The organism is Acinetobacter sp. YH12132 (assembly GCF_013418645.1).
GTDB lineage: Bacteria > Pseudomonadota > Gammaproteobacteria > Pseudomonadales > Moraxellaceae > Acinetobacter > Acinetobacter indicus.
Genome location: NZ_VPBR01000002.1, coordinates 115344 through 230686 on the forward strand (window position 1 = coordinate 115344; position 115343 = coordinate 230686).

103 protein-coding genes, 7 tRNA genes and 2 pseudogenes (2 of these 112 cut by a window edge) are annotated in these 115343 nt (G+C 46.8%); 56 read left to right on the forward strand and 56 right to left on the reverse strand.

Going from position 1 to position 115343, the window contains the following annotated elements; genetic code table 11:
- The 3 genes from FTU67_RS02690 to FTU67_RS02700 form a co-directional block, all read left to right on the forward strand.
- Positions 1 to 21: the end of a YraN family protein gene (locus FTU67_RS02690; RefSeq protein WP_016659236.1), read on the forward strand. 402 nt of this gene lie to the left of the window's left edge; the window shows 21 of its 423 coding nt (coding positions 403-423); the start codon falls outside the window, past its left edge; the stop codon is at positions 19 to 21.
- A 61-nt stretch (positions 22 to 82) separates the two neighbouring features.
- A complete protein-coding gene (locus FTU67_RS02695; protein WP_016659235.1) occupies positions 83 to 766 on the forward strand; it encodes a BON domain-containing protein in 684 nt (227 codons plus the stop codon).
- Positions 756 to 1640 carry an alpha/beta hydrolase gene (locus FTU67_RS02700; RefSeq protein WP_180061375.1) on the forward strand — a complete coding sequence of 295 codons (885 nt, stop codon included), beginning with the start codon at positions 756 to 758 and terminating at the stop codon, positions 1638 to 1640. The genes FTU67_RS02695 and FTU67_RS02700 overlap by 11 nt, the downstream gene beginning before the upstream one ends.
- Positions 1641 to 1651: 11 nt before the next feature.
- Here FTU67_RS02700 and nudC read toward each other — a convergent pair whose 3' ends face one another.
- The 3 genes from nudC to dnaQ all read right to left on the reverse strand — a co-directional run bounded on the left by nudC (position 1652) and on the right by dnaQ (position 5676).
- Entirely contained in the window at positions 1652 to 2419 is a 768-nt protein-coding gene (gene nudC / locus FTU67_RS02705; protein WP_168414398.1) for an NAD(+) diphosphatase, read from the reverse strand.
- Positions 2419 to 4062, reverse strand: a complete 1644-nt coding sequence (locus FTU67_RS02710) for a chemotaxis protein (RefSeq protein WP_180006726.1) — start codon at positions 4060 to 4062, stop codon at positions 2419 to 2421. The genes nudC and FTU67_RS02710 overlap by 1 nt, the downstream gene beginning before the upstream one ends.
- Before the next feature lie 126 nt (positions 4063 to 4188).
- Positions 4189 to 5676: a DNA polymerase III subunit epsilon gene (gene dnaQ / locus FTU67_RS02715; RefSeq protein WP_180006725.1), complete on the reverse strand. Its 1488-nt coding sequence runs from the start codon at positions 5674 to 5676 to the stop codon at positions 4189 to 4191.
- 206 nt (positions 5677 to 5882) lie between these two features.
- Between dnaQ and FTU67_RS02720 the strand changes: the two genes are divergently transcribed.
- The 6 genes from FTU67_RS02720 to FTU67_RS02745 all read left to right on the forward strand — a co-directional run bounded on the left by FTU67_RS02720 (position 5883) and on the right by FTU67_RS02745 (position 15965).
- Positions 5883 to 9080: a LysM peptidoglycan-binding domain-containing protein gene (locus tag FTU67_RS02720; protein WP_180006724.1), complete on the forward strand. Its 3198-nt coding sequence runs from the start codon at positions 5883 to 5885 to the stop codon at positions 9078 to 9080.
- 27 nt (positions 9081 to 9107) lie between these two features.
- Positions 9108 to 10946 (forward strand): extracellular solute-binding protein, encoded by a 1839-nt coding sequence (locus FTU67_RS02725; protein WP_180006723.1) that lies wholly within the window; start codon positions 9108 to 9110, stop codon positions 10944 to 10946.
- 29 nt (positions 10947 to 10975) lie between these two features.
- Positions 10976 to 12046: a microcin C ABC transporter permease YejB gene (locus tag FTU67_RS02730; protein ID WP_005179212.1), complete on the forward strand. Its 1071-nt coding sequence runs from the start codon at positions 10976 to 10978 to the stop codon at positions 12044 to 12046.
- Positions 12046 to 13059, forward strand: coding sequence for an ABC transporter permease (locus FTU67_RS02735; RefSeq protein ID WP_075167714.1), 1014 nt, complete (start codon positions 12046 to 12048; stop codon positions 13057 to 13059). The genes FTU67_RS02730 and FTU67_RS02735 overlap by 1 nt, the downstream gene beginning before the upstream one ends.
- Positions 13034 to 14620 (forward strand): ABC transporter ATP-binding protein, encoded by a 1587-nt coding sequence (locus FTU67_RS02740; protein ID WP_180061430.1) that lies wholly within the window; start codon positions 13034 to 13036, stop codon positions 14618 to 14620. The genes FTU67_RS02735 and FTU67_RS02740 overlap by 26 nt, the downstream gene beginning before the upstream one ends.
- A 100-nt stretch (positions 14621 to 14720) precedes the next feature.
- Positions 14721 to 15965 (forward strand): NADH:flavin oxidoreductase/NADH oxidase family protein, encoded by a 1245-nt coding sequence (locus tag FTU67_RS02745; RefSeq protein ID WP_180061376.1) that lies wholly within the window; start codon positions 14721 to 14723, stop codon positions 15963 to 15965.
- Between the two features lie 256 nt (positions 15966 to 16221).
- Here FTU67_RS02745 and FTU67_RS02750 read toward each other — a convergent pair.
- The 11 genes and pseudogenes from FTU67_RS02750 to pyrC form a co-directional block, all read right to left on the reverse strand.
- A tRNA-Glu gene (locus FTU67_RS02750) sits at positions 16222 to 16297 on the reverse strand.
- 44 nt (positions 16298 to 16341) lie between these two features.
- Positions 16342 to 16417, reverse strand: a tRNA-Glu gene (locus FTU67_RS02755).
- A 24-nt stretch (positions 16418 to 16441) separates the two neighbouring features.
- Positions 16442 to 16517 (reverse strand) — tRNA-Glu (locus FTU67_RS02760).
- Between the two features lie 133 nt (positions 16518 to 16650).
- A pseudogene (locus FTU67_RS02765) lies at positions 16651 to 17555 on the reverse strand (alpha/beta fold hydrolase).
- 90 nt (positions 17556 to 17645) lie between these two features.
- Positions 17646 to 19064 (reverse strand): amino acid permease, encoded by a 1419-nt coding sequence (locus FTU67_RS02770; RefSeq protein ID WP_005179201.1) that lies wholly within the window; start codon positions 19062 to 19064, stop codon positions 17646 to 17648.
- A 113-nt stretch (positions 19065 to 19177) separates the two neighbouring features.
- Positions 19178 to 19253: transfer RNA gene (locus FTU67_RS02775), tRNA-Glu, on the reverse strand.
- A gap of 229 nt (positions 19254 to 19482) precedes the next feature.
- Positions 19483 to 19641, reverse strand: coding sequence for a hypothetical protein (locus FTU67_RS02780; protein ID WP_168382599.1), 159 nt, complete (start codon positions 19639 to 19641; stop codon positions 19483 to 19485).
- 83 nt (positions 19642 to 19724) lie between these two features.
- Positions 19725 to 22220, reverse strand: a complete 2496-nt coding sequence (locus FTU67_RS02785; RefSeq protein ID WP_180061378.1) for a TonB-dependent siderophore receptor — start codon at positions 22218 to 22220, stop codon at positions 19725 to 19727.
- Between the two features lie 155 nt (positions 22221 to 22375).
- A tRNA-Glu gene (locus FTU67_RS02790) sits at positions 22376 to 22451 on the reverse strand.
- A gap of 20 nt (positions 22452 to 22471) precedes the next feature.
- Positions 22472 to 23131, reverse strand: a complete 660-nt coding sequence (rnt, locus tag FTU67_RS02795; RefSeq protein ID WP_075167718.1) for a ribonuclease T — start codon at positions 23129 to 23131, stop codon at positions 22472 to 22474.
- Entirely contained in the window at positions 23116 to 24150 is a 1035-nt protein-coding gene (gene pyrC, locus FTU67_RS02800; protein WP_034597856.1) for a dihydroorotase, read from the reverse strand. The genes rnt and pyrC overlap by 16 nt, the downstream gene beginning before the upstream one ends.
- 148 nt (positions 24151 to 24298) lie before the next feature.
- Between pyrC and FTU67_RS02805 the strand changes: the two genes are divergently transcribed.
- Positions 24299 to 25570: a GGDEF domain-containing protein gene (locus FTU67_RS02805; protein ID WP_005179187.1), complete on the forward strand. Its 1272-nt coding sequence runs from the start codon at positions 24299 to 24301 to the stop codon at positions 25568 to 25570.
- 57 nt (positions 25571 to 25627) lie between these two features.
- Here FTU67_RS02805 and argG read toward each other — a convergent pair whose 3' ends face one another.
- On the reverse strand, positions 25628 to 26968 hold the full coding sequence (argG, locus tag FTU67_RS02810; RefSeq protein ID WP_005179184.1) for an argininosuccinate synthase: 1341 nt from the start codon (positions 26966 to 26968) through the stop codon (positions 25628 to 25630).
- 221 nt (positions 26969 to 27189) lie between these two features.
- Here argG and FTU67_RS02815 point away from each other — a divergent pair, with 221 nt between their 5' ends.
- From FTU67_RS02815 to FTU67_RS02830, 4 genes are all read left to right on the forward strand, one after another.
- On the forward strand, positions 27190 to 27543 hold the full coding sequence (locus tag FTU67_RS02815) for a hypothetical protein (RefSeq protein ID WP_005179182.1): 354 nt from the start codon (positions 27190 to 27192) through the stop codon (positions 27541 to 27543).
- Between the two features lie 104 nt (positions 27544 to 27647).
- Entirely contained in the window at positions 27648 to 29684 is a 2037-nt protein-coding gene (locus tag FTU67_RS02820; RefSeq protein WP_171525334.1) for an NADPH-dependent 2,4-dienoyl-CoA reductase, read from the forward strand.
- A gap of 87 nt (positions 29685 to 29771) precedes the next feature.
- Positions 29772 to 29861: transfer RNA gene (locus FTU67_RS02825), tRNA-Ser, on the forward strand.
- A 170-nt stretch (positions 29862 to 30031) separates the two neighbouring features.
- The gene (locus FTU67_RS02830) at positions 30032 to 30964 is read left to right on the forward strand and encodes an IS5-like element ISAba12 family transposase (protein ID WP_180061379.1); all 933 of its coding nucleotides are present in this window, start codon (positions 30032 to 30034) and stop codon (positions 30962 to 30964) included.
- A 175-nt stretch (positions 30965 to 31139) separates the two neighbouring features.
- Here the strand turns inward: FTU67_RS02830 and FTU67_RS02835 are convergent, their stop codons facing one another.
- Positions 31140 to 31334 carry a heavy-metal-associated domain-containing protein gene (locus tag FTU67_RS02835; RefSeq protein WP_005179178.1) on the reverse strand — a complete coding sequence of 65 codons (195 nt, stop codon included), beginning with the start codon at positions 31332 to 31334 and terminating at the stop codon, positions 31140 to 31142.
- Positions 31335 to 31486: 152 nt separating this feature from the next.
- Between FTU67_RS02835 and FTU67_RS02840 the strand changes: the two genes are divergently transcribed.
- Together FTU67_RS02840 and cueR are read left to right on the forward strand one after the other, a co-directional pair.
- On the forward strand, positions 31487 to 33955 hold the full coding sequence (locus tag FTU67_RS02840) for a heavy metal translocating P-type ATPase (protein WP_180061380.1): 2469 nt from the start codon (positions 31487 to 31489) through the stop codon (positions 33953 to 33955).
- 72 nt (positions 33956 to 34027) lie between these two features.
- Positions 34028 to 34420, forward strand: coding sequence for a Cu(I)-responsive transcriptional regulator (cueR, locus tag FTU67_RS02845; protein WP_005179173.1), 393 nt, complete (start codon positions 34028 to 34030; stop codon positions 34418 to 34420).
- Positions 34421 to 34489: 69 nt separating this feature from the next.
- Here cueR and FTU67_RS02850 read toward each other — a convergent pair whose 3' ends face one another.
- Positions 34490 to 35122, reverse strand: a complete 633-nt coding sequence (locus FTU67_RS02850) for a class I SAM-dependent methyltransferase (RefSeq protein WP_005179171.1) — start codon at positions 35120 to 35122, stop codon at positions 34490 to 34492.
- A gap of 233 nt (positions 35123 to 35355) precedes the next feature.
- Here FTU67_RS02850 and FTU67_RS02855 point away from each other — a divergent pair, with 233 nt between their 5' ends.
- Positions 35356 to 36423 (forward strand): 4-phosphoerythronate dehydrogenase, encoded by a 1068-nt coding sequence (locus tag FTU67_RS02855; RefSeq protein WP_005179168.1) that lies wholly within the window; start codon positions 35356 to 35358, stop codon positions 36421 to 36423.
- Positions 36420 to 37394, forward strand: a complete 975-nt coding sequence (gene epmA, locus FTU67_RS02860) for an EF-P lysine aminoacylase EpmA (RefSeq protein WP_180036456.1) — start codon at positions 36420 to 36422, stop codon at positions 37392 to 37394. The genes FTU67_RS02855 and epmA overlap by 4 nt, the downstream gene beginning before the upstream one ends.
- Before the next feature lie 97 nt (positions 37395 to 37491).
- Here epmA and FTU67_RS02865 read toward each other — a convergent pair whose 3' ends face one another.
- The 7 genes from FTU67_RS02865 to FTU67_RS02895 all read right to left on the reverse strand — a co-directional run bounded on the left by FTU67_RS02865 (position 37492) and on the right by FTU67_RS02895 (position 48262).
- Positions 37492 to 38724, reverse strand: a complete 1233-nt coding sequence (locus tag FTU67_RS02865) for a multifunctional CCA addition/repair protein (protein ID WP_104488290.1) — start codon at positions 38722 to 38724, stop codon at positions 37492 to 37494.
- An 89-nt stretch (positions 38725 to 38813) separates the two neighbouring features.
- A complete protein-coding gene (locus FTU67_RS02870; protein ID WP_005179160.1) occupies positions 38814 to 41093 on the reverse strand; it encodes an NADP-dependent malic enzyme in 2280 nt (759 codons plus the stop codon).
- A gap of 135 nt (positions 41094 to 41228) precedes the next feature.
- Entirely contained in the window at positions 41229 to 44105 is a 2877-nt protein-coding gene (locus FTU67_RS02875) for an EAL domain-containing protein (protein ID WP_035363240.1), read from the reverse strand.
- Between the two features lie 160 nt (positions 44106 to 44265).
- Positions 44266 to 44982, reverse strand: coding sequence for a 16S rRNA (uracil(1498)-N(3))-methyltransferase (locus FTU67_RS02880; protein ID WP_127799600.1), 717 nt, complete (start codon positions 44980 to 44982; stop codon positions 44266 to 44268).
- A 24-nt stretch (positions 44983 to 45006) separates the two neighbouring features.
- Positions 45007 to 45843 (reverse strand): methylenetetrahydrofolate reductase [NAD(P)H], encoded by an 837-nt coding sequence (gene metF / locus FTU67_RS02885; protein WP_168395924.1) that lies wholly within the window; start codon positions 45841 to 45843, stop codon positions 45007 to 45009.
- Positions 45844 to 46033: 190 nt separating this feature from the next.
- The gene (gene ahcY / locus FTU67_RS02890; protein WP_005179150.1) at positions 46034 to 47416 is read right to left on the reverse strand and encodes an adenosylhomocysteinase; all 1383 of its coding nucleotides are present in this window, start codon (positions 47414 to 47416) and stop codon (positions 46034 to 46036) included.
- A gap of 333 nt (positions 47417 to 47749) precedes the next feature.
- The gene (locus FTU67_RS02895) at positions 47750 to 48262 is read right to left on the reverse strand and encodes a tetratricopeptide repeat protein (RefSeq protein ID WP_180054973.1); all 513 of its coding nucleotides are present in this window, start codon (positions 48260 to 48262) and stop codon (positions 47750 to 47752) included.
- A gap of 236 nt (positions 48263 to 48498) precedes the next feature.
- On the opposite strand from FTU67_RS02895, the pseudogene FTU67_RS02900 reads away from it, so the two are divergent.
- Positions 48499 to 49841, forward strand: a pseudogene (locus FTU67_RS02900) (amidohydrolase).
- A 431-nt stretch (positions 49842 to 50272) separates the two neighbouring features.
- Positions 50273 to 50533 carry a hypothetical protein gene (locus tag FTU67_RS02905; protein WP_005179143.1) on the forward strand — a complete coding sequence of 87 codons (261 nt, stop codon included), beginning with the start codon at positions 50273 to 50275 and terminating at the stop codon, positions 50531 to 50533.
- A gap of 13 nt (positions 50534 to 50546) precedes the next feature.
- On the opposite strand, the gene FTU67_RS02910 is transcribed toward FTU67_RS02905, so the two are convergent.
- From FTU67_RS02910 to lipA, 3 genes are all read right to left on the reverse strand, one after another.
- On the reverse strand, positions 50547 to 50933 hold the full coding sequence (locus FTU67_RS02910) for a carboxymuconolactone decarboxylase family protein (protein ID WP_104484600.1): 387 nt from the start codon (positions 50931 to 50933) through the stop codon (positions 50547 to 50549).
- Positions 50934 to 51084: 151 nt separating this feature from the next.
- Positions 51085 to 53658: an acyl-CoA dehydrogenase gene (locus FTU67_RS02915; RefSeq protein ID WP_180061381.1), complete on the reverse strand. Its 2574-nt coding sequence runs from the start codon at positions 53656 to 53658 to the stop codon at positions 51085 to 51087.
- Between the two features lie 454 nt (positions 53659 to 54112).
- Positions 54113 to 55126: a lipoyl synthase gene (lipA, locus tag FTU67_RS02920; RefSeq protein ID WP_180061382.1), complete on the reverse strand. Its 1014-nt coding sequence runs from the start codon at positions 55124 to 55126 to the stop codon at positions 54113 to 54115.
- Positions 55127 to 55339: 213 nt separating this feature from the next.
- Here lipA and sthA point away from each other — a divergent pair, with 213 nt between their 5' ends.
- Positions 55340 to 56755: a Si-specific NAD(P)(+) transhydrogenase gene (sthA, locus tag FTU67_RS02925; RefSeq protein ID WP_005179136.1), complete on the forward strand. Its 1416-nt coding sequence runs from the start codon at positions 55340 to 55342 to the stop codon at positions 56753 to 56755.
- A gap of 132 nt (positions 56756 to 56887) precedes the next feature.
- On the opposite strand, the gene FTU67_RS02930 is transcribed toward sthA, so the two are convergent.
- The 5 genes from FTU67_RS02930 to map all read right to left on the reverse strand — a co-directional run bounded on the left by FTU67_RS02930 (position 56888) and on the right by map (position 61746).
- Positions 56888 to 57853, reverse strand: coding sequence for a TauD/TfdA family dioxygenase (locus FTU67_RS02930; RefSeq protein WP_180061384.1), 966 nt, complete (start codon positions 57851 to 57853; stop codon positions 56888 to 56890).
- A gap of 190 nt (positions 57854 to 58043) precedes the next feature.
- Positions 58044 to 58178 (reverse strand): hypothetical protein, encoded by a 135-nt coding sequence (locus FTU67_RS14165; protein ID WP_005179131.1) that lies wholly within the window; start codon positions 58176 to 58178, stop codon positions 58044 to 58046.
- Positions 58171 to 59385 carry an MFS transporter gene (locus FTU67_RS02935; RefSeq protein ID WP_168395926.1) on the reverse strand — a complete coding sequence of 405 codons (1215 nt, stop codon included), beginning with the start codon at positions 59383 to 59385 and terminating at the stop codon, positions 58171 to 58173. The genes FTU67_RS14165 and FTU67_RS02935 overlap by 8 nt, the downstream gene beginning before the upstream one ends.
- Positions 59386 to 59540: 155 nt before the next feature.
- Positions 59541 to 60605, reverse strand: a complete 1065-nt coding sequence (locus FTU67_RS02940) for an OmpW family protein (protein ID WP_180061386.1) — start codon at positions 60603 to 60605, stop codon at positions 59541 to 59543.
- Positions 60606 to 60924: 319 nt separating this feature from the next.
- Positions 60925 to 61746: a type I methionyl aminopeptidase gene (map, locus tag FTU67_RS02945; RefSeq protein WP_075175260.1), complete on the reverse strand. Its 822-nt coding sequence runs from the start codon at positions 61744 to 61746 to the stop codon at positions 60925 to 60927.
- Positions 61747 to 61953: 207 nt separating this feature from the next.
- Between map and rpsB the strand changes: the two genes are divergently transcribed.
- The 3 genes from rpsB (at position 61954) to FTU67_RS02960 (ending at position 64266) form a co-directional block, all read left to right on the forward strand.
- Positions 61954 to 62700, forward strand: a complete 747-nt coding sequence (gene rpsB, locus FTU67_RS02950; RefSeq protein WP_005179120.1) for a 30S ribosomal protein S2 — start codon at positions 61954 to 61956, stop codon at positions 62698 to 62700.
- A gap of 142 nt (positions 62701 to 62842) precedes the next feature.
- Positions 62843 to 63718: a translation elongation factor Ts gene (tsf, locus tag FTU67_RS02955; protein ID WP_005179118.1), complete on the forward strand. Its 876-nt coding sequence runs from the start codon at positions 62843 to 62845 to the stop codon at positions 63716 to 63718.
- 65 nt (positions 63719 to 63783) lie between these two features.
- Positions 63784 to 64266: a DUF3465 domain-containing protein gene (locus FTU67_RS02960; protein WP_075175261.1), complete on the forward strand. Its 483-nt coding sequence runs from the start codon at positions 63784 to 63786 to the stop codon at positions 64264 to 64266.
- Between the two features lie 45 nt (positions 64267 to 64311).
- On the opposite strand, the gene FTU67_RS02965 is transcribed toward FTU67_RS02960, so the two are convergent.
- From FTU67_RS02965 to FTU67_RS02995, 7 genes are all read right to left on the reverse strand, one after another.
- Complete coding sequence (locus FTU67_RS02965; RefSeq protein ID WP_180061387.1) at positions 64312 to 64773, reverse strand: DUF962 domain-containing protein; 462 nt, start codon at positions 64771 to 64773, stop codon at positions 64312 to 64314.
- Between the two features lie 410 nt (positions 64774 to 65183).
- On the reverse strand, positions 65184 to 65795 hold the full coding sequence (locus FTU67_RS02970; RefSeq protein ID WP_005179113.1) for a septal ring lytic transglycosylase RlpA family protein: 612 nt from the start codon (positions 65793 to 65795) through the stop codon (positions 65184 to 65186).
- 292 nt (positions 65796 to 66087) lie between these two features.
- Complete coding sequence (gene mltB / locus FTU67_RS02975; protein ID WP_180006455.1) at positions 66088 to 67089, reverse strand: lytic murein transglycosylase B; 1002 nt, start codon at positions 67087 to 67089, stop codon at positions 66088 to 66090.
- 306 nt (positions 67090 to 67395) lie between these two features.
- Positions 67396 to 68046 (reverse strand): hypothetical protein, encoded by a 651-nt coding sequence (locus FTU67_RS02980; RefSeq protein ID WP_180061389.1) that lies wholly within the window; start codon positions 68044 to 68046, stop codon positions 67396 to 67398.
- Positions 68047 to 68066: 20 nt separating this feature from the next.
- On the reverse strand, positions 68067 to 68882 hold the full coding sequence (queF, locus tag FTU67_RS02985; protein ID WP_180061390.1) for an NADPH-dependent 7-cyano-7-deazaguanine reductase QueF: 816 nt from the start codon (positions 68880 to 68882) through the stop codon (positions 68067 to 68069).
- Positions 68882 to 69655, reverse strand: a complete 774-nt coding sequence (locus FTU67_RS02990; protein WP_005179108.1) for an ABC transporter permease — start codon at positions 69653 to 69655, stop codon at positions 68882 to 68884. The genes queF and FTU67_RS02990 overlap by 1 nt, the downstream gene beginning before the upstream one ends.
- The gene (locus tag FTU67_RS02995) at positions 69652 to 70587 is read right to left on the reverse strand and encodes an ABC transporter ATP-binding protein (protein WP_005179107.1); all 936 of its coding nucleotides are present in this window, start codon (positions 70585 to 70587) and stop codon (positions 69652 to 69654) included. Before FTU67_RS02995 ends, FTU67_RS02990 begins: the two co-directional genes overlap by 4 nt.
- Positions 70588 to 70767: 180 nt before the next feature.
- Between FTU67_RS02995 and FTU67_RS03000 the strand changes: the two genes are divergently transcribed.
- Both FTU67_RS03000 and FTU67_RS03005 read left to right on the forward strand, forming a co-directional pair.
- Positions 70768 to 70844 (forward strand) — tRNA-Arg (locus FTU67_RS03000).
- A gap of 551 nt (positions 70845 to 71395) precedes the next feature.
- Complete coding sequence (locus FTU67_RS03005) at positions 71396 to 71614, forward strand: hypothetical protein (protein ID WP_075166960.1); 219 nt, start codon at positions 71396 to 71398, stop codon at positions 71612 to 71614.
- A gap of 100 nt (positions 71615 to 71714) precedes the next feature.
- Here the strand turns inward: FTU67_RS03005 and FTU67_RS03010 are convergent, their stop codons facing one another.
- Positions 71715 to 71897: a hypothetical protein gene (locus FTU67_RS03010; protein ID WP_005179103.1), complete on the reverse strand. Its 183-nt coding sequence runs from the start codon at positions 71895 to 71897 to the stop codon at positions 71715 to 71717.
- A 660-nt stretch (positions 71898 to 72557) separates the two neighbouring features.
- Here FTU67_RS03010 and FTU67_RS03015 point away from each other — a divergent pair.
- Positions 72558 to 72776, forward strand: coding sequence for a hypothetical protein (locus FTU67_RS03015; RefSeq protein ID WP_180061391.1), 219 nt, complete (start codon positions 72558 to 72560; stop codon positions 72774 to 72776).
- Positions 72777 to 72818: 42 nt separating this feature from the next.
- Here the strand turns inward: FTU67_RS03015 and FTU67_RS03020 are convergent, their stop codons facing one another.
- From FTU67_RS03020 to FTU67_RS03035, 4 genes are all read right to left on the reverse strand, one after another.
- On the reverse strand, positions 72819 to 73109 hold the full coding sequence (locus FTU67_RS03020; RefSeq protein WP_005179099.1) for a hypothetical protein: 291 nt from the start codon (positions 73107 to 73109) through the stop codon (positions 72819 to 72821).
- A 132-nt stretch (positions 73110 to 73241) separates the two neighbouring features.
- A complete protein-coding gene (locus FTU67_RS03025; RefSeq protein WP_016659196.1) occupies positions 73242 to 73592 on the reverse strand; it encodes a hypothetical protein in 351 nt (116 codons plus the stop codon).
- Positions 73593 to 73808: 216 nt separating this feature from the next.
- Complete coding sequence (locus FTU67_RS03030; protein ID WP_180006401.1) at positions 73809 to 74504, reverse strand: hypothetical protein; 696 nt, start codon at positions 74502 to 74504, stop codon at positions 73809 to 73811.
- 86 nt (positions 74505 to 74590) lie between these two features.
- Complete coding sequence (locus FTU67_RS03035; RefSeq protein WP_005179094.1) at positions 74591 to 75289, reverse strand: putative quorum-sensing-regulated virulence factor; 699 nt, start codon at positions 75287 to 75289, stop codon at positions 74591 to 74593.
- A gap of 251 nt (positions 75290 to 75540) precedes the next feature.
- Between FTU67_RS03035 and FTU67_RS03040 the strand changes: the two genes are divergently transcribed.
- The 7 genes from FTU67_RS03040 (at position 75541) to ahpF (ending at position 83697) form a co-directional block, all read left to right on the forward strand.
- Positions 75541 to 76800 carry an alpha/beta fold hydrolase gene (locus FTU67_RS03040; protein ID WP_180061392.1) on the forward strand — a complete coding sequence of 420 codons (1260 nt, stop codon included), beginning with the start codon at positions 75541 to 75543 and terminating at the stop codon, positions 76798 to 76800.
- Between the two features lie 175 nt (positions 76801 to 76975).
- The gene (glyA, locus tag FTU67_RS03045) at positions 76976 to 78229 is read left to right on the forward strand and encodes a serine hydroxymethyltransferase (RefSeq protein WP_005179092.1); all 1254 of its coding nucleotides are present in this window, start codon (positions 76976 to 76978) and stop codon (positions 78227 to 78229) included.
- Positions 78230 to 78394: 165 nt separating this feature from the next.
- On the forward strand, positions 78395 to 78799 hold the full coding sequence (gene rnk, locus FTU67_RS03050) for a nucleoside diphosphate kinase regulator (RefSeq protein WP_005179090.1): 405 nt from the start codon (positions 78395 to 78397) through the stop codon (positions 78797 to 78799).
- Positions 78800 to 79030: 231 nt separating this feature from the next.
- On the forward strand, positions 79031 to 79819 hold the full coding sequence (locus FTU67_RS03055; protein ID WP_104470294.1) for a tellurium resistance protein: 789 nt from the start codon (positions 79031 to 79033) through the stop codon (positions 79817 to 79819).
- 20 nt (positions 79820 to 79839) lie between these two features.
- Complete coding sequence (locus FTU67_RS03060; RefSeq protein ID WP_168414376.1) at positions 79840 to 80973, forward strand: toxic anion resistance protein; 1134 nt, start codon at positions 79840 to 79842, stop codon at positions 80971 to 80973.
- 43 nt (positions 80974 to 81016) lie between these two features.
- The gene (locus tag FTU67_RS03065; RefSeq protein ID WP_180061393.1) at positions 81017 to 81931 is read left to right on the forward strand and encodes a hypothetical protein; all 915 of its coding nucleotides are present in this window, start codon (positions 81017 to 81019) and stop codon (positions 81929 to 81931) included.
- A gap of 200 nt (positions 81932 to 82131) precedes the next feature.
- Complete coding sequence (ahpF, locus tag FTU67_RS03070; protein WP_005179083.1) at positions 82132 to 83697, forward strand: alkyl hydroperoxide reductase subunit F; 1566 nt, start codon at positions 82132 to 82134, stop codon at positions 83695 to 83697.
- 135 nt (positions 83698 to 83832) lie between these two features.
- Here ahpF and FTU67_RS03075 read toward each other — a convergent pair whose 3' ends face one another.
- From FTU67_RS03075 to arsC, 3 genes are all read right to left on the reverse strand, one after another.
- The gene (locus FTU67_RS03075) at positions 83833 to 84087 is read right to left on the reverse strand and encodes a YfhL family 4Fe-4S dicluster ferredoxin (protein ID WP_180061394.1); all 255 of its coding nucleotides are present in this window, start codon (positions 84085 to 84087) and stop codon (positions 83833 to 83835) included.
- 3 nt (positions 84088 to 84090) lie between these two features.
- Positions 84091 to 85482 carry a tRNA 5-hydroxyuridine modification protein YegQ gene (gene yegQ / locus FTU67_RS03080; protein ID WP_163141632.1) on the reverse strand — a complete coding sequence of 464 codons (1392 nt, stop codon included), beginning with the start codon at positions 85480 to 85482 and terminating at the stop codon, positions 84091 to 84093.
- Between the two features lie 144 nt (positions 85483 to 85626).
- On the reverse strand, positions 85627 to 86055 hold the full coding sequence (arsC, locus tag FTU67_RS03085; protein WP_180061395.1) for an arsenate reductase (glutaredoxin): 429 nt from the start codon (positions 86053 to 86055) through the stop codon (positions 85627 to 85629).
- A gap of 84 nt (positions 86056 to 86139) precedes the next feature.
- Here arsC and FTU67_RS03090 point away from each other — a divergent pair, with 84 nt between their 5' ends.
- Genes FTU67_RS03090 through arsH form a run of 4 tightly spaced genes read left to right on the forward strand, consistent with a single transcriptional unit; the run spans position 86140 to position 88692 of the window.
- Positions 86140 to 86457: a metalloregulator ArsR/SmtB family transcription factor gene (locus tag FTU67_RS03090; RefSeq protein WP_005179068.1), complete on the forward strand. Its 318-nt coding sequence runs from the start codon at positions 86140 to 86142 to the stop codon at positions 86455 to 86457.
- 4 nt (positions 86458 to 86461) lie between these two features.
- A complete protein-coding gene (locus FTU67_RS03095; RefSeq protein ID WP_180061396.1) occupies positions 86462 to 86935 on the forward strand; it encodes an arsenate reductase ArsC in 474 nt (157 codons plus the stop codon).
- 3 nt (positions 86936 to 86938) lie between these two features.
- Positions 86939 to 87988 (forward strand): ACR3 family arsenite efflux transporter, encoded by a 1050-nt coding sequence (gene arsB, locus FTU67_RS03100; protein WP_168400317.1) that lies wholly within the window; start codon positions 86939 to 86941, stop codon positions 87986 to 87988.
- The gene (gene arsH / locus FTU67_RS03105; RefSeq protein ID WP_034598177.1) at positions 87988 to 88692 is read left to right on the forward strand and encodes an arsenical resistance protein ArsH; all 705 of its coding nucleotides are present in this window, start codon (positions 87988 to 87990) and stop codon (positions 88690 to 88692) included. Before arsB ends, arsH begins: the two co-directional genes overlap by 1 nt.
- On the opposite strand, the gene FTU67_RS03110 is transcribed toward arsH, so the two are convergent.
- Positions 88673 to 89098 (reverse strand): MerR family DNA-binding protein, encoded by a 426-nt coding sequence (locus tag FTU67_RS03110; protein WP_005179057.1) that lies wholly within the window; start codon positions 89096 to 89098, stop codon positions 88673 to 88675. The genes arsH and FTU67_RS03110 overlap by 20 nt on opposite strands.
- 74 nt (positions 89099 to 89172) lie before the next feature.
- Between FTU67_RS03110 and FTU67_RS03115 the strand changes: the two genes are divergently transcribed.
- The 3 genes from FTU67_RS03115 (at position 89173) to FTU67_RS03125 (ending at position 90474) form a co-directional block, all read left to right on the forward strand.
- Positions 89173 to 89793: a cation transporter gene (locus tag FTU67_RS03115; protein WP_180061397.1), complete on the forward strand. Its 621-nt coding sequence runs from the start codon at positions 89173 to 89175 to the stop codon at positions 89791 to 89793.
- A 219-nt stretch (positions 89794 to 90012) separates the two neighbouring features.
- Positions 90013 to 90267 carry a hypothetical protein gene (locus tag FTU67_RS03120; RefSeq protein ID WP_016659182.1) on the forward strand — a complete coding sequence of 85 codons (255 nt, stop codon included), beginning with the start codon at positions 90013 to 90015 and terminating at the stop codon, positions 90265 to 90267.
- A 21-nt stretch (positions 90268 to 90288) separates the two neighbouring features.
- Positions 90289 to 90474: a hypothetical protein gene (locus tag FTU67_RS03125; RefSeq protein ID WP_016659181.1), complete on the forward strand. Its 186-nt coding sequence runs from the start codon at positions 90289 to 90291 to the stop codon at positions 90472 to 90474.
- A gap of 54 nt (positions 90475 to 90528) precedes the next feature.
- On the opposite strand, the gene FTU67_RS03130 is transcribed toward FTU67_RS03125, so the two are convergent.
- Positions 90529 to 91308, reverse strand: coding sequence for a ferredoxin--NADP reductase (locus tag FTU67_RS03130; protein ID WP_005179053.1), 780 nt, complete (start codon positions 91306 to 91308; stop codon positions 90529 to 90531).
- Between the two features lie 105 nt (positions 91309 to 91413).
- Here FTU67_RS03130 and tsaA point away from each other — a divergent pair, with 105 nt between their 5' ends.
- A complete protein-coding gene (tsaA, locus tag FTU67_RS03135; protein ID WP_180061432.1) occupies positions 91414 to 92133 on the forward strand; it encodes a tRNA (N6-threonylcarbamoyladenosine(37)-N6)-methyltransferase TrmO in 720 nt (239 codons plus the stop codon).
- On the opposite strand, the gene FTU67_RS03140 is transcribed toward tsaA, so the two are convergent.
- Positions 92120 to 93385 carry an MgtC/SapB family protein gene (locus tag FTU67_RS03140; protein WP_035363234.1) on the reverse strand — a complete coding sequence of 422 codons (1266 nt, stop codon included), beginning with the start codon at positions 93383 to 93385 and terminating at the stop codon, positions 92120 to 92122. The two genes, tsaA and FTU67_RS03140, sit on opposite strands and share 14 nt — an antisense overlap.
- Positions 93386 to 93576: 191 nt before the next feature.
- Between FTU67_RS03140 and FTU67_RS03145 the strand changes: the two genes are divergently transcribed.
- From FTU67_RS03145 to FTU67_RS03160, 4 genes are all read left to right on the forward strand, one after another.
- Positions 93577 to 95334 (forward strand): GspE/PulE family protein, encoded by a 1758-nt coding sequence (locus FTU67_RS03145; protein WP_180061398.1) that lies wholly within the window; start codon positions 93577 to 93579, stop codon positions 95332 to 95334.
- 112 nt (positions 95335 to 95446) lie between these two features.
- Positions 95447 to 95803, forward strand: coding sequence for a NirD/YgiW/YdeI family stress tolerance protein (locus FTU67_RS03150; protein ID WP_005179042.1), 357 nt, complete (start codon positions 95447 to 95449; stop codon positions 95801 to 95803).
- Between the two features lie 118 nt (positions 95804 to 95921).
- Entirely contained in the window at positions 95922 to 96587 is a 666-nt protein-coding gene (locus FTU67_RS03155; protein WP_016659177.1) for a response regulator transcription factor, read from the forward strand.
- The gene (locus FTU67_RS03160) at positions 96588 to 97928 is read left to right on the forward strand and encodes a HAMP domain-containing sensor histidine kinase (protein WP_160241173.1); all 1341 of its coding nucleotides are present in this window, start codon (positions 96588 to 96590) and stop codon (positions 97926 to 97928) included. It abuts the gene before it with no gap.
- A 117-nt stretch (positions 97929 to 98045) separates the two neighbouring features.
- On the opposite strand, the gene hemP is transcribed toward FTU67_RS03160, so the two are convergent.
- A complete protein-coding gene (hemP, locus tag FTU67_RS03165; protein WP_005179034.1) occupies positions 98046 to 98216 on the reverse strand; it encodes a hemin uptake protein HemP in 171 nt (56 codons plus the stop codon).
- Positions 98217 to 98354: 138 nt separating this feature from the next.
- Here hemP and FTU67_RS03170 point away from each other — a divergent pair, with 138 nt between their 5' ends.
- Positions 98355 to 99278, forward strand: coding sequence for a thiamine phosphate synthase (locus tag FTU67_RS03170; RefSeq protein WP_005179031.1), 924 nt, complete (start codon positions 98355 to 98357; stop codon positions 99276 to 99278).
- Here FTU67_RS03170 and FTU67_RS03175 read toward each other — a convergent pair.
- A complete protein-coding gene (locus FTU67_RS03175; RefSeq protein WP_104470304.1) occupies positions 99275 to 99829 on the reverse strand; it encodes a hypothetical protein in 555 nt (184 codons plus the stop codon). The genes FTU67_RS03170 and FTU67_RS03175 overlap by 4 nt on opposite strands.
- Before the next feature lie 16 nt (positions 99830 to 99845).
- Positions 99846 to 102248: a penicillin-binding protein 1B gene (mrcB, locus tag FTU67_RS03180; RefSeq protein ID WP_104472396.1), complete on the reverse strand. Its 2403-nt coding sequence runs from the start codon at positions 102246 to 102248 to the stop codon at positions 99846 to 99848.
- 189 nt (positions 102249 to 102437) lie between these two features.
- Here mrcB and FTU67_RS03185 point away from each other — a divergent pair, with 189 nt between their 5' ends.
- Positions 102438 to 103346: an NAD(+) kinase gene (locus FTU67_RS03185; protein ID WP_005179018.1), complete on the forward strand. Its 909-nt coding sequence runs from the start codon at positions 102438 to 102440 to the stop codon at positions 103344 to 103346.
- Positions 103346 to 103615 carry a YeaC family protein gene (locus FTU67_RS03190; RefSeq protein WP_005179016.1) on the forward strand — a complete coding sequence of 90 codons (270 nt, stop codon included), beginning with the start codon at positions 103346 to 103348 and terminating at the stop codon, positions 103613 to 103615. Before FTU67_RS03185 ends, FTU67_RS03190 begins: the two co-directional genes overlap by 1 nt.
- Before the next feature lie 71 nt (positions 103616 to 103686).
- Here FTU67_RS03190 and FTU67_RS03195 read toward each other — a convergent pair whose 3' ends face one another.
- Positions 103687 to 104688 carry a glycosyl transferase family protein gene (locus tag FTU67_RS03195; RefSeq protein WP_075166941.1) on the reverse strand — a complete coding sequence of 334 codons (1002 nt, stop codon included), beginning with the start codon at positions 104686 to 104688 and terminating at the stop codon, positions 103687 to 103689.
- Between the two features lie 428 nt (positions 104689 to 105116).
- Here FTU67_RS03195 and FTU67_RS03200 point away from each other — a divergent pair, with 428 nt between their 5' ends.
- Complete coding sequence (locus FTU67_RS03200; RefSeq protein WP_180056543.1) at positions 105117 to 106466, forward strand: dicarboxylate/amino acid:cation symporter; 1350 nt, start codon at positions 105117 to 105119, stop codon at positions 106464 to 106466.
- Between the two features lie 150 nt (positions 106467 to 106616).
- Positions 106617 to 107759, forward strand: a complete 1143-nt coding sequence (locus FTU67_RS03205) for an acyl-CoA dehydrogenase family protein (RefSeq protein WP_075166939.1) — start codon at positions 106617 to 106619, stop codon at positions 107757 to 107759.
- An 83-nt stretch (positions 107760 to 107842) separates the two neighbouring features.
- Here FTU67_RS03205 and FTU67_RS03210 read toward each other — a convergent pair whose 3' ends face one another.
- Entirely contained in the window at positions 107843 to 108364 is a 522-nt protein-coding gene (locus tag FTU67_RS03210; protein WP_005179007.1) for a type 1 glutamine amidotransferase domain-containing protein, read from the reverse strand.
- Positions 108365 to 108850: 486 nt separating this feature from the next.
- Between FTU67_RS03210 and pheA the strand changes: the two genes are divergently transcribed.
- The 4 genes from pheA (at position 108851) to FTU67_RS03230 (ending at position 113826) form a co-directional block, all read left to right on the forward strand.
- Positions 108851 to 109960 carry a prephenate dehydratase gene (gene pheA / locus FTU67_RS03215; protein ID WP_005179005.1) on the forward strand — a complete coding sequence of 370 codons (1110 nt, stop codon included), beginning with the start codon at positions 108851 to 108853 and terminating at the stop codon, positions 109958 to 109960.
- A gap of 64 nt (positions 109961 to 110024) precedes the next feature.
- A complete protein-coding gene (gene hisC, locus FTU67_RS03220; RefSeq protein ID WP_005179004.1) occupies positions 110025 to 111116 on the forward strand; it encodes a histidinol-phosphate transaminase in 1092 nt (363 codons plus the stop codon).
- Between the two features lie 3 nt (positions 111117 to 111119).
- On the forward strand, positions 111120 to 113366 hold the full coding sequence (locus FTU67_RS03225) for a bifunctional prephenate dehydrogenase/3-phosphoshikimate 1-carboxyvinyltransferase (protein WP_005179002.1): 2247 nt from the start codon (positions 111120 to 111122) through the stop codon (positions 113364 to 113366).
- Positions 113367 to 113460: 94 nt separating this feature from the next.
- Positions 113461 to 113826 (forward strand): hypothetical protein, encoded by a 366-nt coding sequence (locus tag FTU67_RS03230; RefSeq protein ID WP_016659168.1) that lies wholly within the window; start codon positions 113461 to 113463, stop codon positions 113824 to 113826.
- Between the two features lie 114 nt (positions 113827 to 113940).
- Here FTU67_RS03230 and FTU67_RS03235 read toward each other — a convergent pair whose 3' ends face one another.
- On the reverse strand, positions 113941 to 114573 hold the full coding sequence (locus FTU67_RS03235) for an alpha/beta hydrolase (protein WP_005178998.1): 633 nt from the start codon (positions 114571 to 114573) through the stop codon (positions 113941 to 113943).
- 135 nt (positions 114574 to 114708) lie between these two features.
- Between FTU67_RS03235 and yaaA the strand changes: the two genes are divergently transcribed.
- A protein-coding gene (gene yaaA, locus FTU67_RS03240) for a peroxide stress protein YaaA (protein ID WP_180061399.1) crosses the window boundary here: on the forward strand, positions 114709 to 115343 show its 5' portion. The gene runs 145 nt beyond the window's last position; 635 of the gene's 780 nt are visible here — the first part of the coding sequence; the start codon lies at positions 114709 to 114711; its stop codon lies beyond the right edge, outside the window.

Sequence of the window (115343 nt, forward strand, 5' to 3'; positions counted from 1 at the left end):
TCAGAGTTCATTAATCTTTGAAGAGAATTGAAGCAAAGATGCTTGAAAACAGAAATGAATAAGTAATGAGGAGTCTTGCTGAGTGTTAAATCGTATCGCAATCACAGTGCTGTGTGTGGCAAGTTTATCCGGCTGTGCAAGCTTTATTTCCAGTGGTACGGGTTCTGCACCTGTAGGAACGGAAAGTGGCGCACGCTCACTTGGCCAGGTCTTTATTGATAACTCCATTGAACGTACAGCAAAAATTAATTTATATAAGCTGGATGCCCGTTTTAAACAGTCACGCGTTAATATTGAAAGTTTCCACGGCAATGTATTGCTGACCGGTCAGGTGCCAGATGCACATCTGAAGCAGTTGGCGGAAGACAATGTACGCGCCATGAGCGATGTTAAAACCGTACACAACTATATTACCGTGGGCAACCAGATTGGTTATAGCACCATCATGCAGGACACCACCGTGACCGCCAATACCCGTGGCCTGATTATGAAAGCGCCGGTGGTTTCTGACAGTAAAGTGCGAATTCACACCGAAGATGGCGTGCTGTATGTGATGGGCCGTTTGAATAATGCGGAAATCGCCGATTTAAATCAGGTGTTACAGCAGGTTGGTAATGTCACCAAAATTGTGACCTTAATTGACAATATTGAAGCCTCACAGGCCACATCTTCTGGTTTTGCCAGCCCGATGATGAATGTACAGCCGGATGTACAAACCCCGGTCGCCATTGATCCGGACCAGATCGAGCCAACGAATGCGCTCTAAGTTGTTCCAGTTTAAAACGCAGCTGCAATATCGTCTGGTTCAGGCCAAAAGTGTATATCAGGAATTCCGCCTGTATGATTTTGGCAGTTATGCCCTGAACCGTTTGACTCCACGACAGGGCTATACGGTAGAGAACGATCTGGCTTATGGAGCGAATGAACGCCATCAGCTGGATTTGTACCGGACTGCCCAGCCACGTCCCCAGCAGCCGTTAATTGTTTTTGTCCATGGTGGTGCCTGGTCACGGGGCGATAAAAAAGACTACCGCTTTGTTGGCGAAGCTTTTGCCCAGCAGGGTTTTGATGTTGCCGTCATTAATTATCAACTGGCGCCGCAGAATATTTTTCCGGTCTATATTGATGACCTGACTTTGGCACTAAACTATATGCATGATCAGCAGGCAGAGTTAAGGATTAACACTGATCAGATTATCCTGATGGGGCACTCGGCCGGTGCATTTAATATCATGTCGGTGCTGTATCATCCGCAGCCTTATGCGCTGAACTGCCGAGACAATATTCGGGCTGCGATTGGCTTGGCTGGTCCCTATCATTTTGACTATAAAGATGATCCGCTTTGTGCCGATGCATTTGATCAGACCATTCCTTATCATGATGTGATGCCGTATTACTTTGTGGAAAGTAATCACATTCGTCACTATTTGCTGGTGGCTGAGAATGACCAGATTGTGCATTTGAGTAATGCGGTTGATTTTGATCATGTGCTAAACAAGCATGGCAATCATAGTCAGCTGATCACCATTCCACGCACCGGGCATGTCAGTATTATGGGCTCGGTATCGAGTCTGTTTAGCCGTTATTTTAAGACCAAGCACACGATTATGCAGGCGCTGGAAGAAACGCTAAATTCCTGAGTAGTGTCTCTTTAGAGCCAGGCTTTGCTGTCGTCGGCGACGGCAGAGCCTTCGGTCACGTGTTTGATCATGGCATGGGCGATACTGCCTTTGAATGGAATATTCGGCAGCTGATCAAATTTAAAGAATTGTGCGTCGCTGATTTCTTCTTCCTGTAACTGCAGTTCACCACCGGCATATTCGGCTTTAAAGGCAATCATCAGGTTGCTTGGAAAAGGCCAGGGCTGACTGGCCAGATACTGAATATTCTTTAGCTGGATACCGACTTCTTCCGCGGTTTCACGGCGTACCGCTTCTTCCAAGGTTTCTCCCACCTCAACAAAACCGGCAATCAGGCCATACATATTGGTGGTGTTTCGCGCATTTTTGGCCAGCAGAATTTCATCTTCACCGCGGGTAATGACGGTAATGATGCAGGGTTGTACACGTGGATATTGGCGATACTGGCAGACCGGGCAAACCATGGCATATTCGGTGGCATGTGCTTCGGTGGGATGGCCGCAGTGGCTGCAAAAACGGTGATTACGACGCCATTCTAGCAACTGGATTGCACGGCTGGCCTGTTCAAATTCGGCACTGTTCCAGAACTGTAACAGCTGGCGAATTGGCAATAATTGATAGCCTTCAGGAATGGGCTCATCGGGGAGTAAGTCGCGGGCAATCACCTGATTGCCCGTAGACAGGTCACTTGCTAATTTTTCAACTCGGGGCAGTTGAAACTGTTCATCGACCAGCAGTTGCTGTTGGTGAAAAATATAGGCAAGTGAGAGTTCAGACATTAGGCTACAGCTTTCAGTTTTTCGCTACTTGCCAATGCTACATCAAACATCGACTGTAAAACAGGCTGTTTGTTTTTTAAATTGTCAATCAGCATGTCGGCACCGGCCAAGGTGTCTAACACGGCATTCAGCTCGTCACTACTGAGCGTTTCACCGGCTTCGCATTTACGATAGATAAAGTCAGCGGCAGTCAGCAGCGCCTGCTGGCCTTTTTCTTCATTCAGGAACAGCAGGGCACCGGCCACTTCACGCAGCTGGGTATAGGTGTTTTCCAATAAACGCACATCCTGATCCTGAACGTGCTGCACCAGAATCTGCTGAGCCAGATCAATTAAGGTTTTGGTTTCGCTCAGCAATACTTCATGCGCTTCATCTAAACGGTCCAGCGAAATGTGCATGTTGTTAACGCGCAGCTGTAAACGGCTAGAGGTATGATGACGCTCCAGCACCCCAATCGAGTTCATCGCTGATAAAATGGTGTTCATCAGCTGCTGGGCAAAGCTTTCTTCTTTGAGCACTTCGGCCTGACTCAAGGCGTCGGCCTGAACCAGCAGATCACGGTGGGCTTCATTCAGGTTCAGTACTTTAAAGATGTTGGCCAGATCTTTGAGCTTGGCTTGCAACTCCTGGGTTTTTTCAGGGGTCATGTTCTGGTAGTTGTATTCGATGTCATTGCGAATCTGCGCCATTTCGCTGGTCGCCAGAGCACTGATGGTCTGCATGGTTTCAAAATCCGGACCATACAGATGACGGCTGAAGACCTGTAACTGGGTGTCAGTCAGCAGGTCTTCACCAATATTCAGCTGTTCGCGGATGTGCTGGGCCACCTGATCTTCCTGGCTAATGCACAGGCTCAGGATGTTGGCCAGATCACTTAACTGGGCCTGGAAGCTGTCTGGTGCGGCAAAGTATTGACGCATATTCAGTTCAATACTGATTAAGGTGCGTAAACGTGGTTCATTCAGCAGCAGGTTATCAATCTGGTTTAACGCCACATAGACCAGATTCCAGTATTGTTGGCTTGGATGCTGGGCGGATAGACCGGCTAAATAGGTGCCGACCAGTTTCATGGCTTGCAGATCCAGCTCGGATTCTTCCTGCTTCAGCAGTTTGTATAGTGACAGTTTATACAGCTGATGCACATAGCCTGATTTTTCCAGACCGGGTGCTTGTGGCAATTTGAATTCCGGGTGAATACAGTCCAGCAGAGATTCAATATGCTGGCCTTCCTGGGTGAGTGGTTTACCCAAGGCACGTTCCAGACGGTTTAAGGTATCGAGCAGGAACTGTGGAATTTTAACTTCGCGCAGACAAATAAATTCGATGTAGCGCTTGAGCATGGTGGTGCCTTCACTTAAGGCAATCACGTCTTCAGTTTTAATTTGCGCCGGATTCCCCATAATCTTGCGCATTAATTCTGCTGAATATTGGGCAATTTTTGCCAGGCTCGACATATCAATCAGGGCTAGTACCTGGGCACATTGCTCAAACTGGTTAAGGGCATCATCAATCCCGAAAGGTAAAGTCTGATCTTCTGCCAAGGTGCTGACTGCGGATTCCACCAATTTGATTGAATTATCAACCTCATTTTTTATTATCAGTAACGCAGTCGGATCAAAATGAATAGAGGTTTGGTAAGACATGTATCTGCACCTTTCCTAGTGTTTTATCTGTTTATGGGCCTGCTGCAAAAACAGCAGACCTGTTTATCTTAACTATAACTGAACTAGGAACAGATTAAATACAAAAAATTACAATCGTCGGTTTTTTTATTTGGCAAAAAAGCAGGGCTGTCCATGCTTTTCTTCAAATTGTTTGACCCAATTCTCATGTGCTTCCAGCTCTGCGGCGGAAGGCAGAATCACCGGCAATTCCACTTCAATGCTGCGACGACCCGATTCACCGCTTTGTTCTTCATGATGAGCTGACAGGGCATCCATATCAAAGGATACCTGGCCACCGGTCATGGCCAGATAGACATCGGCCAAAATTTCAGCATCGAGCAAGGCGCCGTGGAAGGTACGGTCACGCGCCGGAATTTCATAACGCTTCACTAAGGCATCGAGCGAGTTCTTTTGTCCCGGATGCTTGTTTTTGGCCATTACCAGGGTATCGGTGACTTCACACACCGCCGATAAATCGCCTAGACCACAGCGGTTAAACTCCATATCCAGGAAGTTCATATCGAAGGTGGCGTTATGCGCAATAATTTCCGCACCTTTTAAATAGTCATACAGCACTGCAGCAATTTCAGCATATTTCGGCTTGTCTTTTAAAAACTCATCCGAAATACCGTGCACCACTTCCGATTCACCGACCGGTTTTTCCGGGTTGATATAAATATGAATCGAGCTGCCGGTCAGTTTGCGGTTGACCATTTCAATCGCGCCGACTTCAATAATCCGGTCACCATCCTGATAATAAAAACCGGTGGTTTCCGTATCCAGAATCAGCTGGCGTGGACCATAAGCCTGAACCGTGGCCGGGGTAATCACAATATGGGGATGCGATGACGTGTTTGCTGGCGCTGTTGTACTCTGGTTCTGGGTTTCATCTTGGATCAGGACTTCGTTCTGATTCGGGCTGTCATTTTGACTGAGGGTTTGCGTCACGGTAATGCTGTGCTGGGTCAGACTGAGATGATCCTCCTGCACCATTAGCAGTTCTTCTTCGACTTCAACGTCTAGTTGGCTGTCGTCTAGATCGAAGCCAAAAGGGTCGTCGAGCAACCAGTCAGATTCTGCTTTTTTTTTAGCCGTGCCCGGCGGGATGACTTCAGACTCAGCGCTTTTATCTTCAGTAATGATTTGTACCGGCGTCACTTTGACCTGCTGTGCAAATACCAGATCGGCCCCTTTGTTGGCCAGCTGATCGGCCATTTCATTGCCAGCATGGCCAGCGTGACCTTTAATCCAGTGCCATTCAATTTCACGACCCTGACAGATGGCATCCAGTTTTTGCCATAGGTCCGGATTTTTCACATCTTTCCAGTTTTTCTTTTTCCAGCCGGCAATCCATTCGGTCATGCCGCGTTTGACATAGTTGGAATCGGTCCAGAGAATCAGTTTGGCCTCTGCCGGGCAGAACTGAATGCCTTCAATGGCTGCCGTCAGCTCCATACGGTTGTTGGTGGTTTCCAGTTCCCCGCCATAGAGTTTGTGCTGCTGGGTTTCTGTAATGACATATGCACCCCAACCGCCCAAGCCAGGGTTTCCACGACAAGCACCATCCACATATAGTGTGATTGTTTGAGACATAAGCCAGATCCAAAGAGAGCCAAATAAAAACCGAGTCGCTATTGTATAACGCAATTGCAGATCAGAAACGCCGAAGACGTCAATTTTTTAATTTCTTGTAACATTTATATTAGAATCGCGCTAGAGTAAAACCTTGTGTCGTAGTGATGCTTCACTACAATGTCAAATCTAAAAAATAATTTATAGACGAGTTGTTTGGATTTCCTATGTATAAACCAACCACACGCATGTGGCAGCCTATGGTCCCGGCACTATTTAAAATTACAGTTTTGGGTTCAGCGCTGGCCGCGCTCGGCATCAGCACCGGCTGTACCTCTACACAAAGTGCCAGCAAAGCGTCAACGTCGAGTCAGGTTGGTTCAGGTTATCTGGACGCCAGCAGTTTAGATTCACTGGAAGATTTATTGTCGGCCACCGACATGCGCGCGGTAGAAGGCGACCGTTTACTGATTTTAAAACACGGTGATGTCTGGAAGCGTATGACCGTAGGTTTCAAAATGGATCTGGAACACTGGAATCCGCGTATTGAAGCGCAGCGCGGCTGGTTTATTTCACGTCAGCCGTATATTGACCGTTTAAGTGCGCGTGCTTCACGTTATCTGTATCACACAGTTAAAGAAGCCGAGCGCCGTGGCATGCCGACCGAACTGGCATTATTACCAGTCATTGAAAGTTCGTACGACCCGGCAGCAACCAGTAGCGCTGCTGCAGCCGGTTTATGGCAGTTTATTCCAAGTACCGGACGTATTTATGGTCTGAAACAGACCCCGCTGTATGATGGCCGCCGTGATGTGGTCGAATCGACCCGTGCTGCCTATGAATTTCTCGGTAGCCTGTATAACCAGTTTGGTTCCTGGGAGCTGGCTCTGGCCGCTTATAATGCCGGACCGGGCCGTATTCAGCAGGCGATTAACCGTAACAAGGCTGCCGGTTTACCGACCGATTACTGGTCACTGAAATTGCCACAGGAAACCATGAACTATGTGCCGCGTTTCCTGGCAGTGGCGCAAATTATTAAAAATCCAGGTGCCTACGGGGTGCGTTTGCCGCCAATTGCCAACCGTCCCCATTTCCGTGAAGTGACGGTCGGAGCGGTGAATTTAAATGATGTGGCCAATATTACTGGTCTTAGCCGTGCCGAGTTATATGCACTGAACCCGGGCCATCGTACTGACCGAATTGACAGTGCCAGCCCGATGCGGATTCTGATTCCAGCCGATTTAAGCCCAACAGTCGATGAACGTCTGAAAAACCTGCAAGGTGGTGGTTTGCTGGCCAGCAACACTCGTCCTAGTGTGACGACGCAGACCACGACCAGTGCCCCAGCTACAAAAACCACCACATCCGCTTTGACGGCCAGTGTGACTCAGCGTACTGCTACGACTACACCAGCGAGCACAGCCAAAACTGCTAGCAGCACGACTACAACCAGCACCAAACGGATCAGTACGCCACGCGGTTCATCGGCTTTGGCCTCTTTTGCGGCCAATTCAGATATTCCAAGTGCTCCACGTATTCCGGTGGCCATTACCCCGGCACAGAATATTCAGCCGGTGAAGGTCGAACCGCCAATTTCAGCAGCAGAACGTGAACAGATTCTGGCGGCAGTGAAAACTGAAGACCAGAACAAAACGGTAGAAGAGGTGTTGCAGCCGGTGGCCTCTCAGGCTGAACAGGCGCAGGTGGTGGCCGAGTTAAAAGAAATTGCACCACAAGGCACTGAAATTGTCGATCCTTATGATGGCAAAATTAAGCTGACCGCGATTCAGACCAGTCTGTCGGTGGCCGAGCAGCAAGGCAAAGAGCTGACCAAAGGTTTTGCTTACCCGAAAAGTGTCGCGGATAGCACCCGTCCAGATTCAGATGAAGCCCAGCGGAACCAGGGCAAGAACGTAATCAAGACCGACACTGAAGTGGTGGTGGTGCCGCCAAAAGGCAAGCGCAGTACCTATACGGTACAGGCCGGCGATACCCTGGTGCTGATTGCCATGAAAAATGGGGTGAACTGGCGTGATGTGGCAAAATGGAACCAGATTGATCCAAACTCGACTTTATATGCCGGTACCACCATCTATTTATATAATGCCAAACCACAAGCTGCCGCGCCAGCCAAAGCCAAAGAGCAGCCGGAATCCTATGTGGTTAAAGCTAACGATACCTTAACCGGCGTGGCCAATCAGTTTGGTTTATCGGTCAAGCAACTGGCGGATTACAATAATCTGAACACAAGCAGTGGCCTGTTTGTCGGCCAGAAGCTGAATCTGCAAGAAACAGCAGAGATGCGTGCCAAGGCAGCTGAGCAGAAAGCGGCTGAAATCAAAGTGGCCACGCAAAGCTATACGGTGAAGCGCGGTGAATATCTGAAACTGATTGCGGACCGTCATGGCTTGTCCAATGCAGAACTGGCAGCCTTAACTCCGGGTCTGACTGCGGGCAGCAGTTTGCTGGTTGGACAGCGGATTAATGTGCCTGTAAGTGACTCGAAAGCCGAAGCAAAAACTGAAACGGCCGCAGAGAGTCGTCGTGCAGTGCCAAGTACATCAACAGCTGAGATTAAAACGGAAAACTATACTGTCCAGCGCGGAGACAGCTTATCGAGCGTGGCCGCACAAAGCAAAATGAGTCTGGCTGATCTGGCCGCCTTAAACCAGATTTCGACCAATACCGGCCTGCGAATTGGGCAAACTTTAAAAATTCCCGCCGGTTCGACCATCCCGGATAGTTATACAGTACAGTCGGGAGACACCTTAACTGCCATTGCCAACCGCTATAACCTGAGTCTGGAGCAGATTGCCAGTTTAAATGGCATCAGCCGGACTGCCGGTTTACGTACCGGCCAGCGCCTGAAACTCAGCGGTGAGCCAGCGCTAGTGGAAGAAAGTAAGGTCAGCACAACTGCGGCAAACTCTGATATTCATATTGTAAAATCGGGTGAGACCTTAAATAGTATTGCGCGTAAATATCATTTGCAGCTGAACTATCTGGCCGCACTAAATGATCTGCCACGTACTGCTGCACTGCGGATTGGCCAGCGTTTAAAAATTGAAGGTGATCTGGACAGCAGTAGCAACCGTGCCGCGGTGAGCACCGCCAGCACGGGTAAAGCAACCGAAGCCTATACCGTTAAAGCCGGTGAGTCCTTAAATGCCATTGCCAGCCGTACCGGTATTTCGGTCGCTGAACTGGCGGCCTTGAATGGCCTGAGTCCGCGTGCCAGTTTAAGAGTGGGACAAACCCTGCAATTGCCAAAAACCATGACAGAATATAAGGTCAAGCGCGGTGATACCCTGATTGGGCTGGCCAGCCGTTATGGTCTGGAAACCAGTGAACTGGCCGATATGAACGAGATTAAACCGAATACGCAGCTGCGTATTGGAGAGATCATCAAGGTTCCGAACCTGTAATTGCCGGGCACAAGGAGTCGTGACCGCATGAACAGATCTTTATATGGCTTGAGTGCTGTGGCAACAGCACTGGCCTTGACCTCAAGCTGGAGTTGGGCTGCGCTGCAGACCACGCCGTATATCGCGCTGCACAGCAGCCCGAAATACAGCCAGCTTGCGGCCATGCCCTATGCCAATCCGCAAGCACCGAAAGGTGGCATACTGAGTCAGTCCAGCAATGGCACTTTTGACAACCTGAACAGCATGAACGGTAAGGGCAGTGCGACCGATGGGGTGAATTATCTGTTTGATTCGCTCATGACCAGCTCGCTAGATGAGCCGGGGGTGATGTACCCACTGCTGGCAGAAAAAGTGACTTATGATCCGAAGCAGACCAAGTTTGTCATTTTTCATCTGAATCCAAAAGCACGTTTTAGTGATGGCACACCGGTCACCGCGGCTGATGTCAAATTCAGTTTTGATACCTTCCAGAGCAAATCTAATCCGGGTTTGCAGATGTATATTGCCGATTTGGATAAAACTGAGGTCTTATCCAGACATCAGGTCAAAATGACCTTTAAATCCGATAACAACAGTGAAATGCCGCTGATTTTATCGGCCTTACCGATTTATTCCCAGAAAGACTGGCAGGGCAAGGACTTTAGCCGGATTACCTTGCAGCCGATGCTGGGGTCAGGCCCGTATCTGATTGAACGCATTGATGCCGGACGCAGTATTACTTATAAGCGCAATCCGAACTATTGGGGCAAAGATCTGCCGGTCAATAAGGGCCGTTATAACTTTGACCGGCTTAAATTTGTCTATTATCGCAATATGGATGTGGCCTTTGAAGGCTTTAAGTCGGGCCAATACACGCTGCATGAAGAATATACCGCGCGCAAATGGGTGACGGAATATCAGTTCCCGGCAGTGAAAGCGGGGATGGTGGTGAAATATAAGTTCCGGCATGAAAACCCGGTGCCAACACAAAGTTTTGTGTTTAATACCCGGCATGCACCGATGCAGGATATTCATTTCCGTCAGGCGCTCAGCCATGCCTATGATTTTGAATGGCAGAATAAAGCCCTGTTTTACGGACAGTATCAGCGTTTGCAAAGTTATTTTAGCAATAGCGAACTGGAAGCCAAAGGTCGTCCAAGCGCGGCGGAGCTGGCACTGTTAAAGCCGTATTTAAAACAGTTGCATCCGGTGCAGCGTCAGGGGGTGCTGGCCAACTGGAAATTCCCGGTCAGTGATGCCAGCGGTTTTAACCGCAGCGGTCTGCTCAAAGCCCGGCAGATCCTGCTGAATGCCGGCTATCGCTTCAAGGATGGCCGTTTGCTTGATCCGAAAGGCAACACCATCCAGCTGGAATTTTTAATTCATCAGGATGGCTTGCAGCGTACCTTAATGCCTTTTGTGCGCAATTTAAAACGTCTGGGCATTGTGGTGAATATCCGCCAGGTCGATGTGCCGCAATATATTGAACGGATGCGCCGGGCAGAATTTGACTTAAGCACCATGGTCTTGCCACAGTCCTTAAGTCCGGGCAATGAACAGGCGCAATTCTGGAGCAGTGCCGCGGCAGATCAGCCGGGCAATTATAATTATGCCGGCATCAAGAATCCGGTCATTGATGACATCATTCAGAAAATTATTTACGCGCCTGACCGCCAGCAGCTGATTGTCCGGACCAAAGTGCTGGACCGCTTATTACGCGCTGGTTATTACCAGATTCCGACCTATGGCAAAGGCGAGCACTGGCTGGCCTACTGGAATATGTACCAACAACCGAAAATAAAACCAAAACTTTCCATTGGACTTGATTACTGGTGGAGTGATGCAGCCGGGGCGCAAAAAGTAGCCCAGTATCTGCGTAAACAATAAGCTGGCTTTGCCACAAGGATGCTGAGCGCATGGGAACCTATATCCTGAAACGTGTGTTGCTGATTATTCCCACACTGTTTCTGATTTTGCTGATTAACTTTATTGTGATCCAGATTGCCCCGGGCGGTCCGGTCGAGCAGGCAATTCAGCAGGCAGAAGCCTTTCAGGGCATGGGCGGGAGTGGCAGTGCCGAAACTGCTGCGGCCGGTTCAACGCCCTATCAGGGCGCCAAAGGTCTAAGTGATGAAATGGTGGCTAAAATTGAAGCGCAATATGGGTTTGATAAACCAATTCATGAGCGTTTCTGGCTAATGCTGAGCAGCTATCTGCAATTTGATTTTGGCACCAGCTTTTTTAAAGACAAGCCGGTGACCCAGCTGCTGTGGGAAAAACTGCCGGTATCGCTGTCTTTAGGATTGTGGAGCACCTTGCTGATTTATCTGGTGTCTATTCCACTGGGGATAAAAAAAGCCCGTCAGCATGGTCTGATCTTTGATAAAGCCACGTCTATTTTGCTGGCCATTGGCTATGCCATTCCGGCCTTTGCTTTTGCGATTTTATTGATTGTATTTTTTGCCGGTGGTTCCTATTTTCAGTGGTTCCCGCTACAGGGATTGGTCTCGGAAAACTTCGATCAGCTGAGTCTGCTGGGTAAAATCAAAGACTATTTCTGGCATATGACCTTGCCGCTGCTGGCGATGGTGATTGGTGGATTTGCCGGGTTGACCTACTTAACCAAATACTCGTTTATGGAAGAACTGAATAAACAGTATGTGCTGGCGGCACGCTCCAAAGGCCTGACCGAATCGCGGGTGCTGTATGGCCATGTTTTTCGTAACGCCATGCTAATTGTGATTGCTGGCCTGCCGGAAGCATTAATTGGGATTTTCTTTGTCGGTAACCTGTTTATTGAAATTATTTTTAACCTCGATGGTCTGGGATTGCTGGGCTTTGAAGCGATTGTACAGCGTGATTATCCAGTAATTTTTGGCACCCTGTTTATTTTTACCTTGTTAGGATTAGTCCTCAGACTGATCAGCGATGTGCTGTATCAGGTCATTGATCCACGGATTAATTTTGAATCACGGGGGGCCAAATAATGTCTCCCTTAATGCAGGCGCGGCTCCAGCGTTTTAAACAGAACCGGTTGGGATTTGGTTGTTTTATCGCCTTTGCTCTGATTTTTATTTTGTCCTTAGCGGCCGAGCTGATCGCCAATGACAAGCCGCTGCTGGTCAAATATGAAAACAGCTTATATATGCCGGTGTTCAAGGCTTATCCTGAAACCACTTTTGGCGGGGTCTTTGAAACCGAGGCGGAATATAAGGACCCGGCTGTGCAGCAGCTGATTCAGGACCAGGGCTGGGCCATCTGGCCACTGATTGAATATTCTTATCAGTCACCGAATTTAGAGCTGGCTGTGCCGGTGCCGTCACCACCGACCAGCGATAACTGGCTCGGGACCGATGATCAGGGCCGAGATGTACTGGCGCGGATTCTCTATGGCCTGCGGGTATCACTGCTATTCGGATTTGCCTTAACGCTGGCCTCTGCTGCACTTGGCATTATCGTCGGGGCGATACAGGGCTATTATGGCGGCTGGGTCGATTTGCTGGGACAGCGGATTCTGGAAGTCTGGGGCGGTTTACCAATGCTGTTCATGGTAATGATTCTGGTCAGTATGTTTAGTCCGAGTGTGTACTGGCTGTTTCTGATTATGCTGCTGTTTGGCTGGCCAACCTTGGTCGGACTGGTCCGGGCCGAATTTTTAAGGGCACGTAATTTTGATTATGTCCGTGCTGCCCGCAGCCTGGGTGTGAGCGACCGTACCATCATGTTCCGGCACATCTTGCCCAATGCCATGAGTTCAAGTCTGTCACAACTACCCTTTATGCTGACTGCGAATATTACCGCGCTGACTGCACTGGATTTCCTCGGTTATGGTTTGCCGCCCGATGCTGCATCTTTAGGCGAACTGCTGCTACAGGGCAAGAATAATTTAAATGCGCCGTGGCTGGCATTGTCGGGCTTTTTTACCCTGGCAATTGTTTTATCTTTACTGATTTATATTGGAGAGGCGACCCGTGATGCATTCGATCCAAGACGCCAGTAAGCGCACGCCGGTGCTGACGGTACAGCAGCTCCAGATTCAGCATCAACAGCAGCTATTGGTGCACAATTTAAATTTTGAATTGCACGCTGGCGAAACACTGGCGCTGGTCGGTGAAAGTGGTTCGGGTAAATCGGTGAGTAGTCTGGCCTTGCTGGGCTTGTTGCCGAGTCAGCTACAGATTCAGGGGCAGGCACTGTTTCAGGGGCAGGATCTGCTACAGCTGAATCCGGTACAACTACGCCAGATTCGCGGCCAGCGCATTGCCATGATTTTTCAGGAGCCGATGACGGCATTAAATCCGCTGCATCGGGTGGAAAAAATTATTAGCGAAAGCCTGCTGTTACAAGGCTATTCCAAGGCGGAAACCCGGCAACGCGTACTGCAATTGCTGCAAGATGTCGGCATTCCCCAGCCGGAAGATAAACTGAAGCGTTATCCGCATGAACTGTCAGGTGGGCAGCGCCAGCGGGTGATGATTGCCATGGCCTTGGCGCTTGATCCGGACATCCTGATTGCCGATGAGCCGACCACTGCGTTAGATGTGACCCTGCAGGCGCAAATTCTGGACCTGCTGCAAAGCTTACAGCGCAGCCGGCAGATGGCCATGATTTTAATCAGCCATGATTTGAATCTGGTGCGGCATTATGCCGATCAGGTCATTGTCATGAACAAAGGCCAGGTCGAGGAGCAGGGGCCGGTTGAACAGGTCTTTCATGCGCCGCAGCAGGCCTATACCCGGGAACTGCTGCATCATGATTTTGGTCAGGCTTTACAGGTAGAGGCGACTCAGCCTTTATTGCAACTGCAACAACTGGGTGTGAAGTTTCCCATCAAGCAGGGTTTACTCAATCGAGTCAAAGATTATTTTGTCGCGGTGGAGCCGCTGGATTTAAATCTGGCTCAAGGCGAATCCATCGGTATTGTCGGGGAAAGTGGTTCCGGTAAAAGCTCGCTGGCCTTGGCGATTTCGCGTTTAACTGCCAGTGAGGGCAAAATAGATTTGCTGGGCCAGGACCTGAACCAGCTTTCGGAAAAGCAGCTGCGGCCATTACGCAGTGAATTTCAGATTGTATTTCAGGACCCGTTTAGCAGTCTGAATCCGCGTTTAAATGTCGAGCAGACCATTGGCGAAGGGCTGGCCTTACAAAAGCTGTCAGCATCCGAAATTCAGCAGCGTATTGATCTGGCACTGGAAAAAGTTGAATTACCGGTCAGTTTTAAAACCCGTTATCCGCATGAACTATCTGGTGGACAACGGCAACGGATTGCACTGGCACGTGCGCTGGTGCTGAAACCGAGACTGCTGATTCTGGATGAGCCGACCTCGGCGCTGGACCGCACCACACAACGCGCCATCGTTAAACTGTTGCGGCGTTTGCAGCAGCAGGAGCAGATGAGCTATCTGTTTATCAGCCATGATTTGCAGGTGGTCAAGGCCTTGTGTCAGAAGGTATTGGTGCTGAAACATGCCAAGGTGATGGAATTCCAGCGTACTGAAGATCTGTTTGCACAGCCACAAACTGACTATACCCGGCAGCTGATTCAGGCCAGTCAATATTGATCTGTGACTATTTTTGACATTACGAGTTGTCAAAATTTGCTTGACCATTGGGGTAATTCAATAGAGTATTTGCTCTAGACCACAATGTCAGGATTGACCAATGAGCCAGATTGCAGATCAGCTTCAAATTAGAAAGACCACATTTAAAAACCGCATCATTAAAGGCGCTATGAGTGAGGCGCTGGCCAATACGGCTGGTCAGCCGAACCAGTTACATTTGGGCTTATATGAGGCCTGGGCCAAGGGTGGGCTGGGCTGTGCCATTACCGGCAATGTCATGGTGGATATTCGTGCCAAAAATGAACCGGGCGTGGTGGCCATTGAATCAGAACGTGATCTGGCCAAGTTGCAACAGTGGGCACAGATTGGCAAGCAGTATGGCATGGTGCAACTGGTGCAGTTATCGCATCCGGGGCGGCAATGTCCGAAAGGCCTGAACAAAGAAACCGTCGCGCCTTCCGCCGTACCGTTTAGCCCGGCCTTGGCCACCACCTTTGGCACACCGCGTGAACTGCGTGAAGATGAGATTCTTGATATTATCCAGCGCTTTGCCCGCGCAGCGCAGATCTGTGAGCAGGCCGGTTTTGAAGGGGTGCAGCTGCATGGCGCACATGGCTACTTAATCAGCCAGTTTTTATCACCCCTAACCAATAAACGTCAGGATCGTTGGGGTGGCTCGATTGAAAACCGGATGCGCTTTTTGCTGGAAATTTATCAGGCGGTGCGCGCCGCGACCTCTGACGATTTTATTATTTCGGTCAAGCTGAACTCGGCGGATTTCCAGCGCGGTGGTATTAGTGAGGAAGATGTGATTCAGGTCTTTAAAGCGATTGATGCTGCCGGAATTGACCTGATTGAAGTATCGGGGGGGACTTATGAAGCACCGGCCATGGCCGGAGTAAAAGCGGAAAAACGCAAAGCCTCGACTTTAGCGCGTGAAGCCTACTTCTTGGAGTTTGCGGAGCGGATCCGCCAGGAAGTTCGTTGTCATTTAATGGTGACCGGCGGTTTCCGGACCGTACAAGGCATGAATACGGCACTGGCCAGCGGCGCCTGTGATTTTATCGGGATTGCTCGCCCATTTGCGGTAGAGCCAGATCTGGCACATCGTTTGCTGGCAGGGCAAGACGTGCGTTATGGTGTCGATAAAATTAAGACCGGCATTCCACTGGTTGATAAAATGGCAATTATGGAAATTATCTGGTATGCCGCGCAGTTCAAGGACATTGCCCAAGGCAAACAGCCGAATCCAAAACTCTCGCCTTTAAAAGTATTTTTTAAATATTTAAAAGGCAATTTGACTGCAGTCATTAAAGGACAGATTAACTCGCGTAAATCGGCCTAAACAGAAATGGGGAATGAGGGTGATTCATTCCAATTCCCCATCTACGCTTTATTCAGCCTTTTTGAGCATTTCCATCCATATTCACAGGAGATTGTATGAAGTGGATGAGGATCTGGGTGCAGGTGGTATGACTGTTTTAAACGGGTGATAGTATTTTTCATACTTCCCGTTCTGTACAAATAAAAAGTTGCAGCAATAAAAAAGCCCAAGTCGCAATGCTTGGGCTTTTTTATGAATCACGTGTGTGACCCGAATATGGCGTCCCTACGGGGATTCGAACCCCGGTTACCGCCGTGAAAGGGCGATGTCCTAGGCCTCTAGACGATAGGGACAGTGCAGAAGAATATTTTAAACCGCTTCTATTGATTGGAGGAAGTGGCGTCCCTACGGGGATTCGAACCCCGGTTACCGCCGTGAAAGGGCGATGTCCTAGGCCTCTAGACGATAGGGACTTAATAAAATATTACTTCTGAAATTGGCGTCCCTACGGGGATTCGAACCCCGGTTACCGCCGTGAAAGGGCGATGTCCTAGGCCTCTAGACGATAGGGACGTTTCAGAGGTGGGCGTATATTAGGGTGAAAAAAGGAGGGTGTCAAACGCTTTTCTACAATTTTCTGGCTGCAAGGCTTTTAAGCGAATAAATTTAGAACAATTTGCATAAATCAGGTGAAAATTCCCTCAATTTAAGCACTTTCTGGCAGTAACTCGACCAAGGCCTCTAAGACTTGGGGATGCTGTAAATAGCCATAGACTTCATGAGGACGATCTACCGGAGTTTGTACCTGCTGGTTCAGAATGGCCGGTTTAAAATGAAACGGTGGTTCCGACAGTGGAAAGGCGGTCAGAAAATCATCCGGAGAATAAAAATTAATCCAGTCGCCATGCAGGGCAGCCGGGCGCTGAATTGGCTGTTGTAAATGCTCCTGAATCACCCGAAAGGCCAGCGGCGAACCGAGGGTAATAAAGCGTGCAATATTCAGTTCCGGATGCTGAATTAACAGATTATAGGCAATTACCGTGCCTAAGGAATGCGCCAGAATAATATGGGTGTCATCCTGACAGAGCTGGGCATAAATCCGGCTGTGTACCTCTTGAATAAAATGCGGATCGGCCAGGTATAAATAGGCTTCGACCAGAAATTTATGCAACAAGCTGGCATGCAGTTTGGTAAAATAATTGATCAGCCGGGCAAAATCACGCAGTGCAATATCCCGGCTTAAGGCACTGAGCCATTTCAGTTTCTGGTTAAAGTTAAGTGCATCATAGACTTGCAGATGCGGAATATTGCAATCGCCGGGGCGATGTTCTTCCAGCACTGTGGTCGGTTTTTGAATTTTGACTGGATGCAGCAGTGGAAAATGCGGCCAGTGCTGCGGCATCAGGGTGCTGGCATTTAAAGTGTTTTGCAGATGATGTTTGGAGAGCAAATCGCCATAAAACGGCATACAGATGGCCTGTTTTAAATCGGCAAAAAATGGGACTGCTGGCTGCGTTTTAAACCCTGCTCCAGTATTGATAACCACAGTCGACGCAGTGAATCGGCAGTCTGGTGTTGCTGATTCATCCCATGAATGCAAATAATATTCATTGTAGGGCCAGCATGTGAATAAGAATGGCTTTATTTAACAGTATAGATAAAAAAAGAGCGGCCGGGGCCGCTCTTTACTGCAAATCCTGATCAGATTTTTTTATGATAAAAACGGTAATAGCTGATATAGCAGGCTGCAATAAAGATTAAACAGCCAAAGAAACTGATGCGCATGGATGGATCAAACACCATACTCAAACAGGTAATCAGACAGAATACAAAGCCCAGAATTGGCACAATCGGGAACAATGGTGCGGCAAAGCCCAGCTCTTTCACGCTACGACCCTGTTTATACCATTCACGGCGGAAGTTGAAATGACTTAAGCAGATACTCATCCAGACCACCACCATGGTAAAGGCCGCAATACCGAGCAGGTTGGTAAAAATAAGCTCAGGTGCAAACTGCTCAGACAGCAAGCCTGGCATTGCGCCCAGCATGGTGACCATCACTGCCACATAAGGAATACCACGCGAGTTGACCTTGGAGAAAACCTGCGGCAACTGCTTCTGATACGACAATGACCACATCATCCGCGATGCTGCAAACAAACCTGAGTTGGCGGCAGACAGTAAGGCGGTAATGATCACGAAGCGGATAATATCTTCTGCGTATGGAATCCCGATGTGCTGGAACACGGTCACAAATGGACTGCTACTCACGCCCTCAGCGGCCAGACCGGCTTCCTGATGCGGCAATAACGCAGTCACCACCAGAATGGTTCCGACAAAGAAAATCAGCAGGCGGAAAATCGCGGTGTTGATGGCTTTTGGAACGTTTTTGGCCGGGTCTTTGGTTTCACCAGCGGCCACACCAATCAGTTCGGTGCCAGAGAAGGCAAAGTTGACAATCAGCATGGTGGTGAAAATCGGGAATAAACCTTCCGGGAACCAGCCCTGTGCGGTTAAATTGCTAAACAGCGGCGCAGATTCATAGCCCTGATAGCCGATCACGCCGAAAATGGCCAGCAGACCGAGCAGAATAAAGGCCACCACGGTCACGACTTTGACCAGTGCCAGCCAGAATTCCGATTCAGCAAACCAGCGGCTAGACACCATATTTAAGGTAAAGACAAATACCCCAAAAATAATGGTCCATAACCACATCGAGATGTGCGGGAACCACTCCTGCATCAGCAGGGCGGCTGCGGTAAATTCAGTCCCCAGGGTGACTGACCAGGTCAGCCAGTACAGCCAGGTGACGGTATAGCCTGTTCCGGGTCCAATATAACGTTTGGCATAAGCACCAAAAGAACCGGATTCAGGCATATGGACAGCCAGTTCGCCCAAACACAGCATAACCATGTAAGCGATCACGCCGCCCAGAAAATAAGCAAGAATGGCACCTACAGGCCCCGTTTGTGCAATGACTTCACCCGAACCTAAAAATAAACCGGTTCCGATTGCACCACCAAGTGAAATCATAACCAGATGTCGAGTACTCATAGCGCGTTTTAAAGGCGCAGAATTGCCCTGATGCGTAGCATCATTCGGAGAATGAGATGTCTGCATAAGAGTAGGAGAATAAAAGAATAGAGAAGCAGGCTATTGTAGAGAAAAACTACAAATCTGCAATCAATAATCAAAACAATTGGGTTAGAAGTAATCGTCTGGCGCGATTTAGATGGCGTCCCTACGGGGATTCGAACCCCGGTTACCGCCGTGAAAGGGCGATGTCCTAGGCCTCTAGACGATAGGGACGTTGCGAGGTGAGGGCTATATTAGGGATTTGCCCCAAAGATGTCAATTTGATGACGGGAATAATTCCACGATTTGGATTTATTTGTCTAAAAAGTATCTGTTTAGGCTGTTGGAAAATTTATCGTTTGATGATGGCCACCCGGTTTTTAATAAGCACTTCAATCTGCACCGGATTTTAACCAATGAGCATCTGCACGACTCATCGTACTGGAGATAAAAAAGACCACGTTTAGTGGTCCGGGGTTTGGTACTCAGGTGCTTGTGGCTGCGGCGCGGCCTGTTCAGCCGGTGCGGGCGCTTGCGGTGCTTTGCTATCACGCGACACAATGTACAGATAAAGCACCGAAGGCAGCAAAATAATCAGGACCAGAAAAATCTTTTTTAACATTGTCTTATAAAAAAAGCATGGGAAATTACTGCAATTATAGCGGATGCACAGGCCAAAAGCGCAAGCCTGTGCATATTTCCACGCTAGAATTTAAAGGTCACATCGGCAATAAACTGCCGGCCAATGTCGGGCTGGGCGCTGCCGCTGCTGTCAATAAAGCTGTTGGCGCGGTTGGTGACATTGTTAATAGTCAGACCCAAAATGGTTTGAGTATTTTTAACAGACGGAATCCGGTAGCTGGCTTTCAAGTCCCAATAAAACTTGTTCTGGGTGGTGTACGGCGTATAGGCATCATGCTGCACGCCCTGTGCGTCGGTATAGCCTTTGGCCTCACGTTTTAGGGCATCAACTTTACCCTGATAACTCAGGAAATGGCTGAGCGTTAGCGGCAGGCGGTCAAACTGCATCTCCCAGTTCAGACGCACGGTCCACGGCACATGAAACTCATGGGCAGGGCGATCCTCGGCATCAATCAGTTGCCCCTTATAATAGACTTGCGGGGTGGCGGTCAGAATATCGGTACTGTCGTAATGATCAAAATTGCGCGTGGTTTCAGTATAGTCGGCATTCAGGGCCAGACGATGTTGTGCGCCTAAAAATGCCAGTGGCGCCAGATTACGGATGGAAAGCGAATAAATATCGGATGCAGAGCGCCCGCGATTGTCATAGCTATAACTCAGATCTTCCAGATTCATTTTGGTTTTACGTAACTGGTCCTGATTGTCACGGTTGACCCATTTCAGGCTGAATGCGGTATTGTTCAGTTTGAAACTCAGGCCAAGTACGGTTTCATCGCTATACGGGGTTTTCAGCTCGGAACGATAGGTGAAACTGGTCTTTCCTGCGGTTTTGGGTGTCCAGCCCTGTTCCAGCTGCGCGCGTGTATATTTCTGCTCAAACTGGTCAATCCGGTCATTCAGTTCATTCACAAACGCATTTAGCCCGTAATAGCGGTTCCAGCCACCCAACAGGGTTAAGCGTTCATTGCCCAAAGGACGGATTTCTAGTGCAGTTCTGGGGGCAACATTGTTCTGTTTATGGATGGAATCATAGTCACTCCGGAAGCCCAAGGTTGCGCTCAGATACTGATTCCAGTGAATCTGGTCTTCAATAAAGGCATGCCAGCGATCCTGACGGATATCCAGTTGACCGGCATAATAGCTGGTTTTGCTGCTTAAATACTGGCCTTGATATTTTCCATCCAGACTTGGCGCAGTATCACAGGCATCATATAGAGTGCCATTATCAGACTGGCAGTCGGCGCCGCTTAAATTTAAAGGCGTGGCATATACGTGGGCAGTTTCAGGGCGTTGCCAGTAAGCAGCATAATGGCCATAGCCGGCCCCGATTTTAAACTGATGCCGCAAAGATGCGGTTTCAATCGGCTCAAACAGGGCTTTAATGGTGTATTCCAGCCGGCTTTCTTGCTGCTTTAAGCCGCCCATATGACCTTCGAAACTATATTTGTCCTTGCCCCAGTTTTTGCTGCTCGAGTTGAGCCAGCTATAGTGGTTCTGGGCGGCCTGACGTCCTGCTTGCTGGCGTTGATAATTTAGCTGCTGGGTCAGCAAGACACTGTCGAGCTGGTTGTTCAGATTAAAATACAGGTTCTGGCTGTTCGAGTGTTGGGTCGATTCAGAATCACGGATATTGGATTTAAAATACAGTCCATCATTTTCCAAAAAGCTCGCGCCCAGCTTAAACGAGGTACGTTCAGAGGGATCATAAAATAATTCCACACCGGCATTGCGGGCCTGACGTTGCTGTTCAAATTGCCCTGATTCGGCAAAATCTGTTTTTAAGGGAATGGCTGAATGCCGGTATGAAGCAAAGGCATTAAAACCCCATTGCTCACTGAGCCGACCATAACTGTTCAGGCTAATGCCCTGTTTGGTGAAGTAGGGCTGTGCCGACTCATCGGTCGAATCTTCAAAAGCATCCCGGCTGTCCTGAGAGGGGAAATTGACTTTTGACCAGGCATCTGAGGTGTAGTCATAACTGAGCGAACCGTGAATTTTGCCAATTTCAGTTTGCGGAGCGCAGGTTTCGGCAGAAACCACGCCGCCGGTAAATTCTCCATATTCCGCCCCGACATTACTGTCTAACACGGTCAGTTTACACAGTAGGTCGGTATTAATGGCAGCAGTCTGTGAATTGCCCATTAGCTGGTTGGGATGATTGGATTGCTGTGCGCCCACCGGATTAATCGTATTGTTGATGGAGAGGCCATTGATCAGAATCTTGTTATCGTAAGCCAATCCGCCATTAATACTGATATCGGCCGCGTTCAGTTCACCTTGCTGCAAGCTGCTGCGAAAGCGGTGACCGAGCTGCACGTTCGGATTCACCTTTAAAAATTCGGTGATGTTCTTGCTGCTATTCGGGCTTTTCTTTAAATCTTCCTGATTATAGACCGTTTTTCCCAGCGCATTTTCATCTTTGGCCTCGACCACAATGGTCGACAGTTTGAGCGAGGGAGATGGGGCGGTGTGTTCTGATTCTTGAATCTGTTCAGCAAAACTAAGGGAGCTGAAGCTACTTAAAATGGCCACAGACAAGCTGGAATAGGCAAAACGCATGAGATGTGTTTTTTGTAAAAGATAATGTAATCGATTATCATTAACTTGTTGGGCTTAATCAATAGAAATGAGAATTATTTGCAATAACAGCTTAAATAAACAACAGTGCTGTGCAAAGAAGAATGAATAACAAACAGGAGGGGAGAGAAATGAGATGGCGTCCCTACGGGGATTCGAACCCCGGTTACCGCCGTGAAAGGGCGATGTCCTAGGCCTCTAGACGATAGGGACGTTTAGAAGATGGCGGTATCTTATTGATCCGCCACCAAGGTGTCAAGTAGATGCGGGGTGAGTTTGTTTAAAATATAACAGAACAGTTCCGCGGTCTTTTGTGTGTCGTACAGGGCAGAGTGCGCTTCTTTGCCATCAAATTCAATGCCGGCCTGAATACAGGATTTGGCCAGTACCGTTTGACCGAACATCACTGCGCTTAAGGTTACGGTATCGAGTACGGAAAAGCTGTGAAACGGATTTTGGTTTTTGGTACTGGTACGGGCAATGGCCGCCTGTAAAAAGCCCAGATCAAAATGCGCATTGTGGCCGACCAGCACTGCATGAGTACAGTTTTGCTGGCGACGCACTTCATTCACGGATTTAAAAATACGTTTCAGCGCCGTTTTTTCATCTTCAGCCATGGCCATACGCATCGGGTTGAACGGATCAATCCCGATAAAGTCGAGTGAACGACGGTCCAGATTGGCCCCTTCAAACGGATTAATATGCGCATGATAGGCCTGACCCGGAACAAAATGGCCTTCCGCATTAAACACAATCGGAATGGCGGCTATTTCAAGTAAGGCATCGGTTTGCGAATTAAAACCTGCTGTTTCGACATCGACCACAACAGGTAAGAATCCACGGAAACGCTGACCAATTAAAGGTAGAGTTTCGTCTGTCACACTTTTCTCCATTGGATGGTTTGACCGGCATATAGCGGAACAATCTGTTCACCATCCAAATAGTCTAAACTTGCAGGAATCACTTGGTCTTCTTTAACCAGGGTAATCGTACCAGTATTACGCGGCAAACCATAGAAGTCTGCGCCAAAGTGGCTGGCAAAACCTTCTAGGCGGTCCAGTTTACCGACCTGGTCAAAGGCTTGCGCATACAGCTCAATGGCGGTTGGTGCGCTATAGCAGCCGGCACAGCCGCAGGCATTTTCTTTGGCATTTTTAGAATGCGGCGCGCTGTCGGTTCCGAGGAAGAATTTTGGGTTGCCACTGGTCGCCACTTCCAGCAAAGTCTGCTGATGGGTTTGACGTTTTAAAATAGGCAGGCAGTAGAAGTGTGGTTTAACTCCACCAACCAGCATGTCATTGCGGTTAAATAGCAAATGTTGCGGAGTAATGGTGGCTGCTACATTGCGGTCCTGTTCCAGGACAAAGTGCGCTGCTTCGCTGGTGGTGATGTGTTCTAGCACCAGTTTCAGTTTCGGGAACTGTTTTAATAAAGGTGCCAATACTTCATCGAGGAAGCGTTTTTCACGGTCAAAAATATCGACATGCTGATGGGTTACTTCGCCGTGTAACAGCAGCGGCACCTGATGTTCTTCTAACTGTTCAATCACCGCATAGACTTTACGGATGTCGCTGACCCCATTGTCCGAGTTGGTGGTTGCACCGGCCGGATACAGCTTGATGGCATTGACATGCTCGGAGTCTTTAATTTTTTTCACTTCGGCTGGCGAAGTCTGATCGGTGAAATACAGTACCATGCGCGGATCAAACGCCACGCCTTCTGGCACATGCGCCATAATGCGTTCACGATAGCTGATCGCTTCTTCCACGGTTTTTACAGGCGGGACAAGATTCGGCATACAGATCGCTCGTGCAAACTGTTTGGCAAGATCTGGAACTGTACGTTTTAATGCTAAACCGTCACGTAAGTGAGCATGCCAGTCATCTGGCTGTAAAAGAGTAATCGTATTCAAGGTGATGCCGATCGAAAAATAAATGGAATGATAATCTATAAACCTGACAATGATAACGTCAAATCTAGACAAAAGATGCCTTATATTGAATTAATTTTTATCATTTTGTGTTATTTTTAAGCGACTATAAAAATTATATTTTATGTCAATGGAATACAAATATAAGCTTGTCCAATTGCAATACGACAAGGAAAAAATAGAGGCACTGATTGCCCGGCAACGACGCAGCGCGGGTCAGGTGTTTCCGAAACAGCTGGAACAGGAATTTTGGCAGCAGTATTTGGAGCGTGCCCGGCATAATATTAACCAGTATTTCTGGTCGGGGGTGCTGGTCTATTTTATTCTGACCATGCTGGTCATTCCCGGGGATTACTGGATTATCCAGCCGCAACATTTCTGGCATGATTTTATCCGCTGTCTGCTCGGGCTACTCAATGGTGGTCTGTGTCTGCTGACGCTGTTTTTCTTTGCGCATTATAAAATCCTGCGGCGCTATTTTGCCTATGCCGCCATGGCGCTGGTGTTCTGGGCCATCCTGTCGATGACCTGGCTGACCATGACCGTGTATACCGAAGCACTGAAATATCAGGCCATGATGATCATCTGTATCATTTATATCATGGGCTATGTGCTGACCGGGGTAAAACCATTTCATATGCTGCTGACCGGATTAATGGCGGCAGTCATGACCATGGTCATGCTGTTTACCTTTTACATTCCAATTGATGTGATGGTGATGGCGCGGGTGCTCATCGGCAGCGTAGTGATGGGTTTTTTAATGAGTAAAATGCTGTGTACCCGAGAGCGGATGATCTTTCTGGTGATGCAGCAGGCGAAACTCGGCGAGAAAATTAACCGGATTAACAGTGAAGAATTGCTGCATTTAAGCCAGCATGATGCACTGACCAAAGTGTCGAACCGGCGCAACTTTGATGAAATGCTGAACAGCTATTATGAGCAGGCGCGGCATGATGAACGGCCCTTGTCCTTGCTATTTATTGATGTCGATTTCTTTAAGCTGTTTAATGATTTTTATGGCCATCAAAAAGGTGATGAAGTCATTTCATCAGTGGCCAAGTCCATTAAAGACGCGATTCGGCATATGGATTTTGTGGCGCGTTATGGCGGCGAAGAATTTGTGGTGTTGCTGCCTGAAACTGATGCGCATGGTGCTTATGCGGTGGCGTCAAATATTTTTAGGGCGATTGAACGGCTGGCCATTCCACATGAAAAATCCAGTGTGTCCGATATCATTACTATCAGCCTGGGTTTTACCGTGTATAAAGGCGAGCTCGAGATTTCCAAGGATGATCTGATTAGCCGTGCCGACCAGGCGCTGTACCGGGCGAAAAAACTCGGCCGGAACCAGATTTATTATCAGACCGCGCAGGTCAGCGATATTCTGCAGGGGCTGGAATAAATCCCAAACAGCAAGCACAAAAAAACCGCCCGAAGGCGGTTTTTTCATAGAGACAACTTATTTCTTGTCTTTTAATTGAGGAACAGCAGAACCTGTACCCACGGCCAGTAAACCAGCACCGGTATAAATGCCAAGTTTTTGACGGGTATCGGTAATGTCCAGGTTACGCATGGTTAACTGACCAATACGATCCATTGGCGTGAACATTGAATCACCTTTTTCCATGGTCAAACGCTCAGCTTCATAGGTGAGGTTTTCAGATTCAGTGTTCATAATCGTGTAGTCATTACCACGACGCAGTTCTAAAGTCACTGTACCAGTAATGGCTTTTGCAACCCAACGCTGTGCAGTTTCACGCAGCATCAGTGCTTGAGAATCGAACCAGCGGCCTTGATACAGTAAACGGCCTAAACGTAAACCGTTAATACGGTATTGTTCGATGGTGTCTTCGTTATGAATACCTGTCACTAAACGCTCGTAAGCGATGTGCAGCAGCGCCATACCCGGAGCCTCGTAAATACCACGAGATTTCGCTTCAATGATACGGTTTTCGATCTGATCCGACATCCCCAGACCGTGACGGCCACCAATGCGGTTGGCTTCCAGAATGAACTCTACCGGATCTTCGATACGACGGCCATTCAGTGCAACCGGGAAACCTTCTTCAAAGGTAATTGAAACTTCTTCAGGTGCAATTTCAACGTCATCTTTCCAGAACGCAACGCCCATGATTGGCTCAACAATCTTGATACCGGCATTCAGGTATTCCAGATCTTTGGCTTCGTGCGTTGCACCCAGCATGTTCGAGTCAGTCGAGTAGGCTTTTTCTTTTGACATTTTATAGTCGAAGCCGTTGTCGATCAGGAACTGTGACATTTCTGCACGGCCGCCTAGCTCATCAATAAAGGTCTGGTCTAACCACGGCTTGTAAATTTTGAGCGCCGGGTTGGTCAGTAAGCCGTAACGGTAGAAACGCTCGATGTCGTTACCTTTATAGGTTGAACCATCACCCCAGATGTTCACGTCATCTTCTTTCATGGCAGTAACCAGCATGGTCCCGGTAACTGCACGGCCTAGTGGTGTGGTGTTGAAGTAAGGCACACCACCTGTTGAAATGTGGAACGCGCCACACTGAATTGCAGCAATACCTTCAAGTGCAAGCTGTAAACGGCAGTCGATTAAGCGTGCTTTTACTGCGCCATAGGCTTCCGCTTTCTTCGGAATAGCATCGTAATCATCTTCATCTGGCTGACCCAAGTTTGCTGTGTAGGCATAAGGTTCAGCGCCTTTTTGTTTCATCCACAATAAAGCAGCAGAAGTATCTAGACCACCAGAGAAGGCGATACCCACTTTTTTGCCTACTGGTACGCTTTGCAAGATCGTTGCATTATCAGTCATTGCGAGTCCTAACTTATGAATATAGGCAACCAAAATGGTGGCCAAGGAGAATTCGAAAATGGCGCTATTGTAGCACTTTTCCGAAACGATGTTTTCTGAAAAATTTGCTTTCTGAAAAAAGTTAGACTTTTTTCATCGGTTTCAGTTTATTTTCGGCCACAGCAGCCCATTCCTGGCTTGAGTATGATAGAACAATTTATATCCACAGAGAGGAAATGCCGATGCAGCCCAATGTCACACCGCCCCCATTGATCTCCAACAATAACCGCAATGAAACCCTGGCGCTGGTTCATGGTATTTATGCCGGTTTACTCAGTTTTAGTGCGGTGGTGTTCCTGTATCTGGAATATCAGCAGCGCAGTATTGCCACAGTCAATTTAGTGATTGTGATGGCCTTGATGCTGCTGTTGATTTATCTGAATATCAGCGCCTGTTTAAAAGTGAAACGGGGCGATGGTGAAGGACGCACACTGTCGCGTATTTTGGCCGTGCTAATGTTATTAAGCTTTCCAATTGGCACGGTGCTCGGTGCAATTGCACTATGGAAAAGCAGCAGCAAGCAGTGGCAGAACTGACATTGGCAGTTTGTCATGATAATTTTCTGAAAATGCCATAAACAAATAATAAAAAATCGCTACAGTATTATGCAACAAGTTGCAAAGCCAGCGTACAGGAATACATGATGACAACAAGCTATGCACATCTGCTCAGTCCATTACATTTAGGTTTTACTACCCTGAAAAACCGGGTGGTGATGGGGTCCATGCATACCGGTCTGGAAGACCGTTTTTATAATTATCCGAAACTGGCGGCCTATTTTGGTGAGCGTGCCAAAGGCGGCGTTGGCCTGATTATTACGGGCGGGATTTCCCCGAACCGTCAGGGCTGGTTATTACCGGCCGGCGGCACCATGAATACCTTGGGGGATATTGCACCGCATCGCCTGGTGACACATGCGGTACATAAGCATGGCGCCAAAATCCTGTTGCAGATTCTGCATGCCGGCCGTTATGGCTATCAGCCTTTTGTGGTGTCGGCTAGCCCGATTAAATCGCCAATTTCACCATTTAAACCGCGCCAACTCAGCGATAAACAGATTTTAAACACCATTCAGGACTATGTGAAAACCGCCAGTCTGGCCAAAAAAGCCGGTTATGATGGCGTGGAAATCATGGGTTCTGAAGGCTATTTGCTAAACCAGTTTTTAAGCCGTCATGTCAATCAGCGCAATGACCGTTGGGGTGGCCCGATTGAAAACCGAATGCGCTTTGCTGTGGAAATTGTCAAAGCCATTCGTGCAGAAATTGGCGATAAGTTTATTATCTGTTTCCGTCTGTCGATGCTGGATCTGGTACATGATGGCAACACTATGGATGAAGTCATTACGGTAGCCAAAGCCCTGGAACAGGCCGGTGTGACTTTACTGAATACCGGTATTGGCTGGCATGAAGCGCGTATTCCGACCATTGTGACTTCGGTGCCGCGCGCGGCGTTTGTCGATTACACCGCAGCCGTGAAACAGCAAGTGTCGATTCCTGTGATTGCTTCTAACCGGATTAATATGCCAGATACGGCCGAAGAAATTCTGGCAGCGGGCAAAGCCGACATGATTCAGATGGCGCGTCCTTTACTGGCCGATGCTTTCTGGGTCAATAAAACCGCCACCAACCGGGTCGATGAAATCAATACCTGTATTGCCTGTAATCAGGCCTGTCTGGATCATACCTTTAAAAACCAGCGCGCCACCTGTCTGGTCAATCCGCGTGCTGCTTATGAAACCGAACTGGTCTATGTCAAAACCAAACAGCCAAAACGGATTGCCGTGGTGGGTGGTGGAGTCGCTGGTATGTCTGCTGCAACGGTGGCTGCAGGCCGTGGTCATCAGGTGACATTATTTGAAGCCAATGCCGATGTCGGCGGGCAGTTTAATCTGGCCAAAGTGATTCCGGGCAAAGAAGAATTCCACGAAACCATCCGCTATTTTAAGGTGCAACTGGAAAAAACCGGCGTAGATGTACGCCTGAATACCAAAGTCAACCGCGAGCAGCTGGAACGTGAAGGCTTTGATGAGGTGATTGTTGCCACTGGCGTGGTGCCGCGTGCACTCAACATTCCGGGCAGCGATTTACCACAGGTTCTGTCTTATGCCGAAGTACTCAATGGCGCGCCTGTCGGTTATAAAGTGGCGGTGATCGGTGCCGGTGGCATTGGTTTTGATGTGTCCGAGTTTTTATTAAAACCGGAGCAGCAGCCACAGCCGCAACCTGTGGAGGACTGGAAACGCGAGTGGGGTGTCGATTTAAATCCACACTATGTATCTGAAGGCGGTATGCAGGCACCGGAAATTCATCCCCCGGTCCGTGAAATTTATTTGTTGCAGCGTAAAACCACGCCATTGGGTGCCGGGCTAGGCAAGACCACCGGCTGGGTGCATCGTGCACAACTGAAAAAGCACGGCGTACGCATGTTGCGTGGGGTGCAATATAAAGCCATTGGTGATGAAGGCTTGTGGGTAGAAATGGATGGCCATGACCAGTTATTGCGAGTCGATACCGTGGTGGTCTGTGCCGGGCAGGAATCTGTTAAAGAGATTATGCCGGCAACTGGCCAGCAGACCTTGGCGCAATATCACATTATTGGCGGGGCAAAACTGGCAGCAGAACTGGATGCCAAGCGCGCCATTCGCGAAGGTGCTGAATTGGCCGCCAAACTTTAAACATTTGATGAAACAATATTCATTTGAGTCACTTGAATGTAATTTTTACTTGTCAGATGGAAAAAAGCTTCGTATTATGGCGCACATGGAAGCGTGGCAGAGCGGTTTAATGCACCGGTCTTGAAAACCGACGAGGGTGTGAGTCCTCCGTGAGTTCGAATCTCACCGCTTCCGCCAAATTCAAAAAGCCCTGACAGTGTCAGGGCTTTTTTCTTTTTGGAAATAATGTTAGCAAATAATAAGCTTAAACATATTTGTTGCTTAAGTGAAAACCTAGTATTTCATCTAGTACTGGCTTTGTTGCACAAACCTATCTGTAAAGGGTTTTTCAGCGATATAATTTTCAAATGAAGAAGCCTGCACACAAAATCTACCGCACAACCAATTGGCCCGCATATAACCGAGCACTCATGAGTCGCGGAAATATTGCCATTTGGTTTGATCCTGCTACGCAATGGTATGCGCCATCAAAAGGCAAACAAGGGCGAAATCAAACCTACTCCGACGCAGCCATCCAATGCTGCTTAATGATTAAATCCTTATTCCGTCTGTCTTTACGTATGGTCACTGGCTTTGTGCAAAGTCTGATTAAACTTTGCAGATTAAATTGGATAGCTCCAGATTACACCACGCTTTGTAGAAGACAAAAGCATATTGATATTGTAATCAGCTACCAAAAAAGTAGTGATGGGCTGCATCTACTTATGGACTCTACAGGCATGAAGTTTCTAGGTGAGGGCGAATGGAAACGCAAGAAACATGGACCTGAATATCGTCGCCAATGGCGTAAACTTCATATTGGTATAGATGCTAAAACCCTACAAATACGAGCAGTTCAGCTTACAACCAATAATGTCAGTGATTCACAGGTGCTTGGTGATTTACTTAATCAGATTCCACAAGATGAGCAGATTAACTCTGTTTATACCGATGGAGCTTATGACACCAAGCAATGCCGTCAGGTCATTGCAGATCGGCAAGCGCATGCGGTGATTCCACCTAGAAAAAATGCGAAACCATGGAAAGATACAAAGAGTAGCTCGCTAGAGCGAAATGAATTACTTCGAGCAATTAAACGTTTAGGTAGGATACTATGGAAAAAATGGTCAGGCTATCATCGGCGAAGTTTGGTTGAAACTAAGATGCATTGCATCAAATTATTAGGAGATAAACTCAGTGCAAGGAGTTTTGATAGCCAAGTGAATGAGATCCATGCACGTGTAGCAGTCCTTAACAGATTTACGGAATTAGGTCGCCCACTTACCCAAGTTACGCCTTAAATTTGGCTCAATTAAGGGCGCTTTGCATTTCAAATCTTTGTGCAACAAAGCCTGTCCCGTTGTCCGTTATAGGTCATTCGTCTTTTGCCGCCTCCCTGATACCTGTATCACGGAGGCGATTTTATTTGACGCTAGCAGTGTATTGGACAGTAGCGGTTTTGAGGGTGCCTGGAAATTATTGCACTTCTGGCGGGAAGCCATCTTCATTCAGCGCCGCCACCAGCTGATCTACGCTGGCACTGCTGTCGACGGTCACGATTTTACTGTCCAGATCAATGTCAACTTTGGCATTCGGGTCCACATCCTGAATGGTGGCTGTTACACCGCGGGCGCAGCCGCCGCAAGTCATATTGGCAATATGCAGTTTCATTAAGATGCTCCATGAGTCATGTGAAGATGCTTTCAGTTTAAAGCTTGTCATGATGGGAAGGTCAAGCCAAATTTTTATGCGCAGAGACTTGACCTTCCCATGATGTCAATCTGTATGCTGTAGGGAAATCCGGGTATTGGCCGAGGTAGGGCATGAGCATCTCAAATTCATCTGCTGTTTTTCGTGAAACATTGTCTATTCAGGGCATGACCTGTGCTTCATGCGTAGGCCGGGTGGAAAAAGCCTTAAAAAAAGTGGATGGGGTCGAGCAGGCCAATGTCAATCTGGCCACCGAACAGGCCGTGGTGGAATCTTCCGCACCACTTGACCGGGCCGCTTTGGTCAAAGCCATTGAGCGTGCCGGTTATGATGTGGTCGTCGCGGCACCCATCGAATTGTCAATTGACGGTATGACCTGTGCCTCCTGCGTGGCGCGGGTAGAAAAAGCCCTGAAAAAAGTGCCGGGTGTGCAGCAAGCCAATGTCAATCTGGCCACTGAGCAGGCCTGGGTCGAAGCCGATACTACGGTCAGTGCCGATAAACTGATTCAGGCCATCCGTAAGGCTGGTTATGATGCCCAGCTGCAGACCACGACCACCACTGAACAGGCGGATCAGAAAGCCAGCGAGCAGCAGCAACTAAAACGTGATCTGTTAATTTCCCTGGTGCTGGCCATTCCGGTATTTGTGCTGGAAATGGGCTCGCATTTAATTCCGGCTTTTCATATGTGGGTCATGCATCAGATCGGGCAGATGCCGAGCTGGCTGTTGCAGTTCGTGTTGACCACGCTGGTATTGCTATTTCCGGGCCGGCGTTTTTATCAAAAAGGCATTCCGGCCTTGCTGCGTTTCGCGCCGGATATGAACTCGCTGGTGGCAGTCGGAACCCTGGCCGCATACAGCTTTTCGGTGGTGGCGACTTTTATGCCACAGCTGTTACCGGAAGGCACGGTCAATGTCTATTTTGAAGCTGCCGCGGTGATTGTAAGCCTGATTTTGCTGGGACGCTATTTTGAAGCCAAAGCCAAAGGCCGCACCTCGCAGGCAATTCAGCACCTGATCGGCATGCAGCCAAAAACCGCCCGCATTGTACGTAATGGCCAAAGTGTGGAAGTGCCGCTGGCTGAAGTCAGCTCGGGTATGCAGGTCGATATCCGCCCAGGAGAGCGGATTCCGGTGGATGGGGAAGTGCTGGACGGCCGCAGTTATGTCGATGAATCGATGATTAGCGGAGAGCCGCTGCCAGTAGAAAAAATGGCAGGCAGCGCCGTGGTGGGCGGCACCATCAACCAGAATGGCAGCCTGAGCATCCGCGCAACTGCGGTGGGGGCAGATTCGGTGCTGGCGCAAATTATCCGCATGGTCGAGCAGGCGCAAGGCTCCAAACTGCCCATTCAGGCGCTGGTCGATAAAGTCACCATGTGGTTTGTGCCAGCCGTAATGCTAATGGCTGTGCTGACCTTTCTGGTCTGGCTGATTTTTGGTCCTGAACCGGCGCTGACCTTTGGTCTGGTCAATGCTGTAGCGGTGCTGATTATTGCCTGTCCATGTGCTATGGGGCTGGCCACTCCAACCTCGATTATGGTCGGCACTGGACGTGGGGCAGAAATGGGCATTCTGTTCCGTAAAGGCGAAGCCTTGCAGCTGTTACAGGAAGCGCAGGTGGTGGCGGTAGATAAAACCGGCACCTTAACCGAAGGCAAGCCGCAACTGACCGATTTTCATGTACAGGCCGGTTTTGAGCAGACGCAATTATTAAGCTGGGTGGCGGCGGTAGAAGCCAAGTCGGAGCATCCGATTGCCTTTGCTATTGTCGAAGCTGCCCAGCAACAAGGCTTATCTTTACCAGCTGTGAGCGATTTTGATTCGATTGTCGGGTCCGGCGTGAAAGGGCAGGTCAATGGTCAATGGCTGTATATCGGGGCCGACCGTTATATGCATCAGCTGGGTTTAAGTACCACAGCCTTTGATCAGGTTGCGGTACGTTTGGGGCAGGAGGGAAAAACACCACTGTATGTGGCGGTAGAGGATCAACTGGCGGCCATCATTGCCGTGGCCGATCCAATCAAAGACAGCACCTTTGCCGCGATTGAAGCCTTGCATCAGTTGGGCGTAAAAGTGGCAATGATCACCGGCGATAACCGGTATACCGCCGAAGCGATTGCCCGGCAGCTAAAAATTGATACTGTGGTTGCCGAAGTTCTGCCGGAAGGCAAAGTCGATAGCGTACGTGAATTGCAGCAGCAATATGGCCGTCTGGCCTTTGTCGGCGATGGGATTAATGATGCCCCGGCGCTGGCACAGGCCGATGTCGGGCTGGCCATTGGCACCGGTACCGATGTAGCCATTGAAGCCGCCGATGTGGTGCTGATGTCCGGCAGTTTAAAAGGCATTCCCAATGCGATTGCTTTAAGTCAGGCCACTATCCGCAATATCCGCCAGAACCTGTTTTGGGCCTTTGTTTATAACGTGGCCTTAATTCCGATTGCCGCCGGCGTGCTGTATCCGCTGTGGGGCATTTTACTGTCGCCGATGTTTGCTGCAGGCGCAATGGCACTGTCATCCGTGTTTGTGCTGGGCAATGCTTTACGCCTGAAGCGCTTTGCCGCGCCGCTGCAATAGCCGTTGGCGTCAGGACATTTTCGGTTTAAGATCGGAGGCAGGTCTTAAACCGCCGTATTGAGCGAGAAGCATGTGAATATTGGTCAAGCCGCAAAGCAGTCGGGCATCTCTGCCAAAATGATCCGTTATTATGAAAGTATCGGCCTGCTCACGGCTGCCCAGCGCAGTGCTGCTGGTTATCGGGTCTATTCCGAGCAGGATTTAAAAACCCTGAATTTTATTCGTCATGCCCGCGAGCTGGGCTTTTCTACCGAGCAAATGAAAGAACTGATTTCGCTGTGGAAAAATAGCGGCCGCCAGAGTGCAGAAGTGAAAGCGCTGACCTTAAAACATATTGATGAGCTGAACCAGAAAATCCAGCGTTTACAGGACATGGTCAATTTGTTGCAGCAATCTGCGCAGCATTGTCAGGGCAATCACAGCGCGGAATGTGCCATTCTGGACCAGATTGAAAAAGGCGGATAAGCCAGTAAGCAGCAGGAATCGAATTGCAGGAGGATGAATCAATGCAGATTCATCCTCCTTTTTTATGCTTTATTTACGGATTTGAATGGCAAACTGAATCACATGCGACTTCCCCTGATGCAGCTGTCCTTCATGACGTTCCACTTCACCGACAAAGAAATGCAGCAGATGATCTTGCTGGAAGATCTCTAGAAAATCACGTGGATCATACAGCATGTCAGGATTGCCCGGGCCACCGGTGGCATAGGCCAGTTGTGCTTTGGAATAGACCTCGCCAATGAACCAGCCACCGGATTTCAGGCTATGACGCACGCCGTGCAGTAATTTCTGCTGGGTCGGCTGATTGACATGACCAAACACGCAAATCGCATGCTGAAACTGGTTTTCCGGCCATTCTACCTGACTTAAATCCACCGCGGCGGTGTCCAAGGTCAGCTGTTTGGCCTGGGCATGTTTTTGGGCTTTTTCAAGCGCAACAGTCGAATAATCCCAGAGTAGTCCGGCAAACGGCAGTTGCTGTTCACGGGCGCGCTCGGCCAGATAAATCAGGTTACGGCCTTCACCTTCAGCAATGCCCAGCGTAGCGCCAGAAATCGCTAACTGCTGGGCCATCTGCTGAATAAAAACGTTGGCCGCTTCGCCATATAAATGATCGGTGCTGTGGTAGCGTTCATCCCATGGATTGCTAAAGCGAGGTGTCATATGCAGGCCCTTCATTGGTTAAAAATAAACGGGGGAGAAGATTAAGACTGGCCTTGACTATAACATATTATAAAAACATATATTGTTTTATTCGGCTTCGGCAAGTTGTATTTGGGTGAAGCCTGATGGGCCGGCTTTGCTGCGGTTAATATTCAGTGTATTTACTGCAATAGCGCTTCATCCGCAGGGCCTTCAGGCGTTATCATGGACAGATCAAAGCATTGGATTGCCTTATGAAAATTATTGCCGATGAAAATCTGGCCTTTACCGATTATTTTTTTGCCGAGTTTGGTGAAATCTCCCATCGTCCGGGCCGGACCTTAACTGCGCAGGACCTGCACGATACCGAAGCCTTACTGGTGCGCTCGGTAACCAAGGTCAATGCCGAACTGATCCAGCACAGCAAGCTGCGTTTTGTGGGCAGTGCCACCATTGGTACCGATCATCTGGATATTGCCGCGCTGGAACAGCAGCAGATTCGCTGGTCCAATGCCGCCGGCTGTAATGCACAGGCGGTTGCCGAATATGTGATTACCGCCTTACTGCATGTGCGTCCAGCCTTACTGGAAGCAGGCCAGCAGTTCTGTCTGGGCATTATCGGACTGGGCAATGTCGGTTCGCGTCTGGCGGTAATGGCGGAACTGCTGGGCTGGAAAGTGGTGGCTTATGATCCTTTGGTGCAACGTGAAAGTGTGCAGCAACTGGCATTGGCAGACGTATTGGCTCAGGCCGATGCCATTTCGATTCATGTGCCGCTGACCAAAACCGGTCCGTATCCGACCTATCATCTGTTCAATGCCGAAACCCTGGCCCAGATGAAGCCGGATGCAATTTTAATTAACTCAGCGCGTGGTCCGGTGGTGGCAGAGCAGGCATTAATGACCGATATCCAGCAGACCGGGCGTGCGGTGGTGCTGGATGTATTTGAGCATGAACCGGAAATTTCTGCCGAATTATTACATCTGGTCACGTTGGTAACGCCGCATATTGCCGGTTACAGTCTGGAAGGCAAAGCCCGCGGCACACAAATGATTTATGCCGCTTTTTGTGAAGTCTTTGGGCAAGTGGCACATAAACGCTTTGAAAACCAGTTGCCGCCGTGCAGCGATTATTTTAGTGGTCAGCCGTTAAAAGCCGCACTGCAACAGCATCTGCCACAGATGTATGATATTGCCGCCGATGACGCCAAATTACGTGCCTGCTTAAAAGACGGCAAGGTCGATCAGCAGGCCTTTGACCATTTACGCAAGACTTATCCGCTGCGCCGTGAATGGGCTGCGCATGGAGGGCCAGCCGCATGAGCCTGAACTATCAGCCGACCTGTAGTCTTGAGGCTATGCGCGCCCGCGCCAAGATGTACGCCCAGATTCGCCAGTTTTTTGCTGAGCGCGAAGTGCTGGAAGTGGAAACGCCTATTTTGTCGCAGGCCGGTGTCACCGATGTACATTTAAGCTCGGTACAGGCCAAGCGTCATGTATTGGGCCAGCAGCAGACGCATTATCTGCAAACTTCGCCTGAATTTGCCATGAAACGCCTGCTGGCCAGTGGTAGCGGCCCGATTTACCAGATCTGCAAGGTGTTTCGTGATGATGAGCACGGCCGCAAACACAATAGCGAATTTACCATGCTGGAATGGTATCGCCCGGGTTTTAGCCTGAAAGAGCTGATGTTTGAAGTCACCGATTTACTCAATCTGACCTTGGCACAGCGTTTTGGTGAAGTGCGTCCGACAGTACTGAGTTATAAACATGCTTTTATGGACCGGCTGGATCTGAATCCGCTGCAAGCGACATTGCAGGAACTGAAAGCCTGCTGTCAGCGTGTCGGGCTAAGCCTCGATTTAGGTGATGATCGTCTGGGCTATATCGACCTGTTGTTCTCGCATATGGTTGAGCCTAGTCTGGGCTTTGACACGCCGGTATTCCTGACTGATTTCCCGCCGGAACTGGCGTCACTGGCCAAAACCCGTGTCGATGAAGATGGCGAACTGGTTGCCGCCCGTTTTGAGCTGTACATTGAAGGGCTGGAACTGGCCAATGCCTATGATGAACTGGCTGATGCCGAGGTGCTCCGTGGCCGTTTTGAAGCCGACAATCAGGAGCGGGAAAAACTGGGCTTGCATGTGATGCCACTTGATGAATATCTGCTCAGTGCCTTGCCTCAGATGCCGCCATGTTCAGGTATTGCGCTGGGTATTGACCGTTTATTGATGATTGCCACCCAGCAGATGCGTTTGGAACAGGTAATTACTTTTCCGGCCGAACGGTCTTAAGGCGGCTTCATCCAGATCAGCACAGGGGGATGATTCATCCCTAGGAAATAAAAATACCCGTGCACGACACGGGTATTTTTAATTTTATGACTCAATTTTAGCTTGCGGCGGTATATTCTGCTTTCAGCACTTCAATGGCTTTAATACGGCGCTGAATCAGCATTTCACCAATATCCGGGCCTTTAATCTCAGGCGGTAAATCCTGTGCTTTAATGCCGCGCACCACCTGCATGGCTTTTAGCACATAATCGGCCTGCGGATAGTCCCGATCTTCCATGCCTAAACGGCCACGCGAATCACATTCACAGGCCTGGACAAAGGCTTCTACCCGTTCCGGACGACGCAATACATCCAGACGCTGTAACAGACGCCATAAGGTGCCCGGTTTCAAGGTCAGGGCCTGATGGCATTTTAAATGTTCCTTGCACACCGCCAGTGCCAGCTGTTTGGTATAGGTCGGCACTTTCAGGCGGTCACACAGGTCAGTAACCGGCTGAATACCACGTTCTTCATGCATGATATGACGCGGTAATTCATCGGCTGGGGTCAGGGCCTTGCCCAAGTCGTGCACCAGCACGGCAAAACGCACATCCAGACTGTAATTCTGGCGGCAGGCCTGTTGCAGGGACATTAAGGTATGCACGCCGCAGTCAATTTCCGGATGATATTCCGGGCGCTGTGGAATCCCAAACAGGGCATCAATTTCCGGGAACAAGGCTTTTAAGGCACCGCAGCGACGCAGCACTTCAAAGTATTCATCGGCATGATCTTCCTGCAAGGCGCGTGCAGTTTCTTTCCAGACCCGTTCCGGGGTTAAGGTATCCAGCTCGCCAGATGCTGCCAGCGTGCGCATCAGGGTCAGGGTGTCATCGGCCACACGAAAGCCCAGCGCTTTATAACGCGCAGCAAAACGGGCAATTCTGAGTACACGTAATGGGTCTTCAACAAAGGCGTCGGAAACATGACGCAGCACTTTTTGCGCCAGATCCTGCTGTCCACCATAAGGATCATAGACCTGGCCGTTTTCATCCATGGCCATGGCATTAATGGTCAGGTCACGACGGATTAAATCTTCTTCCAGCGTGACATTGGGTGCAGTATAAAACTCGAAACCATGATAGCCCTGACCGGCTTTACGTTCGGTACGGGCCAGTGCATATTCTTCTTTTGATTCAGGATGTAAAAACACAGGGAAGTCTTTGCCCACGGGCTGATAGCCTTGGGCCAGAAGCTGTTCGGGTGTTGCCCCGACAACCACATAATCTTTTTCGTGATAGGGGTGCCCCAGCAAATGATCTCGCACCGCACCGCCTACTAAATAAACTTGCATGAAAAAACCTCTATTCTTGAGGTCATCATGCAACAGAATAGAGGTTTTCTCAAGTCAGAATGCCGAGCTTTTCACTCGGCATTCAGTTTTTATAGCGCGTCTTGTTCCGCTTGCTGAATTTCTGCCACGGTTAACGCAGTCATATTCACCACACGACGGGTGGTCGCTGTTGGCGTTAAAATATGTACCGGTTTCGCTGCGCCCAGCAAGATTGGACCAATGGTCACGTTGCTGCCTGAAGTCGATTTCAACAGGTTAAACGAAATATTGGCTGCATCCAGGTTCGGCATAATCAGCAGGTTAGCTGAACCTTTGAAGCGTGAGTTCGGGAATGCGAAATGGCGAATATTTTCGTCCAGTGCCGCATCACCATGCATTTCACCTTCCACTTCAAGTTCTGGTGCAATCTCAGACAGAATATCAAACACTTTACGCATTTTTTGCGCGCTGGCATCGTTCTGGTCTGAACCAAAGCTTGAATGCGACAGCAGGGCAATACGTGGTGTTACACCAAAACGGCGTACTTCTTCAGCGGCCAGAATGGTCATTTCAGCCAGCTGTTCAGCTGTCGGATTACGGTTGATGTAAGTGTCGGCAATAAACAGGTTACGATCTTCCAGCATCAGCGCATTCAGAGTGAAGAAAGTATTGTGACCTTCTTTCAGACCAATGATATTGCTAACGAAGTCTAAGTGAATGTCGTAGCTTGAATAAGTACCACATAACATACCGTCAGCCAGACCGTGTTTCACCAGCATTGCGGCAATTAAGGTCGAGCGGCGACGTGCTTCACGCTGCGCATATTCAGGCGTTACACCTTTACGCTGCATGATGCTGTAGTAATCATCGGCGAATTTTTCGTAATCCGGGTTTTTCTCCTGGTCAACAATAGTGATATTCACACCATGTTCCAGACGTAAGCCCAGTTTCTTGATATTCGCTTCAATAACCGCAGTACGACCCACCAGAATCGGTTGCGCCAGACCTTCGTCCACTGCAATTTGTACTGCACGTAAAACGCGTAAGTCTTCACCTTCTGCATAGGCAATGCGTTTCGGATCGGTTTTCGCCTGTGCAAAAATTGGTTTCATCATAAACGCAGAGTTATATACAAACTCTGACAGACGTTGATGATAAGCCGAGAAGTCCTGAATTGGACGTGTTGCCACACCTGAATCCATCGCTGCTTTGGCGACCGCAGGAGCAATTTCAAGAATCAGACGCTGATCAAGCGGACGTGGAATTAAATAGTCACGACCAAATGAAGCAGATTTTTCACCATAGGATGCCGCATCTGCTTCTACGTGTGCCATACGTGCAATCGCGTGTACGCAGGCAATTTTCATTTCTTCGTTAATGGTGGTTGCACCCACATCCAGCGCACCACGGAAGATGTACGGGAAGCACAGCGCGTTATTCACCTGGTTCGGATAGTCGGAACGGCCGGTTGCCATAATTACATCATCACGTACTTCGTGGGCATGTTCAGGCAGAATTTCCGGGTCCGGGTTAGCCAGAGCGAAGATGATTGGATTAGCCGCCATCTGCTTGACCATTTCTTTGGTCAGAATACCGGCAGCAGAGAGACCGAGGAACATATCGGCACCGGCAATTACATCGGCCAGTTGGGTCGCTTCAATATCCTGTACGTAGCGTTTTTTCGACTCGTCCAGACCTTCACGTTTGGTGGTCAATAGACCGCGTGAGTCCGCCACAATAATATTTTCTTTTTTCGCACCCAGGGCACAAAGCAGGTCCAGGCACGACAGGGCAGCAGCACCGGCACCTGAAGCCACAATCTTGATTTCGGCAATGTTTTTGCCGTTCAGTTGTAGCGCATTCAGCAGCGCAGAACCGACGATAATTGACGTACCATGCTGGTCATCATGGAACACCGGAATGTTCATGCGTTCACGCAGTTTTTGCTCAATGTAGAAGCATTCTGGTGCCTTGATGTCTTCAAGGTTAATCCCGCCAAAGGTTGGTTCGAGTGCAGCAACGATATCAACGATTTTGTCTGGATCATTTTCAGCGATTTCAATGTCAAATACATCGACGCCGGCGAATTTCTTGAACAGAACGCCTTTACCTTCCATAACCGGTTTAGACGCTAAAGGACCGATGTTCCCTAAACCTAGTACAGCGGTACCGTTACTCACCACGGCAACCAGGTTGCCACGTGCTGTATACAGTGCTGCAGTAGAAGGATCTCGTTCAATCTCTAAACATGGTGCCGCGACACCAGGTGAGTATGCAAGCGCTAAGTCACGTTGGTTGACCAGCTGCTTACTTGGGGTAACGCTGATTTTACCTGGAGTAGGAAATTCGTGATAATACAAAGCCTGCTGTTTTAATGATTGATCGTCCATCTGAATCTCGTATGTTACTGTGTCCAGCGATGCTGGCGGTTTGTGCTAAATCTGCTCGAATATACCATTACTTACGCACTAAGCACAGTCAAAGCTGCGCATTTTTAGAACAAACTTAGAAGTTTAAGCTATAGATTAAGATTCACTAACAATAAGTGGTGTCTGCATTTTTTCACTCAGGAAGCGGGTCGCATCCTGTTGTGGCAGCGGTTTGGAGAATAAAAAGCCCTGGGCGATGTCGCAATCGAGCTTTCTGAGGTACTGAAGTTGATGTTCAGTTTCAATACCTTCAGCGACAATGGTCATGCCCATGGCTTTGCCCATGGCAATCATGGCACTGACAATGGCTTCCTGCTTGCTGTGGCCAATCTTGGACACAAAGCTGCGGTCGATCTTTAAAACATCTATAGGAAAATCGGTTAAGTAAGAGAGGGAAGAATAACCGGTACCAAAATCATCCAGCGAAATATGAATATGGCGCTTCTTGATTTCTTCCAGAATATATTTGACCTCGTCGGTATTTTCCAGCAACGACGATTCAGTAATTTCCAGTTCCAGGCTTTCACCGGAAATATGATAGGTATTGAGCGCCTCATCAATATCTTCCAGCAAATGTCCGCGTTGTAGCTGCTGCGCCACAATATTGACCGAAACCCGGATGTTATCAAAGCCCAGTGCCTGCCAGTCCCGAATCTGCTTGGCGGTTTGCTGAATTACGATATGGCCAATCTCTGAAATCAGGCTGGTTTGCTCGGCAATTGGAATAAATAAGCCGGGTGGAATCAGGCCTTTTTCCGGATGGTTCCAGCGTACCAAGGCTTCAAAACCGGAGACCTGCTGATCATGGAAATTGATTTTTGGCTGGTAATAGACGATCAGCTCATCATTTTTAATGGCCTGACGTAAATCGCGCTCAATGTGCACGTCCTGCTCTAACAGCTTGGTGGTTTCCAGCGAATAGTATTTGGTGGTATTGCCACCCAGACGCTTGGCTTCCGACAGCGCCTGTTCGGCACAGTTGTTTAAATAATCCAGCTGCCGGCCATGTTCAGGATATAAAGACACGCCCATCGACAGGGTAATAATATGGTCCTGACCCTGGATATTAAACGGCGCCGAGAAGGCTTTGGTAATGCGTTCGCAATGCTGCTGCACCGATGGACGAATATGTGATAGCTCATAAATAATGGCAAAATCATCGCCATTTAAATGCGCCACCAACAGCGCTTCGGCATTAATGAGGCGTAAACGCTGCGCCACCTGTCTTAGCAGTTCATCGCCGCCGTTATGGCTTAAATATTCATTCAGCACCCGGAACCGGTCGATGTTCAGACGAATCACGGCCAGCTGTTTAATTGAGTCCTGATGTGAGACCAGATACTGATGCAGCTGATAGTTATAATAAAACCGGTTAGGCAGATCGGTCAGCGTGTCATAATTTTCCAGATAGGACAGGCGCTGTTCCTGCCGGCGGCGCTCGGTTAAATCCGAGACAATCCCGACATAATGGGTAGAGCGGTTCTGTTCGTTGCTGACGGTATTCATGTGCAGGCGGATGGTCAGCTCTTTGCCGGACAGGTATTTTTCATCCATTTCGCCATCATATTCGCCTTCTTTGAGCAGTTGCTTGACAATAGCATTGTGCATACTGCGCTGCCGCGATTTGTAATTGCTGGCAATATCAAACAGATGTTTGCCAATAATCTGCTCGCGACTAAAGCCGGTCAGCTGTTCAAAGCAGGGGTTGACCTCAATATAACGCAGGTCTTCATTTAGAATAAAAATCCCTTCTGCTGCCTGCTGCAGTACGCTGGCGGTCAGTTTCAGGCGTTCCTGATCGGTTTTTTCCTGATGGATGTCACGGCGGATACCGACCATGCGTAATGGACGCCGGGTTTCAGGGTCACGCTCAATCACACGGCCAACATCATGTACCCAAACCCATTTGCCATTGCTTTGCTGTACCCGGTAGGTCACTTCATAGCGGTCGGTCTGGCCACGCAGATGCTGCTTCATGGTGTTGCGAAAATGCGCCAGATCATCCGGGTGAATCAGTTGCTGCAGTTTGTGATGATGGGCTTTAGAGCCGGACATTTTCAGCTGCTGATGCTCATTGGTCAGGGTAATCAGGCGATGCTTGATGTCCCAGTCCCATGGTTTTAGCCCGGCCACTTCATGCGCTAGTACCAGATTGGCCTGTTGATCTTGTAGGGCTTTATGGATTTGCTCCAGATCAAAGGTCCGCTCTTTCACTTTCTGTTCCAGCATCTGGTTATTAAACTGCAACTGCTGCTCAATGTCTTTGGAGCGGTTCATTTCCGTTTGCAGTTGCTGGCATAGCTGGTCGGTCCAGGCCACTTGCTGTTCGGCCTGTTTTTTCAGCTGATTATTCTTGAAATAGACGCTAGATAGCCGGCGATGCATGTGCATGGAGGTATTGGCACAAATCAGCAGACAGATTAAGGCAAAGTTGGTGGCCAGATAAAACAGCGGTTCGGTGTTGCTGTTAAAGAACAGCGGGGAAATTAAATACGGCACAATGGCCGGAATAAATACCAGCGAAAAATAGCTCAGGCGCTGGGTTAAAAAGGTGAGGGCAAAGGTCTGGCTAATAATCACCAGCAAAGCCGCCAGAATAATGGCCTGATAGGTGCTCATCTCCAGACTGTACTTCGGCAGGAAATAGTACAGCAGGGCAATGCCAATACCAAGGCTAATACCAACCAGCAGGCATACCAGCTTGATCCAGCGATGTGCCATTTGAATACTGTATTGACCGGGCTTAAAGCGCATTTCATTAAAGAACAGGCAGCCGGCCAGCCCCAGTTCACTCAGCAGGAACCAGGCATTAAACGCGAAAGTTGAAAAATTAAAAGAGTAGTGAAAAATAAAATAAATATAAAAACAGAGAATGAGGATGCTCAGCAAAAAGAAGCGCATCAGCCGGATTGTATTGGTGATTTGGGCAGCATACAAATACTGCTCCATGAGCTCATCCTGATGGTCTGACATATATCCCCAAAACCCTATAAATTACAGAGTATGTAAAAATCCATTTTATTTTATGAATAACCTGATATTAGGTGAAATTGTAAAATAATATTTTGAGATTAGTCAGTAAACTTTAAAAAAGCAATCATCTGACTCAGCATTCAGCTAAAAATAAGACGAATTACACGCTGAAGTTAAAATTTAAAATAGAAAGTGCGACCACAGGCGCAGTTTCAGTTCTTAACACGCGCTCGCCTATACACCAGTTCACAAAACCTTTCGTATTTGCGCTACTGATTTCAGCCTCGCTCAGGCCGCCTTCAGGCCCAATTAACAGGGCAAGTTCTGGCGTGGCATTGTGTAAGACATTCACTTCATCTTTGTTGGGTGCTAATACCAGTTTAGTCGCTGGCAGATTGGTGTCGAGCCATTTTTCCAGCGGCATCGGCGGGAGAATTTTAGGCACAATATTCAGACCACATTGTTCACAAGCAGCAATGGCGATACCTTGCCAGTGATCCAGTTTTTTCTGGTCACGGTCGTATTTCAGACGCATTTCGCAGCGTTCAGAGGTGAGGAGCTGAATCTCGGAAACGCCGAGTTCCACCGCTTTTTGAATGGCATAATCCATCCGGTCGCCCTTACTCATGACCTGACCGAGCAGGGCCTTGAATTTAGGTGTACGGTTGCCCGGATTAAAGCTGTTGACCATCACCGTTGCTGTTTTTTTCTGGACGTCGGTAAGGGTCACTTCATATTCGCCACCTTGTCCATTGAACAGGGTGGCTGTGTCGCCCACTTGTGCACGCAGTACTTTACACCAATGGTGAAACACGGTTTCGGTCAGCGCGAGCTGCGTCTCAACCGTTAATTCAGCTTCAATATAAAAACGTGGCATAAAGTACAACTCGCAAAAAGAAAATTAGGCTAAACCAAGATCAGTCACAAGCTGACGGGTAGGCTCGGTATTGTTCATGGTGTAGAAGTGCAGACTTGGCGCACCACCTGCAATCAGGCGTTCACAGAATTTCAGCACCACTTCATGACCGAAGGCTTTAATCGATGCCGTGTCATCACCATATGTCGCCAGTTGCTTGCGAATCCAGCGTGGAATTTCAGCACCAGTACTATCGGCAAAGCGAATCAGGTTGCTGGCATTGGTAATTGGCATAATACCCGGCGCCACCGGAATATTGACACCGGCTTGCTGAATACGCTCAACAAAGTAGAAGTAGGCATCCGGATTGAAAAAGAATTGCGTTAAGGCTGCATTGGCGCCGGCATTTACTTTTTCAACAAAATGCTGAATATCTTTATCAAAGCTTTCCGCTTGTGGGTGCATTTCCGGATAGGCAGCCACTTCAATATGGAAATGATCACCGGAATGTTCACGAATAAAGCGGACTAGATCCTGTGCATATGGCAATTCACCCAAGCCAACCTGACCGGATGGCAAGTCACCACGCAGTGCCACAATACGGTCAATACCTTGTGATTTGTACAGGTCCAGCAATTCGGCAATACGGGCTTTATCATCACCAATACAAGACAGGTGAGGCGCAACCGGTGTGCCTTTGCCATTGAAGTCGTTAATGGTCGATAAGGTACGTTCACGAGTTGAACCACCAGCGCCATAGGTCACCGAGAAAAATTCTGGATTTAAAAGCTGAAGCTCTTGGTGTACGGTCTTGAGTTTTTCTGCACCGGTATCAGTTTTGGTTGGGAAGAACTCGAATGAAATCGGAATCTGTTTTGACATGTTGAAATCCTCTTTATAAATACTTTTTATTCACCCTCTCCCTGACCTCTCCCAAAGGGAGAGGAGTATTCATTACTGAATAACGCAGAGTCTTGGCTCAAATTACTTAAATTTCACAAGTAAAACTCGTAATGTAAATGATTTGAGAGTTCACCCTCTCCCTATGGGAGAGGGATGGGGTGAGGGCTAATTAATATTTATAAGCATCCGATTTAAACGGACCTTCAACCGCTACACCTAAGTAGTCCGCTTGTTCTTGCGTCAATTGCGTCAGAACGCCGCCAAAACCTGCAACCATTGCAGCTGCAACTTCTTCGTCCAATTTCTTCGGAAGCAGTTCAACGCGAATCGCGGCTTGTTTTTGATCTTCAGGAAGATCAGCAAATTTCTCAGCGAACAAGTGCATTTGACCTAAAACCTGGTTGGCAAATGAACCGTCCATCACGCGTGATGGGTGACCTGTTGCGTTACCCAGGTTCACTAAACGACCTTCAGACAGCAGGATCAGGTAATCGTTTTCATTTTCTGAACGATACACCTGGTGAACTTGAGGTTTCACTTCAACCCACTTGTAACCACGTAGGTAGTTGGTGTCGATTTCAGTGTCAAAGTGACCGATGTTACATACAACCGCACCTGCTTTTAATGTATCCAGCATGGCAGCGTCACAAACGTGGTAGTTACCCGTTGTTGTTACGATCAGGTCAGTGTTTAAAAGAAGGTCAGCGTTAACGTCTTCTTTCTTGCCGGTTTGAACACCATTTTTGTATGGAGAAACCACTTCATAACCGTCCATGCAGGCTTGCATTGCACAGATAGGATCGATTTCAGAAACACGTACGATCATGCCTTCTTGACGAAGTGATTGCGCAGAACCTTTACCTACGTCACCGTAACCAATGACCAGCGCACGACGACCAGATAAAAGCATATCGGTTGCACGTTTGATGGCATCGTTGAGTGAGTGACGGCAACCGTATTTGTTGTCGTTTTTAGACTTGGTTACTGAATCGTTTACATTGATTGCAGGTACTTTCAGAGAACCGTCTTTCCACATTTCAAGCAGACGTTGTACACCTGTGGTGGTTTCTTCAGTAATACCGTGGATTTTCGCCAAAACTTCTGGGTATTTTTCGTGAACAAGTGCAGTTAAGTCACCGCCATCGTCCAGAATCATGTTGGCATCCCAAGGCGTGCCATTCACGTTAATTTGTTGCTCTAAGCACCACACGTATTCTTCTTCAGTTTCACCTTTCCAAGCGAACACAGGAACGCCAGACGCAGCAATGGCAGCAGCAGCGTGGTCTTGCGTTGAGAAGATGTTACAAGAGGTCCAGCGTACTTCAGCGCCAAGTTCAACCAAAGTTTCGATCAGAACAGCTGTTTGGATTGTCATGTGGATACAACCCAAAATTTTAGCACCAGCAAGTGGTTTAGCCGCAGAGTAGCGTTTACGCAGACCCATCAGGGCTGGCATTTCAGCTTCTGCAAGTTTGATTTCTTTACGACCGAAGTCTGCTAAAGTGATGTCTGCTACTTTGTAATCAGTAAATGAAGCATTAACCGCGTTCATCACGATCTCCTTAATAAAAACAATTGATCATTCAGTTCGCGGATGCCGTTGTTGATCAAAGCGGATGTTTGACCGATGGTCGAGCCTAGCGCTTTTACATTTCGTACCTGTAAAACGTCGCAGCATCCCTCGACTAGCGCAGTATTGTACTTGGAAATTGCCCAGAGTTCCAATCTGAAATTGTTGAATATCTGGCTAAACTGTTCCGGTTTCTCGCTGTAGTGTTCTTTGATCTCCAAAACAATTAAAAATTCCGGCTAATCCAGCGCCTATCTCCATGCATCAATATAAAAAAGCCCATCATCTGATGAGGTTTTGATCGGGTTGAATGGGTTAATCGGCAGCTTTGGCTTTTTCGGCCCAGTAATCTGCCTGTGCTTCATTAATCTCGACCCCCAGGCCATGTTCATAAATACAAGCCAAATCGCGCATGGCCTGTGCATCACCGAGTTCAGCCGCTTGCTGAACCAAATTTACCGAGGTCGGAATATCTTTTTCTACCACATTCCCACGACGATAATAGCCAGCCAGCTCCAGAATTGCGCCTGCATGTTTCTGTTCGCTTGCTTGTTTCAACCAGTAATAGGCTAACTCAAAGTGAGTTTTGGAATCTTCAGGATCATCTTCCTGCACGTCTTTGGCATAGACGGTATAGCCTTCGCCCAACCAGTACATGGCTTCCAAGTGACCATTTTCAGCGGCTTTTAAGGCCCATTCTTCAGCCAGCAGGTTGTCATCTTCATGCTCGCTTTGCATATACAATTCAGCCAGCTCAAACTGGGCATCGGCTTGGCCTGCAAGCGCACGGTTAATCAGGGCGGGAGGAACTGTGATGGCGTCCGACATGGTCATATCCAGAAAATATTTGCTATAAGCCTAAAAGGTCTGCCGGAAAAAAGCCAATCTGAAATGAAATGTTTTGAGTCATAGCGCAAAATTGCTCGCTAAATTGTGGTAATTTTCAACTTTTAAAATATCAAGTATAGTGCAAATTACTATATAAAATTACAACAATAGCCTTGTATTTTAACCCTAAATTCTCCGAAGATAAGATTTTAAACGGTTATAAAAATCGAGTTTCTATGCAGCTCACTAAAACCTGTCTTAGCTTGGGGTTAGCCATGAGTATCTCTCAGTTTGCTTTTGCAGATTGGGTGGATGATGCCCTACAAAAGTCGAGCAGCATACCATTCAATTGCGTCATCATATTCACGCCAATCCTGAACTTGGCAATATGGAATTTAAAACGTCGGAACTGGTGCAAAAAGAATTACGTTCTTACGGCATTGAAGTGAAAAAAGGCTTTGCCAAAACCGGTGTGATTGGCGTATTAAAAGGTGTAAAACCGAGCCCGATTATGGCCTTGCGTGCCGATATAGATGCCTTACCGATGGAAGAAAAAGCCCAGGTACCTTTTGCCAGTAAAGTCAAAGGTATTTATCAGGGCGCAGAAACACCGGTTGCGCATGCCTGCGGACATGATACCCACACTGCCATGTTGTTAGGTGCAGCTAAAGCACTGGCAGAAAATAAAGATAAAATTGCCGGAACCGTGGTCTTTGTATTCCAGCCTGCGGAAGAAGGTGGTGCCGATATTGATAACTTCCTGAATGGTGATCAGGTCGGTGCACGTAAAATAATTGCCGATGGCGCACTGAATAATCCAAAACCTGAAGTGATTTTTGGGATGCACGTGATGGCGGGTATGCCAAGTGGCAATATTTTCTATAAAGATGGTGTGGCTTTAAACAGTGCCGACAATATTCGAGTGACTTTAACCGGTCAGCAGGTACATGGTTCCATGCCGTGGAAAGGACGTGATTCTATTGTCGCCGCGGCCGATATTATCCAGAATGTACAGACTATGGTGTCTCGTCGTGCTGACTTGAGTAAAGGCATGGGCGTGGTCAGTATCGGGCAGATTCAGGGTGGTACCAGTGGTAATATCTTGCCTGAACAGGTGTCAATGATCGGGACCATTCGTTCCAACCATGAAGATATCCGTCAAAGCATCTACAAAAACCTGCCAACCATGATTAATCACACCGCGCAAGCCAATGATGTAAAAGCCAAAGTAGAAATTTCACCGTATGCACCGGTCACAACCAATGATAAAACCTTAACTGAATTGATGGCGCCATCTTTAATTCAGGCCGCGGGTGAAGGTAAGGCGCATGTTTTAGAACATAACCAGAGCGCCAGTGAAGACTTTTCTTATTATGGCCAGCTGATGCCATCTTTATTTGTATTCCTGGGTGCGACACCAGCTGATCAGGATATGAGTAAAGCCGCACCGAACCATAACCCGTACTTTATTGTCGATGATAAAACCTTAAAAACCGGGGTAGAGTCGCATATGCGTTTTATTCTGGATTATCCAAAAGTTGCCAGCCAGGTACAAAGTGCATGGAAGGCTAAAAAATAATGGTCTTGAACCTATAAAACTCAAGAGAAAAACGGAGCAAATCGGCTCCGTTTTTTATGGCTCATAGATAGAACAATCAAATATCCGCTTTGAAATATAAAATTGAGCAGGAGAGAGTTAGGTAATAACGATGGAAGTTTAACGGAACCCATATATCAAAATAGCCTAAGTTATTTAATCTCTTTTACCTCTCAGAACCTGATCATGCGTTAATTATAAAATGAAGATTAAATATTCCTTGTTTGCGTCTGTTATGACTTAGAGAGAAAACCAGGATAAGGGAGTTTTTGATTTATCAGAGGATGGATAACAGCAGTCGATGTAAACCAATTCATCTTTAATTTAAATTACTTACAAAAATAGAGTTGAGCGGAGCCGTAGCATTTTTTAAGTTAGACCCATACAACGGAACAAAAAAAGAGAAGAAAAAAATGGTGAACTTTCTAACCGCAGAAGATGCAAAAGTGCTTTCGGCGCATGCCAATCTGGACATCAACCTGTATAAAGCGCGTTTAGCCAGTTTAATTGAAGAGAATGCCAAGCAGGGCAACACTGCAGTATTTACGGTATTGCCCAAACATTTGCCTTTGGAAGAAATTCGCAATCTCTCTGCCGAACTGACCCAGCTTGGTTATCAGGTACGTTTTGAAGTCAGTGAATTCTTTTACAGCTTTAATGTGTACTGGATTTAAACCCGTTCGAAATTTACGAGTTGGCCTGATAGTCCTGAATGACTTCTAACGCCGCACGGAAGGCCTCTTGCGTAGCCGGTGCGCCGCAATAGGGCAGGCTATGTAGCAGCACTTCCTGAATTTCTTCCACTGTCGCGCCATTATTTAAAGCCCCGCGTACATGACCTTTTAATTCAGTCGGGCTTTTGAGCGCAGTTAAAAAGGCAATTGTCACCAGTGAACGATATTTGCGCGGCAATACATCTTCACGTTGCCAGGTAGAACCCCAGGCATGTTCATTAATCCAGTCCTGCAAAGGCTGGGTAAACGGCACAGTATTGTCCTGCGCACGTTTCACAAAACTTTCACCCATGACTTCTGTACGTACTTTTAAACCATTGTCATAATCTTGTTGTGACATCTTGTTTCCCTCAATATTGTTTTCGATGTAGCTTAACGGCTTATGTAGTCTATACCATTGGAAGATGGTCGTAGAATGCCTGTCAGAAGTGTCATTTCCAGTCCATAAAAAAGTGGCCCGAAAGCCACTTTATTCAATATTCAGCATATAACTAAAAACGGATAAACGGTTCCGGATCCTCTTTATGATGATCTGTGGCCAGTTGTGCGGTGCCACCGGTTTTCGGTTCTGCCGATGCTGCCGGAGGATGAGCTTCCGTATCGACACCTAAAGGTTCAATTAAATGCGGATTGTCTAGTGGCAGGGTCTGTTCCAGCTGCATATCGAAAATATCGGTCAAAATACTGTCAAAGCGCTGCGCGTTATAACTGAGTAGCTGGCTAGCTTCTTCGGGTTGAATCGCGCCGGTATTTAGGGCATCGGCAATGTGTTCTTCAAAACTGAGGCCATCAAAACTGCCTTTGGCTTCAGCTTTTTTAAAGCGATCCCACAGCGGTTCAATCTCGGTTAAGCTCTGGAAGGTACTTTCCATCCGGCCAAAGACATCGTCCGGGTCCGTGTTATAGAAAACATGCTGTTTCAGCTGCTGGCGAAAAGCATTATCCTGCATCATGCTCATGGCCACATCACGTTTCAGCTGATCGCTTGGTGGCTGCAAGGCACGGCCCCACGGGAAGCAGATCAATTTCACGACGCCAGCCGCCAGTTGCATAGGGAAATTATTGAACAGTCCAAAGAAGGCTTCTTGTGCATTAAACAGTGCTTTGTCTAAAGCCAGTTGCGCATGCAGTTGCTCATCTGCGGTTTTTTGCCCATGTGCATAGTATTTTAAGATGGCGGTGGCAATAAACAGCTGCGCATGAATATCGGCCAGGCGTCCGGACAGCATTTCCTTGCGTTTAATATCACCGGCCAATAAACCCAGACACATATCGGCAGTCAGGGCAAAGGCCGCACTAAAACGGTTGATGGTTTTGTAATAAGGCCGGCTAAATTCATCGGCTTGTTGCGGAGCATCGGATGAACCGCCAAACCAGCCAAAGGCAAATGCGCGCGCAGTCCGGTTAAGGGTATAGCCCAGATGATGATAGAACAGTTCATTAAATTGTGTCAGCGCGGCATCTTTATCAGGGGCTTGTAGCAGTTGTAATTCTTCATACAAATACGGATGGCAACGCATCGAACCCTGGCCAAAAATCATCAGCGAGCGGCTTAAAATATTGGCCCCTTCAACGGTAATGGAAACTGGAATGGCCTGATAGGTCAGCGCCAGAAAGTTCCGTGGACCCAACTGGATGGCGCGGCCACCGACCACATCCATACCATGATTAACCACACGGCGCATAGACTCTGTGGCATAGTACTTGGCCATCGCGGTCATCACGGCAGGTTTGCCGCCCTGATTCAGTCCACAGGTCACCAGATAGCGAAAGGCTTCCAGCATATAGGTTTCACTGGCAATATCACTGGTGACTTCCTGTACGCCTTCAAATTTCCCCACCGACAACTTGAATTGCTGGCGGATTCGCGCAAAAGCACCGACATTTAAATAGGTTATTTCCCCGGCAGCGGTTGACAGTGCCGGTAAGGAAATCCCGCGACCGACGGCCAGACATTCCATTAACATGCGCCAGCCTTTACCGGCATTTTCCACACCACCGATAATCCAGTCGAGTGGAATAAACACATCCTGACCTTCGACCGTGCCATTCATAAATGGTGAACCGGGATGATGGCGCGGCCCGACTTTCACTCCGGCGTGATTGGCCGGCAGCAGCGCACAGGTAATGCCGTAGTCGGTTTTAGTCTTATCGCCGAGTAAACCGTCCGGATCATACAGTTTAAAAGCCAGACCAATCACGGTGGCAATGGGTGCCAATGTAATCCATCGTTTGGAGAAATTCATTTTCAGACCCAGTACGTGCCGGCCTTCAAACTGGCCATAGCAGACCACGCCAGTATCGGGGATGGCACCGGCATCGGAGCCGGCTTCCGGGCTGGTCAGCCCAAAGCAGGGAATTTCTTCGCCTTTGGCCAGACCGGGCAAGTAACGTTTTTTCTGCTCATCGGTACCGTAGTGCAGCAGCAACTCACCCGGGCCTAAGGAATTGGGCACCATACAGCTGACCGCGGCGGTTAGGGAGCGTGAGGCAATTTTGCTCATAATCCGGCTTTGCGCAAAAGAACTGAAAGCCTTGCCGCCGTATTCCTTGGGAATAATCAGGCCCAAAAATCCATGGGTTTTAATAAACTGCCAGGTTTCAGGAGATAAATCTTTGTGCTTATGATGGATTTCCCATTCATCCAGCATGTTGCACAGCTGTTCCACTTCATTGTCTAAAAAGGATTGTTCCTCCGCACTGAGCGTAGGATAGGGATATTGCTCAAAGGTATCCCAGTTGGGCGCACCCATAAACAGCTCTTTTTCCCACCAGCTGGTGCCGGCATCCAGTGCTTCACGTTCGGTGCTGCTCATGCTTGGCATGGCTTGTGACAAAGCCTTATACGCGGGTTGGGTGATGATTTTCATGCGCAAGGCATCCACCATCACAATTATGCTCAGCACAATTAACGGAATGCCTAAAATTAAGGACCAGGGATTAATAAAGGCAGAGACAATACTGACCGCGATCAGGGTCATGGCACCGCTGTTGCGAGACAGCTGAAAATAGAAAATCGCCCACAGTGTAAAAACAAGAATGACGATACTGAGTATAAAAAGCATTATTGTATTTCTCCCGGCTGCTACAGCATCACCGTGCCTGCAAGGAAAAATGAAAGAAATGCTGCTTCATTTTGTCTGAAGTCATCCGGTGAAGGCTGTTCTTGGAACGTCGGTATCGTTTTTTTAAATATCAAGACCATTAAAACGATTGCTAAAAACAAACTCTATGGATGAAGATTGGTTGAAAAATGATCGCTATTCAAGTAAAAACGCGCAACGAAATGTGAAGATAAGTAAGGGATTAGCAGCTAGGTCAAAGAAGGATAGAAATTTATTTCTGATTTGAATGGGGTGTTTTTTTAAAGATGAGCCGTCTTTGGATTTAAGAGGAAATAGATGATCTCTCTGGGCTAAAAATTCTGATTCGAGGACGAAGTAAAAATTTAAGTAAAAGATGACCTTGTAAAAAAGCCCCGAATCCGGGGGCTTGTTTTCTCAGCTTAGTTTTCTCAGCTTATGCTTCGATGGTTTGTACACTAATTTTCTTGGCAGGATCAGTCTTGCGACGTACTTCTGGAACTGGCTCGCCGTAGTATTGACGGTCTGCAAAATAACTTGAACGCACCATTGGTGCAGACCAGATATTTTTAAAGCCCAGTTTGCGGCCATGTTCTGCATAACGCTCAAATTCTTCTGGTGTTACAAAGCGGTCAATTGGTGCGTGCTGTTTTGATGGCTGTAAATATTGGCCAATGGTCACATAATCTACATCATGTGCTCTCAGATCATCCAATAATGAAATCACTTCTTCTTCAGTTTCACCAATACCCACCATCAGGCCACACTTGGTTGGAATTTCTGGGCAGTATTCTTTAAACATTTTCAGCAGGTTTAAAGAGTGCTGATAGTCTGAACCTGGACGCATGGCTTTATATAAACGTGGCACGGTTTCAATATTGTGGTTAAACACATCTGGCGGACATTCAGTCATAATGCGCAGCGCAATATCCATACGGCCACGGAAATCCGGAACCAGAATTTCCAGCAGGGTATTCGGACTTAAGGCACGGGCTTCTTTAATACAGTCAACAAAATGCTGTGCACCGCCATCAAGCAGGTCATCACGGTCTACCGAGGTAATGACCGCATATTTCAGGCCTAAGTTGGCAATGGTTTCTGCCATATGACGCGGCTCATCCGGATCAAGCGCATTCGGACGGCCATGGGCAACGTCACAGAACGGACAGCGACGAGTACAAATATCACCCATAATCATAAAGGTTGCAGTACCGCCACCAAAACATTCTGGCAGGTTCGGACAGGCTGCTTCTTCGCAAACGGTATGCAGTTTTTGCTGACGCAGTGTCGATTTGATCCGTTGAACTTCTTCTGGTGCCGCCATCTTGACCCGAATCCAGTCCGGTTTGCGCGGCGTTTCAACCGTAGGCACAACTTTTACAGGAATACGAGCGACCTTTTCTGCGCCACGAAGTTTAACACCCTGTTCTGGTTTACGGTTTTCAGACATATTCAACTTTTCCACTGTTTTGACGGGGGAGATATTCGAAAAATAGCGCCTCCATTATAACGGACTTGGGTGCAAATAGGAAAAAAACGATATTCATTTAAAAAATGTGGCTATCACGCAATATATGCTAGGTAAATACAGAAAATCATGATGTTTTCAGTCATAATATGCATATGAGATATAAACAGAATAGATTAGTTTAAGGAGCGTTGAATGCCACGTAAAAAAGAGGTGGTTGCCGGAACTTTCGTTAAATATGATGCGGTGGTCTTAGGTTCTGGTCCTGCAGGTGAAGGCGCAGCAATGAAACTTGCCAAATCGGGCATGCGTGTTGCTGTGGTGGATATGCGTGAGCAACTCGGCGGTAACTGTACTCACGTGGGCACAATCCCAAGTAAGGCGCTGCGTCAGACGGTATCCAGCATCATCCGTTACCAGCGTGATCCGATGTTCCAGAAAGTGGGCGACTGGAAACAGTTCACCATGAAACAGGTGCTGCGTAATGCACATAAAGTGATTCAGCAGCAGGTCGATACCCACTCGCGCTTCTATGACCGCAATAAAATTGATATCTATCACGGTCGTGCTTATGTGCAGGACAAAAATACCGTGCTGGTATTCAGTCCGGAAGGCATTAAGGAAACCCTGATTTTTAAGCAGCTGGTGATTGCAACCGGTTCACGTCCGTATCGTCCAGAAATTTTAGACTTTAACCATCCACGTGTATTCGATTCAGACAAGATTCTGGATCTGGATTTCTCGATTCAGAAAATCATCATTTATGGTGCCGGTGTCATTGGCTGTGAATATGCCTCGATCTTCATTGGTCTGGACCATAAAGTCGACCTGATTAACACCCAGCATAAATTGCTCAGCTATCTGGATGATGAAATCTCCGATGCCTTGTCCTATCACTTGCGTGAACAGGGCGTGTTGATTCGTCACAATGAGCAGATTGATCATTTGGAAACCTTTGATGATCACGTAGTGCTGCATTTGCAAAGTGGCAAGAAAATCAAAGCCGATGCCATCTTGTGGTGTAACGGCCGTTCAGGCAATACCGATGGTTTAGGCCTGGAAAATGTTGGCTTAAAACCAAACAGCCGCGGTCAGCTGACGGTAAATGAGCAATATCAGACTGAAGTAGAAAATATTTTCGCTGCTGGTGACGTGATTGGCTGGCCATCTCTGGCGTCTGCTGCCTATGACCAGGGTCGCTGTGCAGGGGCCAACATGAGTGGCGAAGAAAATGTGGCACCGGTGACTGATATTCCAACCGGTATTTATACCATTCCGGAAATTTCTTCAATTGGTAAGACCGAGCAGGAACTGACTGAAGAAAAAATTCCGTACGAAGTGGGTCAGGCTTCTTTCCGTCATCTGGCACGTGCGCAAATTACCGGTGATACGGTTGGTGAACTGAAAATTCTGTTCCACCGTGAAACTTTAGAAGTATTAGGTGTACATTGCTTCGGGAATAACGCGGCAGAAATTATTCACATTGGTCAGGCGGTAATGAACAGCCCGAACAATACCATCAAGTATTTTGTAGAAACCACATTTAACTATCCAACGATGGCAGAAGCGTATCGTGTGGCGACCTTAAATGGTATGAACCGTCTGTTCTAAGCGGTTGCTCATACTGAAAAACCCGTAAACACAGTTTGCGGGTTTTTTTATGGTTGGATGAAAAGGATAAATATCCTGCAGTCAAAGTCCTGAACACGGGTGCATATTCAGTATCTCTAGTTCAGTTCCTGCTTAAAAAGGTCGGCTTCCGGCAAGGCTGATACGTTTTAACAGACGGCGCTGTTCGGCCGGAAATGGACGGCGGGAATGCAGGGTGGCCTGATTATCCCAGAACACAATATCACCGACTTCCCACTGATGCTCATAGGCAAATTCTGGTTGAAGCAGATGGGCACGTAACTGGGCAATCAGTTCGCTACCAGCCTGATCTTCATAGTTTTCCAGTTCCACTTCGGTATGGGTATTGAGCCACAAGGCTTTACGCCCGGATTCTGGATGGGTGCGCACCAAAGGATGTGGATAGGCATGGCTTAAAACCGGTTGATCTTTAAAGCGATACAGCGGACTGTTGCCATAAACGCCGTCTTGCGACGAGGCTTGGGTTTTCTGCCGGCGAACAAAAGGGTTGTAAGTAATTAATTGTAGCTGGTTGATATGTGCCTGAGTGTCGGCATCTAGGGCATTATAAGCTTTGATGGTATTAATCCAGCTGGTCTGGCCACCATTTTGTGGCAGTTCAATAGCATAGAGCAAAGAGCCAAAGGAGGGCAGCGGTGTCCATTGATGATCGGCATGCGGGCTTAATTCACCATGACCAGTATAATCGCCTTGTCCTACTGCATTGGAAACAGGCACGACATCGGGTGGTACACCGCTATCATCCTGCGCGGCCAGTACAGGCGTGTCGGCAGCGGGACGGAAAATTGAACCGAAATAGGTGGCAAAGGCCAGATACTGTAAATCATCCAGCTGTTGCTGTTTGAAAATTAAAACTAAATGTTCTGCCAAGGCCTGTTTCAGCCGGAAAATGGTTTCACCCGATTGAGCCTTGCGCGCATCTAATCCATACACCACCGCACCAAGAGCCTGGTCAGTGTGTGGAACAATACGGATTTCGCTGCCGTCCTGGAATTGATTGGCCTGATGCCAGCGCGGTGCATGGTGAATGGCTTGGGAAAGTTGGGTCAGACTGGTCATGTTTAAGTTTTTCTCTCAGTGTTATTGCTTCAAGAAAATTTAGAAAAAAACGCAGGCCAAATAAAATCAGAAGAAATGCTAAACTTATGAAAAGGCTATAAAAATAATTAAATATATGATTTATATTCTTTTAATTAAAACAGCAAACCAAATAACTGAATTTGCTGTTGATGCTGCGGGTTTTTAAACATTAATGTGCACAAAACGCCTGATTAAAGTATTCAAACAGCTGCGGGGTTTTCATCCATAACAGCAGCGATAAAATAAAAAAGCTGATAATGCACAGGCCAATCAGAATTTTTAACAGCGACATTGAATTAGTCATGCACCACCGCCTGTTCATTCACAAAGAAATGTACCCAGACGCCAAAAGCACTTAGCGCAATCGAGAACATCCAGATGGCATTATAGTTACCGGTTAAGTCATGGTTCAGGCCGCCCAGCCAGCCACCAAGGAACGAACCAACCTGATGGGTAAAGAACACAATCCCACTGAGCATGGTCAGATATTTCACCCCGAACATATTGGCCACAATGCCGTTGGTCAGTGGCACGGTCGATAACCATAACAGTCCCATAATGACACCAAAGCCATAAATTGTCCAAGTACTGAGCGGTAACAGTAAAAAGGCGATAATGGCAAGACCACGCAAGCCATACAGCCACATCAGTAAATGAGGTTTGGAATATTTGCCGCCCAGCCAGCCAGCCGTATAGGTGCCGACAATATTGAATAAACCGACTAAGGCCAGGAAGATGGTGCCGGTGGTGGCGTTAAACCCATGATCAATTAAATAACCCGGTAAATGAATACCAATAAACACCACCTGAAAGCCGCAGACAAAAAAGCCCAAAGATAAAAACCAGAATGGCTTGTGGTTTTTGGCAATCACCAGAATCTGCTTAAATGTTAACGCCGGTTGCGGTTTGGTGGTCGCTGCATTCGGGTCGGTATACATCGGTGCTTTTAAGGTCCATGCCAAAGGAATTAGCAGGGTCATTAGAATGGCGCTAACCACCAGTGCACCTTTCCAGCCTAAATTCTGCAATAACAGCAGTGTGGTCGGCAGCATAATAAACTGACCGAAAGAACCTGCCGCACTGGCAATTCCCATCGCCAGACTACGTTTTGAAGGATGTGCAGCCCGGCCAACTGCAGACAGTAAAATCGGAAAAGAGGTGGCAGAGAGCGCCAGACCTAAAATTAAACCGGCACTTAAATTCAGCAGCCAGCCAGTCGAGCTGACCGCCATCAGCAATAAACCCAGTGCATATAAGGCACCACCAACGGCGACCACAATTTTACTGCCATATTTGTCGGCAAAGGCGCCGGTAACTGGTTGTACCGCACCCCAGATCAGGTTTTGCATGGCAATGGCCAGACTAAAGACATTGTGCCCCCAGCCAAATTCATGGCTCATTGGCACCAGATACAGGCCAAAGGCATGTCGTACCCCCAATGACAGCGCCAGAATAATGGCACTTCCCATCAGCATATAAATCAGGGCTTTGGAAAAACGGGTATCTGACATAAAAAGTCCGGCAGCCAGGAAAGACCTGCTTATGTTAGTAGATTGCCGCGTGGGAGGCGATAGAATAAAAATTAAATAAAAGATAAAATTTTTTTATGGCTGCATCAAAAAAGACAGCCCGAAAGGCTGCCTGATGATGGACTGAAAATTAAAGCCTAGAAACGGATACCAATACCGGCATAGGCCAGAATCGGATTCACTTCAATATCGGCCTTAGAACGAATAAGTTCGCCATGTGTGGCATCGGTCACGGTAATGGTGGTGTCATTTTGCAGATGTGCATAGGACAGCGAACCAACTGCAAACCATTTTTCATTAAAGTCATAGGTAAAACCAACCGTGGCTACTGGTGCGAATGCATCCGAGGCTTCAAGTTCAACCTTCGGATTGGCATTACTTGGTGTGCCTTCCAGGGATGCACCGGCTTGACCCTGTTTGATATTGGCAATCATATGACCGGCGGCAATCAGATCCTGTTCGGTACGCGGGTTAATTTCCAGTTCGTTAAAGTAGGCATACATTAAACCTAGGCCGACATAAGGACGGAATTTATTCACGCCGGTTTTGCCAAAGTGATATTGAAACTCAAATGCTGGTGTCCAAGCACGTGCCGAAGCTGCAGGACCATGCGCTTCTAGATCGGTAATGAAAATATCATTTTCAAGCTCTAAATTTCCTAAAGCTCCGCCCATAGGTGTTGCAGTTGCTGAAAAAGGTGCATAAATTTTTCCTTTGCCTTGTAAATCGACTTTAGGCGGAATACCAGCTTTCATTTCAAAAGAAATATTGTCGGTAAAAAAGTAATTGGTCATGATGCCCAATGTGGTGACATCATCGGCTTCTAAACCCGTACCTGGATTATCCCATTGACTGAGTCCACGGATTTCAGCAGTTCCACTCAGTGCTGAGGCGACATCAGCATTAATTAAAGCTAGCCCATCAAGAGTAGCCTTTAAGAAAGGATTGACGCTACTTCCTGGTTTGATATTGTCGAGCACCGTTTGTGCTTTGATATCTCCAACTTTTGCAGTTTCACCTTCTTTAACCGATGTGTTAACTCGGAAAGGTTGGGCTTTACCTTGTGGCATGACATGTAAAGCACCGACCGATACAGAAAAGCGTTTAAATCCATCACCATCTTGCAGGCTAAAATACGGTGAGGCATAAGAAACAGCAGGTAAGGCCAACAGCGTGCTGGTAAATAATAAGGTCTTCTTCATATAAGGGACTCCATGTCCAATTTGTTGCTCGTTTTTATAAGGGCCATTATTTAATAGTTAGATAAAGCAAGACTGTTGTTTTTGAAGAAGATTGTTTTATTACATTTGTAACATTATTGAAATAACTTTGCTGCTCTGTGACTTATTTATGACTTGTGTAGCTAGAAATAGTGATACAGTTTTTAGGGATGAAACCTAAATCTTTAGATAAGTTGTTGATTAATAAATTTTAAGTAGGAATTTTGGGTGGTAAAAAAGGCCACATCAATGTGACCTTTCTGACAATTTTTTTAGTTTTTACGCCAATGACAGCTTATGACTAGAAACGTGACAAGTCTTCTTCAGGACGTGCAGTCAGGACTTCCAGACCGTCTTTAGTCACTAAAATAGTGTGTTCATATTGCGCTGAAAGTTTGTGATCTTTGGTCACCACGGTCCATTTATCGCCCAGTAATTTGGTTTGCCAAACACCCGCGTTTACCATTGGTTCAATGGTAAAGGTCATGCCTTCTTCTAAAATCATGCCGGTATCTGGCTGGCCATAATGCAGCACTTGCGGTTCATCATGAAAGGTTGTTCCAATGCCGTGACCGCAATATTCGCGCACCACACTAAAGCGCTCAGATTCGACATATTTCTGAATGGCATGGCCAATATCACCAATGGTCGCGCCCGGTTTTACAACTTCCATACCGCGGTACATAGCTTCCTGTGCTACTTTGCATAGACGGTTGGCAAGAATAGAAGTTTCACCACCAACGATGTACATCATGTTGGTATCGCCGTGGTAACCATCTTTAATGACCGTGACATCAATATTCAGGATATCGCCTTTTTTTAATGTCTTGTTTTCAGATGGAATACCGTGACACACCACGTGGTTTACCGAAGTACAGATGGTATGCTGGAAGGCTGGACGACCTGGGGCTGCACCATAGCCCAGGCAGGCTGGAATGGCATTTTGTACATTGACAATATAATCGTGACAAATCGTATCAAGCTCAAGTGTGGTTACACCCGGTTTGATATGTGGCTTGATCATATCCAAAACTTCCGCTGCCAGTCGTCCCGCTACCCGCATTTTCTCAATTTCATCTGCGGTTTTAATTAATCGACGAGGCGCTTGATAAGTACTGTTCATGATCTCTAAAAACTTTTGGAAATTTATATGTGACTATGGTATAAATAGCCGCCCATTTTATCAAATGCTTTTTCGTGAATAAATTTCGCGGGCATTGTGCGATGGGGCAACAAAATCCGCACATATATCGTCACATTACTCTGGGTGCCCTTTGGGGTGGAGAATGCGGATATATGGAGGCCTAACCCAAACTTTAAGGTAAAGAAAATGGCAGATTACAACGTAAGCATGCGCGACCTTCTACAAGCTGGCGCGCACTTTGGTCACCAAACTCGTTTCTGGAACCCAAAAATGCGTCAATACATCTTTGGCGCGCGCAACAAAATTCACATCATCAACCTTGAGCACACTGTTCCTGCGTTAAATGATGCTTTGAACTTCGCTAACCAATTAGCAAGCAAAAAGAACAAAGTTTTGTTCGTTGGTACTAAACGTGCTGCTTCTAACATCATCCGTGAACAAGCTCAACGCGCTGGTCAACCATACGTAGATCACCGTTGGTTAGGTGGTATGTTGACGAACTGGAAAACACTTCGCCAATCTATCAACCGTTTAAAAGATCTTCAAACTCAATCCACTGACGGTACTTTCGCTAAGCTGACTAAACGTGAAGCTTTAGAGCGTAGCCGTGAGATGGAAAAACTTGAACGTGCTTTAGGCGGCGTTAAAAACATGGGTGGTTTACCTGACGCATTATTCGTAATTGACGTTGACCACGAAGCAATCGCGATCAAAGAAGCGAAAAACCTAGGTATTCCTGTAATCGGTATCGTTGATACAAACTCTAACCCAGACAACGTAGACTACGTTATTCCGGGTAACGACGATGCGATCCGTGCAGTAACACTTTACGCTTCTGCTATGGCTGATGCGATCATTGCTGGTAAAGAGTACGCTCAAACCCAAGCAAATGCTCAAGCGAAAGGCGAAGAAGCTCCAGCTTCTGAGGCTTAATGCGTTTTTGACGCAAGCTTGTCATTTTTGCGACATGTGATGGTGGCAAAGTAAGCGTCATGTATGCAGGCGGCCCATGAGTATCCTCTGGGCCGTTTCTGTTCTAAAAAGAATTCATTTTCTACCGAATTAGGAGATTCACATGACTGCTATTACTGCAAGCATGGTTAAAGAATTGCGTGACCGTACTGGTTTAGCAATGATGGAATGTAAAAAAGCTTTGACAGAAGCGGGTGGTGACATCGAATTAGCGATTGACAACCTTCGTAAATCTGGTCAAGCAAAAGCTGCTAAAAAAGCAGGTAACATTGCTGCTGACGGTGCGATCACAATCGCTCAAGAAGGTAACAAAGCAATCCTTCTAGAAGTAAACTGCCAAACTGACTTCGTTGCTAAAGACGAAAACTTTGCTGGCTTCTCTGCGAAAGTTGCTGCTGCTGCACTTGCTGCTGGCGAAACTGACGCTGCAAAAATTGCTGAACTGAAACTTGAAGATGGCCAAACTGTTGAAGAAGCGCGTATTGCTCTTGTTCAAAAAATTGGTGAAAACATCCAGGTTCGTCGTGCGCAAATCATTGAAGGTGAAAACCTTGCAGTTTACAAACACGGTCTGAAAATCGGTGTTGTTGTTGCTTACACAGGTGAAGCTGAAACTGGTAAAGGTATTGCAATGCACGTTGCTGCGTTCAACCCGGTTGCAGTAACTGCTGAACAGGTTCCTGCTGAGCTGATCGCGAAAGAGAAAGAAATTGCTGAAGCAAAAGCAATCGAATCTGGTAAGCCAGCGAACATCGTTGAAAAAATGGTAACTGGTTCGGTTGAAAAATACCTGAACGAAGTTGTTCTTGAGCGTCAAATGTACGTAATCGACAACGAGAAGAAAGTTGCTGATGCATTGAAAGCTGCTAACACAACTGTTGCTCAATTCGTTCGCTTCGAAGTAGGTGAAGGTATTGAGAAGAAAGCAGAAATGAGCTTCGCAGAAGAAGTTGCTGCTGCTCAAGCTGCTGCAAAATAATTTATTTTGCGAAAAAGCCCCGTTTCGGGGCTTTTTTTATGACCAAGACAACAACAGGAAGAACAATGTCGAAGAAAACCAATATGGGCATTGGCGCAGTAATTGCGCTGCTGGTTGCGGCTTATTTAGGTATCGACCTACAACCGCAAAACTCCGGTTCAAATACCTTCACTCAACAGCAGTCTGAAACCACACTGCAAGCTCCCGTTCAGGATGATACCGCCAAAATTGCCCAAGCCTTTCAGCAACGAAAAAATGATGTACAGGTACAAGCTACTGGTACAGTAGTGGCACTGTTAAGTGATGACAATGAAGGTTCGCGCCATCAGCGTTTTATTCTGGAACTTGGCAATGGGCAAACCTTGCTGGTTGCCCACAATATTGATTTGGCTCCACGCATCGACCGTCTGCAAAAAGGCGATACTGTCGAGTTCTTTGGTGAATATGAATATACCGACAAAGGTGGCGTGATTCACTGGACCCATCATGATCCGCAAAAACGCCATGTTGATGGCTGGTTAAAGCATCAGGGAAGCATCTATCAATAAGCCCTCCAGCACTGGAGCAAAATGCTTCCTGATGTGTAAGCGTCTTTAGGTTTGGACATCCAGATGCGTGGTGTGCTGGCGAGATTTCCAGGATGGTAAAATCTTGCCTAAATAGGCATCCATACACCAGAGCGGTCCAATCAGCAGGAATTGCAGATCTTTAAAGAACGATGGTTTTTTGCCTTCGACCTTGTGGCCATAGAACTGTTCAATCCAGGCAAAAACAAACAGCGCAATATAAAAACCAACACCAACCGGTAAAATCCAGATTAACCAGGCCATCACCAGAGTCAGTGCTGCCATGGCCACGGCCAGTACCAGATCCAGGCGTGCATAAAAAATAAAGGCCAGCACCAGTAACAGGGCAGTAAGCAGGGCGCTGAAATGCGCAATGATGCCAATAATGGAAAAATAGATGGTCGGTACACAGACCCAGTGAATCAGTTTATTGGTCTTGTTTTGATGACTTTCGCTATATTCATCCAGCCATTCTGAAATTGTTTTCATGCAGCACTCCTTTTGCATTATTTTTCTGAGTTTTCAAGAATGTTCTCACTATAAACGAGAAACAGAAAACGGTCAAAATTGGCCGGCAAAAATACCTGAAAATCTCAAAATGAGGGAAATAGGGAAATTCCTGTATAAAGGAATAGGGCTAAATGCGCATAGGATGCGTTTTAAGCGCAGAAAAAAATAAAAAGCTACCTAAGGATTCAAAAAGGATGAAAAGCACGCTAAGCGTGGAAATGAATGCAAATCTGTATTTTTTGAACAGATCATTCACTTTGATGACCAGATCAGCGTATTTAAAATCCAAAAAATGGATAGGGAAGTAAGCATCTTTCCCTGAATTTGGGCATTAAAAAAGCCACCTGAGGTGGCTTTTGGGTCATATGGTGCAGGAGCTTAAACGGGTATTAGGAGTTTGGACCATCTACACGTTCAATGCTGACTTTGGCTACGCCGGCATTGGTAATGCCTAAACGTTTCGCAGCACCGTAAGATAAGTCAACTACACGGTTACCATGGAATGGACCACGGTCATTAACCTTAACGATTACGCTTTTGCCATTGTTCTTGTTGGTCACACGGATATAGCAGTTCAGTGGCAGGCTGCGGTGTGCTGCAGTCATGGCGTTCATGTCGAATGTTTCGCCGCTGGCAGTTTTACGACCGTGGAACTGACGACCATACCAGGAAGCCATACCAGTCTGGCTGAACTTACGGACAGTATTCGATGCTACGGTGTTTAACTTTTCAATGACAGAAGGCTCTTCTTCTGGGATTTCAATTTTTGCAGCGATGGTTTCGCGGCGGATTTTATCGCCAGAACGTTCTGTAATTGAAAGGCTATTTAAATTAGAGAAGTGAGTATTAAAGCTTTGTGCTTCTTTGTTCAGCACACGGGCAGCCAGGCTAGAACTTTCATTGTCGTTATTGAACGATGATGACTGTACCATTTCGGCTTGCGACTGACTTAAGGTAAATACCGTCGACAGCGCCAGTAAATATTTAATTGAAGAATGCATATGTTTAAAACTCCTGCAGCTTGATGCCGTGAATCAACCCTAAGTGGTTGATATAGCAGACATCATGCCTGTTATTTCACTTTTGCAACCATATTTGACGAAATGGATAATATTCATCGTTTACTAAAGGTGTCTAGTCTTTACACGGAAATAACGACAAAAAATACCAAACTTTTACCTCTTTTGGTTAAAAAATAACCAATATTGTAACAAAGTGTGTGAAAAGTCGTTTTTGTGCGCAAAATCTCGTAAAAAAATCTTGACTTTGTAACTTTTGAGTAAAAATAAGTTCTTATCGACTGACAATTTCAGTACCCAATAACCAGAGTGCAGTGGCATACATACGGCTGCGGTTATAGGTGGTAATCACCTGAAAGTTTGGATAGGTGATGTAATAAATTGGACCATAATTTTCTTGTAATTGAATGACATTGACCAGATCGAGGTCATCAATTTTCACAATCGGATTCAGCGGACTGATGCCCTGATTTTTCAGCACACCATACGGGGTAGGCAAGGTTAGATCTTTGGCAATCACTGCATCTGGAGTTGAGCCGCTATAACGAGCAGGGAATGCAATCGGCTGATTACGCTGCCAGCCATGCTGGGCCAAATAGTTGGCAATCGAGCCAATCGCATCTACTGCTGAATTTCTTAAATCAATATGTCCGTTGCCATCATAATCGACGCCAAATTTAGGAATATTGCTTGGCATAAACTGCGGATAGCCAATTGCACCGGCATAGGAACCGACCACAGAATGGGTGGCAACGCCATCTTTATAGCTCCAGGCAATTAGTGCAGACAGTTCGCTCTGGAAATATTCGGCCCGGCGTGGATAGCCAAAACCTAAAGTGGCCAGCGCATCCCGGGTAATAAAAGAGCCTTTATTGGAACCAAAACCGGTTTCAACGCCTAAAATCCCCAGAATAATCGCTTGCGGCACGCCAAACTGCTGTTCGGCACGATTCAGGGTATCGGCATATTGCTGTTTGAAACGCACACCACGTTGAATGGTGCTTTCAGCCAGAAAATTGGTTTTATAGGCATACCACGGTTTGCTTTCACCGGGACGATTCATGATGTTGATAATATTCGGCAGATTTTTGGCACCGCTCATGGCGCGATCAATCTGCTCGGAACTGAGCCCATACTGCTGCATGGTTTTTTGCTTAAAGTTTGGATAGTCCGGATGGCTGAGGAAGTCATTGGCCTGAACAACACTGGATAAGGAAAGAGCACCAACAAATAAAGAAAGACGCTGTAATTTTTTATAGAAATAACGATTCAACATATTGGTTCAATTTCCCAATGTATTATCAATTTAGTGACAAAAAGCAGATGGTGTTTAAAAATTAAAACAGGTTGAGCAAAAGTGTCGATTTAAAAAGACAGTTCACACAGGCAATTAAGATAACATTCATTCTGGCGCTACAGGCAAGCGCATATACAAAAAGTGACAAAGCCTGTCTAAAAAATGCGCGCTGTTTGTAACAAAGTTCAACCGGGGCTTCATCCTCCCTCCTTTATAGAGAAATGTTGCGGGAAAAGTGGCATAAAAAAACCTGACCGGAGTCAGGTTTATTGAAGGTGTTTCTACTTATGCATGAAACAGGGTGTCGTGATATTCCGCCAACGCGACCAGTTCATCTTTGGTCAGATTTGGAATAATTTTATCCACCGCAATATGTACAGCTTTAATAACCGCAGCTGAGCCAATATCAGCTGCTTTACGTTTGATCATGCCCAAATCGAGGGTTTTATTAAAGTCATTCATAAAATGACGCACAGTAGCTTCAGCAAACTGTTTATACAACTCGGCCAAAGCAGACTTGTTAATGTCTTTGCCGGCTTTAATCTCGGTATAGGTGTTTTTCAGATTGGTCACCAGGCTGGCATCTAAACTTTCACCGACACGCGTATTGCCGTCTACATCTTTAAACAGGCTGCGTTCAGAAAATTCAATTGATTGCTTGACCACATCGTTCGGGGCTTTACTCAACAATTGCTTGAGTAACACCGCTACGGTAGATTTGACATAACCAGCCAGTTTTTCCGCAGTATCGCGTTTGTCACTTGGCGGGAAACGGCGGACAAGCTCGGTTAAAATGGCATCAATGATTTCATCATTAATCATTAATGCTGTTTTATCACGTAATGGATACAGCGGTTCGCTTGAATTTTTTTTCTGCTGCGCAGTTTGAATGGTATTTAAAAGTTCCTCGGAAGGAATAAAACCAAAAAATGGCATCTGTTAACCTCAATGTTTTTTTATTGTCGCACTAAACGAATAGGGCGAGGCATCCATGTTAAATCCGATACACGACATGGATTAATGTCTAATCCGCCACGACGTGTATAGGTGGCATACACCATCAGTTTTTCAGGATTCAGGTTTTGCCAGATGTCGGCAAACATCTGTTCAACACATTGCTCATGAAAACCGTTATGCTGACGGTAAGAAATAATATAAGCCAAAATACTGCGATAACAAGGTTTTTTACCCTGATAGCGGATAAAAACTGTGCCCCAGTCAGGTTGACCGGTGACCGGACAGTTACTTCTCAGTAAATGTGAATACAGTTGCACTTCGACCTGTTCGTCTTGCTCGGCATCGTGCTGTAATAAGGACGCATCCGGATGATTTTCCAGTCGGGTCGGGCTTAAGTCATCAATACATATGCCTTCAGGATGGCTAATTGCCAGATCATCGACAGATAACAGTTCCAGATTGACCTGTGCCTGTGCCGCGGCTGATAAATCCTGCTCGACGGTATTGATCAGCGCGTCTGTTGAAGCAAAGGTGCTAAAGTTCAAACTGTTGAAATACAGCTTTAAAGATTTCGACTCGATTAAATTTGGTGAGGTGGCAGGCAAGTGAATCCGGCCAATAGCAACTTGCGGAACGCCGGCTGCATTTAACCAGGACATCTCAAAGACATGCCACCAGTCTTTACCTTGCTGAATACCAGCCACATGCGCATATTTTTCCCGCGCTTCAGCACGCGCAATCGGAAACAGCACATCAGGTTGATAAGTTGTAGGGTACTGAGTGTCTTTACCCAATAAAGAATTTTCTACGCTCATTATTCACGCATTCCTGAACCACGGGAGAGTAAATGATAGGCAATGCCATATAACACAGCACAGCATAATGTAATCACGCCTAGGGAAACGGTCACGTTGACATCGCTATGTCCTAAAATGCCATAACGGAAGGCGTTGACCATATACACCACAGGGTTAATTAAAGAAAGGTTTTGCCAGAACGGCGATAATGCACTAATTGCATAGAACACACCACCTAAATAGGTGAGCGGTGTCAGCACAAAGGTTGGAATAATGGAAATGTCATCAAATGATTTGGCATAGACCGCATTAATAAAACCGCCTAAAGACAGTAATAATGAAGTGATCAGGACGGTATAAATGGTCACAAACCAGTTGGTAATGTACAGGTCGGTGAAAAACAGACTCATTAAGGTCACAATAATGCCGACCAGTACGCCACGACACACTCCACCCAGCACATAGCCCCACAAAATGGCATGTAATGGCACCGGACTCATGATCAGTTCTTCAATGCTTTTCTGGAATTTGGCACTAAAGAAACTAGAGGAGACGTTGGCATAACTATTGGTAATGACCGCCATCATGATCAGGCCGGGCACAATAAACTGCATATAGCTAAAGCCGCCCATTTCCCCAATACGTGAACCGACCAGATTACCGAAAATCACGAAATATAGACTCATGGTGATGGCCGGTGGTAACAGGGTTTGTGGCCAGATCCGCATAAAACGGCGGATTTCCTTATGAACCAGCGTATACAGCGCAACTCTTAATTGATTAAAGTTCATTGCGCGACTCCTGCAAGATTTTTCTCTACCATCTTCACAAATAATTCTTCAAGACGATTGGCCTTGTTGCGCATACTGCGCACCTGTACCCCTTGTGATTCCAGTAACTGGAACAGCTCATTCACGGTATGGGCCTTGTCCATAGTCACTTCCAGGGTCAGCGGATCGACCAGATTAAAACGTACCCCGATAATATCCAGATGAATGGGCTGAATCGGCTGAACTAGATCGAAAATAAAGGTTTCTTCATTCAGCTGGTTCAGGAAGCCTTTCATGGTGGTGTCTTCTTTAATCACACCGCGGTCAATAATGGCAATCCGGCGGCACAGCATTTCCGCTTCTTCCAGGTAGTGGGTGGTCAGAATAATGGAAGTGCCACTATTGTTCATTTCAATCAGGAAATCCCACATCGAGCGGCGCAGTTCGATATCGACCCCGGCGGTTGGTTCATCCAGAATCAGCAATTTCGGTTCATGCATCATGGCGCGGGCAATCATCAAGCGGCGTTTCATCCCGCCAGATAGCATTCGCGCTTGCGTGGCACGTTTATCCCACAGCCCCAGTTTTTCTAAATACAGTTCGGCGCGCTGCTGCGCCACTTTTTTGGGAATACCGTAATAACCGGCCTGGGTCACCAGAATATCAAAGGTTTTTTCAAAATGACCAAAGTTAAACTCTTGTGGTACCACGCCCAGACACTGTTTGGCTTGAGAGGGATGGGTATCCAGATTGTGGCCAAAAATTTCCACGGTACCCGAGGTTTTCTTGGTTAAGGAGCTAATGATACTGATCGTTGTAGATTTGCCTGCACCGTTGGGACCCAGCAGCGCATAAAATTCACCTTCAGGTACAGTCAAATTGATACCTTTTAAGGCCTGAAACCCATTGCGATAGGTTTTAGACAAGTCTCTTAACGTCAATGCATCAGTCATGAAAATCTCGCATGGTGTAGGGAGAGGCTATTGTGAGCGATATTGCCCAATAAACCAAGTAATCTACCGGGAATTCTGCATCGTATATTTGGAACGATTGCTTAAAGCATAAGCATAAAAATAAAGAACTTATATATAGTTGCTTTACCTTGTGCATTTTTTTGTTATGATGTGCGACGCGCGCTCGTAGCTCAGTTGGATAGAGTACAAGTTTCCGAAGCTTGGGGTCGTGGGTTCGATTCCCGCCGGGCGCACCAAATTCTGATCAATAAAAAACTATAAAAATTACCAAGATTCAATCATTTAAAACTCTTTACTTCAGTTTTGAACCGAAATCCTTTCCATAATCTGGCTTGAATAACGAATGCTGAACCATCATCGTAGGACAGTGCTTATTGGTCTGCCTTTCTATATTTGGTTAAAAAGTAGTCATTGAGCTGCATTTTCTTTGCATTTTTTATCTTTATTTGGATTAAAGAATCATCATTTCTAGATTTTTATCGCCTCATCACCCACAAAATAGAAACATCCGCTTTAAGCTTTACATGAGGACAGAAAGGCTGAATAAAAAACCTCTTTAATCAGAAAAAATCTCGTCGCTATACCAGATCAGTTTAGTGAGATATAGAAGCACCTAAATTTAAATAATCTATATGATTTTAAAATATTTTTTCTTTATATGACTGGCATTGAGATGGCATATCAAAAATAAGCATAACTGTCGGATGAATTCGCCATAGCCGGAAGCGATTTTTCAGCCTATAAATGTCGCAGGGTAAATTACTAAAACACCATAAGAGTCAGAACAATGGGTTATATCGTTAAATTAATTCCTGAAGAAGTCTATTTTGTGCCGAATGATCATGAAATTGGCATGACAGAATCGCGTGAAAAAGCAATTGCAGAGGGTCTGTTTTTCGAATATGCCAATGCGCGGGCAAAAGTCAGGCTGTTTAATAAAGACCTGGTTGAAAATATTGATTACATCATTGAATCGACCAGCGAAGATCCGGTGCAACTCAAGTAAAGCTAGACATAATCCAAGAAAAATAGTCACAGAAAAAGGACGCTGAATTGAGCGTCCTTTTGATGAATAGGGGATCAATGAGTCGTATCTAGCTTATTCATTATGGATGATTCGGTTCCTGATACACAATCAGGGCCGTTAAAATAGGAACTGCGAAGGCTGGAATTAACAGCATAATCCAGTACTCGACGCTTGGCATGTTGCTCAAGAATTGATACACGATAAAACCTAGACCTAAAACTGCAAACAGGCAGAATGCAAACAGAATAATAAATTTTTGCATCTTCAATTCCTCTTTTTAATTTAATGTCTCAAGTCCACTATAACGGATAACGCAGAATTTAGAAAAAGACTTATGTTTCATTCTGTTGCCGGCGATTATTTGCTATCAATCTAGCGATAGAGCAGGGTGAAAATGAGAGCAGATGCGCTGAGAAAAATAAGGCTGAATTTCACGACAGAAATATAATAAGCCTGATTAAGTTTTGTTCAATAGGCTTTTTGCTATACAAATGCTGAGAAATGTTAGAAGGCTTGCCAATCCAAGCCGAAGGGGACTATAGTGAACCTACAGTAGGTCGCAAAACAAAGACGCTACGATGTAGTTGGACGGATCAATGACAGCTTGTTGAGTTTGTAACTCCGGTTCAAACAATAGATCTAGCACTAGCCTTCCAACATAAAAAAGCTCGCAGCAATGCGAGCTTTTTCTTGCTTAAAATAACGATGAATTGAGCGTCACATTGAGCAAATTGTTAAGAATAAGAAAAATCGGATAAAATGTTAAACCATAAAAATCAATCACTTATTTTTAATTATACTGACCTAATAAAGCATAGAATTAACATTGTCAAACAAATTAACAACTCTGTTTAGTCAAACTTGAATCAGCTATGCTATAACAAATTGTCTTCAAGAAAACCAATGATAAGAGGAAATAATCATGAGCCAATTAATTGATATTACAGTAGAAGATCAGTATCAGCACCGTTATGATGCCAAAGCACAGCTGCGTCAGATTGCTGAAAATGCCAAAACAGCTGAATTGCCGTTATTTAAGAAAATTGACCATATTATTGTCGAGGATGAAATTATCCTGCCAAGTATTGAATTATTTTTTGAAAGCCAGAAGAGCAATAATATTTATAAAATTATTGAATAGAAAGAAACTTAGCATTTGCTAAGTTTCTTGTTTTAAGCTGGCCTAAGCGGTTTCAAACTGATTCAGCACATGCGCCAACAGTTGATAAAGCGCCAGACGATTTTTATTGGCCTGCTCAACTTCTGTTTTATTTAAGCGGATTTCTTTTTTCAAACGACCTTGTGTACGTTGTTGTACACAGACATGCTGCGAAGATACCGGATCATTTTTAAGCGTTAATTGTGGGCCTTGATGATAATGAAACAAGGCATGCAAACATTGATCCAAGCTCGGATAAAAATGAGAAATGGTTAAGGCGGTGAGGTTCGCAGACTTAGGGATATGCCGACTCATACGTCTTTACTCTTTATTTATAAGTGGCCTGATTCTAAAAGACTTGTGCCCATTTTGCATGCATAAAGTTGTAAAAAGCGATGCTTGATCTTCAAGGACTTCAAAACAGGTGATGATTTCACTTTAACCGCTTTAAATCAGGCTGACATCCACATCGTATTTATGAAATTCCTGTAAAATGCTGCGCAGCATCTGTTGGGCGGTTTCATCTGCGGCGTTCAGGATGATTTCCTGATTGCGAGTGCTATCGAAGCATTCAATCGCCTGAATCAGCCAGCGCTGTTCATGTTCGGTGCTGTGAATGATGATACGGCGGGGCTGTAACTGTGCGGAAACCTGACGTGGAATGACATGGGTAATGGCCAGCTGAATCTGCTTGAGTTCGTCTTTAGGACTTAAAAAGGTGATGACCCAGTTTCCGACTTTGCTGAGTTGCATCGGATTATCAAAGGGTTCAAATTGCAGGTAGTGCAGGGCAGACATGCTTCATTCCCAACAGAATACAGAGCTGTTGTTATGCCGTGCTGTGGCCAATCTCACTATTGGTCTTAAGTCTTAGTGTTTTAAGAAAGGATTGCTTATTTTTAATTATTTTTCTAAAAGCTGAACAATAACCGCTATTTATAAAAGTTTTTAGCATGTATAAAGAAAATTCTTAGATGAAAAAAGACTTAAAGTGAAGCAAAATTATATGAATCTTCAGGCACTTTGCAGGCTTTGCAGCGAAAAGTTAATTTGCTGTAAAGCATGGTTCAGTTCTTTTGGTGGCAAACGCGATTCCTGTAATTCGGTGATCCACTGCATTTGGCACAGTTTCAGGCTACGAATATCCGGTGCAGCCTGAATGCGGAGAATAAGCTGCTTGGCCATTAGGCCACAATAACGCTGCAACAAGCTGGCCATTAATTGCTTGGTGTCTTCAAAGCTCAAGGCAACCAGCGGTTCTGGCTCTGGCTCCACTTCTGGTGGTACTTCAATTTCCAGGACCGGAATTTCTGGAGCAATCGCGGCGGGTTCGGCTTCAGCCACTTTGGCCGCTGAAGACGGGGCAATAATATGTTCGACCCATTTTTCCACCAGTTTTGGTACCGGTGTATTTAAGGTGGTTTTAATTTCTGAACGTAGGGTAGAGGCTGCTTCACTTTGCGGTTCGGCTTGAGCTGGCACCAAAATTTCTGCTTCGGCTGGCTCGGTCGCAGCAGAGCTGATTAAACCCATCTCCAGCAATTGTTCAATTAATTCTGGCGTAGCAATACGCTGTTTAAACTGGTCGCCCAATTGCTCGAAATCTTCGGTTCCAATTAGCACCAGAAGACGGCGTTGACGTGCATTCAATTGCAGCTGGCGTTGTTGCAGGGCGTCAATGCCCAACTGTGTTTTATGATAATGAATCATGCCTTAATTTATTCCCCAAATAAATTAAGGCTGACTATAAAGAATGAAAATTACACTAATATGAAGGGTTTATGACATTGTTGGGCTTAGAGTGTGACGATGTTGGCGTTCTCAAGGGCTTTTCTTAAATAAGGGTCAAGTTCATCCTGACGCAGCAACCATTGGATATAATCATTTGGTAAATCGGCAATGGCCGTACCACGATGCTTACCAAAACTCATGACACGTGGAATACGGGCATCTTCAGATGCAGCATATAAGGCTTCAATACTGTCAATTTGCAGATGATGCACAATATGCATCAGGATATTGGCGGTCAAAATAATATCCATATCGGCCCGATGGGCTTTTTTAATCATATCGCGGGCTTTTTCGCTGCCTTTGCTGATCATATAAATTAAGGCAGAAATGTTGTGTGCTTCAACATCTGGCCAGACCAGACGCGCCAGAGCAAGGGTACAAATCGCCTTAATATGAGAAGTATCAACACCGCATTTTTGAATAGCGCGAATGTCATAATCAATATTGTGACCAATGATATACAGCGTTTCTTCAGGTAGGCAGAAGCTGGTGTAATGCGGCTGATCAATCAGGTCGGATTCCAGAATATGATGCACGGCCATCGCGGCATAGGAAATCGGTTCATCGACCTGATAAAACTGGTCAAAAATTTGCGATTTATCCAGGCTGATTTTGCCCTGTTGTAATTGAATGGGCGCATAGGCAACTTCGATCGGATAACCATTCAGGGTATGGGTTTCAGTGTCGAGAATAATCGCGTGCATGTGCTCATTCGCTTGTTAAGGGATTTAAAAAGCAATCTAACACTATCATGTTGAAAGTTACAGGGCTGTCGGGCGAATAATCGGCATTTGTGGGCCGTTCAGCTTATCTATTTTAAAGATAAGTGACTCTATTTTAATACAATACACTTATATATTAATTGCACTGATATTGCCTGAGCGCAGCAAACAGCGTAAAAGTGAAAATTGCGAAGGACGCAACTTTAGAATAATACCTGTATAAGGATAATCAGATGAGAAAAATATGGCTTAGCGTGGCGTTGGCCAGCAGCAGTTTATTTTTAACGGCATGTAATGATGACAATGACAACAGCGCAGTCATCATTGATGATGGTATTCCGAAGCATAATATTAGCCAGCCAGTAGTAAAAGCTGAACTTTATTTAGACCAGGATTCCAATGCGAATATGGTCTTACAGTCGGTTAGTGCTTCACAAACCTTGATGACGTATAAAATGCTAGGAGTGAATGGGCAGGAAACACAAGCTACGGCCTTGCTGTTTGAACCCAATCAGCCTAAACCGGCTAGTGGATGGCCCATTGTGGTCTGGGCACATGGCACTACGGGTGTTGCTGATATTTGTGCGCCAAGCCGTCAGGGCCTGAAAGGCAATGAATATTTTATTGCCCGCCTGCTGGCTGAAGGTTATGCCGTGGTCGCTCCGGATTATGAAGGGCTGGGCGAACCGAGTGGACAAGAGCTGCATCCGTTCTTGAATTTAAAAAGTCAGGCTTATTCCATTACCGATGCGGTTGTGGCGGCACATCAACATTTCAACAATAGCACTGAAACACGCTGGACCGTGGTCGGTCATTCCCAAGGTGGACAGGCGGCTTTAGGTGCAGCGCAATATGCATCCCGGGCGCAATTAAATTATAAAGGTGCGGTAGCCATAGCGCCGGCATCTTCCCTGAGCATGATTCTTAGCGGTGGAGAACAGCAGGCAGCAGCAGAACCGGATCTGAGCAAAAAAATACAGATTCTGGCTCCATTAGATACTTTCACTGCATTAATTACGGTAGGTCTCAGAAATAGCCATCCAACCCTGCAATACTCTGAAGTGTTCAAGAACCCGACAGACCTGCTCGCGGCAGAAGCCGAGTCGCTGTGTAATGCTGATCTTGGCGCAGCATTCGGTGGAGAAATGATGAAGTATGCGCAGACCTATGGCAACTTGGCCGCTTATCCACGTACCCAGACCGACTTTATGACTACGGTTCCTGAAATTAAAGATTTCCTGACTCAGGCATCACAGCCATTAACCGTTAAGATTTCAACGCCTGTGTTTATTTATCAAGGCTCTGCCGACCCGACCATTCCAAAACAGGTCACTGATTTTCTGGTGCAGTCTGCACGCCAGCAGGGAACCAGAATTCATTATGTCACCGATCAGGACTTACCTATAGATCAGAAATGGGATCATGGCTCTGTATATGTCGATAATTGGGATGAGATTGTGGCGGATGTGAAATCGATCATGCCTACCCAATAATTTTTTCAATTCCGGTAAAGATAGAATTAATGATATAGCTCATGTTTTTATAAAAACATGGGCTATTTTTATGCAAAACTGATTAAAGTTGATGGGTAAAAAATATAAAGTTCATGTTACAATATGCGCCAATCTTAGCACGGCTTAAAAGCCCTACATGAATAGGACCTCGCTAATGTTTGCCAATATCTCTATTGCTGACTTTGATCCAGATTTAGCTCAAGCAATCTCTAATGAAGATGCGCGTCAAGAAGCACATATTGAGCTAATCGCTTCAGAAAACTATTGCTCACCTGCAGTAATGGAAGCTCAAGGTTCAAAACTGACCAATAAATATGCAGAAGGCTACCCAGGCAAACGCTATTACGGCGGTTGTGAATATGTAGACGTTATTGAACAATTGGCTATTGACCGTGCTAAAGAACTCTTTGGTGCTGACTATGCTAACGTTCAGCCACACGCAGGTTCTCAAGCAAACTCTGCAGTTTACTTAGCATTACTGAACCCGGGCGACACGGTTTTGGGTATGAGCCTGGCTCACGGTGGTCACTTGACTCACGGTGCAAAAGTTAGCTTCTCTGGTAAAACATATAACGCGGTTCAGTACGGTTTAAACCCTGAAACTGGCGAAATTGACTATGAAGAAGTTGAACGTCTGGCTTTAGAACACAAACCACGCATGATCGTTGCTGGTTTCTCTGCATACAGCCAAATCGTAGATTGGCAGCGTTTCCGTGACATCGCGGACAAAGTAGGCGCTTACCTGTTTGTGGATATGGCACACGTGGCTGGTCTGGTTGCTGCAGGCGTTTACCCGAACCCGGTACAAATTGCTGACGTTACTACAACCACTACCCACAAAACACTACGTGGTCCACGTTCTGGTTTAATCCTGGCTAAAGCCAACGAAGAAATCGAGAAGAAATTACAATCTGCTGTGTTCCCAGGCAACCAGGGTGGTCCACTGGTTCACGCGATTGCTGCAAAAGCAATCTGCTTTAAAGAAGCAATGGCGCCTGAATACAAAGCCTATCAACAACAAGTGGTGAAAAACGCACAAGCGATGGCTGAAGTGTTAATCGAACGCGGTTACGATGTGGTATCTGGCGGTACGAAAAACCACTTGTTCCTGTTATCTTTAATTAAACAGGACATCACCGGTAAAGATGCGGATGCTTGGTTAGGTGCTGCTCACATCACTGTGAACAAAAACTCTGTACCAAACGATCCACGTTCTCCATTCGTCACTTCTGGTATCCGTATTGGTACACCAGCAGTAACCACACGTGGTTTCGGCGAAGCTGAAGTACGTGAACTGGCTGGCTGGATCGCTGACATCCTAGACAGCAAAGGGGATGAAGCTGTAATTGCTGATGTCAAAGCAAAAGTTGAAGCTGTTTGCGCGAAATTCCCGGTTTACGCGAAATAAGCCCGCACTTGAGAAAAAGCTCCCTCAAGGGAGCTTTTTTTATAGGTGCTAAAAAACAAATTGCAATTATTCAGCCGGATTAAATTCTGCTATAACAGTTGCATAGCACTTGTGAAATAGATCAATTATTTTTATTTTTGGCTGATAATGATAAAGGAACAAAGAATGGATAAACCGACAATTATTTTGTCTGAACAAGACTTGCACCGTTTAGAAACCATGCTTGAACATCAGTCTAAACTTACCCCGACCATGGAACATCTGGAAGATGAGCTGGCGCGTGCCGAAGTGGTTGCACCGCAAGATGTGCCAAGCAATGTGGTGACTATGAATGCCCGCGTGCTGGTGACCATCGCACCTTTCCCGGAACCAACCGAAATTACGCTGGTGTATCCGCATGACTTCCGTGGCGATAAAGGCCAGGTCAATGTACTGGCACCTGTCGGAGCGGCTATTTTAGGGCTGGCTGAAGGGCAGGAAATTGAATGGCCACAACCGGATGGTCATATTATGAAAGTCCGTATTGATAAAGTGTTGTATCAGCCGGAACGTGAAGGTGATTATTTATAATCTCCGCTGCGCGAAAAATTAAAGCCCTCAGTTGAGGGCTTTTGTGTCTTTGCAGTTTGGCTTAAAAATTTGATAAGTATGCGCGAAAAGGAGAGGATTCACTCTCTGTCATTGATCAGTAAAATATTGTTAATTTTAAATATTCCGCTTTTACTGCATTTGCAAAAAGCTACAGCTTGCTTTATATAAAAGTCTTAGTATAAAAAATGATTTGATCAAGCTGATGATGTTATGCCGCAAATAGATGTGTTAGAACCATTAACAGAGCTGGAGCTGAACCGGGATACCATTCTCTCGATCAAGCGTCATGAGCTGGTGCCGGTATTAAATGACCAGTACAAATTAAATCATTATGCCGATGCCCTTATTCAGTCGCAGGCAGTGCTGTTAAACGGGATTGATCCGCACATGACCCAGCAGCTCAGTCAAACCATTGAAGAACTAATTCGCATGCTGGCGGATTCCAAAAAATATCTGAAAAAACGCAAATTTAATGCACTGCAAAAATGGCTGGGGATTGATCTGGAATATGGTTCCAGCCAGGTGGAGTATTATAAAAAGCTGGACCGCTTGCTGGATCAGGCCAATCATTTAAGCCAGAAATTACAGATTGAAATTCAGAAATCCCAGGCGCGTTTTCAGCAGTTACGTGGCTTAAGAGAGCAGATGGCGCAGCATATAGTGGCCGCTGAGGAGTTTTTGACTGAATATCCGAGTTTTGTGAAACATCAACATCCTTTAGATAACTTCTCGGAACGATTATCTAAAAAAATAAATACACTGCGCACACTGCAGGCGAGTAATGATATTGCCATTACCCAGATGCAGCTGAGCCAGCAGCTGTCATTTACCTTGTTGGACCGGTTTAAGGAAGCGCAGCAGGTGCTGATTCCGGCCTGGCAATATCATGTCAAACAAAGTCAGCAAAGCAGCTCGACAAGTGAGCTGGAAAAGCTTGATAATAGTCGGGAAAATCTGATTAAAACGCTAAAAAAATCACTCGAAAACAGCTCTAAATAGAATCAAATATAAGGTGACGTATGACCCATCCTGAACAGGTAAATGCCGTGGTGGAAGCCACAACCGAAGAAAATCAGCAGAAATTCCAGGCGCTCAATTTACAGGAAATTGGCTTGCAGCCATCCGATTTCGATGAGGTCATGGCCGCGCGTAAAGAACTGGCCGACTTAAGCCATAATTCGGTGGCGGAATATGGGAAAAATATTGCCACCAAAACTTCGACTTATACTGATGAACTGCTTCATCTGGTGCAGAATAAAGATCTGGATGCGACCGGGCAAAAGCTGAATCAGGTGGTACAGGTGGCGCAGCAGTTAAATACCAGCAGTATTCTCAACAAATCGAAAAGCTCCGGTTTTTTTGGCAGCCTGATCAGCAAGTTTAAAGGTGCCAAGCAGAATTTTGACCAGCACTTTAACAGCACCAAAGAACAGATTGATGTACTGGTCAAGGAAATTGAAACCTCGCAAAACGGCTTAAAAACCCGGGTCGATACTCTGGATAAAATGTTTGAAGGCGTGCAGGAAGAATATAAACAGCTGGGGATTTATATTGCCGCTGGCCAGCTCAAGCAGCAGGAAATCCAGCAGCAGATTGGCCAGTTAACCACCCAGGAACAGGACCAGAGTACCACCCAGAAAGTTTATGATTTAAATCATCTGGCCAATAATCTGGAAAAACGCGTCAGTGATTTACAGGTGTTGCAGCAATCGGCCATGCAGACCCTGCCAATGATCCGGATTATCCAGTCCAATAACCTGATGCTGGTCGACAAGTTTTATGCAATTAAAAACATTACCTTACCGGCCTGGAAAAACCAGATTAGTCTGGCAATTTCCTTAAATGAGCAAAAGAACAGTGTGCAGCTGGCCAACAGTATTGATGATGCCACCAATGAGCTGCTACGCCGTAATGCCGACCTGTTACATCAGAACTCGGTCGATACCGCCAAAGCCAACCAGCGTTCAGTGATTGATATTGAAACGCTTGAACATGTGCAAAACACCCTCATTAAAACAGTCAATGATGTGATTCAGGTGCAAAAAGAGGGAATGCAAAAGCGTGCCGAAGCAACCACGCGTTTACGTGTGCTGCAAGATAACCTGAATCATCTGGTGCTTGAATCAAGTTCGAGCGGTTCCAATCCTTCCTGAGTAAACTCTGGCTCGGGAGTATTGCAAACGTAAGGAGAATACATTGCCCTTAGATGATTATGCGGTACCGACCGAGCACATCAATAGCGGTGTGCTGGCGCTGAAAAAGCGCCAGCGCAATCTGATGTTGCTGGGTATAACCTCCAGCACGGTGTTCATTGCCTCCATTATTGCTTTTTTTGTACAGCAAGATTTTGTCTATGGCTTTTTTGGCCTGACCACGCAGGTCGAACAGCTGCACATTCCTTTAACTGTTGATGCAAACCTGGCGATTTTAGAGCAGCAACCGGATTATTTTCTGGGGCTGTTGTCCTGGTTTGGCTGGCTGTTTCTGAAATTATTGCTGTCGTTTATTGGCGCCTTTTTTGTGGTGCATTGTCTCAAGAAAATCCGCTTTTTCTATGTGCGCTTTCAGTCCTTTATCCTGAAGTTTGTCGGCTGGTTAATTGCCTTTATCATGCTGTGGTCAGGTCTGACCTATCTGCAATATGACCTGAAAAATGATGACTATGATGCGCAGCAAAAAATTGTCTATTACGACAAGCAGCTGGCAGAAAGTGAGCTAGCGCGTTATCTGGCAGATGCACCGCTGGATACTCCAGTCAAATCCTATTTACTGGCGCAAACCGCTTTGTTGCATCAACCACCGGATAAAGCCGCAGCTATTCCGCATGTGTTGAATCTGGTGAAAGCCGAGCAGCAGAATCCGGACTTTATTCAATATGGCTTTAAACCGGAACAGCTCTGGTCAATGCAGCAACAGGTTTATGGCAAAACCCTGACCCCAATGGCAGAAAGCGTAAATAAACAGGTGGTTCAAGCTGAGCGTTTAAGCCAGTTTGTACAGATTCTGGTGATTGCAGCGGCGATTGTGTCAGCCATTTTCAGCCTGATTTTCTTTGTGTTGGCACAAAGTTTTAAAAAGCGGGCATTAAGAATTGAGCAGCGGATTTTTTAATGCTGATGATGAGGCTCCTGTGGGAGTCTTTTTCTGGTAGATGATTTTTATCGCGTTGTTACAATTTAGATTGATCCATCCATAAAAGACAATGATTTATAAAAACGATCATTAATATAAAAACAAACTGTTTTATCTATTTTTAAATTTGGCCTATGATAGCGGTATTGAAAAATTTGACTCCTTAGGAGACGTTAGCAATGTTAGATCAAAATACCACAGCCCAATTAAAAGCCTTGTTAGAACGCCTTGAAGGTCCAATCGAATTAGTGGCCACTTTAGATAGCTCTGACAAATCAGACAAAATCAAAGAACTGGTAACTGAAATTGCCGCCCTGTCTGATCAGGTGACTGCACGCTTCGATGGTAACAACAAACGTGCACCAAGCTTTGGTGTCGCCAAAGCCGGTGAACAGCCGCGTGTATTCTTCGCAGGTTTGCCAATGGGCCATGAGTTTACTTCTTTGATTCTGGCATTGTTACAAACCTCAGGCTATGCACCAAAAGTGTCTGATGAAGTGCTGGCTTCTATTAAAGACTTGGGTATCCAATCGGATTTCGATGTATTCGTATCGTTAAGCTGCCATAACTGTCCAGACGTGGTGCAGGCATTGAACCTGATAGCCATCTATAACCCGGGTACTACTGCCACTATGATTGATGGTGCATTCTTCCAGGATGAAGTGGAAGAACGTAAGATCATGGCGGTACCGATGGTATTCCAGGACGGTAACCACATCGGTCAGGGTCGTATGACACTGGAAGAAATCATTGCCAAATTAGACACCAACTCTGCAGCCAAAGAAGCAGAAAAGCTGAATGCCAAAGCTGCGTTCGATGTACTGGTGATTGGTGGTGGTCCTGCTGGAAACACTGCAGCGATTTATGCAGCACGTAAAGGGATTAACACCGGTATCGTGGCGGAACGTTTTGGCGGTCAGGTGATGGACACCATGGACATTGAAAACTTCACTTCAATCAAGAAAACCCAAGGTCCAAAATTCGCAGCCGAAATGGAAGCACACGTACGTGAATACGGTGTCGACATCATGAACCTACAACGTGTATCTGACATTAAAGGTGCAGATGAAACAGCCAACGGTTTAGTTGAAGTGACCTTGGAAAACGGTGCCAAGCTGGAATCGAAAACTGTGGTGCTTTCAACCGGTGCACGCTGGAGAGAGATGAATGTCCCAGGTGAAGCAGAATACCGTACCCGTGGTGTGGCGTATTGCCCGCACTGTGATGGTCCTTTATTCAAAGGCAAACGTGTTGCAGTCATTGGTGGGGGTAACTCGGGTGTAGAAGCGGCGATTGACTTGGCGGGTATTGTTGAGCATGTGACCTTAGTAGAGTTTGATACCAAGTTACGTGCGGATCAGGTATTGCAAGACAAGCTAAACAGCTTGCCAAATACCACAGTGATTAAAAATGCGCTTTCGACAGAAGTGGTCGGTGATGGTTCACAAGTGACAGCGCTGAAATACAAAGACCGTGCAACGGATGAAGAGCATACGGTTGAACTGGCGGGGATCTTTGTACAGATCGGTTTGTTACCAAATACCGATTTCTTGAAAGAAACAGCAGTTGAGCTGAGCAACCGTGGTGAAATTGTGATTAATGACCGCAACGAAACCAACGTCAAAGGTGTATTTGCGGCGGGTGACTGTACTACTGTTCCTTACAAACAGATCATCATCGCGACTGGTGAAGGTGCCAAAGCATCATTATCTGCCTTTGATTACATCATCCGTTCTGGACAGTAAGTAAAATTAGAATAGGGCCTGAGTTCCCCAATACCCAGGCCCTATATGCGGTAAAATATCAAAAAATAGTTATTGTTTTTTTACAGGAACTGAGATCGCTAACAGCTCAGTTCCTTTTTTTGTTGTACCCCAGTTTTAGGAATGAAGCAAGTTTAAGCGCTTGAACTTCTCAGTCAGTTCTTCCGGACTTTCCCGGTGTTCAGGATGCGGCACAATACATTCAATCGGGCACACTGCAACACAGGTTTGATGATCATAAAAACCGACGCACTCGGTGCAGCGGCTGACATCAATCTCGTAGATTTTGTCGCCTTCATAAATGGCATCATTCGGACATTCGGGTAGGCACATATCACAATTGATGCATTTATCGGTAATCAGCAGCGCCATGAGTTAACCTGCCTGATAGGCCAAGGATGATGCTGAAATATCAGCAGTGGAGTTCGGTAAATTACGGATTAGCAGGGCATAGCGCATATCGACATCAGCCGGGACCGGAATTTCCACAATATGACCAGAGCCTTTGGCTTCCTCAATTGAATTGCCTTTTTTGTCTTTGATTTCGGTGAGGATAAAGCTGATATTCCCTTTTGTGGTCATCAGTTCTAAAGAATCACCCACGACAAAACGGTTTTTGACATCAATTTTAATGTAGTCGCCATTGCGCTCCAGCACTTCGCCGCAGAATTGCTGATGATCAAAACTGGATGAACCATTTTCATAGTTTTGATATTCGCTATGCACATGGCGGCGCAGGAAACCTTCGGTATAACCGCGATTGGCCAGACCTTCGAGCTGGGTCATCAAGGATGGATCGAACGGTTTGCCGGCTAAAGCATCATCAATCGCTTTACGGTAGATTTGTGCGGTACGGGCGCAGTAAAAATAGGATTTGGTACGGCCTTCAATTTTCAGTGAATGTACGCCAATTTTGGTCAGACGTTCTACGTGTTGTACCGCACGCAAATCTTTGGAGTTCATGAAGTAGGTGCCGTGCTCATCTTCTTCGGCGGCAAACATATCTTCTTCATTACGTTGCAGCAGTACCGGTTCATTAAACTGGTGCTGTGCCTGCATGTGGAGCGCATCGGCATCTTGCGAGCAACAGCCTGCGTCCAGATTTTTTACCGGAATTACATCGCCGGTTTCATCCTCGGCGGCATCCAGCACTTTATATTCCCAGCGGCAGGCATTGGTGCAGGCACCCTGGTTGGCATCGCGTTTGTTCATATAGCCTGACAGCATGCACCGGCCCGAATAGGCCATGCACAGGGCACCATGTACAAAGACCTCAATTTCCATATCGGGAACTTGGGTTTTGATTTCTTCAATTTCGTCAATGGACAGTTCGCGCGACAGAATCACCCGGGTCAAGCCCATATTTTTCCAGAACTTGACCGTGGCCCAGTTGACTGCATTGGCCTGTACCGACAGGTGGATGTCCATGTGCGGGAAGTGTTCACGCACCATCATGATCAGGCCCGGATCAGACATAATTAGCGCATCAGGCTGCATGGCCACGACTGGCTCAAGATCACGGATAAAGTTTTTCAGTTTGGAGTTATGCGGCTGGATGTTGACCACCACATAGAATTTTTTGCCTAATTCATGTGCTTCTTGAATGCCGATGGCCAGATTGTCATGATCAAACTCGTTATTCCGGACACGCAAACTATAACGCGGCTGCCCGGCATACACGGCATCTGCTCCATAGGCAAAGGCATAGCGCATATTTTTTAAAGAACCGGCAGGAGAGAGAAGTTCGGTAACAGGATGAAGATGCATGATCAATCAAAAAGGCATAAAAAAATTGTGGCTTTATTGTAGGGATAAAATTTTTCGATTCAACCTAGTAAAAAACTCGGGATTATCAGGCACTCAGCCTGTTATCGCTGAGAGATAAGCGGCAGCAGGCGAGAGGAAAAACGGTTAATTGACACGCTGACCGTGTTCATCAATCACCAGTTCACCATCTTCTTTACGAAAGGCCTTGAGCTGCGGCTGGGTCAATAAATCCAGCACCAGTTCAGAAGGTCGGCACATTTTAACGCCGCGTTCAGTCACCACAAAAGGACGGTTAATCAGCAGCGGATGTTGTACCATTAAAGCAATCAGTTCTGCATCGCTCAGATCACGCTCGGCCAGTTGCAGGGTTTCATACGGCGTTACATTTTGACGGATCGCCTCGCGTACGCTTAAACCGGCCTGCTGAATCATGTCGGCCAGCACTTCGGCTGTTGGTGGATTTTTTAAATATTCAATAATTTCAGGTTCTTGTCCAGTATTGCGAATTAAGGCCAAAGTGTTGCGTGAAGTGCCGCAGTCAGGATTGTGAAAGATTTTAATTGGAGCCGCCATAGTGCTAAAACTCAGGTAAAAGAGGGATATTGCTTTTATATATGGATATACGTATATTCGCAAGTATAAATATGGGGAAGCTGTATGAATCAAACTGATTTTTTTAAATGCCTGTCCGATCCGACCCGTCTGGATATTTTGAAACTGGTGCTGGCCAAACAGAATATTTGTGTCTGCGAGCTGACCGAGGCATTAAATTTAAGCCAACCTAAAATTTCCCGTCATTTGGCTTTGCTGAGAAATTTATCGGTTTTACTGGACCAGCGTCAGGGGCAGTGGGTGTATTACCGCCTGAATCCAGATTTACCCGAGTGGGCAGTGAGTGTGCTGAATATTATCGCGGAGCAAGATGTCAGTCCGATGAATTCGCTGACAGCAACGCTTTCAAGTTATTGTGAGTAAAACCATGAAATTCCTCTTCTTATGTACCGGAAATAGCTGCCGCAGCATTTTATCTGAAGTGTTATTTAACAGTCGTGCTCCAGAAGGCTGGACAGCCTATAGCGCCGGCAGCAAACCGACCGGTCGTGTCCATCCACTGACGTTAAAGACGCTGGAAAATCTGGGCCTGTCGACTGAAGGGCTCTCCAGTAAAAGTATTGATGACTGTAAGCAGTATCAGCCCGATGTGGTGATTACCGTATGTGATGCGGCTGCCCAAGAAGCCTGTCCTTTGTATTTGGGCGGCGCGATTAAAGCGCATTGGGGACTTGCCGATCCATCGCATCTGGATTTGCCGGAAGCGGCCAAGTTGCAGGCCTTTTTAGAAACAGTCGCGCATATCAACAAGCGTCTGGATGCACTGTTTGCGTTACAGCCTGAACAGATGACCCGTCCCGAACTGATTGCTGCCATCAACAATATTTCCCATATCGAGTAAGTCATGGCCAGCACCCGTAAACTTTCCTTTTTAGACCGCAATCTGACACTGTGGATTTTTATTGCCATGGCGCTCGGGATTGGCATTGGGCTGTATTTCCCGCAGGTGTCGAGCAGTCTGGACCAGATGAGCATGGGCAATGTCAATTTACCGATTGCTATTGGCCTGATTCTGATGATGTATCCACCGCTGGCCAAAGTGGACTATGCCGCTTTACCGCAAATTTTTCAGGATAAACGCACGCTGCTGTTGTCGCTGGTACAAAACTGGCTGATTGCACCGTGTTTGATGTTCGCACTGGCACTGATTTTCCTGCAGCATTATCCGGAATATATGACTGGCCTGATTCTGATTGGACTGGCACGCTGTATTGCCATGGTACTGGTCTGGAATGATCTGGCCTGTGGCGATAACCAGTATGTCGCTGCCCTGGTGGCCTTTAACAGTATTTTCCAGATTCTGTTTTTCAGTACCTATGCCTGGTTGTTCTTAAGTGTGTTACCGCCTTATTTTGGTGTGGCCGGTCAGGTGATTGATGTCAGTTTCTGGACCATTACCCATGCGGTGCTGGTCTATCTGGGCATTCCGTTTTTGCTGGGCTTTCTGACCCGGCTGATTCTGGTGAAAAACAAAGGACTGGACTGGTATCAGCAGCGTTTTATTCCCAAAATCAGTCCACTTAGCCTGCTGGCGCTGCTGTTTACCATTGTCGCCATGTTTAGCCTGAAAGGGGCCGATGTGGTTGGGTTACCTATGGATGTACTGCGCATTGCCATTCCATTGACCATCTATTTTGTATTGATGTTCTTTGTCAGCTTCTTGATGAGCAAGTGGATGGGCAATGACTATCCACGTACCACGGCCATTTCTTTTACCGCGGCCGGCAATAATTTTGAACTGGCTTTGGCGGTGGCGATTGCAACCTTTGGTCTGACCTCACCGGTGGCATTTACCACCATTATTGGCCCGCTGGTGGAAGTGCCAGTGTTAATTGCCCTGGTGAGTGTCTCGCTGTGGCTGAAACGTAAATTTTATAATGGAACAGGTGGATGATGTCACTTCCCAATCTTGATGTAGACTTAATTGAACAGCCGAGTTTTGAGCAGGTTCAGGCCAGAGCATTGCCGCATCCGCCGCGAATTTTATTGCTGTATGGTTCAAACCGCGAACGTTCCTATAGCCGTTTGGCGGTGATGGAAGCCGGCCGGATTCTGGAGCACTTCGGTGCCGAAGTTAAAATTTTCCATCCCAAAGGTTTACCATTGCCGGAAGATGGCGATGCTTCACATCCTAAAGTTCAGGAATTGCATGAATTGCTGGCCTGGGCAGAAGGCATGGTCTGGTGCAGCCCGGAACGTCATGGTGCCATGAGTTCTATTTTGAAAGCACAGATTGACTGGATTCCTTTAGCTGCCGGTGCCATTCGTGCGACCCAAGGTAAAACTCTGGCGCTGATGCAGGTCAGTGGTGGTTCGCAATCCTTTAATGCGGTGAATCAGATGCGTATTTTAGGGCGCTGGATGCGGATGATCACCATCCCGAACCAGTCCTCGATTCCGAAAGCCTTTTTGGAGTTTGATGAAGCCGGACGTATGCAAGCCTCTTCCTTATATGACCGGATTGTCGATGTCATGGAAGAGCTGTACAAGTTCACTTTATTGACCCGCGGGCAGGCCAGCTATCTGACCAACCGTTATTCCGAGCGTAAGGAATCGGCTGCGGAACTGTCGAAACGGGTTAATCAGAAGTCGATTTAGGCGTTTCATCCGCCTCTAGCTGTTTTAAAATTTGGCAATGGTCGATGGTGGTTCGGGCATTGCAAGACTGCCGTAATTGCTGCAGTTGCAGCTGAAAATGCTGTAACTCAGCAATTTTGCTTTCGATTTGTACTAAATGATGATCAAGCAGTTCATTTACCGCCTGACAGTCCTGATCAGGCTGCTGTTCCAGTGCAATTAGGGTTTCAATTTCTTTTAAGGATAAATCCAGTGCGCGGCAACGTTTAATAAAAATTAGCCGTTTTAAGGTGTCATCATCATAATAACGATAATTATTTTCGGCCCTTAAGGTGGGTTGGATGAGCGCTTTCTTTTCATAAAAACGCACCGTGTCTGCACTCAGACCGGTTTTTTTAACCAAATCCCGAATCAGATAATGTGCCATGACTTGACCTTGGAGTTAGACCATAGTTTCTAATGAGCATAATACAGTCATAGAAAAATGCAACAGGAGGCTTTATGGCCTGTCAATGTCAGCCTGCACCGGTCACACCCGATGGCCGTTTTCGTACTGCACTCTGGATTGCCCTGATTATTAATTTGCTGATGTTCGTGGTGGAACTGTTTGGCGGGATGTATGCCCATTCGGCAGCACTCTGGGCCGATGCGCTGGATTTCTTTGGCGATGCCGCCAACTATGCCATTTCACTGGCTGTGCTGGGGATGAGTCTGTACTGGCGTGCCACCGTGGCTTTATTAAAAGGTATTACCATGGCCACATTTGGCTGTCTGGTGTTGGTCAAAACGGTCTATAACTATATGCAGGGCATTCCCCCGGAAGCGATTACCATGGGGGTAATTGGTGGACTGGCTTTAGTGGCCAACGTGGTGGCAGCCGTGATTCTGTATCGCTTTCGTGATGGCGATTCCAATATGAAATCGGTCTGGCTGTGTAGCCGTAATGATGCAATTGGCAATGTCGCGGTGATTCTGGCTGCGGTCGGTGTATTTGGAACGGGCAGTTTATTGCCGGATATTATTGTCGCGGTGATTATGGCGGGGCTGGGTTTAACTGCGGGTTATCAGGTGATTAAAAAAGCCTGGGCGGAGAGACAGATGAGTGCGACCACCTCCGCTTAATAGGAGTATAACTGAAGCGATCAACGCGAGTAATTTTAGGCGTTGATCGCTTTTTTGTTGATCCATGACAGATTTGTATTCAAAAAAGAAAATTTCATCTTGATGCAAAAAGCTATTTACAAAAGTTAACATATTATTAGAATGAAGCATAAATTTATGTATTTAAAAGATAATTCAAATTATTTACTGAGTTTTTAGTATTTGTGAATTGAGGGTTTAATGAAACTAATTAAATTGTTTTCTATCGTCAGCCTCGTGGCATTGGCGGGATGTAGTTCTAAAGTTATGACCTATGATACCGCAGGAAATTTGATCGGTTCCTGTGTGGCGACACAAGGTTTTATTTTAGGTGCAAAAGCCGTTTGTTATGGTGGGGCGAATTTACAGGGCGTAGATTATTCCAAAATTGATGAACACACCGGTCTATTACCGTCTGTGCCGAAGTCCAACCAGATTACATTGCAACACGATTAATTTTTTTAGAGGGGTAATATCATGAAATTTTTTAATTTAATCACGCTAACTGCTGCTATTTTAATGACAGGTTGTGCCTCAAAAGTGACGACCTATGATTCAAATGGCCGTATGATTGGTTCATGTGAAGCACAAACAGGTTTTGTTATTGGCGGTGGTGCTCACTGTGAAGGGCATGCTAATCAGGAAGGGCGTAGCACTCGCTAAATTAGAGAAATAAAAAACCGGTCAATCTGACCGGTTTTTTTGCTATGGAAAAGCTTATTTTTCCACGAATGCACGTTCAATCACGTAATCGCCTAAAACGCCCATACGTGGTGATTCTTTTAATCCGTGTTGATCAAGCAGCGCAGCAACATCATCCAGGAAGGCTGGGCTACCACACAGCATCGCGCGGTCAGTTTCCGGGTTAAAACGTGGTAAACCGATTTTCTCGAACAATTGACCAGATTCAATTGCAGTGGTGACACGACCTTGAGTATGGAAATCTTCACGTGTTACCGTTGGATAATAAACCAGTTTTTCTTTCGCGCCCAGTTCCGAGAAGAATTCGTGGTTTGGAATTTCGTTCAGAATCAGGTCCTGATACGCCAGTTCAGAAATATAACGTGTACCATGAACAACAATGATTTTTTCAAAACGTTCATAGGTTTCCGGATCACGAATCACCGACAGGAACGGTGCAAGACCGGTACCTGAAGACAGCAGGTATAAGTTTTTACCCGGATTTAAGTCATCGAGTACCAGAGTTCCGGTTGGTTTGCGAGAAACCAGCAGTTCATCGCCCACTTTAACTTTTTGCAAAATCGAGGTTAATGGACCATCTGGCACTTTAATCGAGAAGAATTCCAGCTCTTCTTCATAGTTGGCACTTGCAATCGAATATGCACGCATCAAAGGCTTACCATTCACTTCAAGACCGATCATTACAAATTGACCGTTTTTAAAACGCAGTGCAGTGTCACGAGTCGTTTTAAAAGAGAATAAAGTGTCATTCCAGTGGTGGACGTGAGTAATCTTTTCGACGTTAAAAGCAGCCATTAAAGGTCTCAATAAATTATCAAATTAGAACAGGTTGCTATTCTAATCTAAATTCATACTCGATAAACTGAATATATTTAATTGAGCTTATCAAAAAAAGTGATTATGACTGATCTGACCTTGCCCATTATCGGGATTATGAAATCTCCTTATAAAGAAAAGTTTGGCATCCCGCGGCAGCCGAATCTGGTTCAGGTCGAATCCTATATTGACATGCTGGAACCTTATAACGATTTGCTGGCCTTTGAGGGCATTGAAGCATTTAGTCATTTGTGGTTGCTGTGGCAATTTCATGACAATAAAAACCAGCAGCAGACAAAATTCCGTGTTCAGGTGCGGCCGCCGCGTTTGGGTGGTAACCAGAAAATTGGAGTATTTGCGACACGCAGTATGTACCGGCCGTCACCGGTAGGCTTGTCAGTGGTGCAATTAAAACAGGTGAAAAAAGTCGGCAAGGCAGTACGGGTTTATGTGACCGGGAGTGATTTACTCGATGGTACACCGATTTTAGATATCAAGCCTTATATCCAGTATTCTGATGCGGTCATGGAGGCGCAAAGTGGCTATGCGCAGGATGAGCCTGAACGTAAACAGGTGGTGTGGACAGAGCAGGCCGCTGTACAAAAACAGCAATTGTTGCAGCAGCATAAAATTAGCGCGCAGATGCTGAGTGAGCTGGAACAGGTGTTGTCTTTAGACCCGCGTCCGGCTTATCAGGAGGATGAAACCCGGCTCTATAAAATGCACTTTGCCAATATTGATGTCGGATTTCTAGTACAGCCAGATCAGGTGCTGATTCAGATGTTAGCGCTTAAGCCGGCTTAAACATAAAATAAGCCATCGCAATCAGCACCGCCATATGCAGAATTTGGGCCGGTGCAAAATACAAGGCAAAGCGTGGTCCGCCAATTAAAAAGGCATTCACGCATTTGGCCAGTGCATGTGCACCGAGACCCAAAATCAGCGCATAAAACAGGGTTAAATTGCTGGGCGAGCCTTGGGTAATTACCGCGGCAGCGGCAGCGTGAATTTCAAATAAAGACGCCAGGAAGGTTCCGGCAATTAAACCGGTGCTGCCCAGTGCCTGATCCAGTCCGTAGACCATGGCTTGAATCAGGGTGAGCGTGACCACAATAATCGCGGCCTCTTTGAGGCTAAACATGCGGCTATCGGCTTCTTTGGCTTTTTGCTGTGAGCCGGTATTTTTTCTGAGCAGCCAGTAACCCACCGCCACCAGAATCATAATCGCCACTGCACTCGGTACCACAAATACCTTAAACCAGGACAGATTAATCCCCACAATAATAATCAGAATCTGCAACAGTGTCGCCACGCAGGACATGAGCGCCGCGCCCGCATTAATCTGGGCATCGCCGCGGCCGGAACGCACTTCCATGCCTAAACTGGCAATGGTGGCGGTACTGGACACAAAGCCGGACGCAATTGAGGATAGCATCAGTGCATTATTGGTGGACAGCAGGCGCTTGGCGATATGCGCCAAAGCCTGTACCGATAAAATCAGAATCAGCAGTTTTAAAATCACATAAGGATTGAGCACATTGCCCCATAAGGGGGTATCTGGCGTCAAAGGCAGGGCAATCAGAACCAGTGCCAGCAGGAACAGACCATCACGCAGCTCTGCTTCGGTAATCCATTTGCTGACAATGCCGTGCATCAGGTGTTTGGTCATGAGCAGACCGGTTAAAATAACCGCCAGACCAGCCGCCAACGGAATATTCCACAAACAGAGCGCGCCAATAAAATAGGTCATAATAAAGGCCAGTTCGGTGGTCGCACCCGGGTCTTCAACCTGATTTTTAAGCGAAAACAGCCCAACTCCGCCAATAATCACAGCCCCGACAATACCAAAAACTGGCCCTAGCAAAAAGCAGATCGCACCGAGCAAGGCACACACGGCAAAGGTGCGCACCCCGGCAAAATGATGGTTGGCTTCATTGTGCTTGCTGCGTTCACGTTCCAGACCAATTAACAGGCCACAGCCGAGTGCGGCTGCAAGCATGGTCATCAGCTCCTGAAAAGAGGTACTCAAGATTGAAGGGGCAGTTAAAAATTCCATCTTTATATCCCGCGGCAGTGGGGCGACGTCTCCATCATATAATTGATTCTGTGAAGATTGCTATGCGGAACTGTATGTTTAATTTGCAGGAGCTGCGCTTGAGACGCATCAGTAGCAGATTTTCCAGTGGCAAAGGCAGGCGGGAAAAATAAACTCTGCTATAGTGTGCTGATGTTGGGGGAACAAAAACAATGAATTTTAATTTTGAAATTGATACCACCTGGTGTTTAGAGCAATTATTAAAAGATGGCCGGATCAGCGAACGCGATAAAATGCTGGTACAGACCACGCATCGCCAGCGTGAGCAGCTGAAATGGCATCCGTTGCAATGGATTGCGCATTTTAACCTGACCGATCAGCAACATCCCCAAACCACATTGACACTGAACCGTTTATGTCAGTGGCTGGCAGAAAAGACCGAGCTGCCTTTTTATGTGATTGATCCGTTAAAGGCCGATGTGGCCGCTTTAACCGCGGTGATGTCCCTGGAATTTGCCCTGCGCAATAAAATTCTGGCGGTAGAGATTCAGCCCGATGCGGTGTTCATTGCCACCGATCAGCCGTTTATGACCGATTGGGTCGCCAATTTAGAACACAGTTTATTGCCGCGTAAAATCCAGCGCGTGCTGCTGAGTCCAGAGCAGTTACAGCGTTATCTGGTAGAATATTATCAGGTCAGTCGTGCGGTCAGTGGTTCACAAAAAGCCGCAGCACATGACCGTGAAAATAAAGGTGTCGAAGCCTTATTACAGCTGGGCGATACCCAAAACCCCGATGCCAATGACCAGCATATTGTTAAACTGGTGGACTGGGTGCTGCAGTTTGCTTTTGAACAGGGTGCCAGTGATATTCATCTGGAGCCACGTAAAGACAAGGGGAAAATCCGTTTCCGGATTGATGGCGTACTACATACCATTTATAACATGCCGGCCAATACCTTAACTGCGGTCATTTCACGGATTAAAATTCTCGGTCGCATGAATGTGGCAGAAAAACGCAAACCTCAAGATGGCCGTTTAAAAACCCGTACTCCCAAAGGGCAGGAAACCGAATTGCGTCTTTCGACTTTACCGACAGCCTTTGGTGAAAAACTGGTGATGCGTATTTTTGACCCGGAAGTGCTGGTACGCAGCTTCCAGCAGCTTGGTTTTGAAGAACGTCTGTTACAGGGCTGGCAAAGTCTGACCAGTCATAGTCATGGTATTATTCTGGTCACGGGGCCGACCGGCTCCGGTAAAACCACCACGCTGTATTCATCACTGAAGCAGCTGGCCACCGATGAAGTCAATGTCTGTACCATTGAAGACCCGATTGAAATGATTGAGCCGAGCTTTAACCAGATGCAGGTCAATCAGGGCATTGAGCTGGGCTTTGCCGATGGTGTACGCGCGCTGATGCGTCAGGACCCGGATATTATTATGGTTGGGGAGATTCGTGATCAGGATACGGCCAATATGGCCATTCAAGCGGCATTAACCGGTCACCTGGTGTTATCGACCTTGCATACCAATGATGCGCCGTCCAGTCTGACCCGTTTGCATGATTTAGGTGTGCAGCCTTTTTTAACTGCAGCCACCATTCTGGGGGTATTGGCGCAGCGTCTGGTGCGCAAGCTGTGTCCGCATTGCAAACAGGAAGGCATGATTAATACCAATGAATGGGAACATCTGACGTTTGACTATGTCATGGAGATGCCGGAAAAAGTTTATAAGCCGGTGGGCTGTGAAGCCTGCCGTCAGACCGGCTATAAAGGCCGGATCGGGATTTATGAGTTTATGCCGCTGAGTCTGGACACCAAACAGCTGATAGGTGCCAATGCTGATCTGACTCAGTTACGCCAGCAGGCCAAAAAAGAAGGCATCGAGCCACTACGGATTGCCGGGGCGCGTAAAGTCATGGCCGGTATTACCACCTTAGAAGAAGTACTGCGGGTGGTACCGTTAAACTAAAACCCAAAAAAAGTGAAAAATTTTTGAATATGAGGAAATCTTAAGATTCAGCTCATCTTGCTTTGTTTTAATGACTACATCGAAACGAACAACACTGAATGAGGAAAGACAGATGAACCTATTTTCAAAAGCACTTTTAACTGCAGGTCTAGTGGGCGCAACTACATTTGCTGTTGCAGATACCGCAGTGAACCAGTCTGCACTGGCGCAAGCAACCACGGTGAAACAGGCGTTAACCATGAAAGATGACAGCAATGTTCAGCTGAAAGGTTATATCGTAAAAGCCATTGGTGATGAAAAATACCAGTTCCGCGACAGCACTGGCACCATCACAGTAGATATTGATGATGACCTGTGGAATGGTAAAGCGATTTCTGCCAAAACTCCAGTGGTGATTACCGGTGAAGTGGACATTGATTATAAACCTTCTAAACGTGTTGAAATTGATGTCGAGCAGGTTCGTTTCTAAGCCGACCTTTTAATCAGATTGATTGCAGCTCCACGCAAAACCACATGCTCCATGCATGTGGTTTTTTTGAATCTTGTGAAAAATCAGGCATGATGTAAAAAAGGCTAGAGTAGAACCAATGCGTATTTTACTGGCAGAAGATGACGCCTCTCAGGCAGAAAGTATTAAAACCTGGCTGGAAATGGACGGTTATAACGTCGATTGGGTCGAGCGTGGCAATCATGCCATTTTGGCCATTGAGCAGCATCACTATGATTGTGTGCTGCTGGATCGTGGCCTGCCGGGCAATACCGGCGATGAAATTCTGACCGCTTTGCGCCGTAAACAGTTGGATACCCCGGTGATTTTTATTACCGCCAAAGACAGCATTCAGGACCGGGTCGATGGACTGGATTTAGGCGCCAATGACTATCTGGTCAAGCCTTTTAGTCTGGAAGAACTGTCAGCACGGGTGCGCAGCCAGTTACGTACCCGGCAGACCCAGCCCGATCATCAGATCCGTTTTGCCAATTTGCTGTTAGATACTCAAGCCAAAACCTTAACCCAAGATGGCCACGCGGTGAATTTAACCGCCAAGGAATTCCAGATTCTGTATAAATTAATGCAAAAGCCCGAGCATATCGTAACCCGGGAACAGCTGGAAGAATCGCTGTATGCCTGGGGTGATGAAATTGAAAGCAATGCCATTGAAGTGTTTATTTATCAGCTGCGTAAAAAAATTGGCAGCCATTTAATTAAAACCATTCGCGGTTTGGGCTATCGCATGCAGCAGGAACAGGCGTAAATGAAGCAAACGGGTGCGGTTTCTTTACAGAAAACCCTAGTTAAAACCTCGGTACTGAGTTCCATGATTGCCGGCCTGCTGGCACTGGTGCTGCTGTTTGCCGTGTCAATTTATCAGACCATGCAGCTGCAAGATGAAATCATGGATGAAGCGGCCGATATGCTGTTATTGCAGGATATTAGCAGTGGCGCCGGCGAGCAGGTCGATGAACTCACTGAACAGTTCAAGATACATTATCAGCTGCGACTGGGCCAGCAGACCTTGACCGAAACAGAAGATTTTCCCTTAGCACCAGCTACGATCACACAGCAGGAAGAGGGATTTTCCTTTGTCTGGGCGAATCAGCGTTTATGGCGTGTTTATGTGGCCAGTGATGATGACTTAAGCGTATTGATGACCCAGAAAATGAATGTCCGTTTTCAGGAAATATGGGCCACCGGTCTGGGCTATGCCGCGATTTTAATTTTACTGTGGCTGATTCAATGGGGCATTGTGCATTTTGCCATTCATAAACAGTTCCGCTCTTTACAGGCCTTATCTGCGCAAATTGCGCAAAAGCATGTGCAGGATCTGAGTCCGGTACAAAGCACCCAGCCAGAATTGCTGGAATTACAGCCGATGGTGCAGCAGTTAAACCGTTTGCTTAGCCGGCTGGAACATTCTTTAGAAGCCGAGCAGCGTTTTACTTCTGACGCCTCGCATGAACTGCGTTCGCCGCTTTCTGCCATTCAAATGCGTTTGCAGGTGTTAAAACGCAAATATCAGGATCAACCGCAATTAGCGGAAGATCTGGCCCAGATTCAACGCGATGTCAACCGCGGCACTCAGGTACTGGAGAATCTGCTATTACTGGCGCGTTTAGACCCGGCACATCTACAAGACTTGCCTATAACCGAGGTTGATTTACAAAAGCTGGTGCTGGATGTGCTCGAGGCCTTGGCACCGTTTAGTCTGGAAAAACAGATTAAACCGCGCTTGCAGCTACAACCGGCGATCATTCAGGCCAATCCGGAATTGCTATATACCTGTATCCGTAACCTGATCGACAATGCCATCCGCTATGCCACGCAACAGGGTGAGGTGGTGGTCAGTATCAATGGTGATGCTGAACAGGTGCAGCTGTGTATTGAAAATAATGGTCAACAGATCAGTGATGAGGTGTTACAACGTCTGGGTGAGCGTTTTTATCGGGCGCTGGGCACACAAACCCAAGGCAGTGGTCTTGGTATTTCGATCTGTAAAAAGATTATCAGCCTGCATCAGGGCCAATTGCAGTTTAGCCGTTCAGCTTTAGGCGGTTTACTGGTGGAACTGAGTTTGCCCGGTGTGAAGCAAAAATAACAAAATCGAAAATAACAACATTGAGTTCAATCTTGAGATACGCATGGGCAGTTAAAAAGCAGTATGCGCTGATTCATACTGCTGCTTCCCACGATTATTATTATTCAGATGTTGTTCTTATTTGGTGAGAATAAGGCGATTATTACGGGTAAGGCGTAGGCGGTATTCTTCTCCGGCATGCATGATGCGAATTTCACGACCGAGAGCAAACAGGTTATTAGAATGTAACATTGGTAAGGCATACTGTTGATCTGCATTACGGCTAAACAGGCTAAATGGTGCGTTCATTCCTTCGACTCCGTGGTGTATGTTGAACGATATAAATGATAATCATTATCAAATATATCTGTCAACGCTTGATTTGGGGAATTTATAAAAAGTATAAATTTGCTTACACTTGCTCATATTTCAAAAACAGGACGTTTCATGTCAAAGCCACATCTACATATCGCAATTGGGATTTTATTGCATCAGACCCAGGTCCTGGTCGGCTGGCGCGAAGCCAAACAGCATCAGGGCAATAAGCACGAATTTCCCGGCGGCAAGGTAGAGCAGCATGAAACGCCAGTGCAGGCCTGTCGCCGTGAAGTGCGCGAAGAAGTAGGCATTGACCTGATCCAGTGGCATGAGTTTGATTTTATCCGGCATGAATATGAAGATGTGATTGTCAATTTGCATGTGTTCCATGCCTTTGTGCCGGCGGCGTTGCTCTCAGACATCCAGCAACCGTGGACCTGGTATAAACGGCAGGATTTGGCTCGTTTGAATTTCCCGCAAGCCAACCAGCGTATGCTGCAACGCCTCTACTGGCCTGAATGTATCAAAATTAGTGAAGACTTAAACTGTCTGGATACCCCGGATACCCAGCAACTGCTGTACTGGCGTGTCGCACCGGCACCGGAACGCAGTATTGAACTGGCTGAGCAGAATATTGGCTGTTTAAAATCATTAATTGTTAATCTGGAACTGTGGAAGCAGCTGAATAGCGTGCAGCAGGTCTCGGTCGCTGCCATCCATTTAAAGCAGCAACAATGTCTGCAATTGCACAAGGGCAGCCTGCAGGCCGGTCAGCGTTATATTGCTGCCTGTCATGATCTGGAATCGTTACAACATGCGCAGAATATTGGCTGTGATGCTGCAATTTTAAGTCCGGTGCTGCCAACAGCCAGCCATCCGGATACTCCGGCATTAGGCTGGGCACAATTTCAGAACTGGGCCAAACAGGTCGATATTCCGGTGTTTGCCTTAGGCGGGATGCATCGGCAGGACTTGGCGCAGGCCCAGCAACACCATGCCTATGGTATTGCCGGGATCCGCTTTATGGATGCGTTGGATAGCGCTTCAGCCTAAAGTTGTTTCAGCGCTTGCTGTGCCTGTTGCACGGTACGGCTATTGTTTTGTAGCTGGCCGGCTTTTTGAATAATCAGCCATAATTGGCGTTTCATCGCCGGTGTTTGTGCATAGCTCAGACCACGGCGGGCCAGGGCTTCTGCATTTTTCGGCTGTTTTTTCTGGTTCGCCACCAGCCCTAAATACATATAGGTTTCAGCCGATTGCGGTGCCAGACGCTGTGCCTGTAAGGCGGCAGCTTCGGCACGCGCCCATTGTCCCTGACGATAAGCCGTCTGGGTCTGCTGCATCAGTTTCTTAAACGCTGGTAAAGAGCGGCCATCTTCAAAACGCTGCTGTACTTTTTGTTCAGGAACCACGACCTGTAATTTCTTGCGCTGAATTTCTTCCTGTTCATAAGGATGAATCACCACGCCGGTGGGTGTGCGAATGGTTTTTCGTTCAGTCGTTTTTTCTTGGTCCGGTTGCGGTGCCGGCTTGGATTCCGGCAGGCTTTGACAGCCCACCAGTCCAGCCAGTCCCATCCCCAAGATCAGATATTTCAAGGTCATTTAATTAAGGGTCCACTTATTGCGTATAACTGCCGCTTGAAATGATGCGTGCATCATTTTCGGAAAGTTGTCTTTCCATCTCGGCTTCACTTTCCTGGATATAATTCTCGATACTGTCACTGCTTTCAGGTACAGCTTGGTAATATTCGGTATCCGGATTGTAAACCGGCTCAACCTGATAATGCGGTAAACCACAGGCGGTGGCCTGACGCGGCACATGATTGCGATAAATCGGAATATACATCGCACCAGCACAGCCTTGAGCCGACAAGTGACCAGAGTCACGGTCAATCCAGTGCCACTGCACGCTGTCCGGCTGGCGCAGATTTACCGGCTTCTGGCGCAGCTGACGCATCACATTGCTCCACACCGGCAGGGCACCCGATGAACCTGTCAAACCGGTGACTTTGTTATCATCCAGCCCTAACCAGACCACACTTAAATAGTTGCCCGAATAACCGGCAAACCAGGAGTCGCGGGTATCATTGGTGGTGCCCGATTTACCGGCCAGTTTTAAATCGCTGGACAGGCTGTTATAGGCTGCACGTCCGGTTCCTGCACTCATTACCTGTTGCAGGCCATAATTCAGCATATAGGCCGCAGACGGTTCAATGGTCTGCTGTACTGACAGGCCATAACGCTCGAGCAGACGACCATTAGAATCGACCACCGCGCGAATGGCTTTGGTTGGATACTGGAACCCACCGGTGGCAAAGTTGCCATAAATATTCATCACCTGCATAGGCGATAAATCGACTGCACCCAGATAAATGGACGGATACTGTGGAATATTTTCGCTGCTGACGCCAAATTTAATCAGATGGTTACGGAAGGTTGATAGACCAAATTCCTGACCTAAACGTACCGCCGACAGGTTATAGGAATTGGCCAGCGCTTGCGCCATCGGGACTACGCCATGTTCGCTGCCGCTGTAATTACGCGGTGTCCATGACTTGCCGGCAGATGGAATACTGATTTCGGTATCCTGTACCGGACTGGCCCAGTTATAGCGACCCGATTCTAGTGCGCTTAAATAGATGACCGGTTTCAAGAGCGAGCCGACCTGACGCTTGGCATCCAGCGCACGGTTAAAGCCGGTAAAGTCCTGGGTAGAACCGACTGCAGCCACCAGTTCACCATTTTCAGGATGGGACACCAGCACCGCCCCTTGTAAATCTTTTAAACGGCGCGGATTGGCATTGGCCAGACGGTTTACTGATTCTTTAAATGCACTTTGTACCTTGGTCTGTGCAATTGGGTCTAAAGTGGTAAAAATCCGTAGTCCCTGATTGGTCAGATCACCTTCTTGATATTCAGCACGTAACTGACGGCGCACAATGTCCAGAAAATCCGGGAAGCGGGCAGGGCCCATGGTCGGTTTGGCAATCACATTTAACGGACGCGCGGTTTCGGTTTCATACTGTTCCTGCGTCAGATAGCCCATCACCAGCATATTGTTCAGTACAATATTACGGCGTTTTTCGGCCGCTTCCGGATTACGCCATGGATTATATAAAGACGGTCCCTGCACCAGACCAACCAGAAAAGCCTGCTGGGCAATATTCAGTTCACGCAGCGGCAGACCAAAATAGAACTGTGAGGCCAGACCGTAACCATTAATAGAATAGTTGCCGTTTTGACCCAGGTTCACTTCATTTAAATAGGCTTCCAGAATTTCATCTTTGTCATAATGCAGCTCAATTAGCATCGCCATCAGCGCTTCATTGGCTTTACGCTTTAATGTACGTTCCGGGGTCAGATAAAAGTTTTTCACCAGTTGCTGGGTCAGGGTCGAACCGCCCTGACGTTTCCCGCCGGTAATATTGCTGACAATAGCACGCGCAGTCCCGCGAATCGACACGCCATGATGCAGATAGAAATTACGGTCTTCGGTGGCAATTAAGGCTTCAATTAACGGTTTTGGCACCCGGTTCAGTTTAATCAGCACCCGGTCTTCATTGTGCTGCGGATAAATCCCGCCAATCAGCATGGGCTCTAAACGGGCAATACCGGTGGTCGATGGTTTGGTCGCACTGACTTCAGCAATCTGGTTATTGGCAAAGCTGACTTTGAGTACCTGTTCCGGTTCAACACTTTCACCAAAATCGAAGCCGCGGGTATGTACAAACAAGGTGTCGCCCGCATCGACATAGCTGCCGGTTTTGTTATAGCTTTCTGCGCTTTTATAGCCTAAAAGTTTTAATTCCTGCACGAAATCGGCTTTATTGAGCGGTGCATTGGTATAGATTTCCAGCGGACGAGCAAAGACCTTGGCTGGAATGTCCCAGCGCTGTCCTTCAAATTTATCTCTAACAATATTATCTAATCGAATCAGGTAGATACTTAATGCCAGAAATGCCCCAATCACCAGTATACAAAATAGAAGTGCAATAATACCTATGCCACGTTCAGACTTCATAAATCGCAATAAAACCCTAAGAAATTAGGCTAATCATGCGAAGCTTTTACATAATTTGCAATATTTAATCTGTGAATGAAGCGGCCAATCGAGGAGAAAAAACGGTTGGATTCAGATTTCTAAAGTTTTTTTAAAACATTCGGGTTAGTGCTATTATAGTCAACGGATCGTAGCGGAGCGATGTCGTAGGTGCAAATTTCACACAAGAACTTTCGTAATATCGGATTGATTGGACGTCCTGGCAAAACTTCGGTCGTAGAAACGCTCAGTTTAATTCATGATCATCTGCTGAATTTAGGCCTGCATCCGGTATTTGATGCAGAAACAGCAGAACTGGTCCCTTATCCGAACACCCAAACCGTCAGCCGCGCCTTGCTGGGCGAAGTGGTTGATCTGGTGATTGTGGTCGGCGGTGATGGCTCGTTGCTGCATGCAGCGCGCGCGCTGGTCAAATACAATACGCCGGTCATCGGGGTAAACCGTGGTCGTTTAGGCTTCCTGACCGATATTAAACCCACGGAAGTCATCTTCAAGCTGGATCAGGTATTAAAAGGCGAGTTTCAGCTGGACCGCCGTTTCCTGCTGGAAATGGAAGTGCGCTCCAAAGGTGAAGTCATTTATGAAGCAGTGGCTTTAAATGATGTGGTGCTGCATTCCGGTAAATCGGTACACATGATTGATTTTGACCTGAATATTGATGGTCAGTATGTTTATCGTCAGCACAGTGACGGTTTAATTGTATCTACGCCTACTGGTTCTACCGCCTATGCCTTGTCTGGTGGTGGCCCGATTGTGCATCCGAGTATGGATGCGATTGTGCTGGTGCCGATGCATCCGCATACCTTGTCTTCACGCCCGATTGTGGTGGGTGGACAAAGCGAAATTAAAATCCAGATTCGTGAAAACCGTGTCTTGCCAATGGTCAGTGCCGATGGTCAGCACAGTGTTTCACTCAGTGTCGGGGACAGTTTGCATATCCGCAAGCATCCCTATAAGTTAAACCTACTTCATCCACCGGGTTATGACTTCTATATGGCATGTCGTACTAAGCTCGGCTGGAACCAAGATTTTGATTCTTTGCAACAGCAGGATTTATGATGAATATTGAACAGATGCTGGCCGTACTCAATCCTGAAATTGTTGGTCGTCTAAAAACCGCGGTAGAGATTGGTAAATGGCCGAATGGTGTGGCGTTGACCAAAGAGCAGCGCGAAATTTGTATGCAGGCCGTGTATGCCTGGGAAATCCAGCATTTACCGGAAACTGAACGTAGCGGTTATATCGACCGTGGCACCAAGGAAGAAGGTGAACAATGTGATGATGATCATCACAAAAATGAAGATTTCCAGCCGATCAAGTTTATTTAAACTTTAACGCAGAGATTCATGCAAAAAAGGTAAGCCGCGGCTTACCTTTTTTATTGGCTATGTTTTGTGGCTTAAGCATTTAAACGCGCAGCCCAGAACTGTTGTGCTTTGTCCATGGCTGCTGCAAAACTGTCGCAGACGCCCATGGTATACAGCGCAATGCCCATGGTTTCCACCACCGCCACTTCACCATATTCATGCGATTGCTGGCCTTCCCAGACAGCTTTAAATACCGCCAGGTCCAGTTCTTCTTCAATCGGGCTGCGGTTGTCGGTCAGCTTTGGCAATTCATGTTCATACAACTCACCGTTACGAATGCCACAAATTAAGGTTTTGGCATCCGGATTCCGTTCAAACTCGCCGCCTTCACCTTTAATCACCGCACTGTTCAGATAGCCCAGTTTAAACGCCGACTGTTGATGGGAACTGCGATAGGCCGGATGGAAAATGGCCTGTACCGTGGCTTTGGCATTAAAGGGGTTAATCAGCCGGGCAAGAGTATGAATAGGTGAACGCAGGCCCATTACATTCCGTAGTGCAATCAAATCGGCCAGTACCGGAGAAATCACCTCTAAAGGCAGATAGGCAAAGTGACGCTGCTGTAATTGCTGTTCGACTTCCGTATCTGACTGGCAGATTGGATAGCCTAAGTATTCCAGCACCTGTTCGGTATAGACCCGGTTAATGGTATGCCCAGCAGCGCCGTGCATGACAATTTTAAAACCCTGTTTGGCCAGAGTCAGCGCGGCCAGTAAAAACCACGGATAATGTTTGCGTTTCCCGGCATAGGAGGACCAGTCCAGATCTACATCTAAAGTTTTAAACTGCAACTGGTCACGGGTGGCCTGAACAAAGCCGGCCAGTTCATCGACCGATTCCTCCTTGACCCGCAGCAGCATCAAAAAAGCACCGAGCTGAACATCGAGTACTTCCTGTTTCAGGATCATGGAAAAGGCCTGATAGGCTTCTTCATAGGTGAGGGAACGTGCACCATTTTTGCCTTTTCCCACAATACGTACGTACTGGGCAAAAGGATGTTCAACGTCTTTATAAATGTTTCTTTTCGTGCTCATGTAACTGCCTGAATCTCAAATAAATGGCGCCGGTCGCTTCCCACAATATACACATGTTTGCGGTTTTTTAAAAACCGTATGCTTTGCTCGGATTTAGACTAATGTCTAAGCTGTTTCTGCTTTAAAGTTCGCCAGTTCGCGCTGTTTTTAGCAGCACTACATTTGAATTTTAGGTAAAATTCGCAGCGTTTTATATTGTTTTTTATTTTTACTCATCTCCTGTTCTAAAAAGCCGCTTTTGCGTTTGAGCCTGTTGATTCTGGCGGCTCAAAGTAAGCCCGACTTTTGCCGATGAAAATAAAGCGTTGAATGTTTTGAGCCATGGCTCAAGGCAGCGTATGCCTGTTGTTTTAAAAACAGGCAGAACAGGTCGTGGGTAAAAAATCAAGGGTATTTGTCCTCTGGACAAGAACAAAAGTAGATCTGTTATGGCCAAACAACCTATTTATAAATCCCTGTACTTTCAGGTGATTATTGCAATTATTGCAGGTATTCTCGTCGGTCATTATTCTCCTAGTGGCACACAAATTGTTAATGGCGTGGAACAGTATGTTCCGGGTCTGGGTGAGCAGCTGAAACCCTTAGGTGATGGCTTCATCCGTTTAATCAAAATGATTATTGCGCCGGTGATTTTCTGTACCGTGGTGAGTGGTATTGCCGGTATGGAAAGCATGAAATCGGTGGGTAAAACCGGTGGCGTGGCATTACTGTATTTTGAAATTGTCTCTACCATCGCCCTGATTATTGGTCTGGTGGTGATTAACGTCTGGAAACCAGGCGTTGGCATGAACGTTGATCCAGCTTCTTTGGATACCACAGGTATTTCCAAATATGTAGAAACTGGTGAAGCACAATCTACAGTCGAGTTCCTGTTAAATATCATTCCAAATACCGTGGTCGGTGCCTTTGCCCAGGGTGAAATCCTGCAGGTGCTGATGTTTGCCATTCTGTTTGGTTTTGCCTTACACCGTTTAGGGCCAGCAGGTAAGCCGGTCTTGAAACTGATTGACCAGATTTCGCATGTGTTCTTTAACATTGTGAACATGATCATGAAAGTTGCGCCAATTGGTGCTTTCGGTGCGATGGCCTTTACCATTGGTAAATACGGGATTGGCAGTCTGGCACAACTGGCGCAGTTAATTATCTGCTTCTACCTGACCTGTGTGCTGTTTATTTTTATCATACTCGGCAGTATTGCGCGTATGACCGGTTTCAGTATCGTAAAAATGATCCGCATGATTCGTGAAGAATTACTGATTGTATTGGGGACCTCATCTTCAGAATCGGTATTACCGCGCATGTTGAAGAAACTGGAAATTGCCGGCTGTGAAAAATCGGTGGTGGGTTTAGTCATTCCAACGGGTTATTCCTTTAACCTGGATGGTACTTCGATTTATTTGACCATGGCCGCAATCTTTATTGCTCAGGCCACCAATACACCTTTAGAACTGCATCATCAGATTACTTTATTGCTGGTGCTGTTGATTTCTTCTAAAGGCGCAGCAGGGGTGACCGGTTCAGGCTTTATTGTGATGGCGGCAACACTGGCGGCTGTGGGTCATATTCCGGTGGCTGGTCTGGCGCTAATTCTGGGTATTGACCGCTTTATGTCTGAAGCGCGTGCCTTGACCAATCTGGTGGGTAATTCATTGGCGACCATTGTTGTAGCGAAATGGGTCGGTCAGTTAGATCAGGAAAAGCTGCAATATGCATTAAATAATCCGGAAGAAATTGACCGTAAGATGGCAGAACAAAGCCAGCAATCTGCTTCGGCTTAACAGCAGGGCGGTGACTAAAGGAAGCTTCGGCTTCCTTTTTTTATTACTTGGCAGTCAATAAAAAAGCCGGGCGAGACCATGACAGTACGCTTAAAAATGCATAGCATGGGGCTGAATGTAAAACAAGAATGTACCCTACAAGGATCGACTATGCTGGCTTATGATGCAGATTTAGAATTATTCCGTGACAACTTCCGCCGCTTTATGAGCGAACAGATTGCCCCGCATTATGAACAGTGGGAACGGGAAGGAATTATGCCGCGCTCGGTCTGGAACCAGCTGGGTGAAAACGGCTTTTTATGTGTAGATGTACCGGAACAGTATGGCGGTTATGGTGTACCGACCCATTATTCGCTGATGCTGGTGGAAGAATCGGCACGTGCCGGTTATAGCGCACTGTCTACCGGTATTTCCTGTCATTCAGAAATTGCTGCACCGTATATTTTAAATATTGGTTCAGAAGAACAGAAACAGTACTGGCTGCCCAAAATGGTTAGCGGTGAAGTGGTCGGTGCGATTGGTATGACCGAGCCGGGTGCTGGTTCTGACTTGCAAGCCATGCGCAGTCATGCCATTTTGCAGGATGATCATTATATTTTAAATGGTTCTAAAACCTTTATTTCCAATGGCCAACATGCCGATCTGGTGGTGCTGGCGGTAAAGACCGATCCGCAGGCACGCGCCAAAGGTGTGTCTTTATTGCTGGTCGATACCCATCTGGATGGCTTTAAAAAAGGCACCAACCTCGACAAGATTGGCCTGCACGCTCAGGACACCTCGGAATTGTTCTTTGATAACGTGAAAGTACCCAAAGAACAGTTACTGGGCCAGCCGGGACAGGGCTTTGCCTATTTAATGCAGGAATTGCCACGTGAACGGACCGCGATTGCCGCCACCGCCTTGGGCGCTATCCGCGGTTCGATTGACATCACCACGCAATACGTCCAGGAACGTCAGGCCTTTGGTCAGAAAATTGGCCAGTTCCAGAACAGCCGTTTTGTTTTGGCACAGGCTAAAATTGATGAGCTGGCCACGGCTGCGTTTTATAACCAGAATGTTGAGCTGTATATGCAGGGCAAACTGGATGTTGAAACAGCAGCAGCATTAAAAAGCTTCTCGACCGATATGCAGATGAAAGTGGCCGATCAGCTGCTGCAGCTGTTTGGTGGTTATGGTTATATGACCGAATATCCAATTTCACGCTTCTTTGTCGATGCCCGTATCCAGCGAATTTATGGCGGCACCAATGAAATTATGAAAGAGATTGTGGCGCGCGGTTTATTGGGCCGTTAAGTCCTATACATCAGACCAAATGAAAACACCCGCCCAGCATCGACTGGGCGGGTGTTCTTGGTGGGTGTGTTTCTGAGACTATTTTAATGCAGGCTGAGCACATGCAGACTTTCCCGAATAAAAATCGGCAAGTCTGCTGGTGAGCGTGAGGAAATATACAGGTTATTGTCATTTACCACCGCTTCATCAAAATACACGGCGCCGGCATCCATCAGTTCCAGCATCACCGGGGCAATGCTGGTCATGCGCCGGCCTTTGACCACACTGGCATGAATCAGCAGTTGCGGACCATGACAGGTGCTCATAATTGGTTTCTGGGCATTGGCAAAATTTCGGACAAAATCGACAAAACGTAAATCATCACGCAGTTGTGCCGGAGATTGGCCGCCGGGAATCAGCAGCGCATCAAAATCATGAATGGTCACATCATCTATACTTTGGTCGATGGTCACCGAGCTGCGCCGTTGATAACCATAGACAATATTGCCGGCCTTGTTTTCAACATTTACCACGCTATGCCGCGCTGCACGGAAGGCGTGGATCAATTCTGGATAGTCTGCATCTTCATAATCATGGGTAATCAGCACCGCGATTCTTTTTGACATTATTATTCTCCGAATTGCTTTAAATAAAAGAGTAAAGGGGAAAAAGCAAAATTTCATTGCTGCTTTGTAACCAGTTTTCTTATTTCTTTTTCAAGTTAAAATTTCTGGAATTTTATTCAATATTTATGGGCGTTATTTTCTATGTAAGTAATTATGACGCCTGTTCAGTTTACGCAATAAACTTGCAAAATCCTATCACTATTCATCGAATTCAGATGCAAAAGCTATCGGCTGATTGGAAAAAGACCCTGTTTCATCTGCTTAAATTCGCTACACTCTGGATGGAAAAACAGGCAAAGCGTCGTGACTTGTTCAGAATTATTCATGAGCCATAGCTGCTCAATTGATAAACAGTCTCACAAGTTGCAGAGAGTTTAACCAACTGTTTGTTTTTAAGACTGAATCAATCAAAGTTGTATTGCGCAACATTTGAAAGCTAACTATTGTTATACTGTTTGCATACCGTTTATGAAGGGCGACATAACAATGATCAACGACGATCAAAACACAACGACTTCTCTTGACCTGAACAATATTCGTGAGGAAATTGACTCTGTTGATATGCAGATTCAACAATTGATTAACCGTCGCGCACGATTGGCAGAAGCGGTGGCCAAAGCCAAATTTGCCGCTGAAGAGAATCCGCTGTTTTACCGTCCGGAACGTGAAGCACAAGTTTTACGTAATGTTATGGATCGCAATGAAGGCCCATTGTCGGACCAGACCATGGCACGTTTATTCCGTGAAATCATGTCGGCCTGTCTGGCACTGGAAGCGCCGCAAAGTATTGCCTTCCTGGGGCCTGTTGGGACTTATACCCATTCTGCGGTACTCAAGCATTTCGGTCATGATGCCCTGGTGCGCCCTTTACAAACCATTGATGAAGTCTTCCGTGAAGTGGAAGCGGGCAGTGCGCATTATGGTCTGGTGCCGGTAGAAAACTCCTCTGAAGGGGTGGTGAACCATACCTTAGACTGCTTTAAAACTTCAAATCTGAATGTGATTGGCGAAGTTGAATTGCCGATTCATCATCAGTTCCTGATTTCTGCAAATACCCGTAAAGACAGCATTAAACAGATTTATGCTCACCAGCAAACGCTGGCACAGTGCCGTAAATGGCTAGATGCGCATTATCCTGGGGTGGAGCGTGTGGCTTTAAGTTCCAATGGTGAAGCGGCGCGCCGTATTCGTAATGAATGGCATTCTGCGGCCATTGCTTCTGAAATTGCGGCAACCATTTATGATCTTGAAATCATGCACAGCAATATCGAAGACAACCCGGAAAACACCACGCGCTTCTTGGTGATTGGCCGTGAGAAAGTGCCACAAAGCGGCAATGACAAAACTTCATTGCTGGTGTCTGCACATGACCGTGCCGGTGCCTTGCTGGAAATTCTGGCGCCATTTGCCAAACACAACATTAGTCTAACCAGTATTGAAACCCGTCCGGCTTTACCTGAAAAATGGGCCTATGTGTTCTTTATTGATCTGGAAGGTCATATTGAGCAAGACAATGTTAAAGCTGCGATTGAAGAAATCCGTCCATTGGTGAAAGAAGTCCGTGTACTCGGCTCTTATCCGGCGGCAGTTTTATAAAATTCTCTGGTGGCCGTGTGCGCTGCATGCGGCTGCTTTTCACCTGTAAATCTGGAAGTAAAAAATGTCGTTTGTCCCAGCCAATGAAGGCATCTCTAAGTTAAAGCCATATCAACCAGGTAAGCCGATCAGTGAACTTGAGCGCGAATTGGGTATTACCGATATTGTGAAATTGGCATCCAATGAAAACCCGTTGGGCTGTTCAGACAAAGTCAAAGAGGCCGTGGCTGCCGAGCTGGCAGAAATTGGTCGTTATCCAGATGGTGGTGGTTTTATTTTAAAAGACCAGATTGAAGCGCAGTTTGGTTTTGGTCATGAACGGATTACTTTGGGTAATGGTTCAAATGACCTGCTGGAAATGTTTGCCCGCGCTTTTGTGTCCGAGCAGGACTCAATCGTATATAGCCAGCACGCCTTTGCGGTTTATGCGCTGGTGACTCAGGCCATTAATGCGCAGGCCATTGAAGTGCCAGCCAAAGGTTTCTCGCACGATTTAGAGGCGATGGCTGCAGCCATTCAAGCCAACACCAAGCTGGTGTTCATTGCCAATCCGAATAACCCGACTGGCACCTGGTTTGAAGAAGCTGAATTTGAAGCCTTCATGCAGAAAGTACCGGCCAATGTAATTGTGGTACTGGATGAAGCCTATGTGGAATACTTCCCGGAAAACTTCAACAGCCTGAAATATCTGGATCAGTATCCAAACCTGATTGTTAGCCGTACTTTATCGAAGTGCTATGGTCTGGCAGCGCTACGAGTTGGTTTTGCTCTGGCCTCTGTACAGGTGACTGACTATTTAAACCGTATCCGTCAGCCATTTAACGTGAACCATTTAGCTATGGTGGCAGCTGTAGCAGCGCTGAAAGATGAAGCCTTTATCGAAAAATCACGTGAAGTGAACAAGGCTGGTATGGCGCAGCTGGAAGCGGGCTTTAAGGCACTGGGCCTGAACTATGTGCCTTCACGTGCCAACTTTATTCTGGTTGATGTACAGGCTGATCCGGCACAAACCTTCAATGCCTTGCTCAAAGAAGGCGTGATTGTACGTCCGGTTGGTATTCCAAACCATCTTCGTGTATCGATTGGAACAGAAGCAGAAAATGCCAAATTCCTGACTGCACTGGCGAAGGTGTTAGGTCTGGACGCAAAGGCATAAGCCATGACGCAACCCCTGTTTGAAAAAGTCGCTTTTATTGGACTTGGGCTGATTGGCTCAAGTCTGGCGCGTGTGATTCAGGCTGAACAGCTGGCTCATGAGGTAGTGGCATCGACCCGTTCGCAAAAAACGCTAGAAGATGCCAAAGCCTTGGGTTTAATTGCTGCCGGTTATAGCGATCCGGTCGAGGCGGTGAAAGATGCTGATCTGGTGGTACTGGCCTTACCGGTACGTGCCACCGAATATGTGTTGCAGCAGATTAAACCGTATTTAAAACCTGATGCAATCCTGACCGATGTCGGCAGTACCAAAGGCAATGTGGTCGATGCAGCCAAAGCGGTTTTTGGTGAACAACTGCCTGCCGGTTTTGTGCCGGGGCATCCGATTGCTGGAGCCGAGCATACCGGGGTCCATGCCGGTAAGGTCGATTTATTCGCCAATCATAAAGTGATTTTGACTCCATTACCGACCAGTGCGGATTGGGCGGTCAATAAACTGATTCAACTGTGGGAAGCAGCCAAAGCGGAAGTGATCTGTATGGATGTGGACAAGCACGATGAAGTGCTGGCACATACCAGTCATCTTCCGCATTTAATGGCATTTAACCTGGTGGAGCAACTGGCCAACAGGGAAGACAATTTAGATATTTTTCGCTATGCTGCAGGCGGCTTTCGTGATTTCTCGCGAATTGCAGCCAGTGATCCACAAATGTGGCACGACATCTTCTTTGCCAATAAAAAGGCAATTTTGAATGCAGTCGATGGCTTTGAACAACAGCTGGCAATCTTGCGCCAGCTGATCGAACAGGAAAACTCGCAGGCTTTAATGGGCCTGCTGGGACATGCTCAAGCAGCGCGTCAGCATTTTAATCATATGCTGGCCAAAAAACCGTTGATGGAGAACAATAAAGTGACACAACAATTTACGATTTTACCGGGCTCTAAAAATTTCCAGGGTAAATTTACTGTGCCAGGTGATAAATCTGTGTCACATCGTTCAATCATGTTTGGTGCGATTGCAGAAGGCACCACCCATGTCACCGGCTTTTTGGAAGGTGAAGATGCGCTGGCGACCTTGCAGGCTTTTCGCGATATGGGTGTCAGTATTGAAGGCCCGAAAAATGGTGAAGTGACCATTCATGGTGTTGGTATGCAGGGCCTCAAAGCTCCAGCCGGTGCACTGTATATGGGGAACTCTGGCACCTCCATGCGTTTGCTGTCAGGCATGTTATCGGCGCAGGCCTTTGATTCGGTGATGACCGGTGATGCATCCTTGTCCAAGCGTCCAATGGAGCGTATTGCCAAGCCATTACGTGAAATGGGGGCGCAAATCCAGACCACAGGTGAGCGTGGTACGCCACCGGTGTCAATTACGGGCAGCCAGCAGTTAAAAGGCATTCAGTACGATTTACCAATGGCCTCGGCACAGGTGAAATCAGGAATTTTACTGGCCGGTTTGTGGGCCGAAGGTGAAACTGCAGTAACTGAACCGGAACCAACCCGCGACCATACCGAGCGTATGCTGCGTGCTTTTGGTTATGAAGTGAAAACCGAAGGTAACCGTATTTCCCTGCAAGGCGGCGGTAAACTGGTGGGAACCAATATTCAGGTGCCTTCAGATATTTCATCTGCAGCGTTCTTTATGGTGGGCGCGGCCATTACTGAAAATGCCGATGTCACTTTAGAAGCTGTGGGCATTAACCCGACCCGTACTGGCGTGATTGAAATCCTCAAACAAATGGGTGCAGATATTACTGTATCCAACGAGCGTATTGCCGGTGGTGAACCGATTGCCGACATTCGTATTCAGGGCAGCCGTACCTTAAAAGGCATTCATATTCCGGAAGATCAGGTGCCACTGGCGATTGATGAATTCCCGGCGCTGTTTATTGCAGCAGCCTGTGCGGAAGGTCAGACTGTATTGACTGGTGCGGCCGAGCTTCGCGTCAAAGAATCTGACCGGATTCAGGTGATGGCAGATGGCTTGAAAACCATGGGCATTGACTGTACCCCAACTGAAGATGGCATCATCATTGAAGGCAAGGGCAAAGCAGGTGACTGGTCGCCTGTGTTCACCGGCGGTGAAATTGAGTCACATCATGACCACCGTATTGCCATGAGCTTCTCGATTGCCGGTTTACGTAACTCGGAAGTAATTAAAATTGTGGGTACAGAAACGGTCGCGACCAGCTTCCCGACCTTTACCCAATTGACCGCTCAGGCCGGTCTGCAGATTGAAGTGACCGAATAAAGAGAAAAATAACCCAAAAGCCAAGCTTTTGCTTGGCTGTTTGCTTTATATTGCTTATGCTAAAAATACAACAAGAACAGCAGTAGGGTCGTTTATGAAAACACTCCAGTTTACCGCACAATGTGATAACAAGGCCGAATTACAGGACTGTAAGATTGCCCAGAACTATGTGGCAGATTTGCTGGCCCGACAGTTAAACCAGCACGGCTTTGAAACCCTGCCGCAAAGTGGCGCACAAATTGCGGTTAGTGTGGAAGATCATCCTTTGCCCTTAAGCGTGAGCTGTGAAAGCCGCGATGCCGAAGGACGACTGGTGTGTGAAATCCTGTCTTATCCGGAAGAAGAGCAGGACTGGTTTGACCGGATTGAATCGCAAAGCTTGCTAAATCAGCTGGCCCAGGCGGTCGAGCAGACCTTAAAACAGGATGAAAACTTTACGGCCTTTGAATGGAAAAATTAAAACAATCCCAGATTGGAATTGCGAAGCCATTTCGTCTGTATCCATTTTAAAATTAACAGTACCGTCACTGATCTCCTCCCATAAAAAAACCCATCAGCAGATGGGTTTTTGTCTTTAGCCTAAGGCCAGGAAGCGGGTAATTGCAATCCGCAGCTGTTTTAAATAGCCGGTAAAGAAATGGTTAGCGCCCGGTAAAATGGTAACCAGATGACGCTGTGGTTTGGCCCAAGTAATCATGTCCGAGAGCAGGGTCACATCATCGGCTTCGCCATGAATAAACAGGATGTCACCTTTAATTTCAGGAGTTACATAGTGACGTACACCAGCTACTGTCGCAGTCGGCAAGCCGCATAAAATGGTCTGTTTTGGCTGTAATTCAACCGGTAGCGCTGCATAACTCTTTGCCATCACATGCGCACCAAAGCTGAAACCGCCGGCATAGAACGGCAGGCCAATGTGCTGGCTGCGCGCATATTTGATGACTTCTAGAATATCATCCGTTTCGCCAAAGCCTTCATCATGCACACCTTCACTCTGGCCTGAACCGCGGAAGCTTGGGCGATATACCACGCAGCCGCGCTCTAGGTACATTTGTGCTAATAATGCAGGAACTTTGTGTTGCGGGGTGCCGCCTTGCAATGGATGGGGGTGGCTGACAACCGCGAATCCTTTCACTTCACCCTGTGGATAATCTACGAAAACTTCAATTCGACCCACAGGACCTGGAATGAAAATTTGCTCGGACATAAGATAATCGAATAATGGCAGGAGAATCGATTATTTTACCGATTATGTTTAGGAAAAACACAGATTGGCATTAAAATAAGCTGACTGTTATAGTTTGATTAATTATTTTTTAACCACTTTTTGATCAGGATGTGTATGCTCGCCTTAATTTCTCCTGCTAAGACTTTAGATTATGAATCTGCATTACCCACCGACAGCCACACCTTACCAAGACTATTAGCGCATTCACAAGAACTTATCGACGTTAGTCGTACGCTATCTGCTTCAGAAATCGCCAATTTAATGAGTGTGAGCGAAAAAATCGCCAATTTAAACGTAGAACGCTTCCGCGACTGGCAGGCCGATTTTGATTTTTCCAATGCGCGTCAGGCGCTGTTTGCCTTTAAAGGTGATGTCTATACCGGTCTGGATGCCTATAGCCTGAAGGATCAGGACATTGATTATGCACAGCAGCATTTGCGCATGTTATCAGGTCTGTATGGCTTATTGCGCCCGCTGGATTTAATGATGCCGTATCGTCTGGAAATGGGCACCAAGCTGAAAAATCCGCGTGGCAGCAATTTGTATGAATTCTGGGGCACCATCATTACTGATCTGATCAATGAAGATCTGGCTACGGCCAAGTCTGAATTGCTGGTGAATATCGCTTCGGATGAATATTATAAATCGGTGAAAGAAAGCAAGATTCAGGCAGAAATCATCAAGCCGGTATTTTTAGACCAGAAAAATGGCAAATATAAAGTCATCAGCTTCTATGCCAAAAAAGCCCG

Excerpts from the sequence above, each read along its gene's own strand:
- FTU67_RS02700 (WP_180061375.1), top strand. The coding sequence starts at position 756 with ATGCGCTCTAAGTTGTTCCAGTTTAAAACGCAGCTGCAATATCGTCTG.
- nudC (WP_168414398.1), bottom strand. The coding sequence starts at position 2,419 with ATGTCTGAACTCTCACTTGCCTATATTTTTCACCAACAGCAACTGCTG.
- FTU67_RS02710 (WP_180006726.1), bottom strand. The coding sequence starts at position 4,062 with ATGTCTTACCAAACCTCTATTCATTTTGATCCGACTGCGTTACTGATA.
- dnaQ (WP_180006725.1), bottom strand. The coding sequence starts at position 5,676 with ATGTCTCAAACAATCACACTATATGTGGATGGTGCTTGTCGTGGAAAC.
- FTU67_RS02720 (WP_180006724.1), top strand. The coding sequence starts at position 5,883 with ATGTATAAACCAACCACACGCATGTGGCAGCCTATGGTCCCGGCACTA.
- FTU67_RS02725 (WP_180006723.1), top strand. The coding sequence starts at position 9,108 with ATGAACAGATCTTTATATGGCTTGAGTGCTGTGGCAACAGCACTGGCC.
- FTU67_RS02730 (WP_005179212.1), top strand. The coding sequence starts at position 10,976 with ATGGGAACCTATATCCTGAAACGTGTGTTGCTGATTATTCCCACACTG.
- FTU67_RS02735 (WP_075167714.1), top strand. The coding sequence starts at position 12,046 with ATGTCTCCCTTAATGCAGGCGCGGCTCCAGCGTTTTAAACAGAACCGG.
- FTU67_RS02740 (WP_180061430.1), top strand. The coding sequence starts at position 13,034 with ATGCATTCGATCCAAGACGCCAGTAAGCGCACGCCGGTGCTGACGGTA.
- FTU67_RS02745 (WP_180061376.1), top strand. The coding sequence starts at position 14,721 with ATGAGCCAGATTGCAGATCAGCTTCAAATTAGAAAGACCACATTTAAA.
- FTU67_RS02770 (WP_005179201.1), bottom strand. The coding sequence starts at position 19,064 with ATGCAGACATCTCATTCTCCGAATGATGCTACGCATCAGGGCAATTCT.
- FTU67_RS02780 (WP_168382599.1), bottom strand. The coding sequence starts at position 19,641 with ATGTTAAAAAAGATTTTTCTGGTCCTGATTATTTTGCTGCCTTCGGTG.
- FTU67_RS02785 (WP_180061378.1), bottom strand. The coding sequence starts at position 22,220 with ATGCGTTTTGCCTATTCCAGCTTGTCTGTGGCCATTTTAAGTAGCTTC.
- rnt (WP_075167718.1), bottom strand. The coding sequence starts at position 23,131 with ATGGAGAAAAGTGTGACAGACGAAACTCTACCTTTAATTGGTCAGCGT.
- FTU67_RS02805 (WP_005179187.1), top strand. The coding sequence starts at position 24,299 with ATGGAATACAAATATAAGCTTGTCCAATTGCAATACGACAAGGAAAAA.
- argG (WP_005179184.1), bottom strand. The coding sequence starts at position 26,968 with ATGACTGATAATGCAACGATCTTGCAAAGCGTACCAGTAGGCAAAAAA.
- FTU67_RS02815 (WP_005179182.1), top strand. The coding sequence starts at position 27,190 with ATGCAGCCCAATGTCACACCGCCCCCATTGATCTCCAACAATAACCGC.
- FTU67_RS02820 (WP_171525334.1), top strand. The coding sequence starts at position 27,648 with ATGATGACAACAAGCTATGCACATCTGCTCAGTCCATTACATTTAGGT.
- FTU67_RS02830 (WP_180061379.1), top strand. The coding sequence starts at position 30,032 with ATGAAGAAGCCTGCACACAAAATCTACCGCACAACCAATTGGCCCGCA.
- FTU67_RS02835 (WP_005179178.1), bottom strand. The coding sequence starts at position 31,334 with ATGAAACTGCATATTGCCAATATGACTTGCGGCGGCTGCGCCCGCGGT.
- FTU67_RS02840 (WP_180061380.1), top strand. The coding sequence starts at position 31,487 with ATGAGCATCTCAAATTCATCTGCTGTTTTTCGTGAAACATTGTCTATT.
- FTU67_RS02850 (WP_005179171.1), bottom strand. The coding sequence starts at position 35,122 with ATGACACCTCGCTTTAGCAATCCATGGGATGAACGCTACCACAGCACC.
- FTU67_RS02855 (WP_005179168.1), top strand. The coding sequence starts at position 35,356 with ATGAAAATTATTGCCGATGAAAATCTGGCCTTTACCGATTATTTTTTT.
- epmA (WP_180036456.1), top strand. The coding sequence starts at position 36,420 with ATGAGCCTGAACTATCAGCCGACCTGTAGTCTTGAGGCTATGCGCGCC.
- FTU67_RS02865 (WP_104488290.1), bottom strand. The coding sequence starts at position 38,724 with ATGCAAGTTTATTTAGTAGGCGGTGCGGTGCGAGATCATTTGCTGGGG.
- FTU67_RS02870 (WP_005179160.1), bottom strand. The coding sequence starts at position 41,093 with ATGGACGATCAATCATTAAAACAGCAGGCTTTGTATTATCACGAATTT.
- FTU67_RS02875 (WP_035363240.1), bottom strand. The coding sequence starts at position 44,105 with ATGTCAGACCATCAGGATGAGCTCATGGAGCAGTATTTGTATGCTGCC.
- FTU67_RS02880 (WP_127799600.1), bottom strand. The coding sequence starts at position 44,982 with ATGCCACGTTTTTATATTGAAGCTGAATTAACGGTTGAGACGCAGCTC.
- metF (WP_168395924.1), bottom strand. The coding sequence starts at position 45,843 with ATGTCAAAACAGATTCCGATTTCATTCGAGTTCTTCCCAACCAAAACT.
- ahcY (WP_005179150.1), bottom strand. The coding sequence starts at position 47,416 with ATGAACGCGGTTAATGCTTCATTTACTGATTACAAAGTAGCAGACATC.
- FTU67_RS02895 (WP_180054973.1), bottom strand. The coding sequence starts at position 48,262 with ATGTCGGACGCCATCACAGTTCCTCCCGCCCTGATTAACCGTGCGCTT.
- FTU67_RS02905 (WP_005179143.1), top strand. The coding sequence starts at position 50,273 with ATGGTGAACTTTCTAACCGCAGAAGATGCAAAAGTGCTTTCGGCGCAT.
- FTU67_RS02910 (WP_104484600.1), bottom strand. The coding sequence starts at position 50,933 with ATGTCACAACAAGATTATGACAATGGTTTAAAAGTACGTACAGAAGTC.
- FTU67_RS02915 (WP_180061381.1), bottom strand. The coding sequence starts at position 53,658 with ATGCTTTTTATACTCAGTATCGTCATTCTTGTTTTTACACTGTGGGCG.
- lipA (WP_180061382.1), bottom strand. The coding sequence starts at position 55,126 with ATGTCTGAAAACCGTAAACCAGAACAGGGTGTTAAACTTCGTGGCGCA.
- sthA (WP_005179136.1), top strand. The coding sequence starts at position 55,340 with ATGCCACGTAAAAAAGAGGTGGTTGCCGGAACTTTCGTTAAATATGAT.
- FTU67_RS02930 (WP_180061384.1), bottom strand. The coding sequence starts at position 57,853 with ATGACCAGTCTGACCCAACTTTCCCAAGCCATTCACCATGCACCGCGC.
- FTU67_RS14165 (WP_005179131.1), bottom strand. The coding sequence starts at position 58,178 with ATGACTAATTCAATGTCGCTGTTAAAAATTCTGATTGGCCTGTGCATT.
- FTU67_RS02935 (WP_168395926.1), bottom strand. The coding sequence starts at position 59,385 with ATGTCAGATACCCGTTTTTCCAAAGCCCTGATTTATATGCTGATGGGA.
- FTU67_RS02940 (WP_180061386.1), bottom strand. The coding sequence starts at position 60,605 with ATGAAGAAGACCTTATTATTTACCAGCACGCTGTTGGCCTTACCTGCT.
- map (WP_075175260.1), bottom strand. The coding sequence starts at position 61,746 with ATGAACAGTACTTATCAAGCGCCTCGTCGATTAATTAAAACCGCAGAT.
- rpsB (WP_005179120.1), top strand. The coding sequence starts at position 61,954 with ATGGCAGATTACAACGTAAGCATGCGCGACCTTCTACAAGCTGGCGCG.
- tsf (WP_005179118.1), top strand. The coding sequence starts at position 62,843 with ATGACTGCTATTACTGCAAGCATGGTTAAAGAATTGCGTGACCGTACT.
- FTU67_RS02960 (WP_075175261.1), top strand. The coding sequence starts at position 63,784 with ATGTCGAAGAAAACCAATATGGGCATTGGCGCAGTAATTGCGCTGCTG.
- FTU67_RS02965 (WP_180061387.1), bottom strand. The coding sequence starts at position 64,773 with ATGAAAACAATTTCAGAATGGCTGGATGAATATAGCGAAAGTCATCAA.
- FTU67_RS02970 (WP_005179113.1), bottom strand. The coding sequence starts at position 65,795 with ATGCATTCTTCAATTAAATATTTACTGGCGCTGTCGACGGTATTTACC.
- mltB (WP_180006455.1), bottom strand. The coding sequence starts at position 67,089 with ATGTTGAATCGTTATTTCTATAAAAAATTACAGCGTCTTTCTTTATTT.
- FTU67_RS02980 (WP_180061389.1), bottom strand. The coding sequence starts at position 68,046 with ATGCCATTTTTTGGTTTTATTCCTTCCGAGGAACTTTTAAATACCATT.
- queF (WP_180061390.1), bottom strand. The coding sequence starts at position 68,882 with ATGAGCGTAGAAAATTCTTTATTGGGTAAAGACACTCAGTACCCTACA.
- FTU67_RS02990 (WP_005179108.1), bottom strand. The coding sequence starts at position 69,655 with ATGAACTTTAATCAATTAAGAGTTGCGCTGTATACGCTGGTTCATAAG.
- FTU67_RS02995 (WP_005179107.1), bottom strand. The coding sequence starts at position 70,587 with ATGACTGATGCATTGACGTTAAGAGACTTGTCTAAAACCTATCGCAAT.
- FTU67_RS03005 (WP_075166960.1), top strand. The coding sequence starts at position 71,396 with ATGGGTTATATCGTTAAATTAATTCCTGAAGAAGTCTATTTTGTGCCG.
- FTU67_RS03010 (WP_005179103.1), bottom strand. The coding sequence starts at position 71,897 with ATGCAAAAATTTATTATTCTGTTTGCATTCTGCCTGTTTGCAGTTTTA.
- FTU67_RS03015 (WP_180061391.1), top strand. The coding sequence starts at position 72,558 with ATGAGCCAATTAATTGATATTACAGTAGAAGATCAGTATCAGCACCGT.
- FTU67_RS03020 (WP_005179099.1), bottom strand. The coding sequence starts at position 73,109 with ATGAGTCGGCATATCCCTAAGTCTGCGAACCTCACCGCCTTAACCATT.
- FTU67_RS03025 (WP_016659196.1), bottom strand. The coding sequence starts at position 73,592 with ATGTCTGCCCTGCACTACCTGCAATTTGAACCCTTTGATAATCCGATG.
- FTU67_RS03030 (WP_180006401.1), bottom strand. The coding sequence starts at position 74,504 with ATGATTCATTATCATAAAACACAGTTGGGCATTGACGCCCTGCAACAA.
- FTU67_RS03035 (WP_005179094.1), bottom strand. The coding sequence starts at position 75,289 with ATGCACGCGATTATTCTCGACACTGAAACCCATACCCTGAATGGTTAT.
- FTU67_RS03040 (WP_180061392.1), top strand. The coding sequence starts at position 75,541 with ATGAGAAAAATATGGCTTAGCGTGGCGTTGGCCAGCAGCAGTTTATTT.
- glyA (WP_005179092.1), top strand. The coding sequence starts at position 76,976 with ATGTTTGCCAATATCTCTATTGCTGACTTTGATCCAGATTTAGCTCAA.
- rnk (WP_005179090.1), top strand. The coding sequence starts at position 78,395 with ATGGATAAACCGACAATTATTTTGTCTGAACAAGACTTGCACCGTTTA.
- FTU67_RS03055 (WP_104470294.1), top strand. The coding sequence starts at position 79,031 with ATGCCGCAAATAGATGTGTTAGAACCATTAACAGAGCTGGAGCTGAAC.
- FTU67_RS03060 (WP_168414376.1), top strand. The coding sequence starts at position 79,840 with ATGACCCATCCTGAACAGGTAAATGCCGTGGTGGAAGCCACAACCGAA.
- ahpF (WP_005179083.1), top strand. The coding sequence starts at position 82,132 with ATGTTAGATCAAAATACCACAGCCCAATTAAAAGCCTTGTTAGAACGC.
- FTU67_RS03075 (WP_180061394.1), bottom strand. The coding sequence starts at position 84,087 with ATGGCGCTGCTGATTACCGATAAATGCATCAATTGTGATATGTGCCTA.
- yegQ (WP_163141632.1), bottom strand. The coding sequence starts at position 85,482 with ATGCATCTTCATCCTGTTACCGAACTTCTCTCTCCTGCCGGTTCTTTA.
- arsC (WP_180061395.1), bottom strand. The coding sequence starts at position 86,055 with ATGGCGGCTCCAATTAAAATCTTTCACAATCCTGACTGCGGCACTTCA.
- FTU67_RS03090 (WP_005179068.1), top strand. The coding sequence starts at position 86,140 with ATGAATCAAACTGATTTTTTTAAATGCCTGTCCGATCCGACCCGTCTG.
- FTU67_RS03095 (WP_180061396.1), top strand. The coding sequence starts at position 86,462 with ATGAAATTCCTCTTCTTATGTACCGGAAATAGCTGCCGCAGCATTTTA.
- arsB (WP_168400317.1), top strand. The coding sequence starts at position 86,939 with ATGGCCAGCACCCGTAAACTTTCCTTTTTAGACCGCAATCTGACACTG.
- arsH (WP_034598177.1), top strand. The coding sequence starts at position 87,988 with ATGTCACTTCCCAATCTTGATGTAGACTTAATTGAACAGCCGAGTTTT.
- FTU67_RS03110 (WP_005179057.1), bottom strand. The coding sequence starts at position 89,098 with ATGGCACATTATCTGATTCGGGATTTGGTTAAAAAAACCGGTCTGAGT.
- FTU67_RS03115 (WP_180061397.1), top strand. The coding sequence starts at position 89,173 with ATGGCCTGTCAATGTCAGCCTGCACCGGTCACACCCGATGGCCGTTTT.
- FTU67_RS03120 (WP_016659182.1), top strand. The coding sequence starts at position 90,013 with ATGAAACTAATTAAATTGTTTTCTATCGTCAGCCTCGTGGCATTGGCG.
- FTU67_RS03125 (WP_016659181.1), top strand. The coding sequence starts at position 90,289 with ATGAAATTTTTTAATTTAATCACGCTAACTGCTGCTATTTTAATGACA.
- FTU67_RS03130 (WP_005179053.1), bottom strand. The coding sequence starts at position 91,308 with ATGGCTGCTTTTAACGTCGAAAAGATTACTCACGTCCACCACTGGAAT.
- tsaA (WP_180061432.1), top strand. The coding sequence starts at position 91,414 with ATGACTGATCTGACCTTGCCCATTATCGGGATTATGAAATCTCCTTAT.
- FTU67_RS03140 (WP_035363234.1), bottom strand. The coding sequence starts at position 93,385 with ATGGAATTTTTAACTGCCCCTTCAATCTTGAGTACCTCTTTTCAGGAG.
- FTU67_RS03145 (WP_180061398.1), top strand. The coding sequence starts at position 93,577 with ATGAATTTTAATTTTGAAATTGATACCACCTGGTGTTTAGAGCAATTA.
- FTU67_RS03150 (WP_005179042.1), top strand. The coding sequence starts at position 95,447 with ATGAACCTATTTTCAAAAGCACTTTTAACTGCAGGTCTAGTGGGCGCA.
- FTU67_RS03155 (WP_016659177.1), top strand. The coding sequence starts at position 95,922 with ATGCGTATTTTACTGGCAGAAGATGACGCCTCTCAGGCAGAAAGTATT.
- FTU67_RS03160 (WP_160241173.1), top strand. The coding sequence starts at position 96,588 with ATGAAGCAAACGGGTGCGGTTTCTTTACAGAAAACCCTAGTTAAAACC.
- hemP (WP_005179034.1), bottom strand. The coding sequence starts at position 98,216 with ATGAACGCACCATTTAGCCTGTTTAGCCGTAATGCAGATCAACAGTAT.
- FTU67_RS03170 (WP_005179031.1), top strand. The coding sequence starts at position 98,355 with ATGTCAAAGCCACATCTACATATCGCAATTGGGATTTTATTGCATCAG.
- FTU67_RS03175 (WP_104470304.1), bottom strand. The coding sequence starts at position 99,829 with ATGACCTTGAAATATCTGATCTTGGGGATGGGACTGGCTGGACTGGTG.
- mrcB (WP_104472396.1), bottom strand. The coding sequence starts at position 102,248 with ATGAAGTCTGAACGTGGCATAGGTATTATTGCACTTCTATTTTGTATA.
- FTU67_RS03190 (WP_005179016.1), top strand. The coding sequence starts at position 103,346 with ATGAATATTGAACAGATGCTGGCCGTACTCAATCCTGAAATTGTTGGT.
- FTU67_RS03195 (WP_075166941.1), bottom strand. The coding sequence starts at position 104,688 with ATGAGCACGAAAAGAAACATTTATAAAGACGTTGAACATCCTTTTGCC.
- FTU67_RS03200 (WP_180056543.1), top strand. The coding sequence starts at position 105,117 with ATGGCCAAACAACCTATTTATAAATCCCTGTACTTTCAGGTGATTATT.
- FTU67_RS03205 (WP_075166939.1), top strand. The coding sequence starts at position 106,617 with ATGCTGGCTTATGATGCAGATTTAGAATTATTCCGTGACAACTTCCGC.
- FTU67_RS03210 (WP_005179007.1), bottom strand. The coding sequence starts at position 108,364 with ATGTCAAAAAGAATCGCGGTGCTGATTACCCATGATTATGAAGATGCA.
- pheA (WP_005179005.1), top strand. The coding sequence starts at position 108,851 with ATGATCAACGACGATCAAAACACAACGACTTCTCTTGACCTGAACAAT.
- hisC (WP_005179004.1), top strand. The coding sequence starts at position 110,025 with ATGTCGTTTGTCCCAGCCAATGAAGGCATCTCTAAGTTAAAGCCATAT.
- FTU67_RS03225 (WP_005179002.1), top strand. The coding sequence starts at position 111,120 with ATGACGCAACCCCTGTTTGAAAAAGTCGCTTTTATTGGACTTGGGCTG.
- FTU67_RS03230 (WP_016659168.1), top strand. The coding sequence starts at position 113,461 with ATGAAAACACTCCAGTTTACCGCACAATGTGATAACAAGGCCGAATTA.
- FTU67_RS03235 (WP_005178998.1), bottom strand. The coding sequence starts at position 114,573 with ATGTCCGAGCAAATTTTCATTCCAGGTCCTGTGGGTCGAATTGAAGTT.